This window comes from Kitasatospora sp. NPDC091276 (assembly GCF_040684355.1).
Classification (GTDB): domain Bacteria; phylum Actinomycetota; class Actinomycetes; order Streptomycetales; family Streptomycetaceae; genus Kitasatospora.
Genome location: NZ_JBFBFU010000019.1, coordinates 57,672 through 169,161 on the forward strand (window position 1 = coordinate 57,672; position 111,490 = coordinate 169,161).

Below are 111,490 nucleotides of genomic sequence, written 5' to 3' on the forward strand. Positions count from 1 at the left end.
CACGACACCGACGAACAGGAAGAAGAGCACACGATGAGGCGTCTGATGGTGGCGGCGACCGCGGGCGGGTTGCTGGCCGTAGCGATCCCGGGGGCGGCCGGGTCCGCGCACGCGACGGAGGTACTGAAGGACCTGACCTGCTCAGGGCCGGTGACGCTGACGTTCAAGAACCCGGTGACCGACGCGGCGGCATCGAACTCGTACACGGTCGAAGGCAGCCTCGACGACTGTTACAGCGCCGCCGGAACCAACTCGAACGTCGACCACGGCACGATCTCCTCGGTCGGCACCGGGACGTTCTCCTGCGTGTCCTACCATCCCTTCTCCGGAACGGCGACCTTCACCTGGTACGACGTCGACAACAGGGACCTCGGCCGCACCACCGTCTCCTTCCAGGGCGGGGAGAAGGGCAACTCGGGTGGCAGCGAGGTGACCAACGACGAGACCGGCATCACGGACGTGACCAGCACCCTCCTGCCCCTCAACAGCTACCAGGGCAGCTTCGACCTGTCCGGCATCACCGGCTCCTGCGACACCGGGGTGACCGCCCTGACCGGGAAACACGAGGTGGACTTCAGCCTCGCCTCGCTCTGAGCGCACAGCACGCGCTCCCGCGCCCCCGGGCAACATCCGACGCCCGGGGGCGCGCCATTCCTGTGGCCACTGCTTGGAAGGCGTGCACCGTTGCCGCGTCGACTCCGGCACGGTGGCGGACCGGATGCCGTCAAGCGCGTTGATCGCGCTGCGACATGACCACATGTCAGAGTGCGAACCGCTGGGCTGGAAGCCCGCTTCACCGCTACGTGCCGATGGAGGCGCAGACATGGTCGATGGAATCCGCGAAGAGGACGAGTCCGGCGGGCCGGGGGCAGCACCGGTGGCACGCCGAAGCCTTCTCAGGGCCGCAGGGCTGGGTGCCGCCGTGGTGGGCCTGGGCGCAGCCGTGCCCGCAGCAGCCGCAGCCGAGGACCGGTCCGTGGCCCCCTCAGGTGCCGCCCGTCGGCCGGACGCGCTCAACAGCGTGAACCTGTACTGCTCGGCGGACGCGGGCACCTACATGGGCGGCGGGACGGCCACCGTGCAGGTCACGATCGGCAACTTCAGCGGCACCGCGGCCACCGGACCGGTGTCGCTGAAGGTCATCACCCCGTTCTACGCCAACGTCGCGTCGCTGCCGTCCGTCAGCGACGGCACCTCCCGAGAGCCCCGCGAACTTCACCTTCTCCACCCCCTTCTACACCCAGATCCCCACCACCGGCCGCCCACCCGGCCTCACCACGCTCTACGAGAACAACGACCCCGCCATCCCCTCCGTCTACCGGCTCTCCGTCCCCCCGGGGCTCGGCGCCCTCGGACCGCAGACCCCCGCCACCATCGGCATCCCCTACCTGATGCAGAGCGGCGGCCCGAGGAAGTACGCCGTCTCCTCCGCCATGATCACCCCCACCGGCGGCGACACCCAGGGCGACCTCTCCATCGCCCACCACCACTTCGGCATGGTCTCCGTCATCAACACCCCCGTGTAGCCCGGTCGGATCACCGGTACTGCTCCTGGTGTCCTGCGCCGGATCTCCGGCGCAGGACACCAGTGCTCCGAGCCCGCTCCGCACGCCTCCGAGCGCCAGGCCCGCCCGGAACCCACTCGTACGCTCACTCCACCGCTTCCAGGCCCGGCAACGGCGCCGGACGGGGCCCGCTCGGCGCCGCCGGCCGCCGCAAGCGCGGTGTCCACCAGTTGAGTTCGCCGAGCAGGCGCATGGTGGCGGGGACCAGCAGCATGCGCACCACGGTGGCATCGACGGCCACGGCCACCAGGACACCGAGGGCGATCTCCTTCACGGTGACGACGGGGCTGGTCGCGAAGGCCGCGGCGACCAGCACGATCAGGGCCGCCGCGGCCGAGATCAGCCCTCCGGTGCGCCCGAGGCCGGTCACCACGGCATTGGCGTTGTCCATGCCGCCGCGGTGGAGTTCGCGGATCTGCGCGATCAGGAAGAGCTCGTAGTCGACGGAGAGCGCGAAGACGAACATCAGCATGATGGCGGCCTCCAACGCACCGACGTACCCGGTGGGTCGAAGGCCGAGCAGCCGGGCACCGTGGCCCTCCTGGACGGTCCAGGTGACGGCGGAGTAGGCGATGCCGAGGGACATCGTCGTGGTGATGACGGCCTTGACCGGGACCAGCAGCGATCGGAAGGCCAGGAAGAGCAGGCCGAGCGTGACCACCAGCAGGTACCCGACCAGCGCCGGGAGCCTGGCCCCCAGGGCGTCCAGGACGTCGACGTTGGCGGCGGCCGGTCCGCCGACCAGGACCAGGCCGCCGTCGGGCGGGTCGAGCGCCCGCACGGCGCGTACCAGTTGCTCGGCGGCGGGAGCGTCCGGAGCCTCGTCGGTGGCCACGGTCAGCAGCGCGCTGTGCGCGGTGCTGACCCGCAGCCGGACGTCCTGGGCGTCCGGCAGTCCGGCGAGCCGCTCCTGCCAGCGGGCCAGTTCGGCCTTGCCCGGCTCGCCGCCGATGTCGTCCCGCAGGTGGGCGACGACCTGGAGTTGGTCGAGCGCGGCCGCCGGGAAGTCCTCGTGCAGCAGTTCCTGGGCCCTGCGGCTGGCCGCCCCGGCGGGCAGGGTCCGCTGGTCGCTCGCCGCAAGGTGGAGCCCGACGACCGGCGCGCTCAGCACGGCGATCACCGCGACGGCGGCGGTGAGCCAGGCCCACGGGTGGGTGACGGCGCTCCGGCCCAGCCGGTACCAGAACCCCGTCTCCTGGTCCGCCGCCCAGGCCCGTCCGAGACCGGCCCGTCCGAGGCCCGGCAGCCGGATGCGCCCGGCGTCGACCCGAGGGCCGAGCACGGCCAGCACTGCGGGCAGCATGGTGAGGCTGACGGCGCCGGCCAGCGCGACGGTGACGGCGGCGCCGATGCCGAGGGAGCGGGTGATGGGGAACGGAAGCAGGCTCAGGCCCAGGACGGCGAGCGAGATGGCCGTCGCGGAGTAGAGCACGGTGTGCCCGGCGGTGGCCATGGTCGCGGCCACGGCTCGGTGCCGGTCGCCCCGGTGGCGCAGCTCACGCCGGAAGCGGACGACGACGAACAGGGCGTAGTCGACGGACAGCCCGAGAGCGATCATGACGACGACGTTGCGGGTGACGTAGCTGACCGGCACCAGCGGGGCGAGGAGCCGCAGCACCCCGAAGGCCATGGTGAGGCTCGCGCCGGCCACGGCCAGCGGCAGCAGGGCCGCGGCGAGGCTGCCGAAGAAGAGCAGGAGCAGCAGGAACAGCAGGGGGAAGACGTAGAGTTCGGCCCGGGTGAGGTCGTCGTCGACGGTGCGGTCCAGGTCGGCCTCGAGCGGGACCTGCCCGGCGTAGGTGACGGTGAACCCATCGGCGTGCAGTAGACCGCGCATCCGCTCGTAGGAGGCGGCCTTGGCGTGGTCGCCGGTTCCGGCCAGTCCGACGACCACGCAGGCCGCGTGCCCGTCGGTGGAGACGAGTTCCCGCTTGCCGGTGTTCCAGTAGTGCTGGGCACCCGCCAGCACGGTCCTGGGCACGGTGGCGAGCGCGGACCGCACGGCTTCGCCGAACTCCAGGTCGTCCACGGTGAGGGTTTCGCTGCGGAAGATCACGATCGTACTGGTGCCGCCCGCGTTGTAGTGGTGTTCGATGGCTTCGATCGCCCGGCCGGACTCGGCCCCGGGGTTGGTGAAGCCGCCGTGGGACAGCCGTGCGGGCAGCCCGGCCCCGGCGACCACGGCGACGGCCAGCAGCAGGGCGGTGGTCCACAGCACCGCCCAGCGGTGGCGGGCGACGAGTGCGCCGATCCGGGCCCCGACGCCGTCGGGCGGCGCCGGGGTGCCTCGTTCCGTTCCCGCCCGGGGGTCAGTCCCGGCGCAGGGCGAGGACGACATTGTGGCCTCCAAAGCCGAAGGAGTGGCTGACCGCGGCATCGATCCGCTGCCTCCGCGCGGTCCCGGTGACGCAGTCGATGTCGAACTCGGCGGTGTCGGGGGTGAGGTTGGCGATCGGCGGCACCAGTGCGCGCTCGATGGTCAGCACGGTGAGCGCCGCCTCGATCGCTCCGGCCGCGCCGAGGCTGTGGCCGAGCACGCCCTTCGGAGCGGTGACGCTGGGCCGGTGCGGCAGGGCGCGGGCGATCAGACCTGCCTCGGCGGCGTCGTTGAGCGGGGTGGAGGTGCCGTGGGCGTTGACGTGGCCGATGTCGCCGGCGCCCAGGCCCGCACTGCGCAGCGCCGTACGCAGCGCCTGTTCCGCACCGGCGGCGCCCTGGGGCGGCGCGGTCGGGTGGTGGGCGTCGTTGCTGGCGCCGTGTCCGGCGAGCACGGCGCGCGCCCGGGCACCTCGCGCCTTCGCGTCCGCGGCGCGCTCCAGGACGAGCACGGCGGCGCCCTCGGCCAGGACGAAGCCGTCCCGGTCGGCGGCGAACGGCCGTGAGGCGCCCGGTACGTCGTGCCCGCGCGCCGACAGGGTGCCCATCCGGTGGAACCCGGTCGCCACCAGCGGGCTGAGGGCGGCTTCGGCGCCACCGGCCAGGACGATGTCGCAGGACCCGGCGACCAGCAGGTCGTGGGCGATGGCCAGCGCCGTGGCACCGGAGGCGCAGGCGGTGGCGCAGGCGAGCGTGGGACCACGCGCGCCGAACTCCTGGGCCACCTCGCCGACGGCCATGTTGCCGATGACCATCGGGATCACCGTCGGCGAGACGTGGGCCGGCCCGCGCTGGTGGAGTCGGCGCAGCTGGTCCTCCCAGTGCGGCGCGCCGCCGAAGCCCACCCCGAGCACGACGGCGACCCGGGCGCCGTCCCACCCGCCGGTGTCCAGTCCCGCGTTCTGGACGGCCTCCCGGGCCGCGAGCAGCGCGAGCTTGCTGAACCGTCCGATCCGCCAGGCCTTCTTGCGCCCGACCGCCGTGTCCAGGTCCATGGCGGGGATGCGGCAGGAGAACGTCACCGGGGCGGCGTCGAGGTCCGGGTCCGGTGACGCCGTGGGTGTGCCGGCGCAGACCCGCTGCCAGGTCTCCTCGGCGCCGATCCCGGCCGGGGTGACGAGCCCCAGGCCGGTGACGGCGATCTCGGGGCGGTTCACGCGACGGGTTCGGCCGCGTCGCCGAGTCGGGCCTGGACGATCCGGGCGACGTCGACGAGCGTGCTCTGCCGGTCGGCGTCCTCCTGGTTGATCAGGATGCCGAACTCGTCCTGGAGCACGAAGGCGAACTCGGCCAGCGCGAGCGAGTCGACGTCCATCTCGTCGAAGGTGGCGTCGGGGCTGATGACGTCGGCGGATACGCCGAACCGCTCGACGAGCAGGGTCCGGGCGGTGGCGCAGACGTCGTCCACGGAGAGAGTCGAGTCCATGGTGGTGGTTCCTTTCCGGAGTGTGGGGGAGGTGGGCTCAGCCGCCGGCGGTGCGGTGGTGGCGGGTCAGTTCGGCCATGGCCTGGTCGAAGGTGGTGGGCGGCTCGAAGCCGAGGTCTCGCCGGGCCGCCGTGAGGTCGAACCAGTGCGGCCGGGTGAGCTGGTGGAGCAGGAACCGGCTGAGGCCGTGGTCGGTGTGGCGGCGGAGCACCGTCGTCGTGGCGTCGGCCAGGACGGCGGCGGCCAGCGCGACGGGGTAGGGCACCGGGTGCCAGCTCGCGCGGCGTCCGGCCGCGGTGAGGAGCCTGGCCACCACCTCGCGCAGCGGCCGCGGTTCGCCCTGGGCGATGAAGTAGGCCCGCCCGGCCGCCGGGTGGCCCGGTCGCAGCCGGTCCAGCGCGAGCAGGTGCGCGTGGGCCGCGGTGGCGAGGTGGCAGGTGTCGACGAGGTTGGTGCCGCGGCCCGGCATCAGCAGTCGCCCGGCTTCGGTCGCCCGCAGCAGGGCGGGCAGGAAGTGCGGGTCGCCGGGCCCCCAGATCAGATGGGGGCGCAGCACCGTGGTGGCCAGGTCCGGGCCGTTGGCGGCGAGGACGGCCGCCTCCGCCTCGGCCTTGGTGCGGGGGTAGGCGGCCGAGTGGCTCCGGGGCCCGGGCAGGGACTCGTCCGCTCCCCTGATGCCCTCGGGGGTGAAGGCCACGCTCGCGGTAGAGGTATAGACCAGTTGGCGAATGCCGAGGGCGCGGCAGGCGGTCAGGACGTGCCGGGTGCCGTCGACGTTGACCGCGCGGTACGGCCGCTCGGGCCCCCGGACCCCGGCCAGGGCCGCGTTGTGGATCACCGCCTCGCACCCGGTGAGGGCTCGCCGGGCCGTATCCGGGTCGGCGATGTCGCCCAGGTGCTGACGGACCCCGAGGCGCTCCAGCTCCGGACTCCAGCGGCGGTTCAGCGAGACCGCCACGTCGCCGCGCCCGGCGAGGCGGCGGCACAGCTCCAGGCCGAGGAAGCCGCTGCCCCCGGTGACCAGGACCCTCATCGCCCGCCTCCCCGCACGCCGCCCGGGCGTCGTCGGCGCAGCCGGCGGCGGGCCCAGCGGGCGAGGCGGTCGCGGTCGACGCGCGAGTTGTGCCTCGGGTCGGTGGGCAGCCGGCGGTGGAGCAGGACGGTGGAAACCCGGTGGCCGCCCGGCACCGCCGACAGGGCGTGCCGAAGCCCCTGGAGGACGGCCGTCGCCGAGTTGGCCGCCGATGGCGCCAACTCCACGCACAGCACCGGCCGTTGACGGCCTGCGGGCCCGAGGCCGATCAGCGCGGTGCGCCCGATGCCGGGCACCGCGTCGGCGATCCGCTCGACCACGGCGGTGTCGAGCGCGAACCCGGCTCCGTGCACCCGGTGCGCGGAGCGCCCGAGGAACCACAGCCGGCCGCTCTCGTCGAGCCAGCCGAGATCGCCGGTGCGGTGCAGTACGTCCTCCCCGGCGCCGACCTTGGCGGCCGCGTTCGCGCCCGGGCGGGCATGGTAGGCCCGGCTGACCTGCGGGCCGCCGACCGTGATCTCCCCGTAACTCCCTTGCGGAACTGGCCGGTTGTACGACACGGGGCCGACCGGCACCAGGACGTGGGCCGTGATGCCGGGCACCGGGCGGCCCAGGCAGACCCCGCGGTGGGCGTGCAGCGGTTCCGCGTGCGCGGAGGCCAGTTCGGCGCTGTCGATCACGCTGACCGGCAGGCATTCGGTGGCGCCGTACGCGCTGAGCAGCGTCGCCTCCTCCGGCAGCGCCCGGCGCAGCGCACGCACCAGCCGTTCGGACGGCGGGGCGCCGAAGGAACAGGCCAGCCGCACCGGGGCGAGCGACAGCCGGCCGTGCTCGCACTCCCCGGCCAGGGCCCGCAGCACCGCCGGGGAGGCACACACCACCGAGGTGAAGTGTTCGGTGACGGCGCGCGCCAGGTCGGCACCCCGGGTGCGGGCCGGCCTGAGGTGGTCGACGGCCGGGACGACGGTGGTGGCACCGGTGGCGGGCCCGAACAGGGCGAAGGGCAGGAACCCGGCGAGCAGCACCTCGCCCGGGCCCAGTCCCAGCAGCCCGGCGAGGGAGCGGACCTGGGCGGCCAGCTGCCGGTGCTCGTACTCCACGCCCTTGGGCACTCCGGTGGAGCCGGAGGTGAAGGCGATCAGCGCGAGCGAGGCGGCGGGCGGCGGGCTCGGCCATGACGGTTCCGGCCGCCCCGTCTCCGGCTCCGGCCGACGCGCGCACCACGCGCGCCACGCGCGGCCCGTGAGCAGTGAGACGGTGACGTGCGGGCGGGCCCAGCCGAGCAGCAGCCGGGCCAGCTGGGCGAGCGGGTCGCCGACGAACACCTCGGGCCGCGTCTCGTCCAGACAGGCCCGCAACGCCGGACGGGGCAGCGCCGGGTCGATCAGCACCGGCACCGCACCGAGGGCGAGCAGCCCATACACGGTGGTCACCAGGTCGTACGGGTCGCGGGCCATCACCACGGCCTTCTGCCCCGCGCCGACGCCCGCCTCGCGCAGTTCGCGGATGCGCGCCCGGCAGGCGGCCTCCAGCGTCGCGAAGTCGACGGTGTGCCACCGGCCGCGCGGAGCGGGCCAGACGAGCGCGGTGCGGTCCGGCTGCAGGCCGGCCCATCCGGCCAGGTGGGCGGCGAGCGTCTCCGGCCAGGCGTCCCGCTCCTCGGCCGCCCCGGGGACCGCGCTCACCACCGCAGGACCATGACGCCGAGGCTGGTGCCGCTGGCCAGGCCGACGATTCCCACCAAATCGCCCTCGTGCAGCCGGCCCTGCTCCTGCGCGAGTGCCAGTTGCAGCGGGATGGTGGCGGTGGCGACGTTGCCGTAGTCGGGGAAGGTGGAGATCACGGCCTCGGCGGGGATACCGGCGCTTGAGCAGAGGTCGCGGGTCATGGCCGCCGAAGGCTGGTGGACGCAGAACAGCGCACAGTCGGCCACGGAATCGACCAGTTCGCCCGCGGCCTTGAAGGCCTGTTCCCGTAGCTCCGCGAAGGAGGCCGTCAACGCGGCGTCGTCGACCTCCAACTCGTGCATCCGGCCGGTGGCGTACGGGCTGCGCAGTACCGCGCTCGGCCACGCGGCCGGGTTGGCGAAGAAGCGGCTGCCGAGGACGCCGGGCCGTTCGCTCGCCTCCACCAGCACGGCGGCCCCCATGTCGCCCAGCGTGAGACTGGCCAGTGCCGATGCCAGCCGACCGCGGTCCGGAACGCGCCAGCGGGTGATCCGGCTGGGTGTCTCCCCGGTGACCACCAGCACCCGCCGGTAGGAACCGAGCCTGATCAGCGCGTCCACGCTCTCCAACGCGCTGAGCACGCCGTTGCAGGCGTTCATCAGATCGAAGACCGGTGCCGTGACACCGAGTTTGGCGGCCACCACGTTCGCGGTCGCCGGCTCGTCGAGGTCCTTGCTGATCCCGGTGTAGACGAGCAGGTCGACGGCCTCGGGCGGGAGGCCGGCGTCGCGCAGGACGGCGGCGCCCGCCCGGGCCGCCAGGTCCGAGGGCATCTCCCCCGGCGCCGCCACGCACCGCTCGCGCAGCCCGAACATGTGCTCCAGCAGTCCCGCCGGCAGCGCGGCCCCGGGGCTCTGCCGGCGCAGTTCCTCCTCGATCTCGCGGGAACTCTGGCGGGCCTCGGGGACATGGACCCGCACGAGACCGATCCTGCTGTGGGGCGAGGGCATGGGCACCTTTCCGTGATGGTTCGTCATCGCGTGGACAGGAAGCGCCGAAGCGGCCTGATCAGGGAATCGCCGGCGTCCTCCAGGACGAAGTGGCCCGCGTCGGCGAAGGCGTGCACCTCGGCGTGCGGGAGTCTGCGCCGCCACTCCCGCAGGACGAGCGGTGTGAACACCGGGTCGCGCAGGCCCCAGCCGATGAACACCGGCAGCCCGGCGAGGTCGGCGCTGTCGTCACCGGGATCGACCAGGGACCAGGCGGGATCCGCGCCGCTGCGCGGGATCTGCCGCAGGAAGTCCCGCACCGCGCGGCGCTGCCACGCTCCGCGGTACGGCCGCAGGTAGGCGGAACGGACCTCGGCGGGCAGCGGCCGGACCACCCCGGCCCGCAGCGCCGCCCGGGGGAAGAGGTTCAGCAGGTGCGCCGCTTCGCCGAGCGGTCGGACGTCGCGCAGCAGGGCCAGCGAGCGCGGCAGCCGGTAGCCCTCGGGCCAGCGGAAACCCACGCTGTTCAGCACGACCAGCTTCGTGACCAACCCGGGATGCCGCCTCGCCCAGGCCAGGCCGATCGGCCCTCCCCAGTCGTGTACCGCCAGGGTCCAGCCCGCCGACGGCGCCCGGCGCTGCTCGATCAGGTGGGCCGCCAGCGCGTCGAGGTGCTCCAGCCGCTCCGCGAGCGGAATCGGACCGGCACCGGTCCTGCGCTGGGAGAGCCCCATGCCCAGCTGGTCCGGCACGACGCAGCGGAAATTCCCGGCCAGCCCAGTGACCAGACGCCGCCACAGATATCCCCACGTCGGATTTCCGTGCAACATGAGCACGACGTCGCCGGATCCGTGGTCGACGTAGTGCAGTCCGGATCTCTCCTCACGCCGCCAGTGCTCCGTGCCCGGAAAACCGGGCAGGCGATCCGCGGCCGGGGCTCGTCGGCCGCCGGGCGGGAGGGGTGGACTGGGCAGCACTGGGTCTCCCCTTTTTATCCGCTGGGCGGTCCGACGGGCCGACACCGAAAAGGTCTGCCGCAGAACGTAACCCGGCGCCGACGGAAGACCCGGCAAGTACACGCCGCCGTCCCCCGACTGCCTGACAGCAAAGATCGTTCACGATCCGTGGTAGCAAAAAGGCGACTTCGCAGGAAATCCCGGGCGCACTGCGACAGACGGATCAATATCGCGCCGCAAAGGCGAATCCGGCCCGCCCGAATCGCACGACAGTCCCCCGGCGACGATTCCGACACCAGCAGTTCGTACACACAAACAAAGGAGGACGTTATGGGCGATCAGCCCACTGCCCAGGGCGCACTGTCCGGGCCGCGCACCAGGCGCCTCTCGGTGCGGCGCCGGCGGCTCACCACCGTCCCGCTCGCCCTGGCCACCACCACGGCCGCGTTCCTCCCGCAGTCCGCCCCGGCCGCGGTCGCCGCCGACTCACCGGTCGCGACCGACGGGGCCAACGGGGCCGCCGAACCCCGGGCCGACCTGCTGCTCCGGCTCGCCTGCGTCGGAAAGGGCACAGCCGAGAACACCCAGCCGATCTGCGACACCCCCACCGCGACCAACGTGTCCTTGAACGACGGCACCATCGAGAAGTTCCTGGTGAAGAACTGCGGCCCCAGCCTGAACGCCGGCACGGTCACCCTCGACAGCGCCGTCCTGCCCGGTGTCTCCGTCTCCGGCTCCCTCACCCCTGGGTCCGACATCACGAACTGCAGCACCACGCACCCCAGCAGCCTGCCGGGCAGCAGGTTCCTCCTCAAATTCAAGCTCCGAGGCTCCCACGGCACCGGGCCGGGGCGCGGCACGTGCCGCGCCCCGGTCTCTGCTGGGAGCGGCCCCGGGTCAGCTCGGAGAGCCGGACCAGATGACGTCCTTGCGCAGCCGCCCGAGACCGTAGTCGAACTGGACGGAGAACCGGTCGGCCGCGCTGCCCGGCAGGGCGTACGCCGTCAGACCGGTGGCCTCCTCGCCCGGGGCCAGCGAGCCCTTGAGGATCTTCATCCGTCCGCTTCCGTCGATCAGCGTGAAGACGAGGTTGCCCTTGGCGTCCCTGATGGTGGGCAGCCCCGACCCGTTGAGCGAGACCTCCTCCGACCCGGTGTTGACGACGGTGATCCTCACCTGGATGATCTTGGCGTTCTTGGGGGTGTCCGACACGCTGTCACTCGGAACGTACGGCGTCGGCGCGGCCATCGTGACCTTCAGGCCGTCCCCGTACGTGTAGGACTGGCCGAACGACAGGCGCCGGGTCCTCTCGTCCGCAGCCGCCTTCTCCTGCTCGGCCTCGAACCTCTTCCGCTCGGCCTCGATCCGCTCCCGCTCCTTCGCCGCCCGCTCGTTGGCGGCCTGAGTCGCGGCATCGGCGCGAGCGCGCGCGGCGTTCTCCTCCGCCCGCCGTTCCTCGTCGGCCGCCTGCACCCGCGTCACGACGAACACCCCGGCGCCGACCGAGACCAGCAGACCGGAAATGCCCAGGATCACGCCCGCGAGCGCCATCGCCCGGTTGGTCGCCAGGCCCTTGCGGACGTAGCCCAGCCCGATGGCACCGAAGACCACGGCGAGCAGGGCCGGCAGCCAGGACAGCCAGAAGAAGATGACGGCCAGGCTGAGGACGCCACCGACGATCCCGAGCACCATGGCCGCGGTGCCCAGCCCGTTGCGAGGCTGCGGCGCCGGCATCGGATACGCGTACGGCGGCCAGTACGGGACGTTCGGAGCCGCGACTGGGGGCGCGGCGGGGGGCGCAGCAGGGGCGGGGGTGGCGGTCGGGGCAGGCACCGTGGCCTCGCCCTGACCCCGGGCCTCGCCCTCACCCTGACCCGGGCTCGGTGCCGCCCATGCGTTGGTGTCGGCCGGCTCCTCGGCGGACTGCGGGCTGTCAGGCAGGGCAGGAACGGTCATGCAAAATCCTTCAAGCGCTTGAGACGATGAGCGGCTGTTCAGCCTCGACGCCAAAGGATCACCTGATCCCCCGACGACAGCGACCGGATTTCCGCGAAGCGATCACCACCCCAGGCCGGACCCGCACGTCGACACCCCGGGACGGGACACCGACAGGGTCGGCGGGTGATCAACATACAGGTGCCCGGTGACAGCTCCGACGTCACGGTCCAAGCTCAAACCAGGAACGGCCGAGCCACCTGAAAGGGAAACACCCGCCACGGCCATCAGGACCGCACTCCTCACCGGGACCAGCCGTCCGGCCGGACTCGGCTTCGCCGTCGCCCGCGAGCTCGCCGAACAGGGCTACCACGTCATCCTCACCGCCCGCGACCACTCCACGGCGGAGTCGCCGGCCGCCCGACCGCGCCGGGACGGGCACCCACCCCGAGCGACAACGTGCACCCAATCCCCAGTCTCAGTCGCTTCAGTCCCTGCCGCCGCCCTGACCTGCGTGAATACGCAGCGACCAAAGGGCCCGGACAGCCCGTGGAAGCCGACAGTCGCTCGACCCGCCCCGGACGACTCCAGCCGTGAGCGCCCGAACAGCCGGTGCCTGAGCTGAGACAGTCAGAGCCCGAGTGGAGTCGGTTCAGGGGGCCGTCGCGGGAACGAGGTGGTCGAGTCCCTGCGCGCTGCCCGTCGCGGCCTCGATCGAGCGCGGCAGCATGATGCTCTCGTAGGCGCGGACGGCGTCGTCGACGCTGGGTTCGGTGGCGAGGGCGTGGGCGAGGTCGGAACCGTCGAGCATGGCGAGATTGGCACCCAGTCCGACCGGGGGCATCAGGTGCGCGGCATCGCCGAGCAGCGTGACGCCGGGGACGTGCTGCCAGGTGTGCGAGGCGGGCAGGACGAACAGGGGCCGGTTGACGAGCCCGCTGTCGCTGTCGCGCAGGACGTGGCGCAGGCTCTCGTCCCAGCCGTCGAACGCCCTCAGCAGGTGCGTCCGCACGGCCCGCTGGTCGCCGAGGTCGATACCGGCGGCCGTGTGCCAGTCCTCCGGCACGCGCAGCGCGATGTAGGCGCGGATGTGGCCGTTGCTGTTGCGCTGGGCGACCAGGGACCTGCCGACGCCCTTCGCCAGCATCGATCCGCTGCCGACCAGCCGCGCGAGGTCGGGGTGACGGGTGTCGCAGTGGTCGAATCCGGTCTCGACGAAGGTGACACCGGTGTAGCCGGGTACGGCGGGCGACAGGGCCGGGCGGACGCGCGACCAGGCGCCGTCGGCACCGACCACCAGGTCGAAGTCCTCGGCGGTACCGTCACCGAAGCACAGCCGGCAGGTGCCGTCGGCCAGCGGGGTGACCCCGCTGACGGCGCGGTCCCATCGCACCGTGCCCCTGGCGATCGAGTCCAGGAGCAGGCCGCGCAGTTGGCCCCGGTCGATCTCCGGCCGGCCGCCGTCGGCGGAAGGCCCCTGCTGCGCCAGGAGCGCGGCGGTGGCGAAGTCGAGCACGCGCCACGCGTCTCCTTCGGGGCGGGCGAGGGCGTGGAACCGGTCGAGGAGCCCCGCCGCGCGCAGGGCGGCCTGGCCGGTGTCGGCGTGCAGGTCGAGGGTGCCGCCCTGCGGGCGGGCGCCGGCGGATGCCTCGCGTTCGAAGACGGTGACGGAGCGACCGTGCTGCTGCAGGACCCGGGCGCAGGTGAGGCCGCCGAGGCCGGCGCCGACGATCGCGATGCGGGGACGGCGGGGATCACGGGGATTGCGGGCAGAGTTCATGGGAGTGCCCCTCGGGAGGTGGGTGGGCCGTTGGGAGGCCCGGCACCACCAAGAAAGCACACTCGCTAAATAAGCGCAACGACTAAACTTTTGCAGCGGATGCACTATGTCGGTATGGTGGGCACGTGACCGAACCGACCGGGCGCCGCGAGCGCAAGAAGGCCCAGACCCGCCAGTCCCTGGCCGACGCCGCACTCGACCTCTTCCTCGAACACGGCTACGACCAGGTCGGCGTCAAGGACGTCGCCGAGGCCGCCGACGTCTCGGTGACCACCCTGTTCAAGCACTTCTCCGGCAAGGAAGCCCTGGTCTTCGACCAGGAGGACGACATCGAAGCAGCACTCGTCGCCGCCGTACGCGAACGCACCCCCGGCACGTCGATCCCGCAGGCGCTGCGCGAGCACCTCCTGCTGACGCAGACCCAGTTCGCCGTCCACACCGCGGACCCGCGGTTCGCCGACTTCACGCGCATGGTGCAGGAGACCCCCGCGCTGCGCGACTACGCCCACCGCATGTGGACGCGCCACGAAACCGCCCTGGCACGAGCCATCGCCGAGGCCGTCAACGCCCCCGAGGACGACGTCAGCTGCGCCGCCCTCGCCCGTTTCGCCCTTGAGAGCCGCAGCCTCATCCTGCGGCACGCCGAACCGCGCCGAGCCGCCGACGAGGCCTTCGCCCTGCTCGAACACGGCTGGGCAGCCTCCCACCCGGGCACCTGACCCGGCCGCGCGGCCTCTCGCCCTATGCCGCGACGCCGAGTTCCTTGCCGGTCCGCCGGAGGAACTTGACGACCCGCGGCTCGCGGCGCCAAGGGGTGAGCGCGGTGTTGAACTCGCGGACGTAGTCCTTGGCCCGGCTGGACTGGACACGGGCGAGGATGTCGACGGCCTGGTGGCCGAACGCGAGGCCCTGATCCAGTTCCTTGCTCTGGAGGTGGGCGGTTCCGACGATGGCCAGCCGCATCCCGACCGAGCGGGTGAACACCCCGGGCGGCATGGCGGCGGCCTGCGCGTTCCACGCGAGGGCGGCCTCGGGGTGCTTCAGGTCGCGGAAGATCTCGGCGGCGTCGGCCGAGAGCCGCGCGTGGTGGTAGAAGTCGATCCACGCCGGCTCCTCGGCGCCGTCGCGGGCCTGGTCGAGCAGGCTCTCGGAGGCGGCGAGCGCGGCGGAGGCGGCCCGGGCGTCGTCGTCCCGGGCGTGGGCCCGGGCCTCGATGAGCTTGGTGAACGCGAGCACCCTGGGGGCTGCCCGGCCCTTGGCCCGCTCGAAGGCGCCCTGGGTCATGTCGATGGCCTCGCCGGCGAATCCCCTCAGCAGGGTCTGCATGGCCATCGTCGTCAGGACATAGCAGCCGAGCTGGACGTCGCCGCCGGCCCGGGCCAGGCGGAGGGCCTGGATGAAGTGCCGTTGAGCGACGTCGTGTTGGCCGACGTCGAAGGCGGTCCAGCCCGCCAGGCGGGACAACTCGGCCGTCGCGGAGAACAGTTGGCGGCCGACCTCGTCGCCGAAGGAGCCGTTCAGGAGCGGGACCGCGCGTTCCCGGAGGCAGGCGGTGACGGAGTCGGCCTTCCAGTTCCCGCCGCCGTATCTGGAGTCCCAGCGCCGGGCCTCGTCTGCGGCGTCCCGCAGTTCGGCGAGGTCGGCGGCGCCGACCCGGCCGCGGCCGCGGTGGGCGGCGGTGTCGTCGGCGGGGGTGACCAGCCAGCGGGTGACCGGGGTGGTGAACGCGGAGACGGCGAAGCCCGCACCGGTGAGGAAGTCTCGGCGGTTCACGCTGCTCCAGAACGAAGTGGCCGTGCGCACGGCCTCGGCGGGGTCCCTCGGGAAATCCCACCCCATCGCGGCGTCCGGTGTCCCGGCATCGGCCATACCGATCTCGCCGAGTTCCACGGGCCGGCCGAGCCGTTCGCCGATCGCCCGGGCCAGCAGCTTCGGCACGGGCCAGTCCGGCACCATGCCGCGCGCCGTCCAGTTCGCAACGGACGTGTGCGTGTAGGTCGTGGTCAGCCCGGCTTCGTGGGCGAGTTGGTTCACCCGGTGGGCCAGCGATTTGTGGCTGGCGCCCTCGCACTTGTCGATCATCCGGGCCAGTGCGTCGTTCGGCGGCTTGGTCCGGCGGGTGGTCGACGCCACGGCGTCCCCCTCAGTCGGTCCCCGCGCGGGCACGGGGAAGTCGTACACGGCCGGCCACGAGAAGTCGCGTGTCCGGCACCCGAGGACGGATCACCGAGGGTAGGGCATCCGTCGCTCATGGTGAACCGGATGCACGATGTGTGAGCCCCCTTGCGAGCCCTGTCCGCACGGGCTGCCAGGCGGTTGCCTGGTGCTCCGGGCCTCCGCCGGGACCTGCGGAAACCTCCTCCCGTCGGGGCCACCACCGATTCACGCTCAGGGGTGACAACCGGATGCGCGGAATCGCAGGACCGGCTGGCGCGGACACCGCCCGCCCCTTCGGAAGGACACGTTCGTGAAACTCACCGTGATCGGCTGCGGCTACCTCGGCGCGACCCACGCCGCCGCGATGGCCGAGCTCGGCCACCAGGTCCTCGGCATGGACACCGACGCCGACAAGGTCGACGCGCTGAACAAGGGCCAGGCCCCGTTCGTCGAGCGCGGCCTGGACGACCTGCTCGCCGAGCACACCGCCACCGGACGGCTCCGTTTCACCGCCTCCTACGCGGAGGCCGCCGACTTCGCCGACGTCCACTTCCTGGGCGTCGGCACCCCGCAGAGGGACGGCAGCGGCGCCTACGACCTCACCCACCTCCACACCGCCGTCCGGCGCCTGGCCCCCGGGCTCGGCGACGGCGCGGTCATCATCGGCAAATCGACCGTCCCGGTCGGCACGGTCGCAGAGCTGCGGCAGACCCTGGACGAGCACCTCCGCGCCGGGGTGAGCGTCGGCCTGGCCTGGTCGCCGGAGTTCCTGCGCGAGTCGTTCGCCCTCCTGGACACCCTGGAGCCGAACCGGATCGTGCTCGGCGTCGAGGACGGTGACACCGGCAGCGAGGCCGCCTTCCGGCAGGTCTACGCCGACATCCTGGCCGCCGGCTCCCCGCTGATCGTCACCGGCATCGCGACGGCCGAACTGATCAAGGGCGCCGCGAACGCCTTCCTCGCCACCAAGATCTCCTTCATCAACGCGATGGCCGAGCTGTGCGAGCTGGTCGGCGCCGACGTCCGGCAGATCGTCCTCGCCCTGGGCTACGACCACCGGATCGGCGCCGAGGGCATGCGGCCCGGCCTCGGGTTCGGCGGCGGCTGCCTGCCCAAGGACCTGGCCGGGTTCACCTACCGCGCCGAAGAGCTCGGCGCCGACACCGGCCTGCTCCGCCAGGTCGCGGCGATCAACCGGCGCCGGCGCGAGCACACCGTCGAACTCGCCCGCGAAGTCCTCGGCAACGCCGTGACCGGCCAGCGGATCGCGGTCTGGGGCGCCGCGTTCAAGGCCCACACCGACGACATCCGCGACTCCCCGGCCCTGGCCGTCGCCGACGCCCTCCAGCGGGCCGGCGCCGAGGTCACCGTCCACGACCCCGCCGCCATGGACAACGCCCGCAGGGCCTACCCCCGGCTCGACTACGCCGACGACCCCACCCAGGCCGTCACCGGCGCCGAACTGCTGCTGCACCTGACCGACTGGCCCCAGTACTCCGACGCCGACCCGGCCGACCTCGCCCGGCACATCGCCGTCCCCCGGGTCATCGACGCCCGCGGCACCCTCGACGCCGCTCGCTGGCGCGCGGCCGGCTGGACCTTCCGCGCCCTCGGCCGCCCCTGAGCAGCTCGGAGCCCCGGCAGCCGCGTCGATCCCGTCAGGCTCCACGTCCGCCTCCACCCCTGTGGTTGCCCCCGGGGCCGGTGTCGTCCGTGCCGCCCGGGTCGGCTCTTCTCCGTGCCCTGACGATCCGGGGCCAGCAGAGTGCCCGTGGACACGGGCGCCTATGATCGGCCGGGGGCGGATCCGCCCGTTCGCGCACCACCCGCCGGATGCCACCGTCGGGGCCGGCCCACGGGAACGGATCACGGGAACGGGCCACGGGGGCGGACCAAGGGGTGGGGCACGGAGGGCTTTCGGGTCCGGCCGCCGCCCTGCGGACGGGGCTCCCCCGCGGAGGGCCGCGGTACCGGCCTCGCCGTCCGACCCACGACACGCACCCCGGCCGGCCCACCGCACCGCCGACCCGAATGGAGACCGATGTCCGAGATAACCGCCGAGGAGCCGCGTCAGAGCACGGCCGACCCGACGGTCCTGATTCTGGCCGCGATGGCGGCGGTGATGGCCGCACTCTCGGTCCGCATCCTGATGCTGGACAACGAGTCGACGGACTTCTACTACTTCCTCGGGCCCTGGTACCAGTACATCGCGAACAACGGCGGGTTCCACGCTCTCAGCGGCACCGGCTTCTCGGACTACAACGTCCCCTACCTGTACCTGATGGCCGCGCTCACCTACCTTCCGGTGGCCGCGCTGACGGGTATCAAGTGCGTCTCGATCCTGTTCGACCTGGCACTGGCGTACTACACGTTCCGCATCGTCTCCCTGCGGTCCCCGCAGCAGCCCTGGCGGGCCCTCGGCGCGGCGGTGATCGTCCTCTTCCTCCCCACGGTCGTGACCAACAGCGGCTGGTGGGGCCAGGCCGACGCGATCTTCACGACCTTCCTGGTCGGCGGCGTCTACCACATCCTGCGCGACCGGCCGTGGTGGGCCTGCTCGTTCTTCGGGATCGCGCTGGCGTTCAAGCTCCAGGCGGTCTTCCTGTTCCCGCTCCTGCTCGTCCTGGTGCTGGCGCGACGGATCCCGTGGCGAAGCCTGCTGGCCCTTCCCGCGGTGTACGTGGCGCTCGACATCCCCGCCGTCCTGCTCGGCTCCGACCCCTGGCAGCTGCTGACGGTGTACGCCCGGCAGCCGGACACGTACAAGGACCTCACGCTCAACGCGCCGTCGGTCTACCAGTTCGTCTCGGTGCCGTTCGAGGAGCAGGACGCCGTACGGCACGCAGGTGTGCTGGTCGCGGGCGCGCTGGTGCTGGTGCTGATCGGGCTGGCGGTCTGGGCCATCCACCGCGCCGGCGGGGCGGCGGCGCTGAAGGCCGGGGACGGGCGGGAGGCACCGGCGGTACGGGAGGGGCGGCCCGAGCTCACGGACACGGGGATCCTGCTGCTGGCCGCCGTCTTCGCGATCGCGGTGCCGTTCCTGCTGCCGTCCATGCACGAGCGCTACTTCTACGTCGCGGACGTGATCAGCGTGATCATCGCCTTCCAGCTGCCCCGGCGGCTCTGGTACGTGCCGGTCCTGGTCCAGCTGTCGTCCTTCGGCAGCTACCTCAAGTTCATCGCCCCCAGCGTGTCGCCGTACCTGTCGATGCCGGCCCACGGCGCGCTGATGCTGCTGGCGCTGATAGCCGTGCTCCGGGCCACCATCGGGGAGTTCCGGCGCTCGTGGACTCCGGGCGACCTCGAACCGGCCACAGGGGCGGCGGCGCTGACCGCGTAGGTTCGCCGGATCGCCCGGTCACGCGGCTTCGGGCAGCGACCTTCCTCCCTCCCACGGCATGATGGCCACCTCTCGCGTCAACCACGCTTGACGCGAGAGGTGGCCATCATGCCGTGGCGGCACGGGAGTTGACCACGGGCGCTCTACCCTTGGGGCCATGAAGCAGCAGTACGTCACCATGGTCCTCGCAGGCCTCCTGATCGGAATCCTCGCGTTCGGCGCCGGCTGGTACACGGCCCGCGCCCGGGAGACCGCTCCGGCCCCGACCTACATCACGGTCACGCCGGAGCCGGTCACCGCGGGCACGATCTCCCCTCCCGCCTCGGAAAGTGTTCGGTAACCGATCAACATCGTGGCGTGATGCGCTGGCGGCGATCTTCGCGGCGGGGTGTCCGCGAAGATCACCGCCATGTGTGTCCCTTCGTGCAGGCCTTCCTATGACTCGTCGCGGGCGGACGCCCAGTGGGCGGAGATCGAAGCGCCGCTGCCGGTGCGCGATCCGCGGCGGGGCCGCCGACTGCCGTGATGCGGAAGGAACCGGCCAGCACTGGCCGGGCCTGGCGCCCACGCCGCGACGGCTCCCGCGATCTTCGACTCGCCGCACCAGGACGACGAGGCGATCGGGCTCGCCGGTTCGATCCTGGAGCACAAGGCCTCCGGGCGACCGGTCTATCTCGTGCTGGTGACCCGGGGCGAGAACGGCGGGCTCGCCCCGTACATGAATCAGGGCACATGCCAGAGCCTGGGCAACAACTGCTCCGCCCCCGGGCACTACCACGCACTCGGCTGGGCCGAGACCTGGCCGACCCCTGAGGTCGTCGTCGGCCGTACGGCCGAGTTCAAGCTCTCCGCCAAGGCCCTGGGCGTCGCCAAGGTCATCAACTTCGACCTCTCCGACGAGGCGAACGGCGACTTCGACGGCTTCGTGCAGAAGGTCATCGCCAAGGTCCGCTCGCTCGCCAAGCAGTACCCGGGCGCCTCGCACAAGTTCGCCGCGGGCCGACTCGACGGGAACCCCACGCACAAGGCATGCAGCGACGCCGCCTCCTCCTACGTCCTCGACATCCCGGACGCCCACATGGCGAAGAAGCGTGCCTCGATCCTCGCCTCCAACACATGGGACCCCAAGCGGAACCTCTACGCCCTCGGCTACCGCAGCGTGCCCGTCTGGATGGAACAGTCGCACTCCGACCCGCGGGAGTTCGTCCACACGCTCCCCTCGGACTACAAGCCGGGGCCGGTGGCGTAGCCGAGTAGCCGGTCGGGGCCACGAGCTCAGCCGGCGCGCGGTAGGGCTACTGACGAACGGCCCAGAAACGGTCGGCCATGTTGTCGAAGCCGACCGACGCGGACAGGGACTCCGGCGGCTCCTTCCAGAGCATCTGCCACTGGCCGTCGCCCGGGTCGTTGTCCACGATCACCTCCAGGCCGCGGGCGGTGTTGACCCAGCTGCTGGTCTGGTCGCGGAACCCGTAGTCGGCGAAGTACACCGGCCTGTCCTCGTGGAAGAGGTTGAACTGCAGCCTCCTACCGCCCCAGTTCTTGTCGGCGTAGAAGCAGTAGTAGGAGGGTTCGCTGGTCGGGGCCGGGCACTTCTTCCAGTCCGCGCCCCTGGCGGACCGACGGTGGTGGTCCCCGCTCCACGGCGGAGCCTGCGCCTCGCCCGGCAGCGGCAGGACCACCACCGCCCCGTCCGGGTACGTGATCTCGTTGGCGGCGGTCTGCTTACCGTCCTTGCTCGCGGCGAGTTGGGCGTCCACCGCCTGCTGCAGCAGGTCGCGGTCACCGCGGGCCAGGTTTCTGATGGCGGGCCGCGCGTCCTCACCCGTACTGGGCGCGGCTGCGGCCCGCGCCCCGAGGGGCGCAGCCAGGAGCACGAAGGCCACGACCCCACGAACGAGGAGACTGCGGACTTGAGAGTGCGTCATATTCCAACGGTAGCGATACGCATACGATATGTGATGCTCGCGTCTCGATCAGGGGGCGTGAAACGGCACGCACGCGCTGATCGATCGAAACCTGCGCCCGGGAGAGTACTTGCCGCTCACCGCGCCCGTCCGGGATCGTCCGGGATCGGGTCACGGAGCGGCCGGTGGTCGGCGGGCCGTCCGGCTGTGGCCGTTCGGCCCCACCTCCCGTCGGCTGGTCCACGTCCGGATGCGGAACTTCCGTGTGGCATAGCCAATTTGGGTGAAGGTTTGCCCACCGGTCGACGGGAGGGCGACGGGGCGACGTAGCCTCGGTGGCGACCCGTCGCCGCCGAGGTGCGCGATCCGTTCGGAGCCACGGGAATTCGTCGACTCGGAAAGGCCATCGACAGAAATGACACTCTCATCGGGCTCATCGGGCGGGAACGACGCGACGGCCGGCGGGCCCTCCCGCCGGAAGCTCCTCAAGATCGGCATCGGCGTCGCCGTGGGGGCGGGGGCCATCGGTTCGGGTGCCCCAGCGGCGGTCGCCGGCGGTCCGAACGACCCTCCGAGCCCGACGGTCGCGACCAAGGTGAAGAACCTCAGCGGACCGGTCGAGACCGGGCCGTTCGCCTCGCCGTGGACCGACCTCGGCATCCCGGTGCTGTGTCCGGACGGCACCATGCTCTTCGTCTGCGGCGACACCTTCGGCGGCGCCCAGGTGGGCGCCGCCGACTGGCGCGCCCCGGTCGGTCTGCGCTCCAGCAGCGCCGACCCGAACAACCTGCGCATCGACGGCAGCGTCGGCGGCAGCCACGCCAACAGCCTGGTCGACGAGCCGCACAACCCGGTCGGCGACAAGGCCACGACGGCGATCCCGTCCGACGTGTTCGTCGTCGACGGCGTGATGTACATGCACCTCATGCGCGGCGTCATCTACGACACCCACCACACCGACTTCTGGCGCTCCACCGACAACGGTGAGACCTGGCAGTACCTGTGCCAGTGGCCGGGCGACCTGTACGGCGGCCAGTTCCAGCAGAAGACGTACGCCGTGGCCGACGACGGCTACTGCTACGTCCTGTCCACGGTCTTCAACCGCGACGTGGAATCGGGAATGCTGCTGCACCGGGTACGGAAGGAGAGCCTCGGCAATCCGGACGCCTACGAGCCGTGGGGCTACGCCGACGGCGGGTGGCGGTGGAACGCGCCCGCCCCGACGACCGTCTTCGGCACCCGCAAGTGGGGCGAGATGTGCTTCCGCGCGATGGACGGCAAGTACGTCCTCACGTGGCTGAACATGGACCAGCTGTCGATCAGGGCGATGGTCTTCGCCCTTCCGACCTCGGACCTGACCACGACGCTGGAGCAGGCCATGATCCTCCCCTGCGCCCCGGGCCAGGAGGTCGCCAACCTCGTCGCCAGCCCGTACGGCGGTTTCGTCATCCCCGGCTCGACGTTCGGCAACTTCCACATCGTCGTCAGCCAGTGGTACGACCCGACGAACTACCGGATCATGCAGTACCGGATCAACATGCTGTCCTGAGCCCGCTCCGGCTTCGGGCCCGATGCCGCCGGCCCGGTGTCGGCCCGGAAATCATGTCGACCGCGCTCGCCTCGTCCGGTACGGTCGCGGGGTTGTTTTCGCTGCCGGGAGCCCGTGCGGTTCGCGTGCGGTCTCCCCGGCGGTTCCCCGGCTGAGAGCAGGTATTCGTCATGGCGTGTCGTATCGGTGAGCTGGTGCTCGGTTGCCGCGACCCCGAGGTGCTGGCGCGGTTCTGGTGCGAGGTCCTGGACTTCGTCGTACTCGGTCGCGAGGACGACGGCTCGATGGAGATCGGGCCGCGCGAAGGGTTCGGCGGTGCGCAACCGACGATCTTCCTCAGCCGTCGGGACGAGCCCGAGAAGGGCAAGTCCCGCCTGCACATCGACGTGAATCCCACCGACCGCGATCAGGACGCCGAGCTCGAACGCCTTCTGGCGCTCGGCGCGCGCCCGGCCGACATCGGCCAGACCGGGCAGGAGCAGTGGCATGTCCTGACCGACCCCGAAGGCAATGAGTTCTGCCTGCTCAAGGCCCGCATCGACCCGCTCTGATGCCCATTCTGACGTGGCAAAAGGACTGTGCAGAGACGTTCAACCGAGAAGGTCGGGGACGAACCCGTGAAACGTACGCCGGTGAAGGTGAAGCCGCGAACGGGCAGCGCTCGGAACCTGCTGGTGATCCCCGCCGCGGCGCTACTCGCTTCTGGCTGCACGTCGGCACCGGAGACGAACTCCGCCGGGCAAGGTGAGGACCGCCGCCTGACCGCCGCCGCGACGACCCCGGCGCAGGTGCGGACGGACGTCGAGCCGTTGAAGCGTCGCTTCCCGCAGTTGGGCGAGCTGTCCGCGACGAAGTGGGTCGGCCGGGTGCTGACGAAGAACTCGGTGCCGGAGATTCCCGGTCCGACCGACGTGAGGGAACCGACACCCGTCCCCCGTGTCCTGCGACAGCACTCCAACGCCCCGCTCGCCACCCCGAACGGACACGGTGAGTGTGGCCGAGCCACCCGAGCCGTGGGCCGGCTGTCAGGCGCAGCGGGCTTGCAGGTCCGCGGCGGAGTACCGCTTGCTGATCCTGCGCCCGGAGTCGTCGCGCAGGAAGAAGTACCACTGCTGATCCCTGTGGTGCCAGACCTTGTCCCGGACGGTGCCGCAGTGGGGGGTGCGGTTACGGTCATCGAGCACCACCTGCGCCCGTTGGCCGTCGTGGAAGGCGGGCGCGGGTATCTCAACACCGCCCGGACTCAGCACGGCTGCGCGCGCCCGGTCGGTGAGCTGGTCCGCCTCCAGAGCCGAGTGAAGAACCGACCGGGCACACGACCGATCGTGGACGGTACCGAACGGAACCAGCTCATGGAGCTCGAAACGGCGGCTCGGCTCGGCACTGAGTCTGGCGGACGCGTGCAGGAGCATCGGCACCTCGGCCCAGCCCCCGGGCGGAAGCTCCCGATACACCTCACCCGAGGCACCCATGGCGGCCAGTACGTCGGGCGGGACCAGAGGATGACGGACGTAGGCCTCGACAGCCGCCAGACGCAGGTGCGCGGCAGGGATTCGCCGGCACAAGGCCACCAGGTCGCCGGGTCTGGTGATCAGGTTGATGAACGTGTGGTCGACGAACCGCTGGGCATCGAGGTGCTGCTCGCCACGTGCGTGGATGATGTCGACGGCGTCGGCGAACGCTGCGGGGAAGAGGTCTTCGTACGCCCATAGCCGGTAGGCGTTCAGTCGGTCGGCGAGCAGCCGGTAGCGTTGCTGGGCCGACAACGACATCAATCCATGGACGTCGATGTCCACTCACCTGCTCCCATCGCGGTCCGTGCCGGCGCTCGCAGTGTAGGACACCCTTTCACCGCACGATCACTGTCGGCAGCCAACACCTGAGGGAAGGCGGCACGTTCATCGAACGCGCGGCGGTTCTTGAGGTGCCGGTTTCCGGGGTCGTTGTGTCGGCGCCGGTGGTGGGGCTTGGTGCCGGAGCCGGCGGGTGGGCTCCGGCACCAAGCCCCCTTCCCCAGGGGGAAGTTGGCCGCAAAGCGCGGCGTCAGACCTGGTAGCGGTCCGGGGCGAGGAGGTGCAGGTGTTCGGCGACCCAGTCGGAGGTGTGGCGCAGGCCCTCGTCCAGGCCGACCCGGGGCTGCCAGCCGGCCAGGTCGCGCGCCTTGCGGTTGTCGGAGAGCAGCCGTTCGACCTCGCTGCCGCCGGGGCGCAGCCGGGTCGGGTCGACGACGATGTCGGCGTCCCGGCCGGAGGCGACGATCAGGGCCTTGGCCAGGTCGCCGATGGACACCTCGCTGCCGGTGCCGAGGTTGACGGTCTCGCCGAGCGTGCGGTCGGCGCGGGCGATGGCCAGGAAGCCCTCCGCGGTGTCGGTGGCGTAGGTGAAGTCCCGGGTGGGGGTGGTCGAGCCGAGCCTGATCTCCCGTGCGCCGGAGTGGAGTTGGGCCAGGATGGTGGGGATGACGGCGCGGGCGGACTGGCGCGGGCCGTAGGTGTTGAACGGGCGGACGACGGCGACCGGCAGTTCGAAGGCGTGCCAGTAGGAGAGTGCCATCATGTCCGCGCCGATCTTCGAGGCGGAGTACGGGGACTGCGGCTGGAGCGGGTGGTGCTCGTCGATGGGTGCGGTGATCGCGGTCCCGTACACCTCGCTGGTGGACGTGTGCACCAGGCGGGCGCCGTGCCGCAGGCAGGCGGCGGCGACGTTCTGGGTGCCCACGACGTTGGTCTGCACGTAGGCCTCGGGGGCCTGGTAGCTGTAGGGGATGCCGATGAGCGCGGCGAGGTGGAAGACGGTGTCGCAGCCGGCGACGGCGTCCAGGACCCGGCCGGCGTCGCGGACGTCTCCGGCGAGCATCTCGACGGGGCTGTCGGGGTCGGCCAGGTAGTGGGCGAGGTATCCGCGCTCGGCGTACGGCTTGTAGTGGACCAGGGCCCGGACGCGGGCGCCGCGGGCGACCAGCAGGTCGACGAGGGTGCTGCCGATGAAGCCTTCGGCGCCGGTGACCAGGACGGTCCGGCCGGTCCAGTCCTGGTGGGCGGCGGGGGTGTTCGGGTGGGCGGGGCGGTTCATGGTGGTCCTCCGGTGGTTCGGGGCGGGTGGTCGGCGGTCAGCAGTCAGGTGGTCAGCGGTCGTACGGGCCGGGGAGGGGGGCCGGGACGGCGGACGGCGCGGGCGCCGGGGTCCGGCCGATGACGCGCAGCACCTTGGCGGCCAGCAGGTCGGCGGCGCGCGCGTGGTCGCCCGGGTCGGCGGCCTGCGCCATCGCGGCGAGCCGGGTCGGGTCGGCGAGCAGCGGTTCCACCAGGGCGGCCAGCCGTTCGCCGGTACACTCGCCGTCCGGCAGCAGCAGGCCGGCGCCGGCGTCGGAGAGGACGCGCGCGTTGTGGGTCTGGTGGTCGTGCGGCGCGTGCGGGTAGGGCACCAGCACGGCGGGCATCCGGAGGCTGGAGAGTTCGGCGACGGTGGCCGCGCCGGCCCGGCACACCATGAGGTCGGCGGCCGCGTAGGCGAGGTCCATCCGGTCCAGGTAGGCGACGGCGTGCGCCACCGGGTTGCCGTCCAGCGCGGCCCGGACCTGCGCCAGCGCGGCCGGGCCGGTCTTGATCAGCAGCCGCCGGTCGGTGCGGTGGCGCCAGCGTCCGGCCAGTTCGACGGCGGCCGCGGTCAGGCGGGCGGCGCCGAGGCTGCCGCCGTTGAAGACCAGCAGCCGGACGCCCTCCGGGACGGCGAAGTGCCGACGGGCCTCGGCGAGCAGCGCCGCCCGGTCGAGCTGGGCGACGGCGCCGACCAGCGGCATCCCGACGGTCTGCGCCGAGCGGCCGGCGGGCAGGTGCTCGCGGGTGCGGTCGAAGGCGAGCGCGATGTGCGGGGTGAGCCGGGCGGCGAAGCGGTTGGCCCGCCCGGGCACCGCGTTCGACTCGTGCACCACGCTCGGCAGCCCGGCCATCCTGGCGCCGACGATCACCGGCGCGCTCGGGTAGCCGCCCATGCCGACCGCGACCTGCGCGCCCTGGGCCCGCAGGATCTCCCGGCAGTCCCGGCCGGAGCGCAGCAGCGCCGCGGGCAGCAGGTAGCGGCGCGCGCCGAGGGAGGCGTCGAAGGGGATCATGTCGACGGTGTGCAGCCGGTAGCCGGCCTGCGGGATGAGGGTGGTCTCCAGTCCGCGTTCGGTGCCGACGAAGGAGATCACGGCCCGCGGGTCGGCTCTGCGCAGCGCCTCGGCCAGCGCGAGGCCCGGGTAGATGTGTCCGCCGGTGCCGCCGGCGCCGATCACCACCGACAGGGGGCGGGCCGGATCGTGGTTGGCATGGTTGCCGTGGTTGCCGTGTTCTGTCCGCATGCCGTCGAGCTTGCTGAGGCCGCCTAAGAGACTTCTCAGAGTCGTTCTGCGGGGCGAGGACGACGGACGCGCCCAGACGCGACCGGCGGCACAGAGGTGGCAACGCCCGGCAGAGGGCCCCGTGGCCGCCGCGAGGACGAGCTAAGAGGCTTCTCAGATTCGTTCTGAGAGGGTTGTCCGCATGAGCAACGGGCAGAGAGTGCTGGTCGTCGACGACGATCCGGAGGTGCGGGCCGCCGTCGAGGACGGGCTGGCCGTCGAGGGCTACCAGGTGCGCGGCGCCGCCGACGGGCTGGCGGCGCTGAACGAGGTGTCCGGCTGGCAGCCCGACGCGATGGTCCTCGACCTGATGATGCCCGTGCTCGACGGGCTGGCCGTCTGCCGCCGGCTGCGGGCCCTGGGCGACCGGCTCCCGATCCTGGTGCTGACCGCGCGCGACTCGGTGAGCGACCGCGTCGACGGCCTCGACGCGGGAGCCGACGACTACCTGGTCAAGCCGTTCGCCCTGGACGAGCTGACCGCCCGGCTGCGCGCCCTGCTGCGACGCAGCGCCCCGGCCGCCGAGGAGCCCGGCTACCGCTTCGCCGACCTGGAGGTCGACCCGGCCACCCGGACCGGGAGCAGGGCCGGACGGCCGGTGGAGTTCTCGCGCACCGAGTTCGCGCTGCTGGAGGTGCTGCTGCGCCACCCCGGCCAGGTGCTCCCGCGCGAGGTGATCATGGAGCGGGTGTGGGGCGCCGACTTCGGCCCCGACTCCAACTCCCTCGCCGTCTACGTCGGCTACCTGCGCCGCAAGCTGGAGGCCGGCGGCGAACCCCGGCTGGTGCACACGGTGCACGGGGTCGGCTACCGGCTGGACCGGGCTTGAGGGCGCACGCGCGCTGGCGGCGCCGGCGCCCGCTGCGCACCCGGCTGGCCCTCGCCTGCACGGCAGCGGTCGCCGTGGTGGCGCTCGGGATCAGCGCGGCCGCGTTCAGCATCGTCCGCTACGAGCTCAACCACCAGCTCGACCAGCACCTCACCCAGCAGGCCACCCTGGTGCAGCAGCAGCACCGCGACCAGGGGCCGCAGGTCGTCTACGGCGAGTGCAACTTCCTGGCCGCCCCGGCCTGCGCCCAGATCGTCTCCGCCGACCCCGGCAAGGCGCCGAACGAGCCGTACCTGCTGCCCGTCACGCCGACCACCCGCCAGGTCGCCGACCGGCAGCGGGCCGGCTACTTCACCGACCTCACCATCGGCGGCCACCCGGCCCGGATGCTCACCACCCCGATGATCGCGGCGCCGCCCGGTGCCCGGCAGGCCGTCCAGGTCGCGCTGCGCGCCGACAGCGTCCAGGAGGGAGTGCGGCAGGCCGGCGCGCTGATGGCGGCCGTCGCGGCGGCGGGCCTGCTGCTGGCCGCCGTACTCGGGCGCACCGTGGCCCGCACCGCCCTCGCCCCGGTCGCCCGGCTGACCCGCACCGCCGAACGGATCGCCGACACCCGGGACGCGGGGCTGCGGATCGAGCTGCCGCCCGGGCGCCGCGAGGACGAACTGACCAGGCTGGCGGGCAGCTTCAACACCATGCTGGGCGAACTGGAGCAGTCCGTGGCCGCCCAGCGCAGGCTCGTCGCCGACGCCTCGCACGAGCTGCGCACCCCGCTGACGGCGCTGCGCACCAACGCCGAACTGCTGGCCCGGGCCGACCGGTTGACCGAGGGACAGCGGGAGCGGGCGGCGGCCGCGCTGCACCGCCAGCTGCGCGAGGTGACCGGGATGGTGAACGACCTCATCGAGCTGGCCCGCGACGAGGAGCCGCAGCCGCTGCTCGAACAGGTCGCGGTCGGCCGGCTCGTCGGGCACTGCGTCGACACCGCGCGCGGCCACTGGCCGGCGATCGCCTTCGCCCTCGACGACGACGCGGAGGGTGCCGCGGGCCACGGCGCCGCCGAGCGCACCGTCCCCGGCGTGCCGGCCCGGCTGGCCCGGCTGGTCTCCAACCTCCTCGACAACGCGGCCAAGTTCAGCCCGCCGGGCGCCACGGTCGAGGTCCGGCTCACCGCCGGGCTGGAACTGACCGTCCGCGACCACGGCCCCGGCATCGCGCCCGAGGACCTGCCGTACGTCTTCGACCGCTTCTACCGGGCCTCCGCCGCCCGCGCCCTGCCCGGCTCCGGGCTCGGGCTCGCCATGGCGCGGCAGATCGCCCACGCGCACGGCGCCACCCTCACCGCCGAGGCCGCCCCCGGCGGCGGGGCGCTGTTCCGCCTGCGGCTGCCGGGCTGAGCGGGCCGCGGCGGCCAGGCGGCCCGGAGGAGGAGCGGCGGCGCGGCCCCGTCGGCGGCTGGTCCGCGCCGCCGACCGCCTGACCGGGGCACCTCTTGGCCCCGGTTTCGAAAACTCGTTCTACTGTCATCTACGTGGCCCCACCTAGGTCCACTTTCATAGCCCATGCCCGAATATGGCAGCCATCTGAGACCAACCTCGTTCCATGGCCCTCCATGTCATCGGTCCCCTCAGCGTCCCCAGGACTGGAGATCCGCCCCCGGCCCCCCGGGGCCTGGCGGGCGATCTACCCATCTCGTCGACAGCAGCCCACCGTGACAGCCGCCCCACAACACCTGCCTGCCGAGAAAAGCGCCCCTTGCTGCCGGCCAGATCCGAAAGCTTGACCTTCCGCCCGCACGCCTGCACGACCTCGCGGGCATGCTGCCGCTCGGCGCGAGGGCGGACCTCAAGGTCGGCGTCCAGTGCGGCGAGCTTGCCGTTGGGTGTCCGTTCGCGTGCTGCCATCGCCGCCCCCGGGCCGGGTTTCAAGGGTTTCAAGGGTTTCAAGCCTCCGGAGTGCCCCTACCGTGTTCACGCCCAGCGCGCACCTGTTGACTCGATGTCAGGCCGAGCGAGAGTCCCGAGAACGGCGGACCGCCTCGGCTTCACGATCGGCAGCACCGCCCACCCGCTCGTCCATTCCCGGGCGGCCGGTGCCGCTCTCCGGGCCAGCGCCGAAGAGTTCCTCACCGTGGTCGCGCACTCCCGTGTCTTCTTCCTGACCAGAGCTCCGGCCTCCGTGCCCGTCGCCCGCCGCAGGGTGAGGGCCCGCATCGTCAGCTGGGGCGTCCGGCTCGACGAGGACTCCCGGCTCGCGCTGGACACGGTCAGCACCGAGCTGGTGACCAACGCCGTGCAGCATTCCGACCGGCCGATGCTGACCGTCGCGTCTACGTGAGCGTCTCGCTGCGGCGGGCTCCGGTCGAGGTCTACGACGGCTCGACCGCGCTGCCCCGGCGCCGCCAGGCCGGCACGGACGCGGAGACGGGTGGTGGGCTGCTGCTGGTCCAGCGCCTGGCTCTGGCCCATGGGACCGAGCGAACCAAAAGGGGCAAGCGGGTCTGGGCGGAACTGGCCCTGCCCGAGCAGGCGGTGACTCGGCGCCAGCTCATGGCCGCCCCGCGCCGCACGGTGCGAGCCGCCCTGCGCGTGCTGCCGCGCCCCGGGCGGTCCCCGATACAGCCGCCGTTCGCGCCCAGCAGCACCCGTCCCCGCACCACCGCCTGAACCGTCACCACTTCGAAGGGACGAGACCTGATGACCGATCTGACCAGCCCCGATGGAATCCTCGGCCGCCGCGGGCTGCGGACCGGCATCGAGTGGTCCGCCCCGGGGGCCGCCCGCGCCCGGGCTGCCCAACTCGTCGCCGAGCACCATGCCCGCCGCCAGGAGATCGTCCGGGCGTGCGGTCGCGTTCGCGGCGGTGGGCGCGCACGGTTGACCTGTGGGCATCGTGGTGCTGCTGGAATATCGGCCTGACCTGCGATGCCACCACCGGCGCCTTCCGACTCGGCCGTACTGCGGCCGGGCCTACCGGGTATCCGGGGGGCGGTCGCCGTGCTGGCCGGTGGCATCGAGGGCATCGCGCAGGGCGGGCAGGTCCGTGATGGCGGCCTGCTCGGCGAAACGTGCCAGCAGCCGGCGCAGGACCCGCTCGTCCCGGTCTCGCACCGCCTCGGCGATGGCCGCCACCAGCGCCGCCTGAGTATGGGAACCGGGGCTACGCCCCCGCCCTGCGGCCTGCGGCCCTTCCACCGCCCGCCTCCCTCCGCTCGTGATTCCCGGACGCCGGACGCGGCGCCCTTTGTCCTGGTGCGGCTGCGGCGACCGGCCGCTCCACCGCGTGCGGGGCGCAGACTACCTCCTCGACCGGCATCGAAAAATCTGTGCCCGCCGGAGTAGACATTGCAGCGCACCGTGGTTAGTGTTTCTCTCGTAGACAGCAGTCAAGCGGTACCCGCCAGACACGAACTGGCGGGCAGCAGTACGGGAGTGCGCAGGTCGGCACGGTTGCAGGGTCCTGAAGCCAGGGATGGTGCAGTAAAGGCGACAGGGCCGGTGGCCGGGCCGGGTGGCCCGCAGGTATCAGGGGCCGCCAACCAGCGGTACCGCAGTTGAGCAGGTGCAGTACCCGTAGGTGAAGTTGAGTTGAGTGGTACCGGCAGTCGCAGTACGCGGTATCCCGGTGAAGGCGCCCAGACTGCGGGCGCGCGTGCTGGGAGTCCGGCAGTGGGGTTCCAAGCCGAGCAGGTGAGCAGGACGGGCGACGGGGCTGGCTGCCGGATTCGGCGGGACCGCCAGGGACCGCCACAGCAGTACCAGGCAGTTGGCACTACCAGGCAGTTCGCAGTACCAGGCAGTTGGACGCACCCGCAGTTCGCAGTAACCGGCCATTACAGAGGATGAATGGAGGGACAGCGCGCCATCAGGATCGCCCGGCCCGTGAGGAAGTCACCCGGGCGGAATCCGAAGACCCCCAAGGCAAGGACGGTGGTTTCCGGTCACGCATACGCGATCCCCGTACGCCCCCTCCCCCGGGGCCGTGCGGACCTAAGGAACCCGGCCACAGGCCGGCAGATGGTGTAAAACCCTTCGGGGCCCCGGGAGCCGCAACGGTCCCGGGGCCCCTCAGCGCGTCCCCGACACAACAAGAAGAGGTGCAGTGACCACGGCAACCATCCGACCGCACACCCCCGACTCCCTCGACGACGACGACTACCCCGCCTACACCATGGGCCGCGCCGCCGAGATGACCGGCACCACCCCCGGCTTCCTGCGCGCCCTCGGCGAACAGGGCCTCATCACCCCCCTGCGCTCCGAAGGCGGCCACCGCCGCTACTCCCGCTACCAACTACGGATCGCCATGCGCGCCCGCGACCTCGTCGACCAGGGCACCCCCATCGACGCCGCCTGCCGCATCATCATCCTCGAAGACCAACTCGAAGAAGCCCTGCGCATCAACGAACAGCTCCGCCACGACGCCGGACAGGAATCGGCCGCCGACACCTGACCCACCCATCAGGCCGATGAGACCGGCCCACGGTGAGCAATCAGCCGCACACCGCGGGACGCCCCGAACCCGAGCACCCCCGCGGCGCTGATAGGCGGCCGACCGTTCCCCACCGGCACGGCCGGCCGACACCCTGCCGCACTGGCGCGGACCGGCCCCGGCGTCGCCTGCTACGGCGGCTCGCCGCCCCGCTGGAGGTCACACCCGGGGTGCTCATCCACTAGCCCCGTCCTTCGCACGTGACTGGTTCGGATGAACTGGTGATGCGACCGGTGCCCTGGTGGGGTGCCGGTCGTTGATCCCGGCATGCCGATATCTCTTTCACGTCGCTCACGGGTGCACCGTCCTCGGATGACAGTGGAGTTCGCGCCCGTGGTGGAGAGGCGTCTGGACGCTCCACCCGCCTCTGCCGAGTTTCTGCGCCGGCTGGACGTGGCTGGGATCGTCGACGGGCTGTTCCCGATCCGCGAGGTCGCGCACCTCACCCACGGCCAGGTGAGAGGTACTGGTGGCCAACCGGCTGTCCGCCCCGGCGCCACTGGTCCGCGTCGACGACTGGGCCCGGGAATGGACCGTGGAAGAGGTCTTCGGCGTCGAGCCGGACCTGCTGGGCGATGACCGGCTCGCCCGCGCACTTGACGCGATCGCACCGCACCTGGACAAGCTGGTCGACACCACCGGTGCGCAGGCCATCGCCGAGTTCGGCATCGACGTGTCCCGGATCCACCGGGACATGACCTCGATGTCCCTCTTCGTCGCTTACGAGAACCAGGACGAGCAGGTCCCACAGGTCAAGTACGGCCACCCCAAGGACAGCCGGGTCGATCTCAAGCAGATCCAGGCCGGCCTCGCGGTCAGCGGCGACGGCGGCATCCCGCTGTTCCACCGCGTCTACGACGGCGGCGCGGGCGAGGTTGCCCAGGTCGTCGGCGCGATGAACGCTCTGCGCAAGATGGCCGCCCCCCGGGACTTCCTGCTGATCGCCGACTCCAAGCTCGTGTCCCACTCCAACGTCACCGCCCTGCTGGACGCGAAGGTCGCCTTCATCGCCCCAGCCCCGGCCGCCAAGGTCCCCGACGAGGTCTATGCGGCCTTGAACCTCGAAGATGCGCGGGTCGTGGCCTAAGTCCCGGACCGGGACGCGAGCAAACCCACCGACCGGCGTGAGATCTACCGTGTGCTGGAGGACACCCATACCCTGCCCGGGCGGCGCAAGACCGACCCCGAGATCCGCCTGCGCAGGATCCTGGTCCACTCCAGCGGAAACGCCCGCGGCCAGCAGGCCGCCCGCGCCAGACGGCTGGCCCACGCGACCGAGGACCTCGACAAGCTCCAGCGCGGAGCCGGAGGACGCTTCTACGGCACGGCCGAGAAGATCGCCGCCCGGATCGGCGTGATCGCCAGGACCCGCCGCGTCGAGGACTGCCTACGGACCACGACCACCGCCGACCCCGACGGCCGGCCCGTCCTGGAATGGCACTTCGGCCAGGACGTCCTGGCCGCCGTCGACGGCTGGTACGCGTTGCTGACCAACCTCACCCCCGCACAGGCCACCGGCGAACAGGTGTTGTTGGCCCCGCTCTCCCATCTCTGACCCACGGTGCAAAGTAGCGCCGGCGCCTGACCGGGGCCCCGTTCCTTGAGGTTCCCCGCTTCGTTACTCCGAATGAGGAGACGGCGGAGGGGTGGGAGCGTTCATGCGCCGGGAGCGGGCAGCGGCAGGCCGCAGCGCACAGCCGGACGCGGTCAAGGTCGGCAATCGACCCGTGACCTCAGCCCGGCAGAACGTCCTCAAGTTCCACGAGTTCCTGCGTGTTCAGCGTGAGTTCCACGGCCCTGGCGGAGTCGGTGATGGAGGCCGGGCGGCTGGCTCCCGGTACCGGGATCACTGCCGGGGAGCGGGCGAGCAGCCAGGCCAGGGCGATCTGTTGTGGGCTGACGCGGCGTTCGGCGGCGATGCGGTGGAAGGCGGTGCCGATGGAGGTGGGGCCGGAGGGGCCGTCGAGGGAGCTGCGGGTGATGCCGCCGAGTGGGCTCCAGGGCAGGAAAGCCAGCCCCAGTTGTTCACTCAGCCGCAGCTCGGGCTCGCTGTCGCGGACGGCGGGCGAGTACTGGTTCTGCACGGAGACAAGTCCGTCGCCGAGGATCTGATGTGCCTGGCGGATCTGGGAGGTGTTGACGTTGGAGATGCCGGCGGCGCGGATGGTGCCGGCGTCGAGAAGCTCGCGCAGCGCGCCGACGGATTCCGCCCAGGGTACGGCCGGGTCCGGCTTGTGCAGCTGGTAGAGGCCGATCGCGTCGACGCCCAGGCGCTTGGCGGAGGCTTCGGCGGCTTGCTTGAGGTGGGCGGGGGTGGCGGTGACGGTCCAGCTGCCGTCGCCGGGGCGGCCGCGGCCACCCTTGGTGGCCACCAGGACATGGGAGGTGTCGCCGCCGTAGCGGGCCAGGGCGCGGGCGATCAGCAGCTCGTTGTGGCCCGCCTCGCCGGCGTGCCAGTGGTAGCTGTCGGCGGTGTCGACAAGGGTGACACCGGCGTCGAGGGCGGCGTGGACGGTGGCGATGGCCCGCGCCTCGTCCGGGCGGTGCTCGATGGACAGCGGCATGGCGCCCAGGCCGATGGCGCTGACGGCGGTGCGGGCGAGGGTGCGGTACTGCATGGTGGCCTTGTTCCTTACGCGGTGGGAGCGGCGGATATGGCGAGGGCTTCGGCGACGGCGCCGGGCAGCCAGTCGGTGGTGCGGGAGAAGGAGAAGCCCAGCGCCTTCGCGCGGGTGTTGCTCATGGCGTAGTGGCGGTCGAAGGAGAACGGCGAAGCCTTCTCGCCCGCTGGGACGGTCCGGTGGACGGCCTCCCTGCCAGCCTGCGTGGCGACGATCTCAGTGAGGCCATGTACATCGAGCGGGCCGTCGGAGCAGGCGTTGACCGCACCGGTGAAGTCGGCTGCGGCCGCCCACAGCAGCAGGTCCGCCAGCTCCTCGTAGTGGATGAAGACCGTGGGCAGCGCGTTCGCGTGCACAGTGATCTCTTCGCCTCGTGTGATGCGCCCGGCGTAGTGCGCCAGCCTGCCGGTGAATTCCTGCGCGCCGCCGCCGAGCACATGGGCGCTGCGGACAGCGGCGAAGGCGAAGCCGCCGGCGTGGGCGAAGACGGCCTCGGCCTGCCGCTTGCCCTCGGCGTAGTGCGCCTCCAGGTAGGCGTCGTCGTGCCAGGGCAGGTCCATGGCCACCTGCCAGGTGGCCGGGTCCACGCTCTCCTCCGACACGGGCGTCCCCGCGGGCACGGCCGGTAGGGCGGCGGTCGTGGGGTCGTAGACCTCGATCGTGGAGGTCATGACGTAGCGACGGGTGCGGCCGGCAAGGGCCCGGGCGGCGATGGCGGCCTGCACCGGGGTGTAGCAGATCTGGTCCACCACGACATCGAAGGTGCGGTCGTCGAGCGCGGCCGTCAGGGCTGCCTCGTCGTTGCGGTCGACGACCAGGTGATCGACGCCGGCAGGCGGCGGAGTGGAGCCGCGGTTGATCAAGGTGACCTGGTGGCCCGCCGCCCGTAGGCGCTCCACCAGGAGCTTTCCGAAGTACCGGCTTCCGCCGATGACGCAGATCTTTTGCATGCCTCCATGCTGGAGACCTATCGTCATCAGCAGAAGTCCTGACTTACTGCATGCGCATTAAGGAAAACTGTTGATTGATGTGCAGCGGCTCCGGGTCCTGCGGTCGGTGGCGGAGCACGGCAGCTTCAACCGGGCGGCCGCGGCTCTCCGCCTCACCCCCTCGGCCGTCTCCCAGCAGGTGGCTGCCCTGGAACGCAGTCTCGGTGCCCAGGTCGTCGCGCGCAGCACCCGAGGCGTCACCCTCACGCAGGCCGGCCAGATCATGGTCGGCGCCGCCGAATCCGTCGCCGCTGAGCTCGAACATGCGCAAAGGCAGGTCGCCGAGCTCAGCACTGGCCGCACCCAGCTCACCGTCGCCACGTTCACCAGCGGTGGCAGGCTCCTGCTGCCCGCCGCCCTCACCCAGCTCATGGCAGCCCATCCCCGCACCGTGCTCCATGTCAGGGAGGGCGAACCCGAGGACACCCTTCCCCTCGTCCGGCAGGGCGCCGTGGACCTCGCCCTCGCCTACCACTTCGACGGCCCGCTCCCCATCGGACCGGCCCTCAGCCCCAGCCTGGAGTGGACGCCGCTCCTGGAAGACCCCCTTCACATCGTCCTACCGCCAGGGCACCGACTCGCCAACCACGACGCGCTCGACCTTGCCGAACTGGCCGCAGACCCCTGGGTGCTCGGCTGTCTGAAGACCGAGGCATACCTGCGCCGCTACGCCGAGCAGGCCGGCTTTGATCCGGAGATCCGCGGGACCACCACCGACTACTTCTTCGCCCGCTCCCTCGTCGCCGCTGGCATGGGAATCTCCTTGATTCCCTCCGTCGCCCTCACCCCCAAGATCCCCGGCTTGAGCGCCGTCCCGATCAAGCCGCCAGGCCCGATCCGGCACATCGGCGTCGCCACGATCGGCGGCCGTGCCCGGCCTCACGTCAGGACTCTCATCCATGCCCTTCGCGAGCAGGCAATGCAGCACAACGGGCTTTGATCCTCTGCGGACCCAGCGAACGCCGACGGGTCGATGTTTCATAGGTGTTCGCCTGTGAAAGGCCCCGCCCGGCGGCGCACGACCTGCGGCGATCATGTTTCATAAGTTGTTGCAAACAGCGGGACGGATGAAACACCCTCATGAAGCGATTCCGGCGTGACCGCCGACCCGTACGCGCTCGTTGAAGCACACGCCTGCCAGATGTCGTCCTGCGCCGACCGGCTCGCCGTGCCGGACCGGCAAGGGCAAGGTCGCCGCGCAGTACCACACCGCCCGCTTCCGGCTATGGAACGCGAGTACATCCGCGACCGCACCCTGGAAGGCCACGAGTCCGCCCGCAAGCGCGGCAAGACCATCGGCGGCGCCACCGTCGCGGACCTGGACATGCTCGCCATGGCCCTGCACTACCGGGATCAAGGTCTGAGCCTGCGGGACATGGCCGCGAAGCTCGTCATCACCACCGGCAAGAAGAACGGCCGGTACCCCTCGCCTGCCACCGTCATCCGCATGCTCCGCGACCATGACGAACAGGCCACGCCGGAGGCGAGTACGTGATCACCTCGCTACTTTGCACCGTGGGTCACAGATAGGAGACCGGGGCCTTGTTGCGTGACAAGGGCCAAGCCGTGGTCGAACGCCGCTACCACGACTTCAAGGGCCCCCTCGCGGTCGCGCCGGTCTTCCTGCAACACAACCGGCGCATCGCCGCCCTGATCACCGTGATCTGCCTGGCCCTGCTGATCTTCTGCCTGATCGAACGCCAAGTACGCCAGGCTCTCGGGCCGGAACAGACCATGCGCGGCCTCTATCCGGACAACCGAGCCGTCCGCCCCACCGGCCGCATGATCTTCTACCACCTGGCCAGCCTGACGATCCGGCCCGGCACCGCGACCAGCCCCACCCGTCGTCCTCATCAACCGAGGGGTCCAAGCACACCTGCTCGAACTGATCCCCGGCCTCTACTGCGGGGCCTGGTGCGAAGCAGCGGTGAGCGCCGTCCACTGCGCGATCAGTTCGCTCGCTGTGCGCGTGTTGGCGGGGTCGGCCGCGGCGTTCATCAGCTTGGCCGCCTCCGCCTCGCCGCTCTGTGGCGGGACCACCAGCAGGTCCAGGCGCCGCGGCGCGTAGGAGCGCACCATGATCTCGTTCTCGTCCTGCTCCTGGAGGAACCAGCCGGCGTGCACCATACGGCCGGCCACCGGGATCCGGCGCGGGATCACCGGCCAGTGTGTGGGGTTCAGCACAACGCGCGTGACGCGACCCCACCGCTCGTCCAGTTCTACCGCCAGTGCAGGAATTTCGGCGACGAGATCGCGTGAGCGCGGCCACCAGGCGCCATCGAGCCGACCTGGGGCGCTGCCATCGGGAGTGAGCAAGAGCCGCAGGACCGGTCCAGGCGTGGCCGGGGCGGGTACGGGTTGCACGTGGTCGAGCGGGACGGTCATGCCGTGGACCCGTCTCCGGGGCCACTCACGTGGGCCCAGGATTGTCATTCGCCGGAGACGAAACCGGCATCGGGGCCAGTTCGCGAAGTGCCTTCGGTAACGTCATCCTACTGCGACACGGCGTCAGACCCGCCACTTTACGGTCAAACTGCGCCCCGGAACAGGCGCCGCGAGGAGTTTCAATGACCGGGTCAAGCCGCCGTCTCCGCGACCGGCTGAACGGGGGTGAACTCTCGCCCGTCGCACAGGAGAGCCCACAAGACGTTCACCCGGCGCCCTGCGAGGGCGATCAGGGCCTGGACGTGGCCGCAGCCCTCGGCGCGCTTCTTGAGGTAGAAGTCCCGGTTGGGGCCGTCCTTGATCATGCTGGTCTGCGCGGACCTGTGGAACACCCTGCGCAGGCGACGGCTGTACCGCTTCGGACGGTGCAGATTGCCGGTACGTCCTCCGGAGTCGCGTGGCACCGGGACCGGGCCGATGCCCGGCATCGACTCGATGATGTGCGCCTGCGGGTGGGCGTGGAAGGTCTCCCTGATCTGCTTGTCCAGGCTGCGGATCCGGTCGTCCAGCACCAGCAGCTGGGCGGCCAGGTCAACGATGATCGAGGCGGCGATGGTTTCGCCGGGCAGCACGGTGCGCTGAGCCCCAGCGGCCTCCACTGCGAGGTCGGCGACCTTGTCCGCCGAGCGCACGCCGCGCTTGCGCAGCCACGACTCCGTGCGGGTGCGGCCGAGCCGGCGTATTCCGGCAGGGGTCTGCCGGTGGGTCAGCAGGGTCAGCGCGCCCTTGTTGTTGGACCAGTCGAAGGCTCGCTCCAGGGCAGGGAAGATCCCGGTCAGCATGTCGCGGAGCCGGTTTACCACCCGCACCCGGTCGGCGACCAGGTCGGTGCGGTGCGCGACCAGCAGAGCGAGGTCGGCGACCAGCTGGGCCGGCACGTCCACGGCCGCGAAGTCCCTGCGCAGGCGCGAGGTCTCGGCGATCACGAAGGCGTCGCGGGCGTCGGTCTTCGCCTCGTCGTTGTCGATCTTCCTCGACCAGACCTGGAACCCCGACTCGCCCACGGCCGCCGCCCAGTGGTGGCCCTTGCCAGCGTCGATCCCCACCCACACCCGGGCCCGCCGCTCTGCCATCCCACGCTCCCCACGCCGAAACCAGCACTCTCCCCGGCCCGAGGAACACCCCGCCGTCAGCTCCGTGAACAGCGATCAGGAGGCAGATCTCAATCAGCGGTCAGGGCGCCAGGAGAACCGGACGGCCACTCCTCAGGAGCCACGACTGGCAAGACACCGTCAGCCACATCCGGGTGGTGTGAGCCTCGCAGCGGCGGGGATACCCGGCTCGTGCAGCACAGCGCAGGGTCCTGGGGTAGGCAGCACAGGACCGAGCCGGTGGGAAGGGGGCGCGGCGGTCAACCGGTGGGTGCCGGGTTGGGTGGCGTCGTGGGCATGAACGACGCCTTCGTTGGGCCGATGAGCGCGGGCGCGTGCCGGCAGGCGGGTTCAGAGGCTGAGCAGGCCGATGGCGTGGCCGTCGTGGTCGACGACCGGCCACACGGCCAGGCCGCGGGCACGCATGGCGGCTGCCGCGGTGGCGGCGGGCATGTCGGGGGTGGCGTACGGGGCGCGGTCGAGGACGATGTCGCGTACAGGGGTCCGTGCGGTGGTCCGGGAGCCGGCCTGGAACGGGGCGAGGTGGCGACGGGTCAGGAGGCCCGCGCAGCGGCCGTCGTCGTCACGGACCAGGAGGTGGTCGGCGCCGGAGCCGTGCAGGATGTGGATCGCCACGTCGAGCATGACGTCGTCGCTGATCTGGAGCTCGGGGTGGGTCATGAGGTCGCGGACCGTGGTGGCGGCGGTGCGTTCGAGGGTGAGGGTCATGGGCGGACTCCTTTGGGGTCGCTTCCGCCGGGGCCGGCGGTAGTGGGCGCTGACGACGGTGGGACGGCCGACGGGGGTCCGCCGGGGGCGGGCCCGGACCGCGGCGGCGGTCCGGGCCCACGTCTGCTTGCTAGGCGGCGAGGGCGACGCGGCGAGGTGCCCGGCGGCGGCCGGAGGAACCCTGGCCGACCCGGCCCACGGCGGCCGCGCCGGTGGCGCCGACGGTGAGGGCGGGGCGCCTGCGGCGGTTGCGGCTCGTGGAGGTGCTGCGGCGCGGGCGCTCGACGACGGGGGCCGCGATCACGGTGGGGATGCCGGTGGGCACGCGGGCGCCGGTGATGCGGGCCAGGTCCTCGTCGCCGGCGCTGACGCGGGTGGTGACGGGGGTGATGGCGGCGGTGGTCATCATGCGGGCCATCTCGCGGCGCTGGTTCGGCAGCACGAGGGTGACGACGGTGCCGGACTCGCCCGCCCGGGCCGTGCGGCCACCGCGGTGCAGGTAGTCCTTGTGGTCGTTCGGCGGGTCGAGGTTGACGACCAGGTCGAGCCCGTCGACGTGGATGCCCCGGGCGGCGACGTTGGTGGCGATCAGCGCTGTGACCTGGCCGGTGCGGAACTGCTCGAGGGTGCGGGTGCGCTGGGGCTGGGACTTGCCGCCGTGCAGGGCCGCCGCCTTCACCCCGTTGGCGAGCAGGTCCTCGACCAGCGCGTCGGCGCCGTGCTTGGTGTCGATGAACATGATCACCCCGCCTTCGCGCGAGGCGATGTGCGCGATCGTGGCGTCCTTGTCGAAGTTCTGAACGTGGAGCACGTGGTGCTCCATCGTGCTGACCGCCCCGGCGGACGGGTCGACCGAGTGGGTGACCGGGTCCTTGAGGAAGCGCCGCACCAGGCGGTCGACGTTGCGGTCCAGGGTGGCCGAGAACAGCATCGTCTGCCCGCCTTCGGCGACCTGGTCGAGCAGTTCGGTGACCTGCGGCAGGAAGCCCATGTCGGCCATCTGGTCGGCCTCGTCGAGCACCGTGATGCCGACCCCGTCCAGCTGGCAGTCGCCGCGCTGGATCAGGTCCTTGAGCCGCCCGGGGGTGGCGACCACGACCTCGGCCCCCTGGTTCAGGGCGTGGGCCTGGCGGCCGATCGACATCCCGCCGACCACGGTCGCCATGCGCAGGCGCACCGCGTGGGCGAACGGCGTCAGCGCGTCGGTCACCTGCTGCGCCAGCTCACGGGTGGGGACCAGGACCAGCGCCAGCGGGCGGCGCGCCTCGGCGCGCCGCCCGGCGGTGCGGCCCAGCACCGCGAGGCCGAACGCGATGGTCTTGCCCGAACCGGTGCGGCCACGTCCGAGGACGTCGCGGCCGGCAAGCGAGTTCGGCAGCGTCGCGGCCTGGATCGGGAACGGCGTGGTGACGCCCTGGCGGGCCAGCACCGACAGCAGCGCCTTGGGCATGTCCAGTTCGTCGAACGCCTCGACGGCCGGCAGTGCCGGAGTGGTGCTCACCGGCATCGCGAACTCGCCCTGAACGGAGCCTCCCTGACGATTCGTCCGGCCGGAGGAGTGCCGGCCGCCGCCGGAGGGCCGGTCGCCGTAGAAGGAGCTGCCGCCGGAGGGCCGGTCGCCGTAGAAGGAGCTGCCGCCGGAGCGGGATCCGTAGGCGGCGCCGGAGCGGGAGGAGGTCGAGGTGCGGGAGTTGGCGTTCTGGTACGAGGAGCGGCTGGAGCGGTTCATGCGAAACCTTCCTGGGGCGGCACGTCGCGAGGCAGCTCCGCAGCGCGGGGCGCCGGCAGGAGATCGCGAGGGGACGGGCCGAAAGTGTGGTGCGGGGCGTGGACGGTGAAACCGTGCGGCACGTCACCTCAGGTCGGTGCTCACCGCGCGGGGCGGGAGTGAACGACCTCGAACCGTGAGCTGTCACGGCAGGGCGGCGATCCGGACGCGGCGCTGGGCGTCTCGCGTGGGGATGGCCGCCGGTGGCGGAGCCAGGGGGCCGGAAACGGCCGGGAATGTGCGTCGTGGCGCAATGCCGAGGGGCCCGCACCGGGCATCATGTACGCGGTGCGGGCCCCTCGCTACCAGGCGGGTGCCGTGGCAGAAAAACTACAGCGGACGAATGTTCTCGGCCTGCGGGCCCTTCTGACCCTGCGTGACGTCGAACTCGACCTTCTGGCCCTCGAGCAGCTCACGGAAGCCGTTGGCGTTGATGTTCGAGTAGTGGGCGAAGACGTCAGCGCCGCCACCCTCCTGCTCGATGAAGCCGAAGCCCTTTTCCGCGTTGAACCACTTCACAGTGCCATTAGCCATAAAGAAATCTCCTTCAAGGGGCCGTCCGAAGCACGCACAGTGCGCGCTTCGAGTCGCCGCGATGAGCACCCGCCCGGGGAAGAGCCGGGAAACAAAAAGGCGCCTGCGAAACATCAGCAGGCGCACACAAAGTTCATGGGAACCACTACTGCAACTAAGGAGACTCTAGCAGGCCCGGGCCCGCCACGGGCGAACATTCCACCCCCGGTTCTGCGGCGCCTCGCGCCGGGCGCCGCCGACCACGAGACCGCAGGACCGTCAACACGCCTGATCGGCAGCCTGGTCGGGCACCAGCTGCAGGGCCTTCGGAGCCCGCTGCCCGGCTTCCCCGGACGGGCGGGTCGCGCAGTCCCCGAGCCGCCCGCCCTGCTACACCGGCCCCGCACCGCGCCCACCGGCGCCACCGGTGATCATTGCGGGCAGCGTGCACGAAATTCTTGCCGCAGCTCCGAAATCGAATACGCCGAAAAAGGCCCGCTCCCGCGATTTTCAGCGCATACTGCAGGGGATGACGAAATCCGTAGCAGTTCGCCGCGTCCTGCCCACCAGTCCCTTCAAGGCCCGGATCGAAGCGCCGCGCAAGCACTTCGCCGTCGGCGACCGCGTCACCCACGACACCTACGGCCTCGGCCGGGCCATCGGGGTCGAAGGCGACAGCGACATCGCGGTCCTCGTCGACTTCGGATCGCGGCTGGAACGCATCACCCAGCCCTACACCGCGATGTTCAAACTCTGACCCAGGACGCCCGCGGCTCCCAGCCGGGAACACCGCAGCGCACAGGATGCGTCCCCGGACAGCGCGCGCCGACACGCCTCCCAGGGAGACACACACCCCGGCCGGGCCGAACGGCGCCCACCGGTCCGGCCCGGAGCCTCACCTGCAATGGCCGGAAAGACACGCGACGAGCCGCCTTTGGCGCCGGCAGCGGGCCGGGCGGGCGATAAACCCCGCGCGTGGATGACAAACACCTGTTTGAGTCCGTCTGCGCGGTGCTCTCCCTCCGAGGGTTCGAGCCGGCACCGCCCCAGGCCACCGGGCTCTCCGCCCAGCAGCGTCCAGGCACCGGCCTGGTGCTGGCATGGAGTCCCGGCCAGCACCTGATCGGCCCCACCCTCCAGGCCTGTCCGCATCCCGCCGATGCCGCCGGGCGCACCGAGTTCTGCGGCATCCGCAACGCACTCGTACTCGCCCTGCCGAAAGTCCTCGGCGCCTCGGGCTTCACCGTCACCACCCTCGGAACCGACCTCCTCGTCACCGCCGGCCCACACGATCCAGCCGATGCCCCGGCCCCCACGGCTGCTCCCATCTGCCCCGCACCACGGCGCAGCCGACCGGCACGTCAGGGCGCCGCCGCGTAGCCCCCGGCCGCGCGGCCGACGCGAGGCCCGTGGCCGCCACGGCCGCCGCCCAGGCCCTTGGGCCATGGATGCCATGTCCTATTCTTGGGGGCATGTCGAACCCTGACGGGCTGCTCGTCGACATCGCCGCGATGGTCGAGTCCGAGCACAGCAACCAGATGTCCCTGACCGTCGTGGTCCCCGGAGCGGTGATCACCGGCAGGCTCGCGCCGGTGACCCTGTGGTGGGAGCGGGTGGCGGAGGTCCTCCAGGCCTCGGAGCACCTGAAGCCGTTCGCCGCCCTCTTCGCCCCGCCCGCCGACGGCCCGCCCGCACGGCCGACCCACCTGCATCTCCACCGGGCGAAGATCCTTCAGGGCGACTTCGGACTGCCCCACACCGGCGGCATGTACCGCATCGCCATCGAAGACATCAGCAGCTGGACCATCGGCGACCTCAGCTACTCCGACACCTGATCGCGACGGCAGGCCACATAGCCGTCCGGCGTGGCATCCTACGTCCCCGCACCAGGGAGTCGTTGAGCGTTGAGCGGGGCGTGACGTGGCGTACGCCTGATCCGCTTTGACGGACACTCCTGCCATCCGGCCCCGTCATCGACATCCCTGCCGCTTGGTCGTCGGATGGGCCACCGGCGACCACCTGCGGACCGAGCTCGTCGCCGACGCCCTGCCCACCGCCTCCCACCAGCGGTGCCCGAAGGGCCACCCGGTCATCTCGGTTCCAGGTCGGCTGCATCGGACCATGCCCTTGCCAAGTCCTTCTTCACCGCCTTCGAAAGGGAGTTGGCCAGCGACCGGATCGGCTCAGCCTGGCAGCGGCCGGACTGCGATCTTCGAATGGATCGAGAGCTGGTACGACGTACGAAGGCTGCACAGCAGCCTCAACGACCGCAGTCGCGCTGAGTGCGTGACCGTCCCCTCAGCCCGGCCACCACAACGATGGTGTCCGTCCAAGCGGAGCAAGATCATTCCCTTCTGATGGCCCATCAGGCCATCTCCGGCAACATTCCGTACCTCGGGGAACCCCACCTAGGAACGCGCACTCATGTCTGTCGGTGTCCATCGCCGGGGTTGCGGCAAACTGCTCAGGATCTGGTCTCGACGCTCGTCTGTGTCGCGTGCGCCGTCTGGGCCGGTCGGCACAGAACGATGGCGGCGGTGTCGTGGGTCCTGCCTCGGAATGCCCCGGCCGCAGTGCCGGTCTCGGCTTCGCGTGTCACGGCGATGATCTGGCCGGGTCCGGAATCGGACAGCTCGGCCATGAAGCGCGGCCAACTCCAGCCGTACCGCTCCGGAAGGCGGGCAGCGCCCTCGGACAGGACGGCGAGCTGGTGGATCTGCGACAACGGGATACTGGCCGTCAGCGCCTGGTCGGCGGCCTCGGGTTTCGCACCGGCCACCCAGAACCCACCGGCGGCAGCGCTGTTGCGGTAGCCGCGTACGGCTTCCTCCGTATACGAGTCCAGATACGCCGCCCGGTCGTCGACGATCACCTCGACCGCTCCGTTGGTCCGGTGCAGCGCCACGGGCGAGTGGCCGAGCACCAGGACGTCCAGGCTGCCGCTGCGCTCACGGACCACCGCGACGGTCGAGGAGGGACTGTCCGCGTTCGTCATGTCACAGGTCTGGCTGTGCTTCCCGACCAGCGCGGTCAGGGCGGTGCGCAGGATCTCCCGCAGGCCGGCCGGGCCCTGCGTGAGCAGTTGCGCGCAGAGGAGACCCGCCAACTGCTCGACGTACCAGGTGACATCGTGGGCGCAGCCCGTCGTGGCTCCGGTGGCGGTGGCGCCGTCCAGGACGAAGGCGAACGCCGGCCCGGTGACGACGGCGGCCTCGCTGACGCCGCCGGGCGTCGGGGCGGTCGCGTGCGTGATCTCGAACGGCATTGAACGTCCCTTGGTCGGGCGGGTCGGGCGGGTCGGGCTCCGGGAGCGTGAACGGCCGAGGTCGCTTGGCCGGCCATGCCGGGCGGGTATTGGCCGGCAGGCTCGGGCGGCCGGCCTGTGCGGGCCGGTGCCCTGCCGTGCGCGGCTCCCCGGCGAGACAGGGAGAGGCGCGGGTCCTTGCCTGCCTCAGAGCGGCAGGAGCACCATGTCCGGCGGCGGCGTCAACGATGCGGCGCTTCTGCGGCTCGGTGCCCGGCGGTCGATCGACATGCCGCCCACCACCAGGGCGAGCCGAAGCCGGAAGGCATAGGCGCGGCGGGTGAGCGCATGCGAGGCGCGCTGGGCGAACCCGTCTGGCGCGGAGGATGATTGAGGCGGCATCGGCTGCAGGTGCGTCGCGGGGGTGCGGCCGGCGGGGGATCGCCTGGGAGTGCTTGCGGGCAGCGGCCTCGAGGCAGCGACTTGGTGCGGGTAGCGGTCGGTAATGGGAATGCGAAGAACCCTTCTCGGACGACACGTCTTGGGGAATCTCCGCGGCGCGGGGCGCGGGAGATCGCAGGTGACGGGCCAGGAATGTGACATGTGGGTCGGTGGGAAGGACTCGCGCGGAGCGGGAGTCGGCGTCCGGCGTGAGTGCAGTGGCTCGGAGCGCAGCGCCCACCGTGCCGGGTCCGGGTGCGGACGGTGTCTGGGAGACGTGCGCTCGGCGCGTACCGGGTCGGAGCCCGGGCCTGAGCGGCCGGGAAGGTGCCATGGCAAGGGCGAGTGGCCCGCACCGGGCGTGTACGCGGTGCGGGCCACTCGCTGCCAGGCGGGTGCCCGGCGAAACTACAGCGGACGGATGTTCTCGGCCTGCGGGCCCTTCTGGCCCTGCGTGACGTCGAACTCGACCTTCTGGCCCTCGAGCAGCTCACGGAAGCCGTTGGCGTTGATGTTCGAGTAGTGGGCGAAGACGTCCGGGCCGCCGCCGTCCTGCTCGATGAAGCCGAAGCCCTTTTCCGCGTTGAACCACTTCACGGTGCCATTAGCCATAAAGAAACTGTCTCCTTCAAGGGACTGATCCGGATCCGGCAGCGTGCGCAGATCCGAGTCGCGGTGATGACGGCCCGCCCAGGGGAAGACCCGGGAAAACGAAAATGCGCCCAGCCGTCACAAACCAGCAGGCGCATACCAGAGTTCATGGGACCACAACTGCAACTCGCCAGACTCTACCAGGCTCCGCGTCCCGACGGCGGGGCGGAAGCGGGGCGTGTGGCACATCGCCCTCGGAGCTGCTGCTCGCGGGTGACGGCACGGCAGAAGTCTTGACGCTCGTGCGCCGTCAGGCGATCGCGGTGTACCTGCGAGCTGAGGGTGGGAGAGACGGCCCGGCGCCGACCGCCCTGCCACGCTGGATGGCGGGCGGCCGGCGCTGGTAGTGCCGCCCGGGTCAAACAGCGATCGTGAGGTCGGCGTGGCCGCACAGCAGCGCGTAGCCGCGGGGAAGGCCGGCGAGGAGGCGGTCAGTGGCCGCCGGCGAGGTCGGCGAGAGCGGCCAGGGCGGAGGAGACGTCCCAGCGGGCGGCGGTGAGGCTGGTGTTCAGGGGCGCTGGCCGGGCCGGGGGCGGCCGAACAGGAGGTCGTAGCCGGGCGGCAGTTGGAGCAGGACGCGCTCGGTGAGATCGTCGCCGGCCGCGTCGGCCACGGTGGACAGAACGGCGCCGATGTCCCACAGGGCGGTGGTCTCGGTGGCGCCCTCGATCCAGGCCGCGGTCGCGCGTGCGAACCGCTCGGGGTTGAGCGGCTCGGCGGCCTGCAGCGGGTTGAGCAGGATCAGGGCGAAGGTCTCGGGCAGGCGGGCTGCCAGTTCGGCGCGCACGTTGCCGACCAGGTGGGCGCCGAGCAGGGCCAGGACGACGCGCGCCGCCCGCTCGGCCTCCCGGGGTGTGTCGTACTCACCGCGTTCCCAGACCTCTTCCAGGAACGCCTCCCATCGAAGAGCCACGGTTCCTCTCCCTCCGTTCCGGGGCGTCGGCGTGAACGCCGTCGACGCCCGGTCAGGGCTCGGCGACCAGGCGCCGGTGCAGACCGATGAGCTTGCCCAGCCGGACCACGCGGCGGCCGGCCCCTCGCAGGACCAGCTGGCTGCCGCACCAGTCGGCCTGGTTGCGGGCATGGACAGGAGCGCCCCGGGCCCGCGCAGTCCATGAACGTCACCTCCGGCGGATCGAGCACCACCTCCCGATGTGCCCCGAGCGCGGCGGTCACGGCACGGCGCAGCGCGGGGCGGTGTCAAGGCCGATCCCGCCGCACGCCCGCAGCGCGAAGGGTTCGTGACCCTGGTCGTCGCGTGGCGGTCTCCCTCCGTCGGCCCGGCCCGCACGGCGTGGTGTGCCGGGGCGGCCGGGCCGGGCGGTGGAGCCGGCGGGGGGCCGTCCCGCAGGGCCCGGGGGTCGGCGGTGCGGGACGGCGGTCCGGGGATCCGGTCAGGCCTGGATCTGTTTGCGGCTGCCGCTGTGGCTGATCTCGACCTTGCGGGGCTTGGCCTTCTCCGCGACCGGGATCTTCAGCGTCAGCACGCCGGCGTCGTAGTCGGCGCTGATCCCCGTGGGGTCGAGGGTGTCGGAGAGCATGACCTGGCGGGAGAACACGCCGAGCGGGCGCTCGGACAGCTCCCACTTCACGTCGTCGCCTTGGTGGCGGGGGCGGCGTTCGGCCCTGACGGTCAGCATGTTCCGCTCGACGTCGACGTCGATCGCCTCCGGGTCCACCCCGGGCAAGTCGAAGCAGATCACGTACTCGTCGCCCACGCGGCAGGCGTCCAGCGGCATCGGGGCCGGCCGCGACCACGTGCCGGTCGTGCTGAGGAACTGCTGGGTCAGGCGGTCCAGTTCGCGGAACGGGTCGGTGCGCATCAGCATCACGAAACACCTCCACTGATCGAATGGGTGCCAGTGCGTTTCACCTGAGTCTGTTCTAGCATGTCATCCATCCAATGACAAACAGCGAAGTCGCCGAAGGAATGACATCCATGGGAAAGCGGCCCGACGTACCCGCCACCGGCGGCGGCCCATCCACGGGACCGGCGTCCTTCCTCGCTGCCGCCGCCGCGCTCGCCGCCATCGACGACGCCGTCCGCACCGCGCGGAACACCGCCCCGGACACCCGGCCCGGCGCCGACGCATTGGACGAGGGGCCCGTCCCGCCCTGGCCGCGCTCACCAGCGCCCTCGGCGCCACGGATCCGGCCGACCTGATAGCGCTCCTCGCCGGCATGCGTCCCTACCTCACCGCCGCCCATCCCGACCTCGCCGCCCGCCTCGACGACCTCACCGACCGCAAGGACCGCCTCCGCCATGACAGCGACCGACGACGCACCTGACCCCCTCGCCGCTGCCGAAGACCGCTGGCAGCACATCGAAGACCGGCTGGCCGCCATCGAGCGCCGGATCCAGGAACAGAGCGGCGACGCCATCGCCACCATCGACGCCTGCCTGGCCAGACTCGACACCCTCCACCACGACCTGGCCCACGGGCCCTGGCCCCCGCATGCCTTCCCCACGCCCCCAGAGGCTCCGACCATCCCACCGAAGCAACCAGCGCGAGCGCCCACGCAGAACCCCTCCGACCCGGTTGGCCACCGGCACGCACCTACCGTCCCGAACGCACCGCGACACGCCCCGGAGGCCGCCAGGCAGCGGTCCGGGTACCCGTGTACGACAGGGAGAACCACCGCTCCCGAGACTCCCGGCGATACGCCGCGATCTGATGCCACGACCGAGCGGAGCCGCCGACTTCACCCTTGTCCTGCCTGGCTGGACACCCCCACCCCACTCCTGGCGTTGGCGAGGCGGCCGGGATGAGGCGGAGTGCTCTGCGTGCGTGTTCCACGCTGTCGCGGCGTGGGACACGGGCAGGTGACGCGGCAATCGCCGGCTTGGGCAGCCACCCCCGCCGGCAGTCTCGGTGCCCTGTGGCCACACCAGTCGGTGCAGTAGCGGCGGGCGCGACCGGTGGAGGCCGGCGGTAGCGCCGAGGTTCAGCCCGGGCAGTGGCCCGGGCTGAACGGGTGTGGCCAGGCGTTCCGGGAGTCGCTTGACGCGGTGGTTCTCAGCGCAAGGGATTTCAGCTGGTCCCAGGCGGGGCGATGGCAGTATCGCCGGGCACTTGGATGGCCTCAGGGCACCCGTGGTTAGGAAAGGCGGTGCCGTGGGCCGTGTCGGCTGGCGCAGGGGCAGAGCCTTCGCGCCAGGGGCCGGTTGCGCCGGGTACTGTGACCGGCGTTAGCCGTGTCGGCTCATCGGCGCGGACGAAGGGTGCGGGGCGAGCCCGTTCGATGGGAGAACTGCGATGTCCGGTCGCTTCGACTGCTCGGATGCCTTCGAGCGTGCCATGGGCTTGCGCGAGGCCGTCTCGGCGGTGCGGCGGGGTGAGATCGTGGTGCTGCCCACCGACACCGTCTACGGGGTGGGCGCCGATGCCTTCAGCCCTGAGGCCGTCGCCCGGCTCCTCGGTACCAAGGGCCGAGGCCGGAACATGCCCTCCCCCGTGCTGGTCGGCTCGCCGGGCGATCTGGATCTCCTGGTCGACGACCTGCCTCAGCGCGCGCGAGAGCTCATGGAGGTGTTCTGGCCGGGCGGGCTGACCCTGGTCGCCCGCCACAAGCCGTCGCTCGTCTGGGATCTCGGCGAGACGCACGGGACCGTGGCGGTACGGATGCCCGCACACGCGGTCGCCATCGACCTGCTGGTGGAGACCGGGCCGCTGGCCGTCTCCAGCGCCAACCTGACCGGCAAGCCGTCGCCGCAGGACTGCGACGCCGCACGCGGCATGCTCGGTGAGGCGGTGGCCGTCTACCTGGACGGGGGCCCGACGCCGGCGGCCGTGCCGTCCTCGATCGTGGACATCACCGGCCAGTCCCCCGTACTCCTGCGCGCGGGCGCGGTCAGCGCCGAACAGCTGCGCAAGGTCGTGCCGGACCTGGGGGAACGCTGATCAACCGGGTCGGGCCACCGAGTCGGCGGGCAGGTCGAGGCCGCGGGCGGTGACCAGGTGGGCGGTGCCGTCGGCGATGGCGGCGCGGGTGGCCGCTACCGCGCCGCACGCGTCGTGGCCGAGCACCACAACCAGCGGCGAGCCGAGCACGCTCACCCCGTACTCGATGCTGCCCAGAACCTCCGGCCCCAGGACGTGCCCGGCGGTGCGGACCACGAACGGGTCGCCCAGCCCCCGGTCGAAGATGATCTCGGCGGCCAGCCGGGAGTCCGAGCAGCCGAACAGCACCGCGAACGGGCTCTGGGCGGGTGCGGTCTCGGTGCGGCGGGCGGCGTCCTGGTTCGGGTGCTCCGAAGCTCCGGCGACGAACCGCCGGTTGCCGGCCAGCAGCGTCGGTGAAAGGGGGCGGTGAGGCGTAACCCGGCTCGTCGCGTTCAGCTGGCCGCGGCCCCTTGGGTGGTTCGCGCGTGCAGAGGGGAGACGACAGCGGCGTAGCAGTTTCCGGGCAGGTCGGTGACCCAGTCGAAGGTGTCGAGGGTGACGCCGTGCTGGGAGGCGGCGTGGAGCATGTCGGCCAGCAGGGCGGTCGCGGCACCTTTGTCCTGCTCGGTGCCCTGGTCGAGGCGGCGATCGGCGGCTTCGTTGACGCGGTCGGCCAGGGTGCGGTTCTTGCGGTCGGTGTACTGGTACACGCTTCTGTCGCCTTGGTCGGGCGGCCGCCGGGTGGCCGGCGTTCGTTTCCGGCTGCCGAAGCGGGTGATGGCGGCGGTGCCGAAGGGGCGTGGATGCCGAACCGGGCGCTGCGCACGCGTCCCACCGGGGCCAGGGTCGACTCCGGCGGGACGCTCGGTTCGATGCGGCTCGGGTGCGGCGCCCCAGGCCCTTCCCTGCGGCGTGTGCCGGGCGGGAATGGCCGAGCGCGGTGCGGGGTGCGGCCGGCCGGGCTGGTCGGTTGTACGGCGGGCCGCACCCCGGCGGGGGTTACAGGGCGCGGGTGAGGCGGTCGGTCAGCAGGCGTGTGAAGCGAGCCGGGTCGGGCAGGTCGCCGCCTTCGGCGAGCAGGGCGCTGCCGTGGACGAGTTCGGCGGTTTCGGCGAGCGCCGGGTTGTCGGCTCCTGCCTGGTGGGCCTGGTGCAGGGCGGTGATGAGGGGGTGGGTGGGGTTGAGTTCGAGGATGCGCTTGACCTGGGGGAGCTCCTGGCCCATGGCCCGGTACATCTTCTCCAGGGTGGGGGTCAAGTCGTGGGCGTCGCCGACCAGGCACGCCGCGGAGGTGGTCAGGCGGGTGGAGAGTCGGACCTGCTTGACGTGCTCGGCCAGGGTGGTCTGGAGCCAGGCGAGGAGGGGGGCGAAGTCCTGTTCGCGCTGGGCCTTCTCCGCCTTCGCCTCGTCACTGCCTTCCCCGTCGGCGTCGTTGTCGAGGTCGACCTGGCCCTTGGCGATGGACTGGAAGCGGTGGCCGTCGAAGGCGGGAATCTGGTCGGTCCAGACCTCGTCGACGGGGTCGGTGAGGATCAGGACCTCATAGCCCTTGGCGGTGAAGGCCTCCATGTGCGGGGAGTTCTCCACCATCGCCCGGTTCTCGCCGGTCAGGTAGTAGATGGTGTCCTGGCCGTCCTTCATCCGCGCAACGTACTCGCGCAGCGTGGTCGGCTTCTCCGCATCATTTGTCGAGGCGGCACTGACCAGTTCCAACAGCGCGTCGGTGTTGTCGCGGTCCTCGATCAGGCCCTCCTTGAGGACCCGGCCGAACTGCTCCCACAGCTTCGCGTAGGTCTCGCCGTTCTTGGTCTGCATGTCCTTGAGAGCGCCGAGGACCTTCTTGACGAGGCGCCGGCGCACGGCGGTGATCTGGCGGTCGTGCTGCAGGATCTCGCGGGAGACGTTCAACGACAGGTCGTGGGCGTCCACCACGCCCTTGACGAACCGCAGGTAGTTCGGCATCAGCGCGTCGCAGTCGTCCATGATGAACACCCGCTTGACGTAAAGCTGCACGCCCCGCCTGGTGTCGCGGGAGAACAGGTCGAACGGGGCGTGGGCAGGGATGAAAAGCAGCGCCTCGTACTCGAAGGTGCCCTCGGCGCGCATGTGGATGGTCTCGGCCGGGGCCTGCCAGTCATGGCTGATCTGCTGGTAGAACTCGTTGTACTCGGCCTCGGTCACCTCGCTGCGCGGGCGGGCCCACAGGGCCTTCATCGAGTTCAGCGTCTCCAGCTCGCCCGCAGCCCCACCGTCGGCGTCGGCGCTGTCGTCGGTAGTGGTACTGACGGGCTCGGTGGCCATCCGGATGGGCCAGCGGATGAAGTCCGAGTACTGCTTGACGATCTGCCGGATCTTCCACTGGGCCAGGTAGTCGCCCAGCCCGTCCTCGCTGTCCTCGGCCTTGATGTGCAGGATGACCGAGGTGCCCACCGGCAGGCCGTCGGCCGGCGCGATGGTGTAGGTGCCCTCGCCGTCGGACTCCCACACGGTGCCCTGCTCGGTGCCGGCGCGACGCGTGTGGAGGGTGACCTTGTCGGCGACCATGAACGCGGAGTAGAAGCCGACGCCGAACTGCCCGATCAGGTGCTGCGCGGCGTCCGCGTCCTTCGCCTCCTTGATCTTCGCAAGCAGGCCGGCGGTGCCGGACTTGGCGATGGTGCCGATCAGGTCGACGACGTCGTCTCGGGTCATGCCGATGCCAGTGTCCCGCACCGTCAGGGTGCGGGCGTCCTTGTCGACCTCCAGGATGATGTGCGGGTCGGGGGCCTCAAGGGTGGTGTCGGTGAGGGATTCCAGACGGAGCTTGTCGAGGGCGTCGGAGGCGTTGGAGATCAGCTCGCGCAGGAAGATGTCCTTGTTCGAGTAGATCGAGTGGATCACCAGCTGCAGCAACTGGCGGGTCTCCGCCTGGAACTCCAGCGTCTGGGTCGAACTGGCCACGGGAGGCGTCTCCTTCGAGGGTTCGGATCGGGTCAAGCCGCCGGGGCAGGCGAGCGTTCTGCGTGGCCGGCCCCGGGGGTGTTCAGATGTGGCTGAGGGGCTGGTAGGGCTGCTCGGGGCGGGTGTGGCCGGGGCGGGCGGTGCCGTAACAGGACAGGAAGAGCTTCCAGCCGTCGCGGCACTCCAGCGTCGCGCCGTAGCGGACCGCGGGCGGGTCCGGGCGCGTGCTGTACCGGTCGACGCGCACGATGCCGCCAGCCGCGATGGCAGAGGCGACCAGGGCCTGCTCGACGAGGTCCACCGGAACCGACGAGCCCGTGAGGTCCGGCACATCCACGCTCTCGGCGCCGTCGCCGGTGGTGATGGTGGGCGCGGGGCCGCTGGCGCCGGTGATGGTCCACCACACCTGTCCGCCGCCCTCCAGGGTCACAGTCAGTCCGTAGGGGCTGTCGTCGTCACGCTTGCCGGCACCGGTAATGCCCGGTATGCCCAGGGCACGCTCGATGAGCAACTGCTGCAGGTCGGCTGGAGTCATGGGAGTCGGCTGGGGTCGGGACGGAGCGACCGTCACGGTCCGGAAGATTCGGGCGGTCTGCACGCCGGTAGCCGTCAGGGCGTCAACTCGCGCCCCGCGTGCCGGGGCAGATGCCGCGTGCAGGCTTACGGCGGTAAGCCGGTCCACAGCGTGCGGGTCGCGGACCGACAGCGGCGTGCCCCGGGGCGGTCACGGGTCGGCTGGCGGTGTGCGGCGCTGCCGGTCGCTGTCGGCGCGCAGTTGGTCGGCTCGGGCGGTGAGCTGATCGAGGCGGTCGGTGATCTTCGGGTGGTTCGCCTCCAGGAGGGGCCGGGTCTCGGCGAGCGGGGCAAGCAGACGGGCGGGGTCGTGGTGGCCGAGTGCATCCAGGAGGCGATCTATGGCGGGGGCCGCTTGGGGGCTCAGGCCGTCCAGGGCGCCGATCTGTCCGGCGAGGCGGCGCAGGTCGGCGGCGTTGTCGCGGGCCCAGGTGGTCACCGCGCGGTCGGCGGCGCGCTGGTCGCGCGTGGCCTGGACGCGCTGCTCGCCGGTGCTGCCCGCCTCGGTGCCGGCATCAGCGTTGGGACGCAGGCGCAGGTAGCGGCGTTCGGCGGCCTGGCGGCTCTGGACGCCCAGCGGTTCGGCGAGGTCGGCCCAGGTGGCGCCGGCGTCGCGGGCGGTCTCGATCAGGCCGGTCTCCCAGTCGGCGAGCTCCTCGCGCAGGTGGCGCAGCAGCAGGAGTGCGGAAAGGGCCTGCTGCGGATCGCTTTGTCCTGCGTCGTCCGGGGGTGCGTGGCGGGCGGTGCGGGCGGCGGCGTCCATCATGCCCAGCGCGGCGGCGGCGGCCAGGAACGAGGCCGGCCCCACCCCGGCCGCGCCGGTGTCCTGGGTATCCATGTCGTCACTCTTTCGCTGACTGGGTGCCTGTCATCGTATGGATGACATGTTACACGGTTCGCGCCGCACCGGTGCGGACCACCTGCGCCGGCTCCACTCCCTTGCCGAGCGCCGGCGCCACGCCCCCGGCCTTGACCGCTCCTTCGATCCCCGTGACGGTCTTGAGGATCGCCAGGTAGTCGGCGGGCAGCACGCCGGCATCCATGCCTTCCTCGCGGTGCGGGACCAGCACCATCCCGCCCGCCCCGGGAGTGGTCGTGACCCGCTCCAACTCCTCGGCCATGGCGGGGTCGTCCGCCCCGCCGGCCGCTGAGCGTCGGCGAACTGCCCGAACACCACTGAACACCCCGCCCTGGTCGACGGCGCGGGCGAGTCGGGCACCGGGGCAGCGGGTCTGCCGGGGATCGGGGGGCCGGGAACGGCGGTGAGCGCCGCGGACCGGCAGGACCTGTCGGTGAAGGCCGAGCCGGGTGGGGTTCAGTGCACGGAGGTGGCCGTGGGGTCGGCGCCCGGGAAGGCGGGTGCGGCGGCCGAGTGCGTGCAGGTCGCCGACGGCCCGGCGGGTCGTAGGAGTGTTTCCGAGGCCGTCAGCAGCACGCAGGACGGTGCCGGGGCGTGCTCGATCGGCAGCGCGGGGTACTGGTCGTACGAGCGGTTCGGGTCGTGCCTGAAGGACATGACCACGACCTACACGCTGCGCGACGACAAGGACACCGCCATCGGTTCGGCCCAGCTCAAGATCAACCTGAGCATGTCGCTGAGCGCCACGAGCTCGATGTGGACCGAACTGGTGACGGTCACCATGGTGTCCTCGACCAGCAACGTGCCGAGCCTCAACATCGCGTTCGACGCCAGCTGTACGGCGCCCTGCCAGATGGGCGCGGCCAAGCCCTGGGCGGGCGCCCGTACGCTGACGCCCGGGACGTCGGCGCAGGGTACGGTCCTGTACTCGGACTCGCCCGCCGTCGGGGCTGTCGACTCCCTGGCGAACGAGTACCACATGTACGTCACGCAGGACAACACCATCCCCCTGCAGCCGAACGTCAACTGGACCAATCCGCGCAAGGTCCGCTGCGACAACGCCGTCCACGAGCCGGGCAAGGGCTCGCCCGGATGCGTCTACGCCGACGTCCGGCCCGACCTGTCCTACTCCCTGACGGACTACGGTGCGGCGGCCGCGACCTACGCCTTCGCACTGAACTACCTGCCCAACATGCCCAAGCAGTTCACGCGGCTGAAGGGCGACAGCGAGCCGAACCGCAAGCGCACCTGCGGCGCGCAGAGCACGGTGCCGTTCGCCCAGCTGGACCCGGTCGCGTTCCCGGAGGACAGCTGCGACGAGTTCCCCTTCGCCGGGACGTACCAGGGCGGCACGAACGGCGGGCTGTGCGCCGAGATCGTCCCCCAACTCACCAACGGCAACTGGACGTTCCGTGAGACGACCGGACACCCGGTCACGTACAAGGAGTCGTGCGTGCGGGGCCACGTCCCGCTCCCGGTCAACAAGGCGGCCGGCGGGAAGTACGGCAGCTTCGTCCAGACGCAGCGCCTGATCGACACCGAGGCGTTCACCGTCTCCTGGACGACCTGACGTCCACGGGTCCCGGCCCGAACGACACCGTGGCCGCGCCCGGAGGACAGGCCCCCGGGCGCGGCCACGGAGCCCCGACAACGAACGGCCCAGCAGAAAGAGGATCGCGACGATGACCACGCAGGAGCCCTGGTGGGCGCACGACATCATCGTGTGCCTGACCTTCGCCCGCCACCGCGGCCCCGCGCACGTCCTCGACGCCTACGGGGCAGCCGCCGAACCGGTCCGGGAGCTGACGCTGCAGCAGGCCCGCACCACCCTCCCGATCGCGGAGGGAGGCGTCGTCCTGCGCACCGGTGTCCTCGGGGACGGGGAGTGGGCGTTCTGCCACGAGAGCGGCGAGCCCGAGGGCTTCAAGGAGGCCGTGCTCTCACGCCTGTCGGCAGGCACCGAGGCCGTCCAGCTGTACAGCGTCAACGGCATGACCACCCTCGAACGCTACCGGGACGGCGTACGGATCGAGTCCTTCGAGGCGGGCTTCCCGTCGACGCTGCGCAGCGGCCCGGACCACCCGCTGTGGGACGCGGTCCAGGTGCTCCCGGACCGCTCCACGGCCACGCAGGCGGCCGAGGGCGTCCAGGCGTACCTGGGCGTCCGCATCGACGGCGACGTCCTGGAAGGCCCCCTGCCCACCGCGTACCTGCCTCCGGAGCGACGGGCGCCACTCTCCTCCCGCGCCCCCGCAGCCCCGGAGGACGCGTCCTCACAGGGGCTCGGCCGCCTCCTCCCAGGGCTTCCCCCGCACCCCTAACCCGCCGGCGCAGGACGCCACCGCTCGGGACGCCACCGGCCTCGACCTCCACCCCGCCAGAATGGGGTCTGTACAGCCAAAGGCTCCGTCCCGTAATCGGTGGTGACGAAGGGTGACGTCGGCCGTTGGCATGATGCGCGTGATGTCAACGAGCTTGTGAGCGTGGTGTTTTCGGGGCTGTCGGCCCTCGTCATCGAGGGGGTGGCGAACGAGGGCGAGGTCATCCGGGTGTCGGCGCGGACGCGGGATGATCCGGTGCCGTGCCCGGTGTGTGGGCGGCCGACGGGGCGGGTTCACGGGTTCCACGGCCGGGTGGTCGCGGATGTCGCGCCGGAAACTCGACGGCTTCGGATCTTCCAACACGAGGGGCGAGGATTTCACCCCCCTCGATGAACCAAAAACCAAGCTACCCGATCGCCTCCCAGGTTGGGCCGACATCGAGCGACGCATGGCCGAGATCGCTGCCACCGCCGACCCGCCGTCTGCACCTCGGACGACATCTGCACCATCGTCGCCCCCGCGAAACCGTGGGAACGCCACCAATTGCGCGCGGGAAGCCAGCGGGGCCGGCTTCCCGCGCATCCGGGTGACACCGGGGAAGAGGCTCAGTCACCTTCCGGCAGCCAGCGGGCCGCCGCGCTCCGGGCGGACTGCACCGCACCGAGCCAACTGCCCACGGCTACCACCGTGGTAATGGCCAGCAACAGGCCGAGGACGGGCCAGGACAACTGTGCGCCGACGACAGGAGTGGTCAAGGGCCCTGAGAGCCAGATGTCCACCAGGGCTCCGAGGGCGGCGGCGACGAGCGAGGGGATGAGGAGCGTCCAGGCGGCGACGGAGGCGAAGAGCCTGCGGCGGCCGGTGAGCATCCCGAGCGGTGCGACGGTGCGGCTGAAGCGAATGAACTCGGCCATGCTGTTGAGGCCGATGGCGAGGCCGATGAACAGAAGTGCACACGAACCGAACAACGCGACCCAGGGCACCCTGCTGTTCTTCAGAAGTGCGCCCGTCAACCACTCACCCCCGGGAGGTGCGACCGAAGGGCTGAGCGACAGGTGCCGGCGGGCGAGCTGGGTGAGGGCGGCGGCGTCCAGGTCCCCTCCGTTCTGGGACATGAGAACAAGGTAGGAGGCTCCGTTGTCCACCGGCGGTGCCGGAACGGCGCCGGCTCGGAGAGTGAGCGAGTCCTGCTGGCCGTACCAGTTGGCCAGTTCCGCGAGCCGGTGATCGGCATCGCCGCGGTGCAGGAGCTGCGCACGCTCGGGGCAGGGTCGGTGGATCGTCTGCTGCAGCAGCGGGCACGGCGCCTGGAGTACGGCCGTCCCCTTCTTCTGCTCGTCACCTGCGGTCAGCTGGAGCGAGAACGCTTCGACCCCTTGGGGGAGCGCTTCCAGGAACGCTGCCGTGCGGGCGGCGTCGCGGGGTTCCTGGACGGTCAGCACGCTGGTGCCGATGCGGGCGGAGGTGGCCTTGGCCGCGATCATCGGCTGGCTGATCCGGCTGGAGTGCAGCTGCACCTGACCGACAAGGCCGACGGCCACAACGATGCCGGCGACCAGCCGCGCGGTCACTCCCGGGCGTGCGGTGAGCCATCGTCCGGCCACCAGCGTGCCCGTTCCGCCGTGCCGGTGTGCCATGCGGCACAGCAGGCGGCCGGTCGCGGCCATCAGCAGCGAGATCGCCGAGGGCAGTGTGGCCACGGTGAGGAGCACGCCGACCAGGTACACCAGCATGTAGAGGAACGGATTGCGGGGCGCCAGGAGGTCGGGGGCCCTGGTGGCGGCCAGCAGCCCCACAGGGAGCAGGGCCGGCCACCAGCGGGGCGGACGGCGTCGGGCCTGCGGGCGGGTGCCGTCGGTGTCACGACGTCGCCTGCCGTGGTGCCGGTGCAGGAGGACGACTCCGGCCAGGACGGTGGCCGCGGACGCGGCCGTGGTCAGGACGAGTTGTCCTGCGGCGGCGCGCACGTCGGCGGCGGGCAGCGGCGTGGCCACGAAGGGAACCTGAACATCGACGCCCTGATCGGACTGCCCAAGGTCCCCCCGGGCTGGCAGGCCGGCGACCTCGTGTAGGCACGGCCACGGGGTCGCCGCAGCAGATCGCGGTGACCCTCAGCCGACGGCTGCGGTCCCCGGCTGGTCCCCAGCAAGATCACAAAACGGCGGCGCCGCAGCTGCCCGCCACCTGTCGGACCATCAACAAAAAGGCCGCTGGCCTGGTATTTCTCCCGACCAACGGCCTTCCGACATCACTGTCGGGACGACAGGGTTTGAACCTGCGACCCCTTGACCCCCAGTCAAGGGGTTCACTTATTGTCGACAGCCGAGACCATGAGGTCTCGGCTTTCTTGTTGCTCAACCACCATGAGGTGCAAGTGACTTGGAACTTCGCTGCAAAAGTGCTGCCACAGGCTGCTGACGTTGGCTCAGTGTTACTTTGCGCACAAGTGTCCGTTTCGGATCATCAGCGCCCATAGGCGTTCATCAGGTGTGGTCCCAAAATGGTCCCCAGGCCGACCACCCCACCGCAGGCACTGCCTGTGATCGAGATCTGTCGGGCCTTCAGCAAGCGGTGTCACGCGTGCCCGACTGTCCTTGCGTCGATGCCGTCAGCCGACCCACGGGGCCGACGTCTGTGGGCGGATCATGGTCGCTTACCCACTGGCTACGGATGGTGATCTTCCGGGCGGTGTGTCGTCTTGAGCGTGTCTTCGCCGCGTGGTTCTGACGTGCTTCGCGCACTGCCCCGCACGCTCTGCCGCCACACCCGACGCGGCAGCCACTTTTGGCCCAGAGTCACCACCCAGTCCGAGAGAAGGGGAAGCTCATGGGACAGCGTGCGCAGCGGGGTCGGGTCTGCCGACGGTGTGGTTGTACGGACGGGAACGGCAAGCAGCTGGGTCCGTGGTGCGTGCGGCTACTCGAGGAGGCGGGTCACGGGTCGTGGACGTACTGCGTCGACCTGGCCCCGGAAAAGGGCAAGCTCCGCACCCGCCGGCGCGGCGGGTGCGCCACCCGGGCCGAGGCGGCCCGGGAGATGAAGGCGATGCTGGACGGTGAGCTGCGCGGGGTCTACGAGAACCGCCGCACCACCGTGGCGAGCTTCCTGCGGGAGTGGCTGGCGGCGAAGAAGGAGGTGCTCGCGCCCAACACCTACGCCGGCTACGTGGACTGCGTCGAGCGGGACCTGATTCCCGCCTTCGGTCACTACCGTCTCCCCGACCTGCGCCCCAAGCAGATCAACGGCTAGGTCGCCGCCCAGCAGAAGGCCAAGCGGGGTCGCGTCACCGTCTACCGGGCCGTGTCCACCCGGCGCAACGCGCTCAACGCCGCCGTCCGCTCCTGGCGGCTGCGCTACAACCCGGCCAAGCACTCCGTCCCGCCCAAGCCCGGCGCCGCCGTGCGCACCTGCTGGACCCGACCAGGCCGCGGCGTTCATGCGGCACAGCACGGAGCCCTTCAGCTGGCGGCCCACCCCGACGGCCGGCTCGACGGCCTGCTCTTCACCCGCCCCGACGGCGAGCCGCTGCGCCCCCAGCGGGTCCTCGGCCAGCTCCGCAAATGCACCGCAGAACTCGACCTGCCGAAGATCGGTCTGCACGACCTGCACCACACTACGACCAGCATCATGATCGCCGCCGGTATCCCGCTCGCCGTCGTCTCCAAGACCCTGCGCCACTCGAACCTCGCCATCACCGTCGATCTCTACGGCCACCTCCTCAAGGACTCCGCCGACGAAGCCGTCAAGGCACTCGCCTCCGCGCCCGACCGGGCGGACGCCGAGGTGGCCGGCCAGGCCGGTTGCTCTGCCGGTCGCCGCTTCGGCAAGGCAGCGTGAGCGGTCCGGCGCCAGGCCTTCATACCTAGCTGCTCATCGGCCGCTTCCGAGCCGCTGGTGTGAGTGCGGTCGGGTTCCTCTTCGTCGATGTCCGGCTGGAGGAGGTCGGGCAAGTCCTGTGCTGCCCAGTCCGGAAGGGTGACCGCTGCGGAGACCGGCAGCAGGGCATCACGCCGAAGGGACTCCTCCTCGAAGACGGCCTCGGTGAGCCAGGAGAACGTGTCGTCGTCCAGCAGATCGGGATGACAGGCGGCGGTGTCCGCGAGCCGCTCGGTGTCGGGGAAGGCGGTCGGGAGGCCGCCGTTGCCCGCGGCGCGAGCGACGGCGCGGCGGGCCGTGCTCTCATACCAGCCGGACCCCCACCATCCGCCGACGGACTCGGTACGGAAGCCGTGCAGAGTGAGCGGCCGCAGGACGGTTTCCGGTCCGAGGGTTTCGTCGGCCGTCTGCAAGTGGTCGATCTGGCGGTGGATGGAGGCGAGGATCGGTGCCCAGCCTTCATCGAAGATGTCGCTGACCGCGCGGCCGTCGGCGAGTCGGGGGTCTGTACCGTCATCCGCGACAACGACGCCCTCGCCGAGATCCGCCGGCTCGGCATCGGCGTCGGCCGCCAGGAGTGCATGCCCGGCTGGGACTCCGTCGCCGCCCGGTCCTGGTGCCCGGCGCTTCGGCCTGGGAGCCGGGTCGGCTGCGGACGGTGCGCTACCAAGGTTCTGGTTGACGGTTGGCCACTGACGCTGACTCGATGCACCTGAACCTCGCCTGCCGAACTGCGGAAGCCCGATGACCGGTTGCAGACCCCGTTGCCCGCGCGCCCGAACGGTCAGCTGCCGCGCCGACCCCAGGCCGAGACCATGGAGAACGCCAGGTCCCACACACAGGGATTCCGGAAGTCCGCGTAGACGTCGGCCAGTTCCGCCTCGGTGACCAGACCGGTGTCCACCATCTTCCGGGACAGCGGCTTCATGCTGAGGTGCAGCATGCGCGCCATGTCGTCCTGGCCATGGAAAGGGAGGGTGCTGACATGGGCTCCGATGTCAGTGAGGCCGTGGTCCACGAGCGGGGTCGGGAGGTGGCGTGTCCACGTGATGTCGGTGCCGGAGGTTTCGTGCATGACACGCCACATGGCGGCCATGGCGTTGCGGTGGTGCGGGCGCGGGGAGGTCCCGGAGGTGGTGTCGGCGGTCTCCTCGATGACGAGCCACCCACCGGGGCGCAGCCAGGAGACGAGACGTTCGAGGAGTTCGTCCCGCCGGGGAACGTGGATGAGGACGAAGCGGGTGTGGACGAGATCGAAGACGGGGCCCGGGTCGAAGTCTTCGGAGAGGGCATCGCCGGTGACGGTCGTCAGGCGGGGGTGGGCGGGCAGGAAGCGGTCGTCGCGGTCGAGGGCGGTGACCTGGGCCCCCTGGTCGGCGAGCCACCCGGCGACCGACCCGCTGCCCGCGCCGACCTCCAGGCAGTTGCGTCCGGCGGGGGAGACCAGGGAACCGATGACGTGCTGGGTGATGGGGTCGTAGACGGAGGTGAGGTGCCTCAGCCGGTCTCGTTCTTCCTCTGCCGAGAGGCTGAAGATCTGGTCGTAGGTGTGGTGGTCGCCGTGGTCCACGGGGTGCTTCCTTCCTTCCGCTGGTCAACTCACCATGCGGCGAGCTGACCGTAGTCGTTCCCGTTCGTCTCCGGTTGACGGAACGTCATGCTCCCCCTGGAGCCGCTGGGTGACTTGTCCGGCGGTGGATCCTGAGTTGCGGACCCCGGGGACGGAGGGTGGCCGACGTGGCGGTCTCGTGGACGCGGCCGGGTGTGGCCAGGCCGATCCGCCAGCGGGCCAGGACGGCCGCGGCGATGATCAGCAGCTCGGTCCAGGCGAAGGTCTCACCGACGCACTTGTGCGGTCCTGCGGCGAAGGGCATGAAGAGCTTGCGCGAAGCGTGGTCCCCGCGCTGGCGCCACCGGTCGGGGTCGAACCGGTGGGGGTCGGGGTAGCGGAGTGGGTCACGGTGCAGCGCGGCGAGGCTGAAGAGGATCTCCGAGCCCGGGGCGAGCCGGGCGCCGGCGTACTGAAGGGGGGCCACCGCGCGGCGCATCAGGATCCAGTTGGGGGTGTGGAGCCGGAGGGTTTCGCTGAGCGCGTGCCCGGTGCGCTCAAGGCGCGGCAGGTCGCTCCAGCCGACGGTGCCGTCACTGGCGACGGCTCGTACCTCCTCGCTCAGTTCGTCCTGCAGATCGGGATGGCAGGCGAGCTCGTAGCACAGCCAACTGAGTGTGGTGGCAGCCGTCTCGGTGCCTGCCAGCAGCAGCGATACCACCTCGTCCCGAACCTGGAGAGGGGCCATCGGCCGACCCGTCTGTTCGTCCCTGGCGGCGAGCAGCAGTGACAGCAGCGTGCTGTCCGGGCTGTCACGCCGGTCGACCTGCGCGACGATGTCGTCCACCACCGCGCGCAGGTCCTCGACTGCCGCGTCGAAGCGCCGGTTGGCGGGAACGGGCAGCTTCTCCAGGAGCGGCGAGGGGTACAGGGCCCGCTGGATGAACCCCGTGAGGACCACCGGCACGGCCTGGTGGATCCGGGCTTTGTGGCCGGCGCCGAGGCGGGTGGCGAACAGCGCCTCCAGCAGAACGTCCAGGGTGAGTTCGTGCATCCGCTCGCTGATCGTCAGCGGTGACTCCGGCTCCCAGCGGGACACCGCCCGGGCTGCCTCGCGGGTCATCACGGCGGTGTACGTGCGGATGCTGTCGCGGTGGAAGGCCGGCTGGAGAAGGCGTCGCTGGCGGAGGTGGAAGGCGCCCTCGGAGATGAACAGCCCGTTCCCCAGCAGCCCGCGGGCCTTGTCGAAGACGAAGCCCTTCTCGGTCTTCGCGGCGTCCTGGACGAGTAGCCTGTGCACGAGTTCGGGCGCGGTGAGCACATGGACCGGCCGCCGCCACAGCTGGATCCGCACGACGGGGCCCAGGTCCGCCAGCGACTGCAGGAAGGGCATCGGGCGGGTCATCAGCGGAATCAGGTGCCCGATCCCGGGCAGCCGGCCCCCGGCGCAGGGCGCCTCGCCGCCGGCCGTACTGCGGTCACGAGTCATGGCCGGCTCGCTGCGGGTGACGGTGTGTCGAATCGCGAACTTCCACGGGACCAGTCGATGTGCCCCCTTAGCCACAGCCCGAGGCTGCGCGCGTACACCGCGGTCGGTGCGGCGGCGTCGGCGCTGACGGCTTCGCACGCCTCGATGAAGTGGTTCATCTCCCGGTCGCGCATGGCGAGGGCCCGGTCCCGGGCTGCGGACGGGGAGCAGCGGTGGTGACGGGCGAGGACCTCGACGAGGTTGTGGCGTCCCTGGCCGCCGGCGCGCTCCTTGGCATGGGAGTACAGGTCGTTGTCCCAGCTGACCAGGTTCGCGGTGATGTCCGCAAGCCTGCGCAGCGTCGGGCCGTCCGCCTGCGCGGGCGGGAGTTCGTAACCGCCCACGATGTCGATGAGTGCCAGGCAGGTGTACGTCGCCCCCGCGTGGCGGCGCATGGCCACGTACTCGGCGAGCCCGGGGACGGCCGACGCCTCCCGGTTCGTGGCCTCCCAGACCTGCGCGGACAGGTAGTCGCAGACCGTGCGCTCCCACCGGACGAGCTGCGGGGGCGAAGCGTGCACGCGGATCCGGTCCCGGATCTCCCGCAGGGCCACCGCGTAGGCACGTGCGGTTCCCGTGAGCTCGGTCAGGGGCAGGTCGGCGTCGAGTACCCGCGCCAGCAGGGCGGTTGTCCGGGCCAGTGGGCCCGGTGGCCCGCCGCGCTCAGGGTCCTCGCCGTACCCGTCGTCGAAGGCGAAGAGCCAGACGTACCAGTCCGCCAGCAGCCGCAGCATCTCCGCGCCCGCCTCGGGATTGGTCCGAGCGGCGAGGGCACCGCTTCGCTGACGCCGTAGCCGTTCCGCACGCTCGGGCAGCCCGTCGAGCAACCGGTGCTGTGCCATCCAGGCGAAGCTCTCCCGGTCGGCCTGCTCGGCATGCCGGTTCAGCAGGGAGGGGAAGGGGCACCACAACTCGTCGGACCTCCCGCCGGTCGCTGTGTCGTGGGGATTGCTCACGGGCATGCCGGCCTCATCGTTCGGTCGAAGGGAGCGCGAACGCTGTGTCGGCACGGGTCGCTCCGTGCCGACAGCGTGGTTCAGCGCCGGTGCAGGAGGAGGCGGGTGGCGAGGCCGCCGCCCACGCCGGCCAGTACGGCCACCGGCAGCCACCAGGCGGGCCAGGGCAGCAGTCCGAGCGGTGCGTCGAGTGACCAGCGGCCGGGTCCGGTGGCGGACAGCGCCGCGCCGATCGTGACCAGCACCAGCGGGTACTCGAACCCGTCGTTCTGCACCCACAGCCCGTGCGGCCGCTTGACGGTCAGCGCCACCGTCATCACGCCCATCGTTCCCGCGGCGGCCAGCGGCGTGAGCAGACCCGCCGCAAGGAGCAGTCCGGCCCCGATCTGGGTGCCCCCCGCGGTGAGCGCGGTGAACACGCCGCCGCGGAAGCCGTCGCCGCGGAACTCCTCGGTGCCGCCGGCCAGCCCCCGGCCGCCGAGGTGGAAGCTGACCTTCTGGATCCCGTGCCCCGCGACCAGCAGGCCGGCGACCAGCCGGAGCAGCAGGAGACCTGCGTTCACTGGTGAACTCTCTTTCTGTGGTACCTGGTTTCCGGTCAGCCGGCCGCGTGCTCGTTGATCATGCTCTGCGCGTAGACCACACCCAGGCCGTAGGCGCCGGCGTGCTCCTTGACCACGTCCATGACCGGCAGGTAGGTCTCGGTGCGGGCCCAGTCGCGCTGCAGCTCCAGCAGCACCTGGACCCACGTCACCGGCACCGCGCCGGCCGCCGTCATCCGCTGGATGGCGTGCTCATGGGCCAGCGGGCTGACGCCGCCGGAAGCGTCCGTGACCACGTAGACCTCGTAGCCCTGGTCCAGCGCCGACAGGGCGGGCAGCACCAGGCAGACCTCGGTCCACAGGCCGGAAAGGATGATCTTGCTGCGCCCGGTCGCCTTGACCGCCTCGACCAGGGCCGCGTCCTCCCAGGCGTTCATCGAGGTGCGGTCGACCACCCCGTGCTTCGGGAAGACCGCCTTCAGCTGGGGCAGGATCGGGCCGGAGAAGGAATCGGCGGCCACCGTGGACAGCACCACCGGGACGTCGAAGACCCGGGCGGCCTTGGCCAGGCCGACGGTGGCGTTGATGATCGCCGTGCGGTCGCCGCTGCCCGTGCCGAAGAACATCTGCGGCTGGTGGTCGACGAAGAGCATCATCGAGTTGTCCGGCGTCAGTAGATCGGAGCTGGGGGCGGCGTGCACGGAGTCGAAGTCGACCATGGCCGTTCTCTCTTTCGGCTGATGGGGTGTCACGGGGGCGTCGGCGCGGACATCAGCGGGGACGTCGGCGCAGACCTCGGCAGGACGTCGCAAGGCATCGAAGGCTCGGAGACACGAGCGGTGCCGCAGGCTCTCCGGCACAGCAAGGACGCTATCCGGCGGCGCCCGGACATCTCTTCTCCCCCCGCGCCCAGGACTGTTCCCACACTGCACGGAGCTCCCGTGCGCCGTCGGTCCCGGCGCTGCCCGCGGGGGTCGCTGCCCGCACAGGACAGAGCCGGTGCGTGCAGAGCAAAGTCGCAGCTCGATGCCGCCCTAGGTTGACTCGTGCCAGAGCTCAACGGGCCGTGCCGCTCGCGCTGTCCGGCCCGAACGACAAGGACGGTCACCATCATGTCGAGCATGCCTGTCGCCGGGATCCGCGCCGGCCACCCCGGCGAAGCCGGCCGAGCCGCCGACCTGGTCGTGCGCAACGCCAAGGTGTACACCGGCGACCCGTCGCACCCGCGGGCGAGCGCGGTCGCGATCCGCGACGGTCTGATCATCGCCGTCGGCGACGACGCGGACGTCATCCCGCAGATCGGCCCGCGGACCCGGGTCGTCGACGCGCTCGGACGACGTGCCGTCCCGGGCCTCAACGACTCGCACCTGCACGTCATCCGGGGCGGTCTCAACTACGTGCTGGAGCTGCGCTGGGACGGCGTACCGACACTGCGCCAGGCGCTGGCCATGCTCCGCACCCAGGCCGAGCGCACCCCGCCCGGCCAGTGGGTCCGGGTGGTCGGCGGCTGGTCCGCGGACCAGTTCGCCGAGCGCCGGCTGCCCACGGTGGCCGAGCTGAACGCCGCGGCGCCCGACACCCCCGTCTTCGTCCTGCACCTGTACCAGTCGGCGCTGATGAACCGGGCGGCGCTGCGGGCCGCGGGGTTCGACCGCGACACCCCGGACCCGGTGGGCGGCCAGATCGTGCGCGGCCACGACGGACAGCCGACCGGCCTGCTGCTGGCCGCCCCCGGCGCCCTGCTGCTGTACTCCACGCTCGCCAAGGCGCCGACGCTGGACGAGGCCGAGAAGGCCGCCTCCACCCGGCACTTCCTGCGCGAGCTCAACCGCTTCGGGCTGACCTCGGCCATCGACGCGGCCGGCGGCTTCCAGAGCTTCCCGGAGAACTACGGCACCGTCATGCAGCTCGCGCAGAAAGGCGAGCTGACGCTGCGGATCGCCTACCACCTCTTCCCGCAGACCGCCGGACAGGAGCTGGACGACCTGGCGCGCTGGGTGGCCACCGTCCGACCGGGTGACGGGGACGAGTGGCTGCGGCTGAACGGTGCCGGGGAGAATCTCACCTGGGCGGCTGCGGACTTCGAGAACTTCACCGAGCCGCGCCCCGAACTCGGCCCGTACGAGGCCGGGTTCGAGCAGGCCGTCCGGCTGCTGATGGAGCACGGCTGGGGTTTTCGGCTGCACGCCAGCTACGACGAGACGATCCGCCGCGACCTGGCGGTCTTCGAGAGGCTCGCCGCCGAGGGCCTCTTCCCGGGCGGGAACCGGTGGCTCTTCGACCACGCCGAGACGGTCTCCTCCGCGAGTCTGGACCGGATCGCCGCGCTCGGCGGGGCCGTCTCGGTGCAGAACCGGCTGTCCTTCCAGGGTGAGGCGTTCGTGCGCCGCTACGGCGCCGCCGCGGCTGCCGAGGCGCCGCCGGTGCGGGCGATGCTGGAACGCGGGCTGACGGTCGGCACGGGCACGGACGCCACCCGGGTCTCCTCCTACAACCCGTGGGTGGCGCTGCACTGGCTGGTCTCCGGGCGCGCCGTCGGCGGACGTACGCTCCGCCCGGCGGCCAACCGGCTCAGCCGCGAGGAGGCGCTGGAGCTCTACACCCTGGGCGGCGCCCGGCTCACCGGCGAGCAGGAGGTCAAGGGCCGGCTGCGGGTGGGCTGTTACGCCGACTTCGCGGTGCTCAGTGCCGACTACCTGACGGTGGACGAGGCCGACATCCCCCACATCGAGTCCGTCCTCACCGTAGTCGGCGGCCGCATCGTGCACAGTGTCCAGGAGCACGAGGGTCTCGCCCCCGAGCTACCGGCCGTGGTCCCGCTGTGGAGCCCCGTGGCGCGCTTCGGCGGCTACCAGGCCACCCCCGCGCCCAGCCTCACCGGCGTCCGGCAGGCCGCGCAGGTGGCCGAGGCAGCCGCCGCCTCCGACGAGCAGCGCGAGTGGCGGCAGGCGCGCGGACTTCTCGTCCCCGGCCCGGGCGGGCCGGCCCTCGACGACCCCTGCTTCCTCTGACCCACATCCCGCATCCCGTTATCCCGCATTCCGCCTCCCGTATTCCGTATCCGCCGTGCGCCGCCGGGCCCCGCACTCCCGGTGGCGCACCGCGCTGGACAGCCCTGAAGGACGCCCCGATGACGACCACCCAGTCCGACAGCACCGTAGCCGCCGCGCAGGTCCGCGACCGCCACCCGCTGGCCCTGGCCCTGTTCGCGCTGAGCGCGGTGAGCGGTCTGATCGACGCGGTGAGCTACCTGGGGCTCGGCCACGTGTTCACCGCGAACATGACCGGGAACGTCGTCGTGGTCGCCTTCGCCCTGGTGGGCACACCCGGCTTCTCGATCGCGGGCTCGCTCACCTCGCTCGCCGCGTTCCTGCTGGGTTCGGTACTGGCCGGCCGCCTCGCGCTGCGACACCGCGACAGCCGCCGGGAGCGCTGGCTGCGCACCGCGCTGCTGGCCGAAACGGCGCTGCAAGCGGCGGCGACCGCCATCGCGTTCACCGCGAGCGGGCGGGCGCAGCAGGAGGCGCTGATCGCGCTGCTGGCCGTGGCCATGGGCCTGCGCAACGGCACGGTCCGCAAGTTGGGCGTGCCGGACCTGACCACGACGGTGCTCACCCTCACCCTGACCGGCCTCGCCGCGGACTCCTCGCTGGCCGGCGGCGCCAACCCCCGCCTGGGCCGGCGCCTCTACGCGGTCCTGGCGATGCTCGCGGGCGCCGCTCCCGGAGCCGCGCTCGTCATCCACGGACACCTCGGCTGGGCGTTGCTGGCCGGCACGGTCCTGGTCGCCGCGATCGCGGTCGGCTACCGCGAGCGCGACTGAGGCGTCCGCCCCGCCGTCACCCACTCGGCCAACTCTGTCTCCCGGAAGGACACTTCACATGCCCATGCACCTCTCCCTGCGCCTGCTGGCGGCGGTCACCGCCACCACCGCGCTGGCCTTCGTCACCGCACCGTCGGCCCCCGCGGCGCCCACCGCCGGACGCCCCGGCCTCGCCGTCGGCCCCCAGTACGACACGACGCACGTGTACGTGACGCCCGGCACGATGGACTCCTTCGTCAGCAGTTGGGAGGCGACCTTCGGCGGCACCAACACGCCGCAGGTCCTCGCCGACGTCACACCGACCCCGAGCCTGACCAAGTCCGAGCTCGTCCTCTCCCCCGTCGGCACGCTCTCCGTCTTCGACTACCAGACGCCCGTCCCCTACCCGTTCGGCGCCGAGCGCACCGGCTGGCTCGTCACGGACCTGGACCGCGGCGTGCGCAAGGCCGAGGCGGACGGGGCGAACACGGTCGTCGCGCCGTTCGCCGACCCGATCGGCCGCGACGCGATCGTCCAGTTCCCCGGCGGCATCTACGCGCAGCTGTACTGGCACACCAAGGCACCCTCGTACCCGGCGCTCGCGTCCGTACCGGAGAACCGGCTCTACCTGCCGAGCGGCGCGATCCGATCCTTCCTGCACTCGTACCTGGGCTTCACCGGCGGCACGGTGGTCTCCGACGACAACCACGCACCGGGCGCCGAACTCGGCCTGCCCGGCACCTCCTACCGGCGGATCCGGATCAGCTCACCGTTCGGCGACACCTCCGTCGCGGTCACCGACGGGCATCTGCCCTACCCCTTCGGACGCGAGAGCACCGGCTACGCCGTGAGCGACCTCGCCGCGACCCTCGCCAAGGCCCGGGCCGCCGGCGCGACCGTGCTGTGGGGGCCGTACGCCTCCCCCCGGCGCGACAGCGCGATGGTGCAGTTCCCCGGCGGCTACATCGCCGAGATCCATGACGGCGGCTCGCGGTCGTAACCGGCCGGGGCACTCGGCTGGATCGCCGCCGGATCGGTCACGGCAGCGGCGCACGACACACGGCACACGGCGACGTGCACCACTGCGGCCCGGAGCGCCTGCTCAGCCGGGCGCGCGAACAAGGACCCGGCACCGCCGGTGCACAGCACGGTGGCACCGGGTCCTCGACGGTGCGGAGCGGACGTCAGACGGCGTGCAGCGCCGCACGCAGGGTCTGGGTCGCCAGGGTGATGGCGGCCTGGGCCGCGTGCGTCTCGCGCAGGGCGTTGAGCATCACGAAGTCGTGGATGATGCCCTGGTAGCGCACGGCGGTGACCGGGACGCCGGCCGCCCGGAGCTTGTTCGCGTATGCCTCGCCCTCGTCGCGCAGCACGTCGGCCTCGCCGGTGATCACCAGCGCGGCGGGCAGACCGGTCAGCTGCTCGGTGGTGGCGCGCAGCGGGGAGGCGGTGATCTCGGCGCGCTGGGCAGGGTCGGTCGTGTACTGGTCCCAGAACCACTCCATGCCGTCGCGGCGCAGGAAGTAGCCGGTCGCGAACTGGTGGTACGAGTTGGTGTCGAAGGCGGCGTCGGTCACCGGGTAGAAGAGCACCTGGTGCCGGAGCGGCACATCGCCGCGGTCCTTGGCCATCAGGGTCAGCGCTGCGCTCATGTTCCCGCCGACCGAGTCTCCCGCGACGGCGAGCCGCGCACCGTCCAGCCCCTTGGTAACGCCCTCCCGAACGATCCACTGCGCGACCGCGTAGTTCTGCTCGATGGCCACCGGGTAGCGGGCCTCGGGCGACAGGTCGTACTCGGGGAACACCACGGCCGCCCCCGTACCGACCGCCAGCTCCCGGACCAGCCGGTCGTGGGTGTGCGCGTTGCCGAAGACCCAGCCGGCACCGTGGATGTAGAGGATCACCGGCAGGACCTCCCGGGCACCGGCGGGTCTCACGATCCGGGCCCGGACGCTGCCGGTCGGCCCACCCGGCACGGTGATCCACTCCTGGTCCACCGCCGGCAGCTCGGCCGGGCCCGACTGGACCTCGTCGACCGCCTTGCGGCCTTCGGCGGGGGCCAGCTGGAACAGGTACGGCGGCTCCGCCGTGGCCTGCGCGAACGCCGCGGCCGCCGGCTCCAGTACGGGCTGGACCGGCTCGAAGTCGTGCGTCATTTCCGCCTCCTCATGGTGCGGGGTGGTCCGCCCGGCGGGTGCCGGCCGCGGCGTCGCCCGGCCGGCGCCCGAGTACCGAGGCCTGACCGCTACCGTAGAACCGCCCGGCCAGGCCGCGTTGTCCGACGGCGCCCGACCTCTGGTCTCTGCGCGCAGTCCCCAGCCGACCCGGGTGCCACGGCCGGCCGGCCCGTCAGGCAGGCAGGCAGTTGGGCAGTTGGGCAGTTGGGCACGCAATCAGGCAGCGCTTGTACGCCTTGGGGCAAGGCCGGGACACAGCTCGTCAACTCGTCCGATCTACTGTCAACCATGTCTGCGAACGGCGCAGTTGACGTTGAAAAGCACGACGAGGGCGTCGTCAGGGTCTCGCTGACGGCCGACGACGACGGCGGCACCGGCCGGGGGGTGGACCTCTGGATCAATCCCGACAATCTCTACGTGGTGGGGTTCTCTCCCCCCCCCCCAGACCACCCCGGGCGTCTCGTACGTCTTCAACGACATCTTCGCCAGTGCCCCGATTCCGGGAGTCCGCAGGCTCCCGTTCGGCGGCAACTACGTCTCCCTCGCCCGCACCGCCCAGCGGGACCGGTCCACCTCGCCGGTCTCCTTCGACAGCGCGCGGCGAGCCGTCGTCAACCTGGCCAACCAGCGCTCCGCCGATCAGGATCCGCGCACGACCGCCCGCGCGCTGATGCTGCTCATCCAGTTCACCTCCGAGGCCGCCCGGTTCAACGACGTCGAGGGCGTCTTCCGTAATGTCCTGAACGACAGGGGAAGCTCGGGCAGCGGTATTCCCTCCTGGGTGCAGCAGCTGGAGAACAACTGGGGCGCACTGTCCAACTTCTACTGGAACGAGATGGGGGTCGGCCCCAATCCGCGCCCCGCGCCCCTGCGCATCGGTGGCACCACCGTTAACAACGCCCGTGACGTCCTGCGCTACGCGCGCACCCTGCTGCCGCCGGTCGTGGGTACCTCGTTCAAGCCCGGACACGACGAGCTGTAGCGGCCGGCCGGCGTCGCCACGCGGACCGGCGGTCAGCCCGCACGCTGCGCGTCCCCCAGCGCGTCGTGCAGTTGGGTCCGGGTGGTGATGCCGAGCTTGGGAAATATCTTGTGCAGGTGGAAGCCGACGGTGCGCGGGGAGAGCAGGAGCTTGGCGCCGATCTCCCGGTTGGTCAGACCGGCGGCGGCCGCGCGGGCGATCTCCAGCTGTTGCGGAGTCAGGTCGGCCGTGCGGCCGGCGGTCTCCGTACGGGTGGTCGGCACACCGGCGGCCCGCAGCTCCGAGGCGGCCCGCTCGGTCCAGGGACGGGCGTCGAGCCGTTCGAAGACGCCGAGGGCGGCGCTCAGCTCGGTTCGCGCCTCGGTGACCCGGCGGTGGCGACGCAGCCACTCCCCGAACTCCAGCCGCACCAGCGCCCGTTCGAAGGGCCACAGGTCACCGGCCGGGTCCGCGAGGGCGGCGCGGAAGTGCTGCTCCGCCTGGTCCAGCCCGCTCAGCAGCGCGCAGGCCCGGTTCACCACCACCTCCAGGCGCGCGGAGCGCAGCCAGCCGAGCGAGCGCACGGCAACCTCCAGCACGGCCCGCGCGTCGTCCTCGTGACCGGCGCGGACAGCCGCGGCGGCGAGGTCGCCGAGGTAGTAGTACGACGCGTGGTAGTGCACCGGGGCGGGGTGGAAGTCGCGGGAGAAGACGGCTCGCAGCTGCCGGTACGCCGCGAGGTGGTCACCCTCGGCGAGGGCTGCCAGGGCAAGCGCGTGGCAGGACCGTACGAACAGGCTGGGCGAGCAGGACAGGTCCACCCCGGCGACGGCCGTCCCGATGAGCTCGCGCGCCCCGCTCGCGTCGCCGTGCAGCGCGAGCAGGGTGCCCTGGAGGATGGGCGATCCCACCGCGGCGTTGTCCGAGCCGACCTCGACGGCCACCCGGTACGCCTCCTGCGCGGTGGACCGCGCCGCGGACCAGGCGCCGCTGTCGAAGAGTGCGAGCGCGAGCGCCTGCGCGACGACCGCGTTGCCGCCGGCCGTCGGAGCCCGGTGCAGATGGTCCATCGCCTGGCCGAGCAGCCGAACGGCCAGCTGCGTCTCGTCGAGAATCCAGGCGGCGGCGCCGAGTTCGGCCAGATGCGCGAGTGAGTCCTCGGGCGCCTCGGCCACGCAGCGGCGGAGCTCGGGCAGCGCCCACTCGCGGTCCGTGAAGGGTTCGGTGCCGGCCCGCAGCCAGATCCGGTCCACCTCGTCCGGCTGTTCCGGCACCAGCTCGGCGATCCGGCGCAGCTCCGCGCGGTAGAAGAGGGAGCCCGCGTTGTACGCCGGGGTGGCTGCCGTGCCCAACGCGCCCAGGGCGAGCTGGGGTGCCCGCTCGACCATGGACTGCGCGACGGGCACCAGAAATCCCAGCGATTCCTCGTGCCGGGTGGTCACCGCCAGGGACCAGCCGGCGCGCATGGACGCCTCGGCGAGCAGTTCCGGGTCCTCTGCGATCGCACAGACCTTGACCGCCAGCTCGCCCACCCACTGGGGGCAGCCGCCGAGCATCGCCATGGTGGCGGCTTCGAGCAGCCGCCTCGCCCGCAGGTTCGCGTCCGGGGTCAGTGCGGCCGCACGTTCGAGGGTGGCCGCGGCGGCGGCGTATCCGCCGCGTTGGCGTGCCCGCTCCGCGCCGGCGGCCAGTGCCCCGGCCACCTCCTCGTCCGGTCCGAGCGTGGCCGCGGCAAGGTGCCACGCGTGCCGGTCGGGGTCGTCCAGCAGTGCCTCGGCCAGCGCCTGGTGGGCGGCGCGCCGCTCGTCGAAGGAGGCCGCCTGGTAGACGGCGGAGCGCACCAGCGGATGGCGCAGCCGGGCCTGCCCGGACTCCAGCCGCACCAGGCCCGCCTGTTCGGCGGGTAGCCACACCTGCGGGTCCCCCGCGTCCGGGGTGGCCCGCAGCACCTCGGAGAACTGCACGGTGCCGGCCGCGGCCGCCAGCAGCAGCACCTGACGGGTCCTCTGCGGGAGGCCGGCGAGATCCGCCGCGAAGATGCGTTCCAGACGGGCGGTGAGCGGAAGCGATTCGACGGCATCCGCCCCCTGCGCTCCCCCGGGCTCCCGGGCGACCGCTCGGGCCAGCTCGATCAGCGCCAGCGGATTGCCGCCCGCGTGCTCGAAGATCCGCAGCCGGGCCCGGCCGCGCGGCGGCTGCGGCTGGCGGTCGAGCAGCAGGCCCGCGGCCACGCGGTCCAGCGGTGTGACGGCCAGGACGGCGAACTCCCGGTCGAACTGCGCGGGAAGGCCTTCCTCCCGCGCGGCCAGCAGGACACCTATCGCCTCGCCGTCCAGCCGGCGGGCGAGGAAGGCGAGTACCTCCACGCTGCCCTGGTCCAGCCACTGGGCGTCGTCGACGAGTAGGAGCAGTCGCCGGCCGGTGGCCGCGTCGGACAGCAGACTCAGGACGGCGTAACGGATCAGCAGCGGATCGGGCTGCCGGTCGCCGGTCGCCGCCTGCTGACCGAAGGCGGCCAGCAGCGCTTCCCGCTGCGCAGCTGGCAACCGGTCGGCCTCCCCCAGCAGCGGCCGCAGCAGCTGGTGCAACCCGGCGAATCCGAACCCTTCCTCACCCTCGCCGGCGCGAGCCCGCAGCACCTGGAAGCCCCGACTCGCCGCCCGGGCAGCGGCCCAGTCGACCAGCGTGCTCTTGCCCACGCCCGGTTCGGCGGTCAGCACGAGCACCTGGGCGCCGACACCGCCACGGCTGTTCACCGCGTCGAGCACCCCCGCGATCCGCCCCAGTTCACGCTCCCTGCCGACGATCTCCGAGCCGCCGAAGCTCTCCATGCCCACCCCTGCTGTTGGTCCTTGCCCGCGGCTGCTCCATGCGTTCCACCGCCGAGACCGGTCATCTGGCAGAAGCGCCGCCCTGTGCGACGCCTGCAAGATAGTGCCAGGTCAGCGGTGGTGACTCCATGCCCAACGCCCACGGCTGACGACGAGGGGAGCCCTGTGCCAACCACCGTATCCACCGAATCCCTGTCCCCCGGCGAGCGTACCGAGTTCTGGCACGAGGCCGTCGCGCGGGCGTTCATTCCGCTGGAGCTCCGGCTCCTCGAACGGGAGCCCTCCCCCGGGACCCTCAGCAGTGACCGGCTGGGAGTCGTGCAGATCTCCGGAGTGGCAGCCGGACCGCAGGTGGTCACCCGCAGCCGCCGAACGATCGAGGCCGGCGGCGAGGGCTGGGTCGCGTTCACGATTCAACACAAGGGCCACGCGAGGATCTCCCAGGACGGCCGGGAAATCATCTGCGGCCCGGGCGGGTTGGCGCTCTGCGACTCCAGTCGCCCGTTCGCCAAGGAGTTCCCGGGCGCCTTCGGGTTCACCGCGTTCCGGCTGCCTCGACACGTCCTGCACGTGTCCGACCGAGACCTCGGGGCGGCCACCGCCGCGCCGTTCGCATCCGCGTCCGGATCCGTCGGGCTGGTCACCACGTACCTGCGGAAGCTGGCCTCCGGGGCGGCGAAGCTCGACCCCTGCACGGGGAGCCGGCTCGCCGACACCGCCGTCGATCTGCTCGCCCTGCTCATCCAGGAACGCAGCGGCACTCTGGACCCGATGGCACCGGAGACGGCGCCGGCCATGATCGCGCGGATCAAGGACTACGCGATGTGCCATCTCGGCGACCCGTCGCTCTCACCCGAGCGGATCGCCACCGCACACCACGTCTCGGTCCGCTACCTCCACAAGCTCTTCCAGGGCGAGGAGACCACGGTGACCCGCTGGATCCAACGCCGCCGGCTCGATATGTGCGCACACGACCTGTCCCGGCGCGCCTTCGCCACACCGACCGTCTCAGCCGTGGCCCGGCGCTGGGGATTCGTCAGCCCGACCCATTTCAGCCGCGTCTTCCGCGCCGCCTACGGCGTCACGCCCCGCGAATGGCGCGCCCGGGCAGGGGGCGACGATCACCCGCTCACCCCGGCTCGGTGACGGCGTGCGCCCGAGCCTGGCGCGCAGGGGCAATGATCGGTGCGCTTCGGAACAATCCCGCACTTCGCGCACCCATAGCTTTGCCCGAGTCACTGGACCGCGACCGGGTCACCGGACCGCGACGGCCGAGGGGAGTTCCCATGAGCGGTTCCGACCACCCCACCATCGGCGGCAGCAGCCAGCCACTGCTGCACCAGAAGGGCCAGGAGATCCAGGAGTACGGAACCGTCACCCAGGTTCCGCTCGGCCTCTCCCACGATGCGCGCCTGTACACCTGCCAGCGGCTCAACCGGGTACTCGCGGACACCCGGATCCTCTACACGCTCTACAAGAAGCACCACTGGCTGATGCGGGGGCGACCTTCTACCAGTTGCACCTTCTACCAGTTGCACCTGCTGCTGGACAAGCACGCGGACGAGCAACTGGCGCTGGTGGACGTGCTCGCCGAGCGGGTCCAGTCCCTCGGCGGAGTGGCGGTCGGCGACCCGCGGCACGTCGCGGAGATCACCTCGATCCCGCGTCCGCCGGACGGCGTCGAGGAGGTGCCGGCGATGCTGTCGCGGCTGCTGGCGGCGCACGAGGCGATCCTCGTCGACGCCCGTGATGCCGCTGGCCGGGTCGCGGCGCTCGGCGACGACGGCACCAACGACCTGCTGGTCTCCCAGGTCGTGCGGACCGACGAGGCGCAGGTGTGGTTCCTGGCCGAGCACCTGGTGGACACCCCACCGGTGCGGCTGTGACCCACCCGCTCCACCCGCACCCCGCCTCGCAGCGCCGACAGGAGTCACCATGGCGTCGTCCGCGACGGTGGAACTGTCCCGCTGGCAGTTCGCCATGGTGCGCGGCGAGGGGCTGCTGCCCGCCTGGGAGCCGTTCGCCGCGGTGCGGGTCGCCGACGGGCTGCGCGGCGAGGGCGTCGGGATACGCACCGGGGCCGAGGTCGAGCGCCTGACCCGGGACGGCTCGACCGGCGTGGTCACGGCGTACCTGGCCGACGGCTCCACGGTGGAGTTCGAGGAGTTCCTGGTGGCCACCGGCCGCAGTCCGCGTACCGCCGGGCTCGGCCTGGAGACGGTCGGCCTGGCGCCCGGCGGCCGGCTGCTCGTGGACGACAGCTGCCGGGTCACGGAGGTCGCCGCCGGCTGGCTCTACGCGGCCGGCGACATCAACCAACGCTCGCCGCTCACCCACATGGGCAAGTACCAGGCCCGGGCCTGCGCGGCGGTGATCGCGGCACGCGCCGCCGGACGCCACGCGAACCCCATCCCCTGGCCGCCTGGGCGGCCACCGCCGACCACCACGCCGTACCGCAGGTGGTCTTCACCAGGCCGGAGGCCGCCGCCGTCGGCCTGACCGAGGAGCAGGCCCGCCGGGCCGGGCTACCGGTCCGGGCGGTGGAGTACCCGATCGGCGACGTCGCCGGAGCCTCGCTGCTCGGCGACGGCTACCGCGGGCACGCCAAGCTGGTCGCGGACGAGCAGCGATCCGTCGTGGTCGGCTGCACCCTGGTCGGCCCCGGTGTCGGCGAACTGGTCCACTCGGCGACCGTCGCCATCGTCGGCGAGGTCCCGCTGGAGCGTCTGTGGCACGCCGTCCCGGCGTTCCCCGCCATGAGTGAGATCTGGCTGCGCCTGCTGGAGCAGTACGGGCCCTGACACCGCCCCCGCGAGGCGCCCCCGGACGGAATGGTTGAACAATGAACTATGTTCTCTTGTGCAGGGCGCCACAAAGGCGCCACCGGGCCCTCGCGAGAGCTCCCGGACCGCCCGAAAGGAGAACACGGTGAACACCACCGCGAACCACCCCCGCGTCGACGTCCGCCGCGCCGGCGAGCGCCTCGCCACGAAGATCGACTGGCTGGACTCCAAGCACTCCTTCTCCTTCGGCGGACACTACGACGCCGCCAACACCCACCACGGGCTGCTGCTCGTCAACAACGACGACACCGTCCGCCCGGGAAGCGGCTTCGAGACCCACCCGCACCGCGACATGGAGATCGTCACCTGGGTCCTACAGGGCTCGCTGGTCCACCAGGACTCCACCGGCCACTCCGGCGTGATCTACCCCGGACTCGCCCAGCGCATGAGCGCCGGCACCGGCATCCTGCGCTCGGAGAAGAACGACTCCTGGCGCCTCGGCGGCACCGACACCCACACCGACCCCGTCCACTTCGTGCAGATGTGGGTCGTCCCCGACGAGGGCGGCATCACACCCGGCTACGAGCAGCTCGAAATCGACGACGCGCTGCTGTCCGGCGGCCTGATCCCGGTCGCCTCCGGGATGGACAAGCACGACGGCGCCGCCGCCATCCGCATCAGGAACCGCTACGCGGCGCTGCACGTGGCCCGGCTGCAACCCGGCCAGAGCGCCGAACTGCCCGACGCCCCCTTCGTGCACCTCTTCGTCCCGCGCGGCAACGTCGCCCTGGAAGGCATCGGCCCACTGGCCGCCGGCGACGCCGTACGCTTCACCGCGATCGGCGGGCAGAGGGTCACCGCGGTCGAACCTGCGGAGATCCTGGCCTGGGAGATGCACGCCACCATCGCCAACTGACCCGCCAAGACAGCGCACAGGTACGGCGGCGGGCGGCAGACCCCATCCGCCGTCCGCCGCCCTTGCATGACGCTACATCAAATTCTGGGAACGTTGGGCAGGTTGGCGCGGGCCGGCTGCACCATGCGTCCGACGCCGCCGTTCACGACGGTGCGGCCGGCGGACAGGGCGAACCCGATGAGCTGCTCGGAGGTGATCCTGGGCGGGATGGAGAGCGCGTTGGGGTCGGTGACGACGTCGACGAGGGCCGGGCCCGGGTGCCGGAGGGCCTCGCGCACCTCCGCCGGCTGCTCCACCCGGATGCCCCGCGCACCCGCGGCCCTGGCGATCGCCGCGTAGTCGGTGTGCGAGCAGGTCGCGTGGCAGCCAGTGCGCGTGGCCGTCGATGATCCCCGCGGGGATGTCACCGGTTACCGGCGTCCCGCTCTCCTCCGGTCTGCTCGCGCGCGGCCTGCAGGATCGCGCGGCGGATGGGTTCGTAGCCGGTGCACCGGCAGATGTTGGAACCGACCAGGGCGTCGACGCGCTCCGGGGAGTCGCCGATGGCGGGATCGGCCTCCAGCGCCCCGGCGGCCACCATCAGGAATCCCGGGGTGCAGAAGCCGCACTGCAGGGCGTGTTCGGCGGAGAACGCACGCTGGAGCGGGTGGGGCTCACCCTCGGGCCCGGCGAGCCCTTCCACGGTGCGCACCGAACTGCCGTCGCACTGCACCGCGAACATCAGGCACGACCGGACGGCCTCGCCGTCCACCAGCACCGTGCACGCCCCGCAGATCCCGTGCTCGCAGCCCAGGTGAGTGCCGGTGAGCCGGCAGTCCTCCCGCAGCACGTCGGCGAGGATGCGGCGCGGCTCCACGTCGAGCGGATACGCCTCCCCGTTCACCGTAAGAGTGATCTTCACGTGTGGTCTCCCTTGGGCTGGGCGAGGCGCGACCGCCGGTCGTTCGCCGCCTGGCACAGTGTCCTGCCGACCAGGACCGCGATGACGTGCCGCTTGTACTCGACATCGGCGAACGGCTCGGGCAGGGGTGCGGCGTCCTGGTTCGCCGCGATCCGGCCCGCGTGGGTGAACGGATGGCCGTCGGGCAGCCGGTAGCCGTCCACGGGCGCGCCGACCTCGGTGCCGATCAGCGCCTGCTCGGCTGCGTGGGCCCGCAGCGGCCGGTCGGCGCAGTTGACCAGGCCGATCCGCGCCTCGCTGATCACCCCGTCGCACACGGTCAGCGCGGCGGCGACGGCCACCTGGGCGAAGCAGAAGTGCGTGCGCCGGTGCTCGACGAAGCCGACCCCTGTGTCGTCGCCGAGCAGCGGGAACCGCACGGCGGTGATGAGTTCCTGCGGTCGGCGCGCGGTCCGGTGCGGACCGTGGAACCAGTCGCGGGCCGCGACCGTGCGTCTGCCCTCCAGGCCGCACACCTCGATGTCGGCGCCCAGGGCGGTGCCGATGGCGCACCACTCCGAGGCGGGGTGCGCCCAGGCGAAGCTGCCCACCATCGTGCCGCGGGAGCGGATCGGCGGATGCGCGATGTTGACCACGGCCCGTGCGAACAGCGCACCGAGCGGGCCCGGCACGGCCTGCGCCGACTCGAAGACGCGGTGGCGGACCAGGGCTCCCACCCGCAGCGTGTCGCCGTCCACGCTCAGCCGGTCGAGCCCGGCGATGCGGTTGATGTCCACCACCAGTTCGGGGCGGATGCGCTGCAGGTGCATGTCGAGAATCAGGCTCTGCCCGCCGGCGAGCACCTGGGCCTTCCGCCCGGTGTCACCGAGTGCCGCCACGGCTTCGGGTACCGTGCGCGGCACGACGTAGTCGAAAGCGGCGGGCTTCACCGGACCTCCTCCTCGTGTTTCGGGGCACGGGCCGCTCGCCAGACCACGTCCGGGGTGAGCGGCATCTGCAACAGGTCGGGGTCGGCGATCCGCAGCGCGTCGGCCACCGCGTTGACGATCGCGGCCGGAGTGCCGATGCACCCCGACTCGCCCGCGCCCTTCGCGCCCAGCGGCGTCGCCGGGCTCGGGGTGCAGGTGTCCTTGACCTCGATGGGCGGGACCTCGGTGAACGTCGGCAGCAGGTAGTCCAGCAGGCCGGAGGCCAGCACCGGCACGCCGTCGTCGTCGTAGGTCATTCCCTCGTACAGCGCCTGGCCGATGCCCTGGACGGCCGACCCGAAGGCCTGCCCGCGCACGATCGTGGGATCGAGCACCACTCCGCAGTCGTCCACGGTCACCAACCGCAACAGCCGGACGGTGCCCAGCTCCGGATCGACCTCGGCCACCGCAGCGTGGGAGCCGAACGGAAAGGCCATCCCCGACTCGAACCGGTCCTCCACCCGCAACGGCCCGGTGGCCTTCACCAGGTCCGCCACGCCGATGGCCGCCGGGCCGTCCTTAGCCGCATGCACGAGGCCGTTGGACCACTCCACCTCGTCAACCGGCAGCTCCCACAGCCGCGCTGCCCGCTCCCTGGCCTTCTCGATCAGCGACCGCGAGACATGCTGAAGCAACGCGCCCACCACCTGCGCGGAACGGCTGGCGAACGAGCCCAGGCCCTCGGGCTGCTCGTCGGTGTCCCCCTCGACCAACCGGACCCGCTCCTCGGCCACCCCCAACGTCCCGGCGACCAGCGCGGCGAAGACCGTCTCATGTCCCTGACCGCTGGGCGCCGCACCGCACCGAGCGGTGACCGTGCCGTCCTCGCCGACCTCGACGCTGCCGAACTCGTGCAGCCCGCCCGCCTCGCCGCCGGAACGCTCCACGTAACAGGACAGGCCGATGCCCAGCGGCAGGGCTCCCGGATCCGCGCGACGCCGGGCCTGCTCGGCCCGCCACTCGTCGTACCCCAGGGTCTCCAGCGCCAGGTCCAGCGCGGCGGCGTAGTTCCCGCTGTCGTAGCACCGCCCGGTGGGCGTCAGGTACGGGAAGCTCCCGGGCGGGACGAAGTTGCGCCGCCGCAGCTCCGCCGGATCCAGGCCCAGCCGACGCGCCATCACGTCCATCGCCCGCTCCAGCGCGATCGTCGCCTCCGGCCGGCCGGCACCGCGGTAGGGATACGTCAGCATCGTGTTCGTCAGCACCGAGCGAACACTCGCATGCACCTGGGGAGTGGTGTACGGGCCCGTCGCCAGCCAGGCGGTCTGCATCGGCAGCCCCACCCCGAGGTGCGGATAGGCGCCCACGTCGGCCTCGATCTCCAACTCGTAGCCGAGCAACCGCCCATCGGCGTCAGCCGCGAGCCGCACCCGCTGGTCCTGCCCCCGGCCCCGGGTCGCGACCAGCATGGACTCCAGCCGATCCTCGATCCACCGCACGGGCCGGCCCAGCCTCACCGCCAGGAAGGCGACCACGACGAACTCCGGGAACGCCGCGCTCTTCGACCCGAACGCCCCACCGGTATCAGGCACCACCACCCGCACCCGGTCCACCGACCACCCCAGCAACGCCGCCAGTTCACGACGCAGCCGATGCGGCATCTGGTGCCCCGACCACACCGTCAGCCGGTCCCCCTCGGGCACGGCGAGGATCGTGCGGCACTCCATCGGCGTGGGCATCAGCAGTTGCTGGCGGTACCGGCCCTCCACCACGGCCGCCGCCTCCCGCCACACCGACTCCTCGACCGGCTTCCCGGCCTCGCCTCGGAACGCGATGTTGCTCAGCCCGTCGAAGAGCCGCACCGAATCGTCCGCCGCGGCGGACGGCGTCACCATCGCGGGCAGCGGATCGACCCGGCAGGAGACCTCCGCCGCCCCGTCCTCGGCCCGGTAACGGTCCTCCCCCAGGACCACCGCGACCGCCTCGCCCGCGTACCGCACCCGCTCCTTCACCAGCGCCGACCACTCCCGACCGGCCACCGACTCCTCGTGGGACAGCCCGGCCAGCACCGTGTACGGCACCGCGGGCAACTCCGACAGCTCCGCGGCAGACCAGGCCCCCACCACACCGGGCACCGCACGGGCGGCGGCACAGTCCACCTCGCGCAAAGTGCCGTGGCCCACCCTGCTTCTGACGAAGACCGCGTCCAGACAACCCGGCACCGCGATATCGGCGACGTAGCGGCCTTGGCCGGTGAGCAGCCGCCCGTCCTCGCGCCTGGTCCATCGCTCCACGAATACACACCTCTGCGCCTCGTCATTGTTGCGGGGAGTGACCGTTCACGAGCGTAGGCGTCGCCCGTGACAGGCAACCCGCGACATCCCGGCCCGTGCGCCCTGGGACAGGCTCTGTGCACTGCGCGGCAGGCGGCTGCTTCCTCGTCAGGGCGCCGCCAGGGCTCTGTGGTCCGACTACGGCCCGGCTTCCGTCCAGTTGTTGCGGCCCGTCAGTCGGTCGGCTCGGTGGCCTGTCACTCGGCGCGGTGGCAGCGGACTCTGCGGGGAGATGCCCTTCAGGGCGCCCGCTGCTCGGCTTCGCCGTCCTGCGGGCGGTCGGCGTCGAAGCGGAGACGGAGTTCGCCTTCGGCCCCCTGCACCAGGCCACCTGGCCGCTGCTGCAGCCTCGGCCACCTCGGTCACCTCAGCCACCCCGGCCGCCCCGGCAGCGGAGCTGACCGGCCAGGAGCTGCGCGTCGCCCGGCTCGCCGCGACCGGCCTGAGCAACAAGGAGATCGGCCACGCGCTCCGCCTGTCGCCCCGGACCGTCGCGGTGCACCTCTACAAGATCTTTCCCAAGCTCGGCATCACCTCTCGGGCCGCTTCCTGTTCTGCCCGTGCACTGCACCTGTGCCGAGAGCGCACGATCGCCCCCGCCCCGCGAACCGGCAGTCAAATGACTTAGCGCCGCCGCCGACCCGCGGACCAGGCTGACTTCGCAGGGCGTCGGCCGAGAGGGGCAGTCAGGTGAATGTGACGGTGACCACCGCCTCCATCCAGGAGGACAAGAAGGCGGAGTTCTGGGGAGAGGCGGTGTCGCGGACGCTGGTGCCGGTGGAGGTGGTGCCGCTGGCCGACCGGCCGTTCGAGGGCCGCCTGGTGTCGCACCAGCTGGGATACCTGCGGGTGTCCACGATGGAGGCGGACGCGACGCGGGTGTCGCGCACGGCCGGCCTGATCGCCCGGTCCCCGCAGGCGGAGCCGCAGGTGGGGGTGGGTGTACAGGTGTCCGGCCGCGCCGTGTTGCGGCAGGACGGGCGTCGGGCGGAGGTGGCGGAGGGCGGCCTCGTGCTGTACGACACCGCGCGGCCGTACTCCTTCGACTACCCGGAGCGCTTCCGCTCCCACGTCTTCCAGGTGCCGCGCAGGCTGCTTGGGGTACCGGAGTGCGACATCCGGCAGGCGGCGGGGACGGCCATCACCTCCACCGAGGGGTTCGGGGCCGTCCTGCTCCCCTTCCTGGACACACTGGCGGCCTCCGCGCACTCCTACCCCGCCTCCGTGGGCGACCGGTTGGCCGGCAGTGTCGCCGATCTGCTCATCATGCTCGTCGGCCAGCTCACCGAACCGGCGGCCACCGACTCCCGCACCTGGAACGGCCATCTCGTCCAGCGGGTGCGGGAGCACATCAACCGCCACCTGGGCGATCCGGAGCTGTCGCCGGAGAGCATCGCCCAGGCGCACCACATCTCGGTGCGCTACCTGCACCGGGTCTTCGAAGGCGAAGGGGTCACAGTGGGCCGGCTCGTCCAGCGGTGCCGACTGGAGGCGTGCGCCCGGGAGTTGGCCCGGCGCGGCGATACCGTGCCGACGATCTCGGCGGTCGCCCAGCGGTGGGGGTTCGTCAACCCGGCACACTTCAGCCGGGCCTTCCGCGCCGCCTACGGGGTGTCCCCGCGCGAGTGGCGCGCGTCCCATACCTCCGGAGCGACCGACAGCGCGCCGAGCCGTGTGGTGCCTGCGGAACAACAACAGTACGCGGTGGAGCAAGTCTCGATGCCTCCTCGGCAACACGGCCGACCGATCGGTGACTAGCGTGCGAAGTGCTCGGCCCCACACGGCGGACGACCACCCCCGTGCCATCCGACCCGACCGGCCGCTACGCCAGGAGACCTGAGTGTCCGACACCACCCCTTCGCACCCGCGGCCCCCGGTGCTCGAGAGCGCGCTCCAGGACTTACTGGATGCCCGCGCCCACCGGCCTGCCGCGGCGGCCGAAAGGGGCGGGCGCTGCGAGGAGTTCCCGGACCTCACCGCCCTTCCCCCGGAGGACGGCCCGGGGGCCCCGGAAGACGGCCCGGACCACCCGGACAGCCCGGACGATCCGAACGACCCGCCGGACACGACCGCCGAATGGTTCGTACCGCCGCCGCCGACGTGCCGCCCGCCCAGGTCTTCCTGGACGCGCTCGGGACGACCGGGCCGCTCATCGTCGCCGGCCTTCCCGCTGATCGCTCCGTCGGCGCCTTGACGATGCGGTTACCCGTTGGCCGGGCCCACTTGCGGACATCCTTCTCCTGGGCGCGGGCGCTGTCCGGGCCCGGGGCGCCCGTCCCGTCCGGTGGCCGGACGGGACGGGCTCGGGGTTACGCCGCCCGCGTCACGTCTCCCGGATCAGGAGAGCGGGTCGACCTCGATCTCCTTCAGGCCCAGGTACATCACGCCGGGCTGGGCGGGGTTAAAGGCGATGGCGGACACGCCGTCGTGGGTGTTGTGGGTCTTGCTGACCAGGCCGGTGGCGGCGTCGTAGCGGAACAGGTCGGTGCCGTAGCCCTGGAAGTAGGTGCCGTACTCGAAGTGGAGCACATTGGCGTCGGTCGGGCTGGGCGCGAGCAGCGTGCCGTTGGTGAGCTGGGTGTCGGCGGTGTTGTCGACGATGCGGGAGAAGCTCAGCCCGCCGTCGGTGGAGCGGAAGAGGTGGCGGCCCTCGCGGGTGGTCTCCCCGAGGTCGATGCCCAGGGCGTAGACCGTGTTGGGGTCGGCGGGCGAGTAGGCGGCCCGGAAGAGGTTGGCCGCGCCGCCGGTGGCGGACAGGCCGGTGACGGGCGTCCAGGTGGCGCCGCCGTCTCGGGTGGTCGCCCCGCCCCGGGCCATCGCGCCGGCTGTGGCGTGGCCGGGGTCGGCGGGGTCGAAACCGACGGAGTAGACGAGCGCGTCCTCGCCGAACGGCAGGCCGGCGGCGGCGGTCCAGCTGGCGCCGCCGTCGCGGGAGTCGTAGAGGCGGCCGTCGGACCCGGCCACCCGTACGTGCGCGGGGTCGGTGCGGTCGGTGCCGACGCCGACGACCGTCGCGGTGGGCGAGGCGAGGGTGGTCACGGCGGTGCCGTCGACGCGCACGAGGTAGGAGGCGTTCTGCTGCCAGCCGAAGGCCCGGTTGCCGACCCCGGCGACCAGCCGGACGGCGCCGCTGCCCAGGTTGGCGGCCTTGGTCCAGTTGCAGCCCGCGTCGGTGGAGCGCTGCAGTTCGTTGTTGTGTGTGGCGAGTAGGGTGTTGGGGGTGTCCAGTGCGATCAGGCCGTGGGTGTAGCTGATCGGCTTGAGCGTGCCGCTGGTGGGCGTGAGAGTGGCGCCACCGTCGGTGGTGAAGGTGACGGCGCCGTCGCCGGTCACCCGGGTGCAGTTCGGGGCGGTCCACGGGCCGGACGGGGTGCCGGTGGCGGCCGTGGCGGCGACGGGCTGGGCGAGGGTGACGCAGGCGGCCGCGGCGAGGGCGACGGCGGCGGAGCGGTTCCAGTTCATGATCGGGTTCCCTATCCCTTGTGGGGTGCAGGTGTGCAATCGGTGATCACCGGTGATCACTTTGTATCGCGACGTTCCATGTGGGAACACATGACAATCAGTCAACATGCTGGCCGAAGTGTCCCACCCGTCCGGATTCGGCCGGAGGGTGGTGAGAATCCGGTCATCGGCCACCCAGGCTGACCACCCGATCGTTCGACACGGTGCTGTCACGTTGACCGATGAGTGAGATGATCTTCGTTGGTCTGGCCGGGGAGTGGTCTGTCGTGGAGAGCGGGTCGCCGTCGTACAGGGGTCACCGGTACCCGGTGGAGATCATCTCCCATGCGGTGTGGCTGTATTTCCGCTTCCCGCTGAGCTTCCGCGAGGTCGAGGAGCTGATGCTCCAGCGCGGTGTCATCGTCGTGTCATCGTTTCCTACGAGACGATCCGCCGCTGGTGCCTGAAGTTCGGCCAGACGTACGCCGACGGGCTGCGTGGGCGCCGGCCGCGGGCCGGTGGCAAGTGGCATCTCGACGAGGTCTTCATGAAGATCAACGGGGTGCGGCACTACCTGTGGCGCGCCGTCGACCAGCGCGGGAGCGTCCTGGACATCCTGGTCCAGTCCCGGCGGGACGCGAAGGCCGCCAAGCGCTTCATGTCCAAGTTGATGAAGAAACAGCGTCGGGTACCGAGGGTACTGGTCACCGACAAGCTCCGCTCCTACGGCGTCGCCCACCGCGAGCTCATGGCCTCGGTCGAACACCGCGCGCACAAGGGCCTGAACAACCGGGCTGAGAACTCCCACCAACCCACCAGGCAACGCGAACGCGCCATGAAGTACTTCCGCTCACCCGGCGCCGCCCAACGGTTCCTGTCCGCGTTCAGCGGCATCTCACCCCACTTCCGACCCCGCCGCCACCTCCTCACAGCCGGCCGCCACCGCACCGAAATGATCATCCGGTTCGCCATCTGGGACCAGATCACCCACGCCGCCGCCCCGCCCGCCACGGCCTGAACCAGACCCGGAACCGGGCCCAGCACGCCCTGACCCAGCCGCAGGCGACCACGCCCCCACCAACGTGACAACGCCGCGTGAGCGCCCTCGTCCAGTACCTCAGGATGTTCCACGACGACGGCAACACCGAGGCCGCCCCCGCCTACAAGAGCATGGAGCGGCTGCTCGTCGCGAACGGCCACAAGGACGGCGTCTGAGACTGCCTCCCGGGCAGGCGGGGCCCTGCCTGCCCGGGCGGTGCGGCTACCGGACGACCACGGCGTCGGGGACGCGGTTCGGCCCGCCGGGGGTGAGGGCACCCGCCGGGGCGACGGCATGGCGCGGGCGCCCTGCGCGGGTGAGCCGTCAACTGTCCGGCGGACAAGGCCCATCGGCTTCTGGGACAGGATCGGGATACTTCCCGCACCTGCCTGTGAACGACCCCCGCCTACGGTGATCACACCCGGTGAACCTCACCGGTCGAACGACATCGGGAGACCTCATGCGCACGCGCCGCCTCGCCCTCACCGCCGCCGCCGTCGCGGCGCTCGCCGCCACCGCGACGGCCTGCGGGCCGGACAACAGCGACACGGGCTCCACCGCCGCCAGCCCCGCGGCCACCGCCGCCGCGCCCACCGGGGCCGCACCCGCGTCCACCGGGGCCTCGCCGACGAAGGCCGCCGCCGCGCCCACGTCGCCTTCCACGCCGAAGTCGTCCTCCACGCCGAAGTCGCCCGACCCGGCCTCCTCCCCCGCCGCCGACAAGAGCGGCTACGGCCAGGCCTGCGGCGCCAACGACCTGGTCCTCGGCGCGAAGGCCGAGTCCCAGGCCGGCGGCTACCTCCTGATCACGGCCAAGGCCAAGCCGGGCATCACCTGCACGCTCCCCGGCACCCACCCCACCATCGCGTTCGGCTCGCGCGGCATCGAGGCCGCCAACGCCGAGCAGGCCACCGGCGAACCGATCACCCTGAGCGGCGCCAAGGTCGCGTACGCGGGCATCATGACGAAGACCACCAAGGACAACCAGGCGGTCCAGTTCACCGACGTCATCGTGGGCATCGGCAACGCCGACCCCAACCCGGCCAGCATCCCCGTCGGCGACACGCCGGTCGACAAGCCGATCGTCACCAACTGGCACACCGTCGCGAAGGATGCCGTCCCCGGCCTCTGACGGCCGTTCACCGGCGGGGCGCGGACCGGCCGTACGACGGCGACCACCGTACGGGCCTGCGCTGTTGCGCTGTTCAGCCCAGGAAGTCGACGCGGTCGATGAGGCCTTCGCGCACCCGGTAGGCCACCAGGACGCGGACCGGCTCGTCGGCCAGGCCGTGGGCGACTTCGTGGTCGACCACCCAGTCGCCTTCGCTGAGCCGCCCCACGATCTCCGCCCGGCAGCGGCCCTTGGCGAACTGTCCGGCGTACCTGTCGCGCAGAGCCTGCCGGCCCTGAAGTCGGGTGCCGTCGGCCCGGTGGATCGTGACGTCCTCGGCATAGGTGGCGACGAAGGCGTCGATGTCGTGGCTGTTGTAGGCGGCGAGCTGCTGCTCGACCACCTCGCGCGGTTCCGTCATGTGATTGATCGTTCCTTCCTCGGTGTACGAATTACGCATCACGGGTTCAGCCGGGCTCAGGCTGCGAGACGGCGGGTGGCGAGTTCGGCGTAGAGCGCGGCCCCGTCGGGGAGCACCGCGTCGTCGAACTCCGCGTAGGGCGAGTGGTTGACCGGCAGGTCCTCGGGGTCGGTCCCCTTCGGGGCGGCGCCGAGCCACACGAACGATCCCGGCACGGCGTCCAGGACCCGGGAGAAGTCCTCCGACCCGGTCATCGGGTTCGGCATCGACTGGAAGCGTTCCTCGCCGAAGACCTCCCGGACGGTGTCCGCCAGGAAGTCGGTCTCGGCCCCGTCGGTCACGGTCACCGGGTACTGGGGAAGGTACTCGACCTCGGCCCGCAGGCCGTGGGCGGCCGCGATGGCCTTGACCAGCTCCACCGTGGTGTCGGCGGCCTTGGACTGCGCCTCGGCGGAGAAGGTGCGCACGGTCGCCTCGAAGTAGGCGGTCTCGGGGATGATGTTGCGCTGGGTGCCGGCCTGGATCAGCCCAACGGTGACCACCACCGGATCGAACACGTCGAAGCGGCGGGTCACCATGGTCTGCAGGGCGGTGACCATCTCGCAGGCCGCCGGGATGGGGTCCTTGGCCCGGTGCGGTACCGAGCCGTGGCCGCCCGCACCGTGGACGGTGACGTTCAGCGCAGTGGAAGCGGCCAGGATCGGCCCGCGCCGGGAGCCGAACTCCCCGTGCCGCATGGCCGACGACACGTGCAGGGCGTAGGCGGCGACCGGGCGCCTGCCTGCCGCGTCGAGGACGCCCTCGGCCAGCATGGCTCCGGCTCCGTCCCACCCCTCCTCGCCCGGCTGGAACATGAAGACCACGTCCCCGTGGAGCTGTTCCCGCCGTGCGGCCAGCAGGTGTGCGGCACCCGCGAGCATGGTGGTGTGCAGATCGTGTCCGCAGGCGTGCATGGCCCCGTTGTCCGCGGCGAACGGCAGCGGGGCCTTCTCGGCGACCGGCAGGCCGTCCATGTCGCCGCGCAGCAGCACCGCCGGCCCCGGTCGGCCGCCGCGCAGCACCGCGGTGACCGAGCTCAGCGCGGAGCCCTGGCTCACCTCCAGCGGCAGTCCGTCCAGGGCCCGCAGCACCCGCTCCTGGGTGCGCGGCAGGGTCAGTCCCAGCTCCGGGAACCGGTGCAGGTCGTGGCGCAGCCGGACCAGGTCCGGGGCCAGAGCGAGAGCGTCGTCGTGCAGGGACACGGGCACCTCCGTCGATCCCGCGCGTGGCGGGAACTTGTGCAGAGCGATCTTGTTCCGTGATTCTGGATCTCTCGGCGGGATTTGCCCGCGATTTCGCAGGATCACGCCACCAGGAGGCCCTTCGATGAACGAATCCACCGGCAGCCGGCAGTGACCGGCACCGAGGTGACCGGCGCCGAGGTCACCGGCGCCGAGGTGACGGTGGACGAGCTGGACCTCGCCCTGGTGAACGCGCTGCAACTGCGGCCCCGCGCACCCTGGTCACTGCTCGGCCAGACGCTCGGGATCAGCCCGGTCACCGCCGCCCGCCGCTGGCACCGGCTCTCCCAGGCCGGGATCGCCTGGGTGACCGCCTACGGCCTGCCGCACCCCGAGGACCGCGGGTGCGTCGCCTACCTCGACCTCGACTGCGCTCCCGACCGGCTCCGGCAGATCGCCGACGAACTGGCCGAGGACCCGCACGTGATGAGCATCGAGCACCTCGCCCAGGGCTGCGACCTCGTCGTCACCGTGGCCTTCACCGACCTGGCGATGGTCTCCCGGTACACCGCCGAACGGCTCGGCCCACTCCCCGGGGTCAACGCCGTCCGCGTCCACCTGGCGACCGGCTTCTACGCCGAGGGGATCCGCTGGCGACTGGACTCGCTGGACCCCGCCCAGCGCGTGGAACTGCACGACGATCACCCGGCGGGCTACGGGAATCCGTCCGGCGCACGAGCTGAAGTCCGGCAAGAAGACCGGGAGTTGCTCATCAGACTGGGCGTCGACGGCCGCCTCGGCCAAGCCGAGCTGGCCGCCGCCACCGGGCTCAGCCCGTCCACGCTGCGCCGGCGCCTCGACCGGCTGGCCGCCTCCGACGCGATCCGCTTCCGCTGCGAGATCGCCGCCCGCGACGCCGGCCGGCCGGTCCTGGCGACCTTCCGGGCCGACCTCCCCCCGGACCGGCTCGACGAGGTCGGACCCCAGCTCGCCAGACTCCCCGAGGTCCGGCTGTGCGTGTCCGTCACCGGCCCGCACAACCTCCTGCTCTCCGTCTGGCAGCGCTCCCTCGCCGACGTCCAGCGGCTGGAAACCGCTCTCGCCCGCAGGTTCCCCGACCTGCGGGTGGCCGAACGCCGCGTGTCGCTGCGCACCGTGAAGCGGATGGGCCGGATCCTCGACGCGGACGGACGCGCGGTCCGCGCCGTTCCGCTGGACATCTGGCGGGACCCGGTCCCGGTCTCCTGACGGCCGTTCAGCCGTTCAGCCGTTCAGCCGTTCAGTCGTTCAGTCGTTCGGACCGGTCGGCGCCGCAACGCGCCGTCGCCAGGAGCCGCAGGCCACGGGCCGCGGGCCGCCTCGCGCAGGCCCGGCGGCCCGCCCGCGTGTTCCGGCCATTTCCGGGTGTAGGCGCCCGTACCGGTCGCCCTGGTGGGCAGGATGGCCGACGGCCCGCGCCACTGCCCGGCGCCGGGCCCCGCAGACCGATCGGAAGGCAGGGATCAACCATGCCCAGGAGCGCACGGCGACGCACGGCGGCGGCGACCGTCTGCGCCGCACTCATCGGCGCAGTCGGCCTCCTCGCACCATCCGCCCAGGCCCAGGCCCAGGCCCAGGCACGGACCCAGGCACGGACCCAGGCACCGGCCCCGGTACAGGCACCGGCGACCGCGTCGTCGACGGCGGACCGGCCCCGGGACACCACCACGCCCCCGGGCACCGAGGGGCAGTCCACCACGGTCACCCGTCCCGACGGCACCCAGGCACGGTTCGCGGTCTTCTCGACCGACTACGCCACCGGACAGACCATCTGGTACCAGACGCAGTCCGCCCCCGGCGGCCCGTTCGGCGCCTGGAGCCAGGTCAACGGCATGAACCTCAACTTCCAGAACCAGGTGCTCACCGCCGCCGCGGACGCCGACGGCGCCCTGGAGGTGTTCACCATCGGGTACCAGTCGTCGGTCCTGGTCCGGATGCACCAGGCCGGCCCGGACGGGCCGTGGTCGGCACCCGAGCCCTTCGGCCCCGCCGGGGCGGGCGTGCCGAGGTTCTTCGGGGCGCCGGTGGCCTTCCAGCGGGCGGACGGCACGCTGGCCTTCTTCGAGGTCTACCAGGGCTCAAGCAGCCCGCAGTTGTACGTCAACGAGCAGAGCGCCCCCGGTGTCTGGGGCTCCTGGACCGCCCTGGGATCCGGTCCGCTGCCGTCCGGGGTCGCCACCCCCTCCTCCGTCACCGAGTCGGCCGACGGGACGTTGACGGTGGTCGCGCACATGTGGAACGCCTCCTCGTGGTTCGCCCAGATCTCCGAGCAGGCCCCGGGCGGCGCCTGGGGCCCCTGGCGCGACTGCCGACCCGGCAACTGCACCACCGGCTGACCTCGCCGCCCACACCCCGGAAGCCCCGCGTGGCGGCCGGGAGGCCGAGCGCACCGCCCGGCGGCACCACCCCGCCGACCTGCCCGGCGGCCTCGACCACCCCCGGGCCCGAGCCGCCCGAGGCGCTGGCGCAGACTGGGAGGCGGACCACACCCGACCGACCGGAGGACGACACCCATGGCCGACCGGCCCCTGACGCTGATGGCAGTGCACGCCCACCCCGACGACGAGGCCACCTCGACCGGCGGCGTCCTCGCCCGCTACGCCGCCGAGGGCATCCGCACCGTCCTCGTCACCTGTACCGACGGCGCCTGCGGCGACGGCCCCGGCGGCGCCAAGCCGGGCGAGGAGGGCCACGACCCCGCCGCCGTCGCCGAACTGCGCCGCCAGGAACTCGAAGCCAGCTGCCGGGTCCTCGGGGTCGACCATCTCGAACTGCTCGGCTACGGCGACTCCGGGATGATGGGCTGGCCCGCCAACGACGCCCCGGGATCGTTCTGGAGCACCCCCGTCGCCGACGGCGCCGCCCGGCTCGCCGACCTGATGCTCCACTACCGGCCCGACGTCGTCGTGACCTACGACGAGAACGGCTTCTACGGCCACCCCGACCACATCCAGGCCAACCGCATCACCATGGCCGCCCTCACCCAGGCCGCCCTGACGCCCAAGGTGTACTGGACCACGGCGCCGCACTCGATGATGCAGCGCTTCGGCGAGCTCATGCGCGAGTTCGGCGCCGACGGGAACGACGGGGGCGACGGGGACAACCCGGAGCCCACCGGGGAGGCCGTGGAGCTGCCCCCGATCGGGCTGCCCGACGAGGAGATCACCACCTGGGTGGACGCCACCGCCTTCGGCGGGCAGAAGTACGACGCGCTGCTCGCGCACGCCAGCCAGGGCGAGAACATCTTCTTCCTGAAGATGGGCCGGGAGCGGTTCACCGAGCTGATGGGCGTGGAGACGTTCGTCCGGGTCCTCGACACCACCGGCGCGGCGCTGCCCGAGAAGGACCTGTTCACCGGCCTGCGTTGAGCCGCAGGCCGAGCCGCAGGGTGAGCCGCAGGGCAGGCCCGGGCCCCCGGACGAAACGATGCAGGCCACGCCCGGAAGGGCGTGGCCGCTTCCACTCGGGGGCAGTCGGCAAGGGTCCAGACCTGGACCGGAGCCCTGGCTGCCGGTACCCGTGCCCGCGCCGGTGACCGAACCGGTGCGGGCCGTCGGATCAGCGGGTGGTGTAGCCGCCGTTGGCGAACACGGTCTGCCCGTTGATCCACCAGCCGTCGGTGAGCAGGAACTTCACGAGCGGGGCGATGTCCTCGATCCTGGTGAGCTCCCCGTTCATGGAGGACGACTTGTGGTAGGCGACGGAGTCGTCGGTCTCGGCCGGGTAGAAGAACGAGGTGTCCATCGGACCGGGGGCGACGTTGTTGACGGAGATGTTGCGGCCGAACAGTTCCTTGGACAGGGCGCGGGTGAAGTGCTCGACGGGGGACTTGCTACCGGCGTAGACGGAGTACAGGCCGGTGTAGGCGGCCAGCAGCGAGGTCACGATCGTGACGATCTTCCCGCCGTCCTCCAGACGCTTGGCCGCCTCGCGCATCATGAAGTACGCCGCCTTGGTGTTGACGGCGAACATCCTGTCGAACTCTTCCTCCGTGGTCTCCGTCATGGGCTTCTTGATGACCACGCCGGCCGTGTTGACCATGCAATCGACCTTGCCGAAAGCACGCACCGCGGTGTCGAACAGCGTCTCCACCTCGGCGACCCCGCTCAGGTCGCCCTGATGGACGATGGCGTCGCCGCCGAGCTTCTTCACGTCGGCGGCCGTCTGCTCGGCCTTGTCGCGGGAGGAATCGCTGTTGTAGTGCACAACGATCCTGGCGCCGTCCCGGGCGCACTCCTTGGCGATGAGGCTGCCGAGGTTCTTCGATGCGCCTGCGATGACGACGACCTTGTCCTTGAGCGTATGGCCGGGCATGGAACTCTCCTCATCAGGAGCCGGAGGAAGGGGAGGGAAGGGGAGGGGAAGCCGGGCAGGCCCGCCGGCCCGGACGGGTGTGCCCGGCGTCTCGCCGCCACCACCACGCTCACGCTATGGCGGCGTGCCAGGGCCCGCATGTCGAGTCCCGCGGCTTGCGCCCGTGGCGATCGGCACTCACCACCGCGCACCGGGAAAAGGCCCACGGCATGGTGCCGGCCCGCATCACGCCACGGGCGGGTGTCCCTGCCACGCCCAGGAACACCGGGGTGCCGCCCCGCCCACCCCCGCTCCCCCAGAGTTAGGAATCACGCCGGGCTGTCCACGAACATCCGATTCGTCGCCCCCGGCCTCAGCGAAACCGGCGAAAGGCACGACATGACCAGCAGCGCTCCCGGCGGCACCCTCACCCTGGCCCCCGACCTCACCCTCAGCCGGATGGGCTACGGCGCCATGCAGTTGGCCGGCCCCGGCGTCCTCGGTCCCCCCGAGGACCGCGACCAGGCCTTGGCGGTCCTGCGCGAAGCCGTCGAGCTGGGCATCACCCACATCGACACCAGCGACTACTACGGGCCGTTCGTCGTCAACGAACTCATCAAGGAAGCCCTGCACCCCTACCCGGCCGGACTGCACATCGTCACCAAGGTCGGCGCCCGCCGCAACGAGACCGGCGACTGGATCCCCTCGCAGGAACCCGCGGACCTCAAGGCCCAGGTCCACGACAACCTCCGGCACCTCGGCCTGGAGGCCCTGGACGTCGTCAACCTGCGCCTGGACTCGGTGGAAAACATCTCCGACGCGCCCATCGCCGAGCGGTTCGGCGCCTTGGCCGACCTGCGCCGTCAGGGGCTGATCCGCCACCTGGGCATCAGCGGCGTCTCCGACGCCCAGCTCACCGAGGCGCAGGCCATCGCCCCGGTCGTCACCGTGCAGAACCTCTACAACCTGGCCAACCGGCAGGACGACACACTCGTGGACCGCTGCGCGGACCAGAACATCGCCTTCGCCTCGTTCTTCCCCTTGGGCGGCTTCAGCCCGCTCCAGTCCCAGGTGCTCAACGATGTCGCCGCCCGCCTCGACGCCTCCCCGCAACAGGTCGCACTGGCCTGGCTGTTGCAGCGCTCGGCCACCACCGTCCTGATCCCCGGCACCTCCTCCATCGCCCACCTGCGCGAGAACACCGCCGCGGCCGACCTGGTGCTGCCCGCCGACGCGGTCGCCGAACTCGACACCATCGGCTCGGCGAGAACGCGGTAGTCCTCACCGTGGTCCTCAACCTCGACCATTGCCGGGCGCCCGTGTCCTGCGGCGGTTCCCTCACCGCCCGCCGGGATCCGGGTTCCGCCGCGGTTGCGCCCGTCCGGGTGGCCTTCCGCGCTTCCGGCTCCCCTCCGTTCGCGTGCGGCGCTAGGTTGCTGGGCGACCCGCTGGCCGCTACCCGGAGGACACCGATGGCCATCCCCGCTCTGGACCACTCGACGACCCGCTATTCCCTCCCCCACGCCTACTGGATGGCGCAGGCCGCCGGACTGGCCGTGCTGGACCGGGCCGGCATCGAGGACAAGGCCCACGCCTGGGGCTTCGACGAGGTGCGGCACTTCGAGTCGACGCACCAGATGCCGTTCCTGATCGAGGACACCCAGGCCTACACGATGGCCAGCGACCGCATGATCGTCACCGGTTTCCGGGGCACCGAGGTCCTGAAGATCTACGACTGGCTCACCGACGTCAGCACCCCGCCCGTTCCCGGACCGGCGAACAAGGGCTTCGTCCACTACGGCTTCCACCAGGCCCTGCGGTCCGTCTACCCCGAGATCCGCGACACCATCCAGGGACTGCGCACCAACGGGCAGAGCGTCTGGTTCACCGGCCACAGCCTCGGCGGCGCCCTCGCCATGCTGGCCGGCGCCTGCTGGTACTTCGAGGAGCCTCGCCAACTCCCCGACGGCGTCTACACCTTCGGTCAGCCCCGCACCTGTGAACGGCTTCTCGCCGCCGCCCACAACACGGCTTTCCGGGACCGCTGCTACCGCTTCGTCAACAACAACGACATCGTCCCCCAGCTCCCGCCCGAGCCGGCCTTCACCCACGTCAGCGCACTCCGCTACTTCGACGCCGACGGAGGGCTCCACGAGGCCATGCCGCTCATCGCCGGGTTGAAGGACCGGGCGAAGGGCTACCGCCAGGACATGTTCGCCCCCGAGACCGACGGCATCAAGGACCACCACCTGCGCAACTACCTCGCCGCGTTCGAGAAGAACCTCGCCACGACCGCCTGATCGCAGAACACCCCGGGCCGGCCGGGTGGCTCCGGCGCGACCAGGTGGCTCAACAGCGTTCGCGCCGCTTCACCCCGCTGGGACGTCAAGGAGAAGCTCAACGGCTCCGCCGTACCGGTCGGTGCGGTGCTGACGTTGCCGGAGCTGGATTCCGTCTCCGACACTGCACACCCGGCGCGCGCGGATACCGGGGTCACCACCCGTGCTCGTGCCCCAGTTGATCAGCCGTTCGGGGTCGATGGACAACTCGTCTTCTTCACCGGCCCCCGCGCCTGGGACTTCGCCCGGAACCGGCCCCTCACCGACGACCAGCCCGCCGACGTCCGCGCCCGCACCATCGAGTTGGACCACCGCTCGGCGTCCCACCTCGCCGTGCACACGCTCGACGGCGCCACCCTGGCCCACGGGCTGAGCGACTCCCCCGCCGGACTGCTCGCCTGGCTGCTGGAGCGCTGGAACTCCTGGAGCGACAACGGCGGAGACGTCGAATCCGTCTTCACCAAGGACGACCTGCTCACCCACGCCACGATCTACTGGGTGAACAACTCCATCGCCACGTCGATGCGTTACTACGCCAACGCCAACCGCTACCCGTGGGCCCCCGCCCACGACCGCGGCGGCCACTTCATCCCCTGGGAGAACCCCGACGCCTGGGTGGGCGACCTGCGCCGCACCGTCCGCCTGAGCCGGCCCCCCTACCGGGACCCCGCGCGGGGTCGACGGCGGGATCAGGGGTGCTGGAAGGCGACCTCCGGGTCGGCCGGTGACGGGCCGTCGAGCAGCGGCTGCGGGATGCCGCGCAGGTGCTGGTCGAAGAAGGCCCCGACGTAGGCGCGGGTGATCTCCTCCGCGCGCTGCGCCGGGATCGGCACGGCGGGGCCGGTCACGCCCAACTGTGCGGCGAGGACGGGCAGGTCGGTGAAGCTGGAGTGGCCGGAGCCGGCGATGGTCAGCCACCGCTTCCAGCCGTCCAGGCGCGCCCAGTCGCGGTCCCAGCTGGTGTCCGCGCCGCCCGGGCTGTGGTTGGCCAGGGTGCCGAACATGAGGAAGGGGCGGCCCTGGAGGCCGGTGGCGGGAACCGGCGCGAAGAAGGTGCCGTCCATGTTCACCCCGGCTCGTACCCGGTCGTCGCCGGCCATGGTCGCGGCGGCGGCGTCACCGCCGATGGAGTGCCCGGCCATGCCGATCCGTTGCGGGTCGATCACGCCGGCGTTCCGCCACGGCGAATGACGGTCGGTCAACTGATCGACGACGAAGGAGAGATCCTCGGCCCGGCTCCGGGCTATCGCCTCCAGGCCGTCGAGGGTGGGGGTCTGGTCGCAGACGACGCAGGTGCGGGTCCGTCCGTCGGGGAAGGTCACACCGGTGGACTCGTAGGTGTGGTCGACCAGCGCGACGACGTACCCGCGACTGGCCAGGTCCTCGGCGAGTCCGGTGAGGGTGGCGCGCGGCAGCGTGAGGCCGGGCGAGAGCACCAGCAGGGGGAACCTGCCGCGCTCCGGCCGGGCGTCGGCGTGCGCGTAGGTGCGGGTGCCGCCGAGTGTCTCGGCCGGGACGGCGCCGCCCGGAGCCGTCTGCTGCAGCAGCAGCCGGGCCTCCTCGGTGGTCATGTAGGGGGCCGGTCCGCCGGTCCCGGGCCGGGCCGGGTAGTACGTCGACACCATCAGTTCCCGGGCACCCGCGGCCGACACCCAGGGATCCCGGCGGTGCTGGTCGACGAGGTGCAGGGTGCTGCGTCCGATCGCGTGCGGGCCCGTCGGGCGGGGCAGCTCCAGGTGGACGCCGTACCTGTCCGAGGCCGCGGAGGGGGCTGCGACGGAGGGCCCGGGCGCGGCGTTCGCCGCACCCGCCCCGATGATCGGCAGCGGCAGGACGAGCGTGAGCACGGCGGCCAGGGCAGCACGACGGATTCTGGTCATGCCGGCAACGCTAGTTCGCGGGCACAGCAGTTGACATCCCCTCAGAGGAGGACGGGGAAGGGGATGGGGCATCCCAGCGGAGGAGGGCCGGGCATTCCAGCGGAGGAGGCGGACGGGCCGGCGCAGCAGGCCGGACGGGGCGAGGCGGCGGGCCGTTCCGTCCCCCGCGCGGAACGGCCCGCCGGCGGCTCCCGCTACTTCAGCAGGAAGTCGTACACCGCCTGCCGTCCGGCCGGGTTCGCCGCCCGGTTCTGCACCGAGTGCGCCGCCCCGGGCACGATCACGATCTGCGGGTCGTGCGCCAACTTCGCCTGCTGGTACAGCACTTCGTACGGCGTGGCCAGGTCCCGGTCGCCGCCGAGCAGCAGCACCGGCACGTCCGGCAGCTTGCGGTGCTCCGACGGCGCCGGCGGCACCCGCTCGCGCGGCCAGTCGAGGCAGACCAGGAGGCTGCCGAGCCCGGTCGCGGTCGCCGGGTCGTACGGCCAGGTCTGCTCGGCGGTCAACCGCTGCCGGGTGCGCTCCAGCGCCGCCGCGCGGCCCGTGACGGGCGTGTCGGTGGTGCCCCACGGGAAGCGCGAGTCGGCGCACAGGGCGGCGGAGTGCAGCCCCTGGCTGAGCTCCTCGGCCGGGGCGGCGTCGACCTGCTGGTGGACCAAGTCGAAGAAGTCCTGGAGCTTCGCGGGCTGCCCGGCGGCGGCCTCGTGCAGGATCTCCGGGACACCGCCGTAGTCCGGGTCGATGAACTCGTAGCCGGTGAGCGCACTCAGGACCTGCGCCCCGTTGCCGTACCGCCGAACCGTGGCGGCGAGGTCGGCGGCCGGGTCGGTGGTGCAGCCGGTGGCCCGGCAGGCGGCCCGCAGGATCCGGGCGGTCGCGGGCATCGCGGCCAGGTCGAGGGGGTCGAAACCCTGTTGCGGCGCCACCGAGTCGAGCACCAGCCGGGCCACGCGCGCCGGGTGGGCGAGCGCGTACCGCTCGGCGACGATGGTGCCGTACGAGACGCCGTCCAGGGTGAGGCGCCGGTCGCCGAGCGCGCGGCGCAGCAGGTCGATGTCGGCGACGGTGTCCGCGGTGCTGTAGTGGCGGGCGTCGGGGCCCAGGGCGGCGGCGCAGTCGGTGATCGACTGCTTGCGCGGCGCGGCGAGGTCGGAGGAGCCCATGTCCTCCTGGAGGCCCGGGCACTGGAGCGCGCCCCGGCCGGTGCCGCGCTGGTCGTACATCACCAGGCGGTAGTCCTTGAGGACGGGTTCCAGCTTGCCCGCGATCCGCTTGATCGCCGGGACGCCGGGCTGGCCGGGGCCGCCGGTGAGGAAGAGCAGGTCGCCCTTGGGGGCCGTGGTGTTGCCGGTGACGGCCACCTGGAGGTCGAGGGTGCCGGGGGTGGCGCCGCTGTGGTCGAACGGGACGGTGAGGGTCCCGCAGGTGAACTCGGGTGCGTCCGGGCAGGGCGCCTGGCCGGTGATCCCGCTGGCGCGGGCCGGCGCGGCCGTGGCGGCGAAGCCGACTGCGGGGGTGGCCAGGGTGGTCCCGGCGGCCACCGCGGCGGCGCCCAGCAGAGCGGCGATACGGCCGCGCTTGCTCGTCATGTTCGTCCTTCCGCTCGCGCCGCGCCCGGGCCGACGCGGTCACGGAAGTAGCCTGCGCCCCGCGGCACTTCGATGGCGAGCGTTCGGGCCGGATTCGACCCGGAACGGACCGCCAGGACCCGAATGGCCCTGAAAGGCAGCCGGAACCCACGGTGACGACGCTCCCTGAAGGCGGTTGGCCGCGATTCCGTGAATGTCACGGCCGTCACAGGCTCAGCAGCAGGTCCCGGATCGCTGCGGGCTGGGACAGGAACGGGTGGTGGCCGGCGTCGAGCTCGACGACGCCGCCGGCCCGGCGGGCGAACTCGCGCTGCAGTCGCGGCGGGGTGCCCCGGTCCTGAGCGCAGACGAGGTACGTCGACGGCGACTGCTGCCATGCGGCCGCCCCGACCGGCTGCCCGGTCACCCGCACGCTCTGACGGGCGAGGTGGTCCGCCGCCTGTGCCTGGACCTCGGGGTCGCAGTCCTGGAGGAACGTGTCCACGAGCAGTTCGGGGCGGACCCCGAACGTGCCGGCGTCGGGGTCGACGTCGAGGAACGGGGCGGGGCCGCCGTCCCCGAAGTCCGACAGGCTCTGCCCGACCTCGGGCAGGTAGCTGGAGACCAGTAGCAGGTGGTGCACCGAACCGATTCCCGCGGCGGCTTCCGCGGTGACGATACCGCCGTAGCTGTGGGCGACCACGACGGTCCGCTCGTCGCCGGCCTGCAGCACCTGGCGCACCGCGGCAACGTCCTCGGGCAGCCCCGGACCGCCGACGCCGCCGGGCAGGCCCGCCTCACCGCAGCTCGGTAGCGCCGGGGCCACGCTCAGCACCCCGTGCTCCTGCAGCAGCCCGGCGGTGCGGTGCCACCACCACGACCCGTCCCGCACACACGCCCCGTGCACGAACACCACCCTCATCGTTGCCTCCGCGTCCGCCTGGGCTGTCCGGGCCGTCCGGGCCGTCCGGGCTGCCTTTCGATCAACGGTAGACGCGTCCGCGCCATCACCTGAGCCGACTTCCACTTCGATGATCCCGAACACGACGCGGACCTCGCCCGCGACACGTCCTCACGGCCATCGCCATGGACGTCGAACGCTTCAGCGGCCGGTCGGTCACCGAGAAAGCCCGTTCGCCGAGATCACCGACCGCCTTCCGGACCTCTCTGGATCGGACCGACATCCACCGGCCGAAGTCCTGGCACACCATTGGTACTCGGGCCCGATCGTCCCGGATCGCCAGCAGAGTCGAGCTCAGCCGGCCCGTGCTGCCAGGTGGGTGAGGAGTTCGGTGAGGTCCGCGAGCGCGGCGTCCCAGCCGTGGGCCAGCACCACGCCGGCGGGGTTCAGGACCACCTCGTCGACTCCGGCCGTCCCGTAGGCGGCGAGCTCGGTCGCCAGCTGGTCGGGTGTGCCGTAGAGGAAGACTCCGGACTCGACGAGTTCGCGGGCGCCGGCCACCGGGTCGCGGGTGTCCAGGTGCAGGCCCGCGCGGCGGAGCATGTCGGCGTAGTGCGGCGCGCCCAGGTGCCGGCCGGCGCCGTGCTGGGCCAGCACCATCGGGTGGCGGCCCGGCCGGGCGACGGCGGCGTGCACCACGGTCACCACTCTCGGCGGGGTCGCTGGTCTCGGCGGGGCCGCCATCCGGCCCGTCGTCGCTGCGCCTTCGGTCAGGGCGGGGACGAGGACCTCGGCCACGTACCGGGGCGGGGTCATCCAGGTGATCGCGACGTCCGCGACCCGCCCGGCCGCGCGGGCCATGGCGGGTCGCAGGACGCCCGCGCCCAGCTCGACCGCCGGCGGGTGTTCCCCGTGCGGGAGTCGGAGCCCGGGCGCGGCGGACCCGAGGGCCGGTGCGGGCGGCCCGGCCGACCGGTCGTCCAGCAGCGCGCGGACGGCGCCGACGTAGTCCGCCACGGCCTCGGCCGGCCGGGCGTAGGGGGCGCCCAGCAGGCCGCCGACGAGCGAGGGTTCGCCCGCGCCGTAGCCGATCACCGGCCGGTGTCCGGTGAGCACGGCCAGGGACTGGGCCTGGGCGGCCGCCTCGAAGGGGTGCCGCAGAGCAGTCAGCGTGACCGAGAGCCCGACCGGGATCCGCTGCCCCGTGCCGGCCAGCCAGGCCAGCGCCTGGTGGCTCTCCACCGCCAGGGACTGCCCGAGCCAGAGCCGGTCGGCCGCGCCGGTGCCCACCAGCGAGGCCAGCGCCGTCAGCGCGGTGAGGTCGGCCCGGTCGCGGAGGGCGTGCGGGAAGAGGACGGAGATCCGCATGCCGCTCAGCCGTTCCGCGAGGGGTCGGTGGGGTCGGTGGCCGCGTCGCGCAGCGATCGCGCGACGGAGGCGGCGAGCGACGGTCCGCCTGATCCGGCCGGGTCGTCCGGGGCGGCCGCGTGTCGCAGTACTCCTTCGGCCACCGCCGCCGCCCGGTGCTGGCCGAAGCTCTGGCCGCGCCACCCGGCCCTGGTGTCGCCGGGCTCGTCGGCGGTGGCGATGCCCGGCCCCAGGGGGCGGGCGAAGACCGAGGTCTGCGTGCCGAGGCCGGGCAGGCCGCGCAGCGCCGCCGCCAAGGCCGTCAACTCGTCGGCGTGGGAGCGGGGGAGGTAGAGCACGACCGCGTCGCGACGCGGGTACGACCAGGACCGGGACAGCACCTTGGCCCGGTACCGCAGCGAGCGGGCGGCCAGCTCCCGGAGCAGCGCCGCCCAGAGTGCGGGCGCGGCGGTGGGGTCCTCGACGTGCAGGTAGAGCCGCCGCAGCGACTCGCCCTCGTGCGGCCCGCCGTGCGGCCCGTCCACCAGCAGGAAGCCGGGCGACAGCGCGGGGCGGACGGCAGGCAGTTCGACGGTCACGGACGTGTCCGCCGGTCGCGGGCCGTCGCTCCGGACGGCGGCGGCCGGGACGCGGACCGTCACGCCGCCCAGCTCGACCGTGAACTCCGTGGCGGCGCCCCCGGTTCCGGCCTCGGGCTCAGCTCCGGGCCCGGCCCCGGCTGCGGCTGCGGCCTCGGCCCCGGTCGGGACGGCGGCGCGCAGGCGGGCGGGGGCGAGCGTGTCCGCGTGCGGTGTCGCCGAGATCAGCTGCCGCTCGAACTCCACGTCACGGCGGGGCAGTCGGGTGGCGGTGCTGGATCGGTCGAGGCGCGACCGGTCGAGGCCGGCGTGCCACTGCTCGTAGAGCGCCGTGCCCAGGGCGATCCGCAGGCCGCGCGGCGAGTCGGCGCTGATGCGGCGGCCGTCCACCGTGACGGCCTGCGGGTACTCGGTGAGATCGATGCCGGTGAGTGCGGCCGCGAGCTGCTCGGACACGTACGTCATGACGCCACCAGCCCGATCGCCTCGATGAACCGGTCCGGGGCGAGCAGCGCCCCGCGTCCCACACCGGCGATGCCGCGCTGAACCGCGCTCAGGGTGGGCCGGACGCCGGCGGCGGCCATGGTGCGGTCGAAGAGGTGCCAGCCGGCGTACCCGACCACCCGCTCGGCGAGTTCGGGATCGAGCCGGTCGGCGTGCTGCCGGTAGCCCTGCCAGAAGGCGCCGATCACCGGGAGGACGGCGGCCAGTTCGCGCTCTCCGCTGCGCATGAGGGTGCCGTGGGCGTCGGCGGGTCGGCCGCCGTCAGTGAGGTCGGGGCCGGGGTCACGGTCGGTCACGTCGACCTCGGGGTCGGTCTCGACCTCGTCGGTGTCGACGCCGGTGAACATCCGGCTCGCCGCCCGGTACAGCCACTGCCCGACGAAGCCGCCGAGGTCGATCGCCGGGTCGGCGAGCTGGAACTCCTCCCAGTCGGTCAGCTGGAGCGTGCCGTCGCAGAGCAGGAACTGGTCCAGCCGCAGGTCGCCGTGGACCGGACGGTGGTCGGCGGCGGCCGAGCGGGCGTCCAGCGCGCGCAGGGCGCCGTGCAGCCGGCGGTCCTGCTGGAGCAGGCCCCAGAGCGCCAGTTCGGCGCCGCTGCTCGCGGTGTACTCGGCCACGGTCAGCGCGGCCAGCCGGTGGCCGGTGCGCGTGCCGGGGCGGGGCTTGGGTCGGACGCCGGCCGTCGGGAAGCCGTGCAACTCGGCGAGCGCCCGGCCGGCCCGCCGGGCGAGTCCGGTGTCGAAGCCGTCCTCGTCGGCGAGGGTGTTCCCGGTGACGGCGTCCGCCAGCAGGTCGAAGACCAGTACCAACCGCTTCCGATCGCCGCCGAGCAGCGCCGGCGACTCCCAGGAGAGCGCGCCGGCCCCGGTCCGGGCCGACTCGAAGGCGCAGGAGCGGTCGTAGCGGTCGGTTCCGTCGGGAGCGTGGCCGTCGAGCCGTTTGATGAAGACGCCGGTGCCGTCCGTGGTGCGTCCCGCCCACGAGTCGTTGCGGCCGAGATGGCTCACCAGGCTGTCCGGGTCCAGCGGGGCGAAGCCCAACGCGGCCAGTGCCAGCGGCACTTCGGGCGCGTACTCGAAGAGGCCCGGGGTGCGGCCGGGGCCGGCCCGGTCGGCTGCCGGCGTGGCCGGTGGGGTCGAGACTGTCGCTGCCATGGCGGCCACGCTAGGGATCCCGACCGGCGGTCACCACGGGCAGGATCCTGTCATGCCAGGGCGGGCAAGGGGCAGGATGCCCCCACTTTCCTGCTACTGGGCACCGGCATCGAACGCCTGATCTGCTGGGGGCGGTCGAGGAACCCGCTCCTCGCCCTAAATCCGAAGCCGAATCCGGGCCCGATCCGAGCTCGAATCCGACGAGTCGAGAGGATGACCATGAGCTCTGCTGACCTGATGGGCGGCTACGCCGCCTACACCACCCCGAACGCCGCGATCGAGGAGCTCGCCAGCACCGGCATCACGGCCGAGTTGGAGTTCACCCCGGTCCTCACGGTCACCCCGTGGACCGAGGCGATCTCCCTGGTGGTGGTCTCCATCGCCACCCAGCTGTGATCCGATCGCAGATCTGATTTCCCTTCCATCTCAAGGGAGTTCGACATGAGTACTGCTGACCTGATGGGCGGCTACGCCGCCTACACCACGCCGAACGCCGCGATCGCGGAGCTCGCCAGCACCGGCGTCGCCGGCGTCCCGGCGGAGCTGGAGGTCACCCCGACCGTCTCGCTCGTCGTCCTCTCGCTCGTCACGATCACCATCATCGGCTGACGGACTCGTCGAGCGTCACGTCGTCCGGGCCCCGCGGCACGCTGCGGGCGGGGCCCGGCCGGCGGCCGGAGCGGTGCACCCAGCCGGCGACGCCGACCCGCGAGGAGCACTGCAACCGCCGCATCGTCTCGCGGAGGTGGTTGACCACCGTCCACTCCGAGATGCCCAAGCGGCGCGCGATCTGATGGTTACTCAGCCCGTCGGCCACCAGGAGCGATACCTCCAGTTGGCGGCTGGTCAGTTGCCGCCCCGGCGGCGCCTCGGCGGAGTCCGGCTCGGCGAGGGGGAGGGCGAGGGAGAGGGAGCAGAGCAGGTCCAGGAGCGCGGTGGCCGCGCCGGTTGCCAGCGCGTGGGCGAACTCGTCCTCGGCGAGCCGGCGGCGGATGCCGGGCAGCAGCCGAGCGGTGGCCAGGTCGGGATCCGCGGGGTCGCCGGGAATGCCGGCTCGCCCCGGATGAAAGCTGCCCAGCAGCCGGGCGGCGTCGGTCGCCCGCGCCGGTGCGGGGCGCAGCGGACTCGCGACCAGGCCGACCAGCGCACCGAGCGTGGCGACCGCACCGAGCGGGCGCAGGTGGGCCAGCCCCTCGACGTAGTGGGCGCGGGACGCGGACGGATCGCCCCCGGCGGCAGCGAGCAGGCCCAGGTGCAGCAGGGCCGTGCCGACCAGCAGCACGTCCCCCCGGCGCCGGGCCGCGGTCAGCACCCGGCCCGCCAGTGCGGCGCCGGGTCCGGTCCGGCCGAGCCGGAGCTCGGCCAGGGCGGCCTCCAACTCGACGCGCAGGGCCGCCGGTTCGTCGTCGGCCGCACGGAGGAGCGCTGCTGCCCCGGTGAGTGCGGCGAGGGTTCGGTCGGGGTCCCGGTCGCATCCGGTCAGGCCCCGCAGTCGCAGGAGTCGGGCCGCCGTGGAGGGTTCGTCGGGCGTGGTCCGGGATCGCTCGGGCACGGATGAGGCCGCCTCGGCTTCGTCCAGCAGGGCACTCGCCAACTCGTGTTCGCCGTCGAGCAGCCGGGCCTCGGCGCGGATCAGCGCGAGCCGGACCCGCGCTCGCCCACCAGTGATGCCAGTGGGATCGGCGGGATCGGCGGGATCGGCGGGATCGGTGGGGCTGGTGGCGCCGAGCGGCACGGCGGAGCGGTCGGCCCAGTCCGGGCCGAGGCCGACGAGTCGGGCGTGGGCGAGCAACTGCTCCATCAGGTCGAGGGCTTCGACAGTGAACCCGTGCCGGGTCAGCGTGTCGACCGCCAGCCGGAGGTTGGCCTCCTCGACGCGCAGGGCGAGCAGGGATGTCGGCTGGTCGCCGGCGGCCAGCCGCCGGGCGGCCCCGGCGGCGAGCCGGGCGTAGTAGCGCGCATGGCGGAGCGTGAGGACGGCGAGCGGGCCGCCGGCGGGCCGGACCTCGGGAAAGTCGCCGAACGGCACGTACAGTCGCGTCTCGGCCGCACCGTCCAGTCGGCCGGACGGCCGGTCCTCCAGCGTCAGCGACTGCCGATCGAGCAGGGCCTCCAGCGCCGCCGGGAAGGCGCTCGGCGCGATCCCGGACACCACCCGGAGCGCCTCGGGCCCGAACCCGCCGGCGAACAGGGGTGTGCAGGACATCAGCCGCGCCGCGTCGGCGCCGAGCGGGCCGCACCGTCCTGATGGTTGCCCTACCTCGCGTTTTACCTCTCGCCCCGCCTCCCCTCCTACCTCCCGTCCCGGCAACCGGTCCGGCGACCGTCCCGGCGCCCGGTCCGCCGGTGGACCGGGCGGCTCGGCATAGGCGGCCACCAGGCGGCCTCCCCCCGCCCCGCCGAGTGCGGCCAGCACGGTGCCGACGCCCTCCAGCGCCGCCACCCGGGCCGCGAGCACCAACGCACCCGGCAGGCCCCGGAGTTCCACGCAGATCCGCCCCACGGTCTGCTGGTTCCGGGAGGTCACCGTGAAGCCCGGGCTCCAGGCCCGCCGGGCGGCCGTGAAGACCTGCACCGCGGGGGTGCGGCAGAAGGCGTCCAGGTCGGTCGGCGACCAGTCCACCGGAACGGCCAGTGGGTCCACCCGGTACGCCACGCCGGCGCCGGCGGGTGACAGCCGACCGGTGGCGAGCACCTTCGTCCCACGCGGGGCACACCGGTCCAGCAGCGTCGGGTAGTCGTCCGGCTCGATCCGATCAGCCGTCAGAAGCTCGGCTGGTCCCGGGGTTCCGGCCGCTCCACCCGCCGCCCGGTACTGCTCGGCGACCGCGAACGCCAGCCGGGTCTTGCCGCTGCCCGGAAGGCCGTGCAGCAGCACGCCGGGTACGGCGGGGTCGGCGAGCAGCCGCAGCAGCTCGGCCGTCTCACGTGCTCGCCCGAACAGTTCACCCGTGAAGGCCCGGTGGTCCGCGGATTCCTGCCGGGGGACGCCGGACTCGAACAAGATGGTCATGGACGGCTCCAGAACTGGCTCCGCCCGCCTACACAGCGCGGGCGCGCCGGCGGGATCGTCCGTACGATCCTGGACGGCGGCGCCGACCGGCGGTATCCCAGACTTCTGGGACGCCGCCGGTTCAGCACCGACGCGCGGCCAGGCTCAACCCCTCGTCCGGACCGGCCTGCCGTTCGGTTCCGGACTCACCGCAGTCCCCGGTGCCGGCGGTGGTGGCCCGCGTGGTGATGGTGCCGGTTGCGCCGTCGCCACCGCCGTCGACCGGCTCCCGCCGCCGAGGCTCCGGCCGCCGACGCTCCGGTGGACCGGGCCGAGTCGGCGAAGGCGTCGTCCGACTCCCGGCCGGAGCCTTCCGATCCTGCGGGCAGCACGTCGATCCGGCCCATCTGGCCGTGCGAGGAGTGCACCATGTGGTGGCAGTGGTAGACGTACTCGCCCGGATATTCGCCCCAGGTCATGGCGATCCGGACGCTCTCCCCCGGGTGGACCGTGATGGTGTCCTTCAGCCCGGCCTCGGCCGGGCCGACCGGCACCCCGTCACGGTCCAGCACGCGGAACTGCACCAGGTGGGTGTGGAAGGAGTGGGGGGCGTGGAAGACCCCGGCCGGCGGGCGGGTGAGGCGGTTGCGGATCGTCCAGATCTCGCTGCTGCCGACGGTGGTCCGCACGTCGGTCCGCTTCGGGTCGTACTTGCGCCCGTTGATCCTGGCGTCCGGGAAGGTCGTCAGCGCGAACTCCCGGTGCACCGTCGCCTTCGGGATCGGCGGCAGGGTGGCCAGGACGTCCGGAATCCGGCTCCGGTCCTCGGCCGTCCGGGTGATGTCGAAGCGCAGCACCTCGGCCCGCTCGCTCTCCAGCGCGGCCGTGTTCTCCAGCACCACCGATCCGCCGACCGGGTAGCGGGCGAAGTCGACCACGATCTCGGCGCGCTCCGCGCCGGTCAGGGTCAGCTCGTGCACCGTCACCGGCGCGGCGAGCAGTCCGCCGTCGGAGGCGATCTGGGTGAACGGCTGGCCGTCGGCGAGACGCAGCGACACATGGCGGTTGGGCGAGACGTTGAAGACCCGTAGCCGGTACTTGCGCGCGGCCACCTGGAAGTAGGGCCGCTCCTTGCCGTTGACCAGCATGTGCGGGCACGCGTACGGGTCGGTGTAGACCAGCCTGCCGTCGGTCTCGATCCGGGCGTCCCGGATCAGCAGCGGGATGTCGAACTCGCCGTTCGGCAGCGGCAGGCCGCTCTCGTGCGGGTCGCTGAGCAGGTAGGCGCCGGCCAGGCCGCGGTAGACGTTCTCGGCCTCCAGCTCGTGCGCGTGGTCGTGGTACCAGAGCGAGGCGGCCACCTGCGAGTTGGGGTAGCGGTACTCGCGGGTCTCGCCGGGCTTGACGAGGTCCATCGGCAGGCCGTCGTAGCGCGAGTGCACATGGCCGCCGTGCAGGTGGACGGAGGTGTGCACGCGCAGGTCGTTGGTCTGCTGGACCACCACCTCCCGGCCCCTGACCGCCCGGATGGTCGGACCGGGGAAGCAGCCGCCGAAGGTCCGGACGGTGGTCAGCAGCCCCTTGACGATCTCCGCCTGGGTCTCGGCCATCCGCAGCCGGTACAGGTCCGAGGAGTCCGTCCGCGACACCGGGCTCAGCACGGGGGGCACCGGCATGGCGTGCTCGAAGGGGGTGATCCGGGCGACCGACCGCTTGGCCTCCGACCTGGGCGGCGCGGCTTGCGCGGCCGGAGCGGCCGACAACGCCAGGGACGAGACCCGGGCCCCGCCCGGTGCGCGGTCCCAGGGGAAGAGGACCGCCGGGCCGCCTATCGCGGCGGCTTTCAAAAGGTCTCGTCGGTTCAGCATTCCCGGTCTTTCCGTCCAGGGCCGGGCGGTCGGTACGCCGCCGGGCCAGTGGTCGCCGGTCGTGGCTTCCGGCGGCCCTGCTCGGTGGCCGCCGCGCCACGACGGCGCGGGCCGGGCGTGTCGGACCGTAGCGCCGACGCGACGTTCCGTCACTGCCCGTTGGCTCAGTATCGGCGAGCTTCGCGCGCTCCGCAGCGCGACCGCACCTTGCCCGGGCCCCGCTACCGGAACGACGGACGCCGGGGCGGGCACCTGGTGCCCGCCCCGGCCGCCGTTCAGGATTCGGGCGACGCCCAGGTGCCCAGGGACATCTCGGCGGTGATCCCCGGGCCGAACCCGGCCAGCAGCCCCTGGTGGCCGTCGAGGGCCGATTTCTCGTCGAACATCCGGGCCAGGGCGTCGAGCACGACCGCACTGGCGATGTTGCCGTACTGGGTGAGGGTGGCCCGGCTGAAGCGGAACGCCTCGGGCGGCACCTCCAGGAAGCGGCTGAGGTCGTCCAGGATCCGTGGACCGCCGGCGTGGACGATGTAGAAGTCCAGCGTGCCCACGTCCCACTGGTGCTGCTCCGCCACCGCGCGCAGGGCCGGGCTGAGCGGCTCCATCGTCCCCGGCACCCTCTTGTCCAGCTGGAAGTGGAATCCGGTGGGGCGGACCGCGTAGGAGATCCACTCCTCGGTGTCCGGGATGAGGTACGAGCCGTTGCGTTCCAGCCGCATTCCGGTCCCGCCCTCGCCCCGGACCACGGCGGCGGCGATCCCGTCGCCGAACAGGCCGTTGGACAGCAGCGAGCCCACGCCCAGGTCCGTGGGCTGGTAGCACAGCGAGCAGAACTCGCAGGCCACGATCAGCACGTTGGCGCCCGGGTAGGCCGAACAGAAGTCATGGGCCCGGTTCACCGCCGCGCCGCCGGCCGCACACCCCAGTTGGGCGATCGGCAGCTGCCGGGTCTCCGGCCGGAAGCCCAGCCTGTTGATCAGCCACGCCGTGAGCGACGGCATCATGAAACCGGTGCACGACACATAGACGATCAAGTCGATCTGGGACGGCTCCACTTGGGCCTGTTCGAGAGCCCTGAGCACCACCGCCGGGACGCGGGCCTTCGACTCCGTCGCGAAGACGGCGCTCCGTTCGTCCCATCCCGGGTGCTTCAACACCACCTCGATGGGTTGGATCAGGTGCCGCTTGCGCACTCCGGTGTTCTTGATGAGACGCAGCGCCAGTTCGAGCTGTGGGTGGTCGGGGTGGAGCCTGCGCGCCAGCT

General features: G+C 72.0%; 102 protein-coding genes and 8 pseudogenes (1 of these 110 running past the window's edge). 51 read left to right on the forward strand and 59 right to left on the reverse strand.

The genetic code is table 11. The features are described 5' to 3' along the window. The first annotated feature begins 33 nt into the window (after positions 1 to 33). Both AB0O19_RS23460 and AB0O19_RS23465 read left to right on the forward strand, forming a co-directional pair. Entirely contained in the window at positions 34 to 594 is a 561-nt protein-coding gene (locus AB0O19_RS23460) for a hypothetical protein (protein WP_363622031.1), read from the forward strand. A gap of 797 nt (positions 595 to 1,391) precedes the next feature. After that, a complete protein-coding gene (locus tag AB0O19_RS23465) occupies positions 1,392 to 1,526 on the forward strand; it encodes a hypothetical protein (RefSeq protein WP_363581109.1) in 135 nt (44 codons plus the stop codon). Positions 1,527 to 1,650: 124 nt separating this feature from the next. Here the strand turns inward: AB0O19_RS23465 and AB0O19_RS23470 are convergent, their stop codons facing one another. The 9 genes from AB0O19_RS23470 to AB0O19_RS23510 form a co-directional block, all read right to left on the reverse strand. Further along, entirely contained in the window at positions 1,651 to 3,903 is a 2,253-nt protein-coding gene (locus AB0O19_RS23470) for an MMPL family transporter (RefSeq protein ID WP_363622033.1), read from the reverse strand. Continuing rightward, a complete protein-coding gene (locus tag AB0O19_RS23475) occupies positions 3,875 to 5,098 on the reverse strand; it encodes a beta-ketoacyl-[acyl-carrier-protein] synthase family protein (RefSeq protein WP_363622035.1) in 1,224 nt (407 codons plus the stop codon). The genes AB0O19_RS23470 and AB0O19_RS23475 overlap by 29 nt, the downstream gene beginning before the upstream one ends. Beyond that, entirely contained in the window at positions 5,095 to 5,367 is a 273-nt protein-coding gene (locus tag AB0O19_RS23480; RefSeq protein ID WP_363622037.1) for a phosphopantetheine-binding protein, read from the reverse strand. The genes AB0O19_RS23475 and AB0O19_RS23480 overlap by 4 nt, the downstream gene beginning before the upstream one ends. 37 nt (positions 5,368 to 5,404) lie before the next feature. Beyond that, entirely contained in the window at positions 5,405 to 6,400 is a 996-nt protein-coding gene (locus AB0O19_RS23485; protein WP_363622039.1) for an NAD-dependent epimerase/dehydratase family protein, read from the reverse strand. After that, on the reverse strand, positions 6,397 to 8,088 hold the full coding sequence (locus AB0O19_RS23490; RefSeq protein ID WP_363622041.1) for an AMP-binding protein: 1,692 nt from the start codon (positions 8,086 to 8,088) through the stop codon (positions 6,397 to 6,399). The genes AB0O19_RS23485 and AB0O19_RS23490 overlap by 4 nt, the downstream gene beginning before the upstream one ends. Continuing rightward, positions 8,082 to 9,047, reverse strand: a complete 966-nt coding sequence (locus tag AB0O19_RS23495) for a 3-oxoacyl-[acyl-carrier-protein] synthase III C-terminal domain-containing protein (RefSeq protein WP_363622043.1) — start codon at positions 9,045 to 9,047, stop codon at positions 8,082 to 8,084. The genes AB0O19_RS23490 and AB0O19_RS23495 overlap by 7 nt, the downstream gene beginning before the upstream one ends. 53 nt (positions 9,048 to 9,100) lie before the next feature. After that, complete coding sequence (locus AB0O19_RS23500; protein WP_363622045.1) at positions 9,101 to 9,886, reverse strand: alpha/beta fold hydrolase; 786 nt, start codon at positions 9,884 to 9,886, stop codon at positions 9,101 to 9,103. A 1,023-nt stretch (positions 9,887 to 10,909) separates the two neighbouring features. Further along, a complete protein-coding gene (locus AB0O19_RS23505; RefSeq protein WP_363622047.1) occupies positions 10,910 to 11,968 on the reverse strand; it encodes a hypothetical protein in 1,059 nt (352 codons plus the stop codon). A 631-nt stretch (positions 11,969 to 12,599) separates the two neighbouring features. Next, entirely contained in the window at positions 12,600 to 13,727 is a 1,128-nt protein-coding gene (locus tag AB0O19_RS23510) for an NAD(P)/FAD-dependent oxidoreductase (RefSeq protein ID WP_363622049.1), read from the reverse strand. 125 nt (positions 13,728 to 13,852) lie between these two features. Between AB0O19_RS23510 and AB0O19_RS23515 the strand changes: the two genes are divergently transcribed. Then, a complete protein-coding gene (locus AB0O19_RS23515) occupies positions 13,853 to 14,446 on the forward strand; it encodes a helix-turn-helix domain-containing protein (RefSeq protein WP_363622051.1) in 594 nt (197 codons plus the stop codon). Positions 14,447 to 14,468: 22 nt separating this feature from the next. Here the strand turns inward: AB0O19_RS23515 and AB0O19_RS23520 are convergent, their stop codons facing one another. After that, on the reverse strand, positions 14,469 to 15,860 hold the full coding sequence (locus AB0O19_RS23520) for a sporulation protein (RefSeq protein WP_363622053.1): 1,392 nt from the start codon (positions 15,858 to 15,860) through the stop codon (positions 14,469 to 14,471). A gap of 334 nt (positions 15,861 to 16,194) precedes the next feature. On the opposite strand from AB0O19_RS23520, the gene AB0O19_RS23525 reads away from it, so the two are divergent. The 5 genes and pseudogenes from AB0O19_RS23525 (at position 16,195) to AB0O19_RS23545 (ending at position 20,473) form a co-directional block, all read left to right on the forward strand. Then, positions 16,195 to 17,508, forward strand: a complete 1,314-nt coding sequence (locus tag AB0O19_RS23525; protein ID WP_363622055.1) for a UDP-glucose/GDP-mannose dehydrogenase family protein — start codon at positions 16,195 to 16,197, stop codon at positions 17,506 to 17,508. Positions 17,509 to 17,925: 417 nt separating this feature from the next. Next, positions 17,926 to 19,224: a glycosyltransferase 87 family protein gene (locus AB0O19_RS23530; protein WP_363622057.1), complete on the forward strand. Its 1,299-nt coding sequence runs from the start codon at positions 17,926 to 17,928 to the stop codon at positions 19,222 to 19,224. Between the two features lie 157 nt (positions 19,225 to 19,381). Continuing rightward, positions 19,382 to 19,564 (forward strand): hypothetical protein, encoded by a 183-nt coding sequence (locus tag AB0O19_RS23535; RefSeq protein WP_363581077.1) that lies wholly within the window; start codon positions 19,382 to 19,384, stop codon positions 19,562 to 19,564. 69 nt (positions 19,565 to 19,633) lie between these two features. Then, positions 19,634 to 19,735: pseudogene (locus AB0O19_RS23540) on the forward strand (IS5/IS1182 family transposase); the annotation flags it as partial. A gap of 75 nt (positions 19,736 to 19,810) precedes the next feature. Continuing rightward, entirely contained in the window at positions 19,811 to 20,473 is a 663-nt protein-coding gene (locus AB0O19_RS23545) for a PIG-L family deacetylase (RefSeq protein ID WP_363622236.1), read from the forward strand. A 46-nt stretch (positions 20,474 to 20,519) separates the two neighbouring features. Here AB0O19_RS23545 and AB0O19_RS23550 read toward each other — a convergent pair whose 3' ends face one another. Further along, entirely contained in the window at positions 20,520 to 21,152 is a 633-nt protein-coding gene (locus AB0O19_RS23550) for a peptidase inhibitor family I36 protein (protein WP_363622059.1), read from the reverse strand. Between the two features lie 394 nt (positions 21,153 to 21,546). Between AB0O19_RS23550 and AB0O19_RS23555 the strand changes: the two genes are divergently transcribed. Together AB0O19_RS23555 and AB0O19_RS23560 are read left to right on the forward strand one after the other, a co-directional pair. Continuing rightward, positions 21,547 to 22,680 (forward strand): DUF4185 domain-containing protein, encoded by a 1,134-nt coding sequence (locus AB0O19_RS23555; RefSeq protein WP_363622060.1) that lies wholly within the window; start codon positions 21,547 to 21,549, stop codon positions 22,678 to 22,680. 170 nt (positions 22,681 to 22,850) lie between these two features. Continuing rightward, on the forward strand, positions 22,851 to 23,231 hold the full coding sequence (locus tag AB0O19_RS23560) for a VOC family protein (RefSeq protein ID WP_363581071.1): 381 nt from the start codon (positions 22,851 to 22,853) through the stop codon (positions 23,229 to 23,231). A 474-nt stretch (positions 23,232 to 23,705) separates the two neighbouring features. Here the strand turns inward: AB0O19_RS23560 and AB0O19_RS23565 are convergent, their stop codons facing one another. From AB0O19_RS23565 to AB0O19_RS23575, 3 genes are all read right to left on the reverse strand, one after another. Next, the gene (locus AB0O19_RS23565; protein ID WP_363622062.1) at positions 23,706 to 24,476 is read right to left on the reverse strand and encodes a hypothetical protein; all 771 of its coding nucleotides are present in this window, start codon (positions 24,474 to 24,476) and stop codon (positions 23,706 to 23,708) included. A gap of 247 nt (positions 24,477 to 24,723) precedes the next feature. Then, a complete protein-coding gene (locus AB0O19_RS23570; protein WP_363622064.1) occupies positions 24,724 to 25,752 on the reverse strand; it encodes an SDR family NAD(P)-dependent oxidoreductase in 1,029 nt (342 codons plus the stop codon). Positions 25,753 to 25,804: 52 nt separating this feature from the next. Beyond that, positions 25,805 to 27,022: a UDP-N-acetylglucosamine--N-acetylmuramyl-(pentapeptide) pyrophosphoryl-undecaprenol N-acetylglucosamine transferase gene (locus AB0O19_RS23575; protein ID WP_363622066.1), complete on the reverse strand. Its 1,218-nt coding sequence runs from the start codon at positions 27,020 to 27,022 to the stop codon at positions 25,805 to 25,807. Between the two features lie 181 nt (positions 27,023 to 27,203). On the opposite strand from AB0O19_RS23575, the gene AB0O19_RS23580 reads away from it, so the two are divergent. From AB0O19_RS23580 to AB0O19_RS23595, 4 genes are all read left to right on the forward strand, one after another. Further along, a complete protein-coding gene (locus AB0O19_RS23580; RefSeq protein ID WP_063352055.1) occupies positions 27,204 to 27,890 on the forward strand; it encodes a response regulator transcription factor in 687 nt (228 codons plus the stop codon). Continuing rightward, positions 27,887 to 29,287, forward strand: coding sequence for a HAMP domain-containing sensor histidine kinase (locus AB0O19_RS23585; protein WP_363622068.1), 1,401 nt, complete (start codon positions 27,887 to 27,889; stop codon positions 29,285 to 29,287). The genes AB0O19_RS23580 and AB0O19_RS23585 overlap by 4 nt, the downstream gene beginning before the upstream one ends. A 601-nt stretch (positions 29,288 to 29,888) precedes the next feature. Then, complete coding sequence (locus AB0O19_RS23590; RefSeq protein ID WP_363622070.1) at positions 29,889 to 30,227, forward strand: hypothetical protein; 339 nt, start codon at positions 29,889 to 29,891, stop codon at positions 30,225 to 30,227. Then, complete coding sequence (locus AB0O19_RS23595) at positions 30,224 to 30,556, forward strand: ATP-binding protein (protein ID WP_363622072.1); 333 nt, start codon at positions 30,224 to 30,226, stop codon at positions 30,554 to 30,556. Before AB0O19_RS23590 ends, AB0O19_RS23595 begins: the two co-directional genes overlap by 4 nt. 303 nt (positions 30,557 to 30,859) lie before the next feature. On the opposite strand, the gene AB0O19_RS23600 is transcribed toward AB0O19_RS23595, so the two are convergent. Further along, a complete protein-coding gene (locus AB0O19_RS23600; RefSeq protein WP_363622074.1) occupies positions 30,860 to 31,021 on the reverse strand; it encodes a hypothetical protein in 162 nt (53 codons plus the stop codon). A gap of 970 nt (positions 31,022 to 31,991) precedes the next feature. Between AB0O19_RS23600 and AB0O19_RS23605 the strand changes: the two genes are divergently transcribed. The 3 genes from AB0O19_RS23605 (at position 31,992) to AB0O19_RS23615 (ending at position 33,933) form a co-directional block, all read left to right on the forward strand. After that, positions 31,992 to 32,339 carry a helix-turn-helix domain-containing protein gene (locus tag AB0O19_RS23605; RefSeq protein ID WP_363622076.1) on the forward strand — a complete coding sequence of 116 codons (348 nt, stop codon included), beginning with the start codon at positions 31,992 to 31,994 and terminating at the stop codon, positions 32,337 to 32,339. 508 nt (positions 32,340 to 32,847) lie between these two features. Continuing rightward, positions 32,848 to 33,465 carry an IS1634 family transposase gene (locus tag AB0O19_RS23610; protein ID WP_363622078.1) on the forward strand — a complete coding sequence of 206 codons (618 nt, stop codon included), beginning with the start codon at positions 32,848 to 32,850 and terminating at the stop codon, positions 33,463 to 33,465. 51 nt (positions 33,466 to 33,516) lie between these two features. Continuing rightward, positions 33,517 to 33,933, forward strand: a complete 417-nt coding sequence (locus tag AB0O19_RS23615) for a hypothetical protein (protein ID WP_363622080.1) — start codon at positions 33,517 to 33,519, stop codon at positions 33,931 to 33,933. Between the two features lie 178 nt (positions 33,934 to 34,111). Here the strand turns inward: AB0O19_RS23615 and AB0O19_RS23620 are convergent, their stop codons facing one another. Continuing rightward, positions 34,112 to 34,996, reverse strand: a complete 885-nt coding sequence (locus tag AB0O19_RS23620; RefSeq protein ID WP_363622082.1) for an aldo/keto reductase — start codon at positions 34,994 to 34,996, stop codon at positions 34,112 to 34,114. Positions 34,997 to 35,010: 14 nt separating this feature from the next. Next, positions 35,011 to 35,949 carry an NAD-dependent epimerase/dehydratase family protein gene (locus tag AB0O19_RS23625; protein WP_363622084.1) on the reverse strand — a complete coding sequence of 313 codons (939 nt, stop codon included), beginning with the start codon at positions 35,947 to 35,949 and terminating at the stop codon, positions 35,011 to 35,013. A 70-nt stretch (positions 35,950 to 36,019) separates the two neighbouring features. On the opposite strand from AB0O19_RS23625, the gene AB0O19_RS23630 reads away from it, so the two are divergent. Then, positions 36,020 to 36,928, forward strand: a complete 909-nt coding sequence (locus AB0O19_RS23630) for a LysR family transcriptional regulator (RefSeq protein WP_363622086.1) — start codon at positions 36,020 to 36,022, stop codon at positions 36,926 to 36,928. Between the two features lie 285 nt (positions 36,929 to 37,213). Further along, a complete protein-coding gene (locus tag AB0O19_RS23635; protein WP_363622088.1) occupies positions 37,214 to 37,483 on the forward strand; it encodes a hypothetical protein in 270 nt (89 codons plus the stop codon). Positions 37,484 to 37,491: 8 nt separating this feature from the next. On the opposite strand, the gene AB0O19_RS23640 is transcribed toward AB0O19_RS23635, so the two are convergent. The 6 genes from AB0O19_RS23640 to AB0O19_RS23665 form a co-directional block, all read right to left on the reverse strand. After that, positions 37,492 to 37,785 (reverse strand): hypothetical protein, encoded by a 294-nt coding sequence (locus tag AB0O19_RS23640; RefSeq protein WP_363622090.1) that lies wholly within the window; start codon positions 37,783 to 37,785, stop codon positions 37,492 to 37,494. A 102-nt stretch (positions 37,786 to 37,887) separates the two neighbouring features. Beyond that, positions 37,888 to 38,421, reverse strand: coding sequence for a DUF5994 family protein (locus AB0O19_RS23645; protein WP_363622091.1), 534 nt, complete (start codon positions 38,419 to 38,421; stop codon positions 37,888 to 37,890). Positions 38,422 to 38,564: 143 nt separating this feature from the next. Then, positions 38,565 to 39,506: a transposase gene (locus AB0O19_RS23650; RefSeq protein ID WP_363622092.1), complete on the reverse strand. Its 942-nt coding sequence runs from the start codon at positions 39,504 to 39,506 to the stop codon at positions 38,565 to 38,567. Between the two features lie 369 nt (positions 39,507 to 39,875). Further along, positions 39,876 to 40,253, reverse strand: coding sequence for a CBS domain-containing protein (locus AB0O19_RS23655; RefSeq protein WP_363622093.1), 378 nt, complete (start codon positions 40,251 to 40,253; stop codon positions 39,876 to 39,878). 130 nt (positions 40,254 to 40,383) lie between these two features. Then, positions 40,384 to 41,982: a DEAD/DEAH box helicase gene (locus tag AB0O19_RS23660; protein WP_363622094.1), complete on the reverse strand. Its 1,599-nt coding sequence runs from the start codon at positions 41,980 to 41,982 to the stop codon at positions 40,384 to 40,386. A gap of 369 nt (positions 41,983 to 42,351) precedes the next feature. Next, positions 42,352 to 42,555, reverse strand: coding sequence for a cold-shock protein (locus AB0O19_RS23665; RefSeq protein ID WP_035850027.1), 204 nt, complete (start codon positions 42,553 to 42,555; stop codon positions 42,352 to 42,354). Between the two features lie 508 nt (positions 42,556 to 43,063). On the opposite strand from AB0O19_RS23665, the gene AB0O19_RS23670 reads away from it, so the two are divergent. From AB0O19_RS23670 to AB0O19_RS23680, 3 genes are all read left to right on the forward strand, one after another. Further along, entirely contained in the window at positions 43,064 to 43,291 is a 228-nt protein-coding gene (locus tag AB0O19_RS23670; RefSeq protein WP_363622096.1) for a hypothetical protein, read from the forward strand. Positions 43,292 to 43,509: 218 nt separating this feature from the next. Further along, positions 43,510 to 43,914, forward strand: a complete 405-nt coding sequence (locus tag AB0O19_RS23675) for a hypothetical protein (protein ID WP_363622098.1) — start codon at positions 43,510 to 43,512, stop codon at positions 43,912 to 43,914. A gap of 92 nt (positions 43,915 to 44,006) precedes the next feature. Next, on the forward strand, positions 44,007 to 44,369 hold the full coding sequence (locus tag AB0O19_RS23680; protein ID WP_363622099.1) for a hypothetical protein: 363 nt from the start codon (positions 44,007 to 44,009) through the stop codon (positions 44,367 to 44,369). A gap of 629 nt (positions 44,370 to 44,998) precedes the next feature. Here AB0O19_RS23680 and AB0O19_RS23685 read toward each other — a convergent pair. From AB0O19_RS23685 to AB0O19_RS23700, 4 genes are all read right to left on the reverse strand, one after another. Continuing rightward, positions 44,999 to 45,799 (reverse strand): hypothetical protein, encoded by an 801-nt coding sequence (locus AB0O19_RS23685; protein WP_363622101.1) that lies wholly within the window; start codon positions 45,797 to 45,799, stop codon positions 44,999 to 45,001. An 828-nt stretch (positions 45,800 to 46,627) separates the two neighbouring features. Next, positions 46,628 to 46,831, reverse strand: a complete 204-nt coding sequence (locus AB0O19_RS23690; protein ID WP_031068443.1) for a cold-shock protein — start codon at positions 46,829 to 46,831, stop codon at positions 46,628 to 46,630. Between the two features lie 547 nt (positions 46,832 to 47,378). Beyond that, on the reverse strand, positions 47,379 to 47,783 hold the full coding sequence (locus tag AB0O19_RS23695; RefSeq protein WP_363622103.1) for a DUF2267 domain-containing protein: 405 nt from the start codon (positions 47,781 to 47,783) through the stop codon (positions 47,379 to 47,381). Between the two features lie 481 nt (positions 47,784 to 48,264). Next, entirely contained in the window at positions 48,265 to 48,699 is a 435-nt protein-coding gene (locus AB0O19_RS23700) for an Hsp20/alpha crystallin family protein (protein ID WP_363622105.1), read from the reverse strand. A 110-nt stretch (positions 48,700 to 48,809) separates the two neighbouring features. Between AB0O19_RS23700 and AB0O19_RS23705 the strand changes: the two genes are divergently transcribed. Together AB0O19_RS23705 and AB0O19_RS23710 are read left to right on the forward strand one after the other, a co-directional pair. Continuing rightward, entirely contained in the window at positions 48,810 to 49,034 is a 225-nt protein-coding gene (locus AB0O19_RS23705) for a hypothetical protein (protein ID WP_363622106.1), read from the forward strand. 1,093 nt (positions 49,035 to 50,127) lie between these two features. After that, positions 50,128 to 50,772, forward strand: coding sequence for an L-threonylcarbamoyladenylate synthase (locus AB0O19_RS23710; protein ID WP_363622108.1), 645 nt, complete (start codon positions 50,128 to 50,130; stop codon positions 50,770 to 50,772). Positions 50,773 to 50,838: 66 nt separating this feature from the next. Here the strand turns inward: AB0O19_RS23710 and AB0O19_RS23715 are convergent. The 7 genes and pseudogenes from AB0O19_RS23715 to AB0O19_RS23745 form a co-directional block, all read right to left on the reverse strand. Next, positions 50,839 to 51,210, reverse strand: a pseudogene (locus AB0O19_RS23715) (carbonic anhydrase); the annotation flags it as partial. Then, positions 51,207 to 51,464 (reverse strand): hypothetical protein, encoded by a 258-nt coding sequence (locus AB0O19_RS23720; RefSeq protein ID WP_363622110.1) that lies wholly within the window; start codon positions 51,462 to 51,464, stop codon positions 51,207 to 51,209. The gene AB0O19_RS23720 and the pseudogene AB0O19_RS23715, both read right to left, overlap by 4 nt. Before the next feature lie 289 nt (positions 51,465 to 51,753). Continuing rightward, positions 51,754 to 53,694: a molecular chaperone HtpG gene (gene htpG, locus AB0O19_RS23725; protein ID WP_363622111.1), complete on the reverse strand. Its 1,941-nt coding sequence runs from the start codon at positions 53,692 to 53,694 to the stop codon at positions 51,754 to 51,756. A gap of 82 nt (positions 53,695 to 53,776) precedes the next feature. Next, complete coding sequence (locus AB0O19_RS23730) at positions 53,777 to 54,229, reverse strand: hypothetical protein (RefSeq protein ID WP_363622113.1); 453 nt, start codon at positions 54,227 to 54,229, stop codon at positions 53,777 to 53,779. A 189-nt stretch (positions 54,230 to 54,418) separates the two neighbouring features. Beyond that, complete coding sequence (locus AB0O19_RS23735; protein ID WP_363622114.1) at positions 54,419 to 55,105, reverse strand: type III effector protein; 687 nt, start codon at positions 55,103 to 55,105, stop codon at positions 54,419 to 54,421. 49 nt (positions 55,106 to 55,154) lie between these two features. Continuing rightward, complete coding sequence (locus AB0O19_RS23740) at positions 55,155 to 55,388, reverse strand: hypothetical protein (protein WP_363622116.1); 234 nt, start codon at positions 55,386 to 55,388, stop codon at positions 55,155 to 55,157. Positions 55,389 to 55,582: 194 nt separating this feature from the next. Next, positions 55,583 to 55,783 (reverse strand): hypothetical protein, encoded by a 201-nt coding sequence (locus AB0O19_RS23745; RefSeq protein ID WP_363622118.1) that lies wholly within the window; start codon positions 55,781 to 55,783, stop codon positions 55,583 to 55,585. Between AB0O19_RS23745 and AB0O19_RS23750 the strand changes: the two genes are divergently transcribed. The 3 genes and pseudogenes from AB0O19_RS23750 to AB0O19_RS23760 form a co-directional block, all read left to right on the forward strand. After that, positions 55,782 to 56,696: a hypothetical protein gene (locus AB0O19_RS23750; protein ID WP_363622119.1), complete on the forward strand. Its 915-nt coding sequence runs from the start codon at positions 55,782 to 55,784 to the stop codon at positions 56,694 to 56,696. The two genes, AB0O19_RS23745 and AB0O19_RS23750, sit on opposite strands and share 2 nt — an antisense overlap. A 112-nt stretch (positions 56,697 to 56,808) precedes the next feature. Then, the gene (locus AB0O19_RS23755; RefSeq protein ID WP_363622121.1) at positions 56,809 to 57,447 is read left to right on the forward strand and encodes a DUF6461 domain-containing protein; all 639 of its coding nucleotides are present in this window, start codon (positions 56,809 to 56,811) and stop codon (positions 57,445 to 57,447) included. Positions 57,448 to 57,612: 165 nt separating this feature from the next. Continuing rightward, positions 57,613 to 57,801, forward strand: a pseudogene (locus AB0O19_RS23760) (ISL3 family transposase); the annotation flags it as partial. Between the two features lie 251 nt (positions 57,802 to 58,052). Here AB0O19_RS23760 and AB0O19_RS23765 read toward each other — a convergent pair. Further along, positions 58,053 to 59,441 (reverse strand): hypothetical protein, encoded by a 1,389-nt coding sequence (locus AB0O19_RS23765; RefSeq protein ID WP_363622123.1) that lies wholly within the window; start codon positions 59,439 to 59,441, stop codon positions 58,053 to 58,055. Between the two features lie 916 nt (positions 59,442 to 60,357). On the opposite strand from AB0O19_RS23765, the gene AB0O19_RS23770 reads away from it, so the two are divergent. Genes AB0O19_RS23770 through AB0O19_RS23780 form a run of 3 tightly spaced genes read left to right on the forward strand, consistent with a single transcriptional unit; the run spans position 60,358 to position 62,039 of the window. Next, entirely contained in the window at positions 60,358 to 60,696 is a 339-nt protein-coding gene (locus AB0O19_RS23770; RefSeq protein ID WP_363622125.1) for a hypothetical protein, read from the forward strand. A gap of 51 nt (positions 60,697 to 60,747) precedes the next feature. Then, positions 60,748 to 61,284, forward strand: a complete 537-nt coding sequence (locus AB0O19_RS23775; RefSeq protein WP_363622127.1) for a tyrosine-type recombinase/integrase — start codon at positions 60,748 to 60,750, stop codon at positions 61,282 to 61,284. Positions 61,285 to 61,343: 59 nt separating this feature from the next. Continuing rightward, positions 61,344 to 62,039 carry a hypothetical protein gene (locus tag AB0O19_RS23780; protein WP_363622129.1) on the forward strand — a complete coding sequence of 232 codons (696 nt, stop codon included), beginning with the start codon at positions 61,344 to 61,346 and terminating at the stop codon, positions 62,037 to 62,039. Between the two features lie 68 nt (positions 62,040 to 62,107). Here AB0O19_RS23780 and AB0O19_RS23785 read toward each other — a convergent pair whose 3' ends face one another. The 5 genes from AB0O19_RS23785 to AB0O19_RS23805 all read right to left on the reverse strand — a co-directional run bounded on the left by AB0O19_RS23785 (position 62,108) and on the right by AB0O19_RS23805 (position 66,617). Continuing rightward, complete coding sequence (locus AB0O19_RS23785; protein ID WP_363622131.1) at positions 62,108 to 62,893, reverse strand: methyltransferase domain-containing protein; 786 nt, start codon at positions 62,891 to 62,893, stop codon at positions 62,108 to 62,110. Positions 62,894 to 62,978: 85 nt separating this feature from the next. Beyond that, positions 62,979 to 64,361, reverse strand: a complete 1,383-nt coding sequence (locus AB0O19_RS23790) for a cytochrome P450 (RefSeq protein ID WP_363622133.1) — start codon at positions 64,359 to 64,361, stop codon at positions 62,979 to 62,981. Next, positions 64,358 to 65,362 (reverse strand): hypothetical protein, encoded by a 1,005-nt coding sequence (locus AB0O19_RS23795; protein WP_363622135.1) that lies wholly within the window; start codon positions 65,360 to 65,362, stop codon positions 64,358 to 64,360. The genes AB0O19_RS23790 and AB0O19_RS23795 overlap by 4 nt, the downstream gene beginning before the upstream one ends. Before the next feature lie 74 nt (positions 65,363 to 65,436). Further along, on the reverse strand, positions 65,437 to 65,919 hold the full coding sequence (locus tag AB0O19_RS23800) for a DoxX family membrane protein (RefSeq protein WP_363588207.1): 483 nt from the start codon (positions 65,917 to 65,919) through the stop codon (positions 65,437 to 65,439). A 35-nt stretch (positions 65,920 to 65,954) separates the two neighbouring features. Then, positions 65,955 to 66,617, reverse strand: coding sequence for a hydrolase (locus tag AB0O19_RS23805; RefSeq protein ID WP_363588209.1), 663 nt, complete (start codon positions 66,615 to 66,617; stop codon positions 65,955 to 65,957). A 393-nt stretch (positions 66,618 to 67,010) separates the two neighbouring features. Between AB0O19_RS23805 and AB0O19_RS23810 the strand changes: the two genes are divergently transcribed. The 3 genes from AB0O19_RS23810 (at position 67,011) to AB0O19_RS23820 (ending at position 70,700) form a co-directional block, all read left to right on the forward strand. Further along, complete coding sequence (locus AB0O19_RS23810; RefSeq protein WP_363622136.1) at positions 67,011 to 68,909, forward strand: amidohydrolase; 1,899 nt, start codon at positions 67,011 to 67,013, stop codon at positions 68,907 to 68,909. A 119-nt stretch (positions 68,910 to 69,028) separates the two neighbouring features. Continuing rightward, on the forward strand, positions 69,029 to 69,721 hold the full coding sequence (locus AB0O19_RS23815; protein WP_363622137.1) for a YoaK family protein: 693 nt from the start codon (positions 69,029 to 69,031) through the stop codon (positions 69,719 to 69,721). A gap of 58 nt (positions 69,722 to 69,779) precedes the next feature. Further along, entirely contained in the window at positions 69,780 to 70,700 is a 921-nt protein-coding gene (locus AB0O19_RS23820) for a glyoxalase (protein ID WP_363622139.1), read from the forward strand. 184 nt (positions 70,701 to 70,884) lie between these two features. Here the strand turns inward: AB0O19_RS23820 and AB0O19_RS23825 are convergent, their stop codons facing one another. Beyond that, positions 70,885 to 71,856, reverse strand: coding sequence for an alpha/beta hydrolase (locus AB0O19_RS23825; RefSeq protein WP_363622141.1), 972 nt, complete (start codon positions 71,854 to 71,856; stop codon positions 70,885 to 70,887). Between the two features lie 517 nt (positions 71,857 to 72,373). On the opposite strand from AB0O19_RS23825, the gene AB0O19_RS23830 reads away from it, so the two are divergent. After that, entirely contained in the window at positions 72,374 to 72,859 is a 486-nt protein-coding gene (locus AB0O19_RS23830) for a ribosome-inactivating family protein (protein ID WP_363622238.1), read from the forward strand. A gap of 32 nt (positions 72,860 to 72,891) precedes the next feature. Here AB0O19_RS23830 and AB0O19_RS23835 read toward each other — a convergent pair whose 3' ends face one another. Then, positions 72,892 to 75,669: an AAA family ATPase gene (locus AB0O19_RS23835; protein WP_363622143.1), complete on the reverse strand. Its 2,778-nt coding sequence runs from the start codon at positions 75,667 to 75,669 to the stop codon at positions 72,892 to 72,894. Between the two features lie 165 nt (positions 75,670 to 75,834). Between AB0O19_RS23835 and AB0O19_RS23840 the strand changes: the two genes are divergently transcribed. The 5 genes from AB0O19_RS23840 (at position 75,835) to AB0O19_RS23860 (ending at position 79,368) form a co-directional block, all read left to right on the forward strand. Next, positions 75,835 to 76,815, forward strand: a complete 981-nt coding sequence (locus AB0O19_RS23840; protein WP_363622145.1) for a helix-turn-helix domain-containing protein — start codon at positions 75,835 to 75,837, stop codon at positions 76,813 to 76,815. Positions 76,816 to 76,955: 140 nt separating this feature from the next. Next, positions 76,956 to 77,555, forward strand: coding sequence for a DNA starvation/stationary phase protection protein (locus AB0O19_RS23845; protein ID WP_363622147.1), 600 nt, complete (start codon positions 76,956 to 76,958; stop codon positions 77,553 to 77,555). 49 nt (positions 77,556 to 77,604) lie between these two features. Beyond that, positions 77,605 to 78,168, forward strand: coding sequence for an FAD-dependent oxidoreductase (locus AB0O19_RS23850; protein ID WP_363622149.1), 564 nt, complete (start codon positions 77,605 to 77,607; stop codon positions 78,166 to 78,168). Then, on the forward strand, positions 78,129 to 78,470 hold the full coding sequence (locus AB0O19_RS23855) for a hypothetical protein (protein ID WP_363622151.1): 342 nt from the start codon (positions 78,129 to 78,131) through the stop codon (positions 78,468 to 78,470). The genes AB0O19_RS23850 and AB0O19_RS23855 overlap by 40 nt, the downstream gene beginning before the upstream one ends. A gap of 127 nt (positions 78,471 to 78,597) precedes the next feature. Further along, positions 78,598 to 79,368, forward strand: a complete 771-nt coding sequence (locus AB0O19_RS23860; RefSeq protein ID WP_363622153.1) for a pirin family protein — start codon at positions 78,598 to 78,600, stop codon at positions 79,366 to 79,368. Positions 79,369 to 79,445: 77 nt separating this feature from the next. On the opposite strand, the pseudogene AB0O19_RS23865 reads toward AB0O19_RS23860, so the two are convergent. From AB0O19_RS23865 to AB0O19_RS23880, 4 genes and pseudogenes are all read right to left on the reverse strand, one after another. Then, positions 79,446 to 79,739, reverse strand: a pseudogene (locus tag AB0O19_RS23865) (thiamine pyrophosphate-dependent enzyme); the annotation flags it as partial. 32 nt (positions 79,740 to 79,771) lie between these two features. Further along, positions 79,772 to 80,269, reverse strand: coding sequence for a (2Fe-2S)-binding protein (locus tag AB0O19_RS23870; RefSeq protein WP_363622155.1), 498 nt, complete (start codon positions 80,267 to 80,269; stop codon positions 79,772 to 79,774). Then, the gene (locus AB0O19_RS23875; protein ID WP_363622157.1) at positions 80,266 to 81,198 is read right to left on the reverse strand and encodes an FAD binding domain-containing protein; all 933 of its coding nucleotides are present in this window, start codon (positions 81,196 to 81,198) and stop codon (positions 80,266 to 80,268) included. The genes AB0O19_RS23870 and AB0O19_RS23875 overlap by 4 nt, the downstream gene beginning before the upstream one ends. Further along, positions 81,195 to 83,471, reverse strand: coding sequence for a xanthine dehydrogenase family protein molybdopterin-binding subunit (locus AB0O19_RS23880; RefSeq protein WP_363622159.1), 2,277 nt, complete (start codon positions 83,469 to 83,471; stop codon positions 81,195 to 81,197). The genes AB0O19_RS23875 and AB0O19_RS23880 overlap by 4 nt, the downstream gene beginning before the upstream one ends. Positions 83,472 to 83,901: 430 nt before the next feature. Here AB0O19_RS23880 and AB0O19_RS23885 point away from each other — a divergent pair. Both AB0O19_RS23885 and AB0O19_RS23890 read left to right on the forward strand, forming a co-directional pair. After that, positions 83,902 to 84,138 (forward strand): annotated as a pseudogene (locus AB0O19_RS23885) (helix-turn-helix transcriptional regulator); the annotation flags it as partial. Positions 84,139 to 84,212: 74 nt separating this feature from the next. Continuing rightward, the gene (locus AB0O19_RS23890) at positions 84,213 to 85,268 is read left to right on the forward strand and encodes a helix-turn-helix domain-containing protein (RefSeq protein WP_363622161.1); all 1,056 of its coding nucleotides are present in this window, start codon (positions 84,213 to 84,215) and stop codon (positions 85,266 to 85,268) included. Positions 85,269 to 85,847: 579 nt separating this feature from the next. Here the strand turns inward: AB0O19_RS23890 and AB0O19_RS23895 are convergent. After that, the gene (locus AB0O19_RS23895; protein WP_363622163.1) at positions 85,848 to 86,972 is read right to left on the reverse strand and encodes a dispase autolysis-inducing protein; all 1,125 of its coding nucleotides are present in this window, start codon (positions 86,970 to 86,972) and stop codon (positions 85,848 to 85,850) included. Positions 86,973 to 87,202: 230 nt separating this feature from the next. On the opposite strand from AB0O19_RS23895, the pseudogene AB0O19_RS23900 reads away from it, so the two are divergent. Beyond that, positions 87,203 to 87,969, forward strand: a pseudogene (locus AB0O19_RS23900) (IS6 family transposase). A 481-nt stretch (positions 87,970 to 88,450) separates the two neighbouring features. Further along, entirely contained in the window at positions 88,451 to 89,122 is a 672-nt protein-coding gene (locus tag AB0O19_RS23905) for a hypothetical protein (protein ID WP_363622165.1), read from the forward strand. A gap of 73 nt (positions 89,123 to 89,195) precedes the next feature. Here the strand turns inward: AB0O19_RS23905 and AB0O19_RS23910 are convergent, their stop codons facing one another. Beyond that, entirely contained in the window at positions 89,196 to 89,522 is a 327-nt protein-coding gene (locus AB0O19_RS23910) for a nuclear transport factor 2 family protein (protein WP_363622167.1), read from the reverse strand. A 56-nt stretch (positions 89,523 to 89,578) separates the two neighbouring features. Next, complete coding sequence (locus tag AB0O19_RS23915; protein ID WP_363622169.1) at positions 89,579 to 90,763, reverse strand: M20 family metallopeptidase; 1,185 nt, start codon at positions 90,761 to 90,763, stop codon at positions 89,579 to 89,581. Positions 90,764 to 90,913: 150 nt separating this feature from the next. Between AB0O19_RS23915 and AB0O19_RS23920 the strand changes: the two genes are divergently transcribed. The 3 genes from AB0O19_RS23920 to AB0O19_RS23930 all read left to right on the forward strand — a co-directional run bounded on the left by AB0O19_RS23920 (position 90,914) and on the right by AB0O19_RS23930 (position 94,149). Continuing rightward, positions 90,914 to 91,990, forward strand: a complete 1,077-nt coding sequence (locus AB0O19_RS23920) for an Lrp/AsnC family transcriptional regulator (protein WP_363622171.1) — start codon at positions 90,914 to 90,916, stop codon at positions 91,988 to 91,990. A gap of 260 nt (positions 91,991 to 92,250) precedes the next feature. Continuing rightward, complete coding sequence (locus tag AB0O19_RS23925) at positions 92,251 to 93,117, forward strand: hypothetical protein (protein WP_363622173.1); 867 nt, start codon at positions 92,251 to 92,253, stop codon at positions 93,115 to 93,117. Positions 93,118 to 93,294: 177 nt separating this feature from the next. Continuing rightward, positions 93,295 to 94,149, forward strand: coding sequence for a PIG-L family deacetylase (locus tag AB0O19_RS23930; RefSeq protein WP_363581047.1), 855 nt, complete (start codon positions 93,295 to 93,297; stop codon positions 94,147 to 94,149). Positions 94,150 to 94,339: 190 nt separating this feature from the next. Here the strand turns inward: AB0O19_RS23930 and AB0O19_RS23935 are convergent, their stop codons facing one another. Further along, positions 94,340 to 95,095, reverse strand: a complete 756-nt coding sequence (locus AB0O19_RS23935; protein ID WP_363622175.1) for an SDR family oxidoreductase — start codon at positions 95,093 to 95,095, stop codon at positions 94,340 to 94,342. A gap of 378 nt (positions 95,096 to 95,473) precedes the next feature. Between AB0O19_RS23935 and AB0O19_RS23940 the strand changes: the two genes are divergently transcribed. From AB0O19_RS23940 to AB0O19_RS23950, 3 genes and pseudogenes are all read left to right on the forward strand, one after another. Next, a complete protein-coding gene (locus AB0O19_RS23940) occupies positions 95,474 to 96,352 on the forward strand; it encodes an oxidoreductase (RefSeq protein WP_363622177.1) in 879 nt (292 codons plus the stop codon). 194 nt (positions 96,353 to 96,546) lie between these two features. Further along, positions 96,547 to 97,374: a lipase family protein gene (locus AB0O19_RS23945; protein ID WP_363622179.1), complete on the forward strand. Its 828-nt coding sequence runs from the start codon at positions 96,547 to 96,549 to the stop codon at positions 97,372 to 97,374. A gap of 252 nt (positions 97,375 to 97,626) precedes the next feature. Next, positions 97,627 to 98,067, forward strand: a pseudogene (locus tag AB0O19_RS23950) (epoxide hydrolase); the annotation flags it as partial. A gap of 35 nt (positions 98,068 to 98,102) precedes the next feature. Here AB0O19_RS23950 and AB0O19_RS23955 read toward each other — a convergent pair. From AB0O19_RS23955 to lxmK, 6 genes are all read right to left on the reverse strand, one after another. Continuing rightward, positions 98,103 to 99,293, reverse strand: a complete 1,191-nt coding sequence (locus AB0O19_RS23955; RefSeq protein ID WP_363622181.1) for an alpha/beta hydrolase — start codon at positions 99,291 to 99,293, stop codon at positions 98,103 to 98,105. A gap of 194 nt (positions 99,294 to 99,487) precedes the next feature. Further along, a complete protein-coding gene (locus AB0O19_RS23960) occupies positions 99,488 to 100,882 on the reverse strand; it encodes an alpha/beta fold hydrolase (protein ID WP_363622183.1) in 1,395 nt (464 codons plus the stop codon). 205 nt (positions 100,883 to 101,087) lie between these two features. Further along, complete coding sequence (locus tag AB0O19_RS23965; RefSeq protein WP_363622185.1) at positions 101,088 to 101,783, reverse strand: alpha/beta hydrolase; 696 nt, start codon at positions 101,781 to 101,783, stop codon at positions 101,088 to 101,090. Between the two features lie 333 nt (positions 101,784 to 102,116). After that, on the reverse strand, positions 102,117 to 103,130 hold the full coding sequence (locus AB0O19_RS23970; RefSeq protein ID WP_363622187.1) for an LLM class flavin-dependent oxidoreductase: 1,014 nt from the start codon (positions 103,128 to 103,130) through the stop codon (positions 102,117 to 102,119). Positions 103,131 to 103,135: 5 nt separating this feature from the next. Next, a complete protein-coding gene (locus AB0O19_RS23975; RefSeq protein WP_363622189.1) occupies positions 103,136 to 104,173 on the reverse strand; it encodes a T3SS effector HopA1 family protein in 1,038 nt (345 codons plus the stop codon). Continuing rightward, positions 104,170 to 105,366 carry a class V lanthionine synthetase subunit LxmK gene (gene lxmK / locus AB0O19_RS23980; protein ID WP_363622190.1) on the reverse strand — a complete coding sequence of 399 codons (1,197 nt, stop codon included), beginning with the start codon at positions 105,364 to 105,366 and terminating at the stop codon, positions 104,170 to 104,172. The genes AB0O19_RS23975 and lxmK overlap by 4 nt, the downstream gene beginning before the upstream one ends. Positions 105,367 to 105,585: 219 nt before the next feature. Between lxmK and AB0O19_RS23985 the strand changes: the two genes are divergently transcribed. Then, complete coding sequence (locus tag AB0O19_RS23985; protein WP_350876063.1) at positions 105,586 to 105,762, forward strand: hypothetical protein; 177 nt, start codon at positions 105,586 to 105,588, stop codon at positions 105,760 to 105,762. A gap of 45 nt (positions 105,763 to 105,807) precedes the next feature. Beyond that, positions 105,808 to 105,975 (forward strand): hypothetical protein, encoded by a 168-nt coding sequence (locus AB0O19_RS23990; protein WP_350876060.1) that lies wholly within the window; start codon positions 105,808 to 105,810, stop codon positions 105,973 to 105,975. Here the strand turns inward: AB0O19_RS23990 and AB0O19_RS23995 are convergent. The 3 genes and pseudogenes from AB0O19_RS23995 to AB0O19_RS24005 form a co-directional block, all read right to left on the reverse strand. Beyond that, a complete protein-coding gene (locus tag AB0O19_RS23995; RefSeq protein WP_363622192.1) occupies positions 105,965 to 108,379 on the reverse strand; it encodes a LuxR C-terminal-related transcriptional regulator in 2,415 nt (804 codons plus the stop codon). The two genes, AB0O19_RS23990 and AB0O19_RS23995, sit on opposite strands and share 11 nt — an antisense overlap. Before the next feature lie 185 nt (positions 108,380 to 108,564). Next, positions 108,565 to 110,226, reverse strand: coding sequence for a multicopper oxidase family protein (locus AB0O19_RS24000; RefSeq protein ID WP_363622194.1), 1,662 nt, complete (start codon positions 110,224 to 110,226; stop codon positions 108,565 to 108,567). Positions 110,227 to 110,501: 275 nt separating this feature from the next. Further along, positions 110,502 to 111,490: pseudogene (locus AB0O19_RS24005) on the reverse strand (type III polyketide synthase) (its annotated part continues 76 nt past the right edge of the window); the annotation flags it as partial.

What these genes read in the sequence shown, in the direction of transcription:
- AB0O19_RS23955 (WP_363622181.1), bottom strand. Translation starts at nt 99,293, where the DNA reads ATGACCAGAATCCGTCGTGCTGCCCTGGCCGCCGTGCTCACGCTCGTC.
- lxmK (WP_363622190.1), bottom strand. Translation starts at nt 105,366, where the DNA reads ATGGCAGCGACAGTCTCGACCCCACCGGCCACGCCGGCAGCCGACCGG.
- AB0O19_RS23465 (WP_363581109.1), top strand. Translation starts at nt 1,392, where the DNA reads ATGCAGAGCGGCGGCCCGAGGAAGTACGCCGTCTCCTCCGCCATGATC.
- AB0O19_RS23560 (WP_363581071.1), top strand. Translation starts at nt 22,851, where the DNA reads ATGGCGTGTCGTATCGGTGAGCTGGTGCTCGGTTGCCGCGACCCCGAG.
- AB0O19_RS23590 (WP_363622070.1), top strand. Translation starts at nt 29,889, where the DNA reads ATGTCAGGCCGAGCGAGAGTCCCGAGAACGGCGGACCGCCTCGGCTTC.
- AB0O19_RS24000 (WP_363622194.1), bottom strand. Translation starts at nt 110,226, where the DNA reads ATGCTGAACCGACGAGACCTTTTGAAAGCCGCCGCGATAGGCGGCCCG.
- AB0O19_RS23700 (WP_363622105.1), bottom strand. Translation starts at nt 48,699, where the DNA reads ATGCTGATGCGCACCGACCCGTTCCGCGAACTGGACCGCCTGACCCAG.
- AB0O19_RS23805 (WP_363588209.1), bottom strand. Translation starts at nt 66,617, where the DNA reads ATGGTCGACTTCGACTCCGTGCACGCCGCCCCCAGCTCCGATCTACTG.
- AB0O19_RS23790 (WP_363622133.1), bottom strand. Translation starts at nt 64,361, where the DNA reads ATGACTCGTGACCGCAGTACGGCCGGCGGCGAGGCGCCCTGCGCCGGG.
- AB0O19_RS23510 (WP_363622049.1), bottom strand. Translation starts at nt 13,727, where the DNA reads ATGAACTCTGCCCGCAATCCCCGTGATCCCCGCCGTCCCCGCATCGCG.
- AB0O19_RS23820 (WP_363622139.1), top strand. Translation starts at nt 69,780, where the DNA reads ATGCCCATGCACCTCTCCCTGCGCCTGCTGGCGGCGGTCACCGCCACC.
- AB0O19_RS23910 (WP_363622167.1), bottom strand. Translation starts at nt 89,522, where the DNA reads ATGACGGAACCGCGCGAGGTGGTCGAGCAGCAGCTCGCCGCCTACAAC.
- AB0O19_RS23745 (WP_363622118.1), bottom strand. Translation starts at nt 55,783, where the DNA reads ATGTCCTTCAGGCACGACCCGAACCGCTCGTACGACCAGTACCCCGCG.
- AB0O19_RS23550 (WP_363622059.1), bottom strand. Translation starts at nt 21,152, where the DNA reads ATGACGCACTCTCAAGTCCGCAGTCTCCTCGTTCGTGGGGTCGTGGCC.
- AB0O19_RS23660 (WP_363622094.1), bottom strand. Translation starts at nt 41,982, where the DNA reads ATGAACCGCTCCAGCCGCTCCTCGTACCAGAACGCCAACTCCCGCACC.
- AB0O19_RS23705 (WP_363622106.1), top strand. Translation starts at nt 48,810, where the DNA reads ATGGGAAAGCGGCCCGACGTACCCGCCACCGGCGGCGGCCCATCCACG.
- AB0O19_RS23735 (WP_363622114.1), bottom strand. Translation starts at nt 55,105, where the DNA reads ATGGATACCCAGGACACCGGCGCGGCCGGGGTGGGGCCGGCCTCGTTC.
- AB0O19_RS23535 (WP_363581077.1), top strand. Translation starts at nt 19,382, where the DNA reads ATGAAGCAGCAGTACGTCACCATGGTCCTCGCAGGCCTCCTGATCGGA.
- AB0O19_RS23505 (WP_363622047.1), bottom strand. Translation starts at nt 11,968, where the DNA reads ATGACCGTTCCTGCCCTGCCTGACAGCCCGCAGTCCGCCGAGGAGCCG.
- AB0O19_RS23680 (WP_363622099.1), top strand. Translation starts at nt 44,007, where the DNA reads ATGTCGAACCCTGACGGGCTGCTCGTCGACATCGCCGCGATGGTCGAG.
- AB0O19_RS23835 (WP_363622143.1), bottom strand. Translation starts at nt 75,669, where the DNA reads ATGGAGAGCTTCGGCGGCTCGGAGATCGTCGGCAGGGAGCGTGAACTG.
- AB0O19_RS23655 (WP_363622093.1), bottom strand. Translation starts at nt 40,253, where the DNA reads ATGACCCTCACCCTCGAACGCACCGCCGCCACCACGGTCCGCGACCTC.
- AB0O19_RS23935 (WP_363622175.1), bottom strand. Translation starts at nt 95,095, where the DNA reads ATGCCCGGCCATACGCTCAAGGACAAGGTCGTCGTCATCGCAGGCGCA.
- AB0O19_RS23755 (WP_363622121.1), top strand. Translation starts at nt 56,809, where the DNA reads ATGACCACGCAGGAGCCCTGGTGGGCGCACGACATCATCGTGTGCCTG.
- AB0O19_RS23930 (WP_363581047.1), top strand. Translation starts at nt 93,295, where the DNA reads ATGGCCGACCGGCCCCTGACGCTGATGGCAGTGCACGCCCACCCCGAC.
- AB0O19_RS23530 (WP_363622057.1), top strand. Translation starts at nt 17,926, where the DNA reads ATGTCCGAGATAACCGCCGAGGAGCCGCGTCAGAGCACGGCCGACCCG.
- AB0O19_RS23620 (WP_363622082.1), bottom strand. Translation starts at nt 34,996, where the DNA reads ATGCAGTACCGCACCCTCGCCCGCACCGCCGTCAGCGCCATCGGCCTG.
- AB0O19_RS23985 (WP_350876063.1), top strand. Translation starts at nt 105,586, where the DNA reads ATGAGCTCTGCTGACCTGATGGGCGGCTACGCCGCCTACACCACCCCG.
- AB0O19_RS23945 (WP_363622179.1), top strand. Translation starts at nt 96,547, where the DNA reads ATGGCCATCCCCGCTCTGGACCACTCGACGACCCGCTATTCCCTCCCC.
- AB0O19_RS23645 (WP_363622091.1), bottom strand. Translation starts at nt 38,421, where the DNA reads ATGACAATCCTGGGCCCACGTGAGTGGCCCCGGAGACGGGTCCACGGC.
- AB0O19_RS23940 (WP_363622177.1), top strand. Translation starts at nt 95,474, where the DNA reads ATGACCAGCAGCGCTCCCGGCGGCACCCTCACCCTGGCCCCCGACCTC.
- AB0O19_RS23710 (WP_363622108.1), top strand. Translation starts at nt 50,128, where the DNA reads ATGTCCGGTCGCTTCGACTGCTCGGATGCCTTCGAGCGTGCCATGGGC.
- AB0O19_RS23750 (WP_363622119.1), top strand. Translation starts at nt 55,782, where the DNA reads ATGACCACGACCTACACGCTGCGCGACGACAAGGACACCGCCATCGGT.
- AB0O19_RS23990 (WP_350876060.1), top strand. Translation starts at nt 105,808, where the DNA reads ATGAGTACTGCTGACCTGATGGGCGGCTACGCCGCCTACACCACGCCG.
- AB0O19_RS23555 (WP_363622060.1), top strand. Translation starts at nt 21,547, where the DNA reads ATGACACTCTCATCGGGCTCATCGGGCGGGAACGACGCGACGGCCGGC.
- AB0O19_RS23850 (WP_363622149.1), top strand. Translation starts at nt 77,605, where the DNA reads ATGGCGTCGTCCGCGACGGTGGAACTGTCCCGCTGGCAGTTCGCCATG.
- AB0O19_RS23825 (WP_363622141.1), bottom strand. Translation starts at nt 71,856, where the DNA reads ATGACGCACGACTTCGAGCCGGTCCAGCCCGTACTGGAGCCGGCGGCC.
- AB0O19_RS23500 (WP_363622045.1), bottom strand. Translation starts at nt 9,886, where the DNA reads ATGTTGCACGGAAATCCGACGTGGGGATATCTGTGGCGGCGTCTGGTC.
- AB0O19_RS23895 (WP_363622163.1), bottom strand. Translation starts at nt 86,972, where the DNA reads ATGAACTGGAACCGCTCCGCCGCCGTCGCCCTCGCCGCGGCCGCCTGC.
- AB0O19_RS23965 (WP_363622185.1), bottom strand. Translation starts at nt 101,783, where the DNA reads ATGAGGGTGGTGTTCGTGCACGGGGCGTGTGTGCGGGACGGGTCGTGG.
- AB0O19_RS23970 (WP_363622187.1), bottom strand. Translation starts at nt 103,130, where the DNA reads ATGCGGATCTCCGTCCTCTTCCCGCACGCCCTCCGCGACCGGGCCGAC.
- AB0O19_RS23730 (WP_363622113.1), bottom strand. Translation starts at nt 54,229, where the DNA reads ATGACTCCAGCCGACCTGCAGCAGTTGCTCATCGAGCGTGCCCTGGGC.
- AB0O19_RS23460 (WP_363622031.1), top strand. Translation starts at nt 34, where the DNA reads ATGAGGCGTCTGATGGTGGCGGCGACCGCGGGCGGGTTGCTGGCCGTA.
- AB0O19_RS23480 (WP_363622037.1), bottom strand. Translation starts at nt 5,367, where the DNA reads ATGGACTCGACTCTCTCCGTGGACGACGTCTGCGCCACCGCCCGGACC.
- AB0O19_RS23795 (WP_363622135.1), bottom strand. Translation starts at nt 65,362, where the DNA reads ATGCCCGTGAGCAATCCCCACGACACAGCGACCGGCGGGAGGTCCGAC.
- AB0O19_RS23580 (WP_063352055.1), top strand. Translation starts at nt 27,204, where the DNA reads ATGAGCAACGGGCAGAGAGTGCTGGTCGTCGACGACGATCCGGAGGTG.
- AB0O19_RS23670 (WP_363622096.1), top strand. Translation starts at nt 43,064, where the DNA reads ATGACGAAATCCGTAGCAGTTCGCCGCGTCCTGCCCACCAGTCCCTTC.
- AB0O19_RS23925 (WP_363622173.1), top strand. Translation starts at nt 92,251, where the DNA reads ATGCCCAGGAGCGCACGGCGACGCACGGCGGCGGCGACCGTCTGCGCC.
- AB0O19_RS23995 (WP_363622192.1), bottom strand. Translation starts at nt 108,379, where the DNA reads ATGACCATCTTGTTCGAGTCCGGCGTCCCCCGGCAGGAATCCGCGGAC.
- AB0O19_RS23960 (WP_363622183.1), bottom strand. Translation starts at nt 100,882, where the DNA reads ATGACGAGCAAGCGCGGCCGTATCGCCGCTCTGCTGGGCGCCGCCGCG.
- AB0O19_RS23485 (WP_363622039.1), bottom strand. Translation starts at nt 6,400, where the DNA reads ATGAGGGTCCTGGTCACCGGGGGCAGCGGCTTCCTCGGCCTGGAGCTG.
- AB0O19_RS23740 (WP_363622116.1), bottom strand. Translation starts at nt 55,388, where the DNA reads ATGGCCGAGGAGTTGGAGCGGGTCACGACCACTCCCGGGGCGGGCGGG.
- AB0O19_RS23975 (WP_363622189.1), bottom strand. Translation starts at nt 104,173, where the DNA reads ATGACGTACGTGTCCGAGCAGCTCGCGGCCGCACTCACCGGCATCGAT.
- AB0O19_RS23905 (WP_363622165.1), top strand. Translation starts at nt 88,451, where the DNA reads ATGCGCACGCGCCGCCTCGCCCTCACCGCCGCCGCCGTCGCGGCGCTC.
- AB0O19_RS23685 (WP_363622101.1), bottom strand. Translation starts at nt 45,799, where the DNA reads ATGCCGTTCGAGATCACGCACGCGACCGCCCCGACGCCCGGCGGCGTC.
- AB0O19_RS23810 (WP_363622136.1), top strand. Translation starts at nt 67,011, where the DNA reads ATGTCGAGCATGCCTGTCGCCGGGATCCGCGCCGGCCACCCCGGCGAA.
- AB0O19_RS23635 (WP_363622088.1), top strand. Translation starts at nt 37,214, where the DNA reads ATGGAACGCGAGTACATCCGCGACCGCACCCTGGAAGGCCACGAGTCC.
- AB0O19_RS23815 (WP_363622137.1), top strand. Translation starts at nt 69,029, where the DNA reads ATGACGACCACCCAGTCCGACAGCACCGTAGCCGCCGCGCAGGTCCGC.
- AB0O19_RS23845 (WP_363622147.1), top strand. Translation starts at nt 76,956, where the DNA reads ATGAGCGGTTCCGACCACCCCACCATCGGCGGCAGCAGCCAGCCACTG.
- AB0O19_RS23470 (WP_363622033.1), bottom strand. Translation starts at nt 3,903, where the DNA reads ATGTCGTCCTCGCCCTGCGCCGGGACTGACCCCCGGGCGGGAACGGAA.
- AB0O19_RS23650 (WP_363622092.1), bottom strand. Translation starts at nt 39,506, where the DNA reads ATGGCAGAGCGGCGGGCCCGGGTGTGGGTGGGGATCGACGCTGGCAAG.
- AB0O19_RS23575 (WP_363622066.1), bottom strand. Translation starts at nt 27,022, where the DNA reads ATGCGGACAGAACACGGCAACCACGGCAACCATGCCAACCACGATCCG.
- AB0O19_RS23625 (WP_363622084.1), bottom strand. Translation starts at nt 35,949, where the DNA reads ATGCAAAAGATCTGCGTCATCGGCGGAAGCCGGTACTTCGGAAAGCTC.
- AB0O19_RS23690 (WP_031068443.1), bottom strand. Translation starts at nt 46,831, where the DNA reads ATGGCTAATGGCACCGTGAAGTGGTTCAACGCGGAAAAGGGCTTCGGC.
- AB0O19_RS23570 (WP_363622064.1), bottom strand. Translation starts at nt 25,752, where the DNA reads ATGAACCGCCCCGCCCACCCGAACACCCCCGCCGCCCACCAGGACTGG.
- AB0O19_RS23665 (WP_035850027.1), bottom strand. Translation starts at nt 42,555, where the DNA reads ATGGCTAATGGCACTGTGAAGTGGTTCAACGCGGAAAAGGGCTTCGGC.